The organism is Variovorax sp. OAS795 (genome assembly GCF_040546685.1).
GTDB lineage: Bacteria > Pseudomonadota > Gammaproteobacteria > Burkholderiales > Burkholderiaceae_C > Variovorax.
In genome coordinates this window covers 113052-221632 of record NZ_JBEPOH010000001.1, presented here as the reverse complement: position 1 = coordinate 221632, position 108581 = coordinate 113052, and the positions used below count along the sequence as shown (strand labels likewise).

General features: G+C 67.8%; 116 protein-coding genes and 1 pseudogene (2 of these 117 cut by a window edge). 72 read left to right on the top strand and 45 right to left on the bottom strand.

Features of this window, described 5'->3' with window-relative positions:
• The 5 genes from ABID97_RS01095 to ABID97_RS01075 all read right to left on the bottom strand — a co-directional run.
• On the bottom strand, positions 1 to 599 hold the start of the coding sequence (locus ABID97_RS01095; RefSeq protein WP_354396747.1) for an ABC transporter substrate-binding protein. 733 nt of this gene lie to the left of the window's left edge; only the first 599 of its 1332 coding nucleotides appear in the window; its start codon is at positions 597 to 599; its stop codon lies beyond the left edge, outside the window.
• Positions 600 to 649: 50 nt separating this feature from the next.
• Positions 650 to 1714: a branched-chain amino acid ABC transporter permease gene (locus ABID97_RS01090; protein ID WP_354396746.1), complete on the bottom strand. Its 1065-nt coding sequence runs from the start codon at positions 1712 to 1714 to the stop codon at positions 650 to 652.
• Between the two features lie 3 nt (positions 1715 to 1717).
• Positions 1718 to 2647, bottom strand: coding sequence for a branched-chain amino acid ABC transporter permease (locus tag ABID97_RS01085; RefSeq protein WP_354396745.1), 930 nt, complete (start codon positions 2645 to 2647; stop codon positions 1718 to 1720).
• A gap of 164 nt (positions 2648 to 2811) precedes the next feature.
• A complete protein-coding gene (locus tag ABID97_RS01080; protein ID WP_354396744.1) occupies positions 2812 to 3597 on the bottom strand; it encodes an ABC transporter ATP-binding protein in 786 nt (261 codons plus the stop codon).
• Entirely contained in the window at positions 3594 to 5549 is a 1956-nt protein-coding gene (locus tag ABID97_RS01075) for an AMP-dependent synthetase/ligase (RefSeq protein ID WP_354396743.1), read from the bottom strand. Before ABID97_RS01075 ends, ABID97_RS01080 begins: the two co-directional genes overlap by 4 nt.
• A gap of 84 nt (positions 5550 to 5633) precedes the next feature.
• On the opposite strand from ABID97_RS01075, the gene ABID97_RS01070 reads away from it, so the two are divergent.
• From ABID97_RS01070 to ABID97_RS01055, 4 genes are all read left to right on the top strand, one after another.
• Positions 5634 to 6404 carry a Crp/Fnr family transcriptional regulator gene (locus ABID97_RS01070; protein ID WP_354396742.1) on the top strand — a complete coding sequence of 257 codons (771 nt, stop codon included), beginning with the start codon at positions 5634 to 5636 and terminating at the stop codon, positions 6402 to 6404.
• Positions 6401 to 6871: a hypothetical protein gene (locus tag ABID97_RS01065; protein WP_354396741.1), complete on the top strand. Its 471-nt coding sequence runs from the start codon at positions 6401 to 6403 to the stop codon at positions 6869 to 6871. The genes ABID97_RS01070 and ABID97_RS01065 overlap by 4 nt, the downstream gene beginning before the upstream one ends.
• A gap of 64 nt (positions 6872 to 6935) precedes the next feature.
• Entirely contained in the window at positions 6936 to 7700 is a 765-nt protein-coding gene (locus ABID97_RS01060) for an SDR family NAD(P)-dependent oxidoreductase (RefSeq protein WP_354396740.1), read from the top strand.
• 31 nt (positions 7701 to 7731) lie between these two features.
• Positions 7732 to 7989, top strand: a complete 258-nt coding sequence (locus tag ABID97_RS01055; protein ID WP_028260197.1) for a hypothetical protein — start codon at positions 7732 to 7734, stop codon at positions 7987 to 7989.
• A gap of 39 nt (positions 7990 to 8028) precedes the next feature.
• Here the strand turns inward: ABID97_RS01055 and ABID97_RS01050 are convergent, their stop codons facing one another.
• Positions 8029 to 9018: a Bug family tripartite tricarboxylate transporter substrate binding protein gene (locus tag ABID97_RS01050; RefSeq protein WP_354396739.1), complete on the bottom strand. Its 990-nt coding sequence runs from the start codon at positions 9016 to 9018 to the stop codon at positions 8029 to 8031.
• Between the two features lie 197 nt (positions 9019 to 9215).
• On the opposite strand from ABID97_RS01050, the gene ABID97_RS01045 reads away from it, so the two are divergent.
• A complete protein-coding gene (locus tag ABID97_RS01045; RefSeq protein WP_354396738.1) occupies positions 9216 to 9593 on the top strand; it encodes a VOC family protein in 378 nt (125 codons plus the stop codon).
• A 22-nt stretch (positions 9594 to 9615) separates the two neighbouring features.
• On the opposite strand, the pseudogene ABID97_RS01040 reads toward ABID97_RS01045, so the two are convergent.
• Positions 9616 to 10198, bottom strand: a pseudogene (locus tag ABID97_RS01040) (superoxide dismutase).
• A gap of 34 nt (positions 10199 to 10232) precedes the next feature.
• Positions 10233 to 10904, bottom strand: a complete 672-nt coding sequence (locus ABID97_RS01035; RefSeq protein ID WP_354396737.1) for a helix-turn-helix transcriptional regulator — start codon at positions 10902 to 10904, stop codon at positions 10233 to 10235.
• A 286-nt stretch (positions 10905 to 11190) separates the two neighbouring features.
• Here ABID97_RS01035 and kdpF point away from each other — a divergent pair, with 286 nt between their 5' ends.
• From kdpF to kdpE, 6 genes are read left to right on the top strand one after another with little or no spacing between them, the layout of a single operon-like run.
• A complete protein-coding gene (gene kdpF / locus ABID97_RS01030; protein WP_354396736.1) occupies positions 11191 to 11289 on the top strand; it encodes a K(+)-transporting ATPase subunit F in 99 nt (32 codons plus the stop codon).
• A gap of 1 nt (position 11290) precedes the next feature.
• The gene (gene kdpA / locus ABID97_RS01025) at positions 11291 to 13015 is read left to right on the top strand and encodes a potassium-transporting ATPase subunit KdpA (RefSeq protein ID WP_354396735.1); all 1725 of its coding nucleotides are present in this window, start codon (positions 11291 to 11293) and stop codon (positions 13013 to 13015) included.
• Positions 13016 to 13026: 11 nt separating this feature from the next.
• Positions 13027 to 15117 (top strand): potassium-transporting ATPase subunit KdpB, encoded by a 2091-nt coding sequence (kdpB, locus tag ABID97_RS01020; RefSeq protein ID WP_354396734.1) that lies wholly within the window; start codon positions 13027 to 13029, stop codon positions 15115 to 15117.
• Between the two features lie 13 nt (positions 15118 to 15130).
• On the top strand, positions 15131 to 15712 hold the full coding sequence (kdpC, locus tag ABID97_RS01015; protein ID WP_354396733.1) for a potassium-transporting ATPase subunit KdpC: 582 nt from the start codon (positions 15131 to 15133) through the stop codon (positions 15710 to 15712).
• 13 nt (positions 15713 to 15725) lie between these two features.
• Entirely contained in the window at positions 15726 to 18470 is a 2745-nt protein-coding gene (locus ABID97_RS01010) for a DUF4118 domain-containing protein (protein WP_354396732.1), read from the top strand.
• 4 nt (positions 18471 to 18474) lie between these two features.
• Positions 18475 to 19167 (top strand): two-component system response regulator KdpE, encoded by a 693-nt coding sequence (gene kdpE, locus ABID97_RS01005; RefSeq protein ID WP_354396731.1) that lies wholly within the window; start codon positions 18475 to 18477, stop codon positions 19165 to 19167.
• Positions 19168 to 19338: 171 nt separating this feature from the next.
• Here kdpE and ABID97_RS01000 read toward each other — a convergent pair whose 3' ends face one another.
• The 4 genes from ABID97_RS01000 to ABID97_RS00985 all read right to left on the bottom strand — a co-directional run bounded on the left by ABID97_RS01000 (position 19339) and on the right by ABID97_RS00985 (position 22725).
• Entirely contained in the window at positions 19339 to 20469 is a 1131-nt protein-coding gene (locus tag ABID97_RS01000; RefSeq protein WP_354396730.1) for a zinc-binding dehydrogenase, read from the bottom strand.
• Between the two features lie 98 nt (positions 20470 to 20567).
• Positions 20568 to 21098, bottom strand: a complete 531-nt coding sequence (locus ABID97_RS00995; protein ID WP_354396729.1) for a tyrosine-protein phosphatase — start codon at positions 21096 to 21098, stop codon at positions 20568 to 20570.
• Positions 21095 to 21589 carry a hypothetical protein gene (locus tag ABID97_RS00990; RefSeq protein WP_354396728.1) on the bottom strand — a complete coding sequence of 165 codons (495 nt, stop codon included), beginning with the start codon at positions 21587 to 21589 and terminating at the stop codon, positions 21095 to 21097. The genes ABID97_RS00995 and ABID97_RS00990 overlap by 4 nt, the downstream gene beginning before the upstream one ends.
• Positions 21586 to 22725, bottom strand: a complete 1140-nt coding sequence (locus tag ABID97_RS00985; protein WP_354396727.1) for an MGDG synthase family glycosyltransferase — start codon at positions 22723 to 22725, stop codon at positions 21586 to 21588. The genes ABID97_RS00990 and ABID97_RS00985 overlap by 4 nt, the downstream gene beginning before the upstream one ends.
• A 146-nt stretch (positions 22726 to 22871) precedes the next feature.
• Between ABID97_RS00985 and ABID97_RS00980 the strand changes: the two genes are divergently transcribed.
• From ABID97_RS00980 to ABID97_RS00960, 5 genes are all read left to right on the top strand, one after another.
• Entirely contained in the window at positions 22872 to 23696 is an 825-nt protein-coding gene (locus ABID97_RS00980) for a pseudouridine synthase (RefSeq protein ID WP_354396726.1), read from the top strand.
• A 10-nt stretch (positions 23697 to 23706) separates the two neighbouring features.
• Entirely contained in the window at positions 23707 to 24810 is a 1104-nt protein-coding gene (locus ABID97_RS00975; protein ID WP_354396725.1) for a winged helix DNA-binding domain-containing protein, read from the top strand.
• A gap of 121 nt (positions 24811 to 24931) precedes the next feature.
• Positions 24932 to 25588 (top strand): response regulator, encoded by a 657-nt coding sequence (locus ABID97_RS00970; protein WP_354396724.1) that lies wholly within the window; start codon positions 24932 to 24934, stop codon positions 25586 to 25588.
• Positions 25585 to 26973 (top strand): sensor histidine kinase, encoded by a 1389-nt coding sequence (locus tag ABID97_RS00965; RefSeq protein ID WP_354396723.1) that lies wholly within the window; start codon positions 25585 to 25587, stop codon positions 26971 to 26973. The genes ABID97_RS00970 and ABID97_RS00965 overlap by 4 nt, the downstream gene beginning before the upstream one ends.
• A gap of 134 nt (positions 26974 to 27107) precedes the next feature.
• Positions 27108 to 27446 carry a hypothetical protein gene (locus tag ABID97_RS00960; RefSeq protein WP_354396722.1) on the top strand — a complete coding sequence of 113 codons (339 nt, stop codon included), beginning with the start codon at positions 27108 to 27110 and terminating at the stop codon, positions 27444 to 27446.
• Between the two features lie 19 nt (positions 27447 to 27465).
• Here ABID97_RS00960 and aqpZ read toward each other — a convergent pair whose 3' ends face one another.
• Positions 27466 to 28176, bottom strand: a complete 711-nt coding sequence (aqpZ, locus tag ABID97_RS00955) for an aquaporin Z (protein WP_354396721.1) — start codon at positions 28174 to 28176, stop codon at positions 27466 to 27468.
• A 268-nt stretch (positions 28177 to 28444) separates the two neighbouring features.
• Here aqpZ and ABID97_RS00950 point away from each other — a divergent pair, with 268 nt between their 5' ends.
• Together ABID97_RS00950 and htpG are read left to right on the top strand one after the other, a co-directional pair.
• Positions 28445 to 29491: an ABC transporter substrate-binding protein gene (locus ABID97_RS00950; protein WP_354396720.1), complete on the top strand. Its 1047-nt coding sequence runs from the start codon at positions 28445 to 28447 to the stop codon at positions 29489 to 29491.
• A 124-nt stretch (positions 29492 to 29615) separates the two neighbouring features.
• The gene (htpG, locus tag ABID97_RS00945; RefSeq protein ID WP_354396719.1) at positions 29616 to 31652 is read left to right on the top strand and encodes a molecular chaperone HtpG; all 2037 of its coding nucleotides are present in this window, start codon (positions 29616 to 29618) and stop codon (positions 31650 to 31652) included.
• A gap of 50 nt (positions 31653 to 31702) precedes the next feature.
• Here the strand turns inward: htpG and ABID97_RS00940 are convergent, their stop codons facing one another.
• The 7 genes from ABID97_RS00940 to ABID97_RS00910 all read right to left on the bottom strand — a co-directional run bounded on the left by ABID97_RS00940 (position 31703) and on the right by ABID97_RS00910 (position 38048).
• The gene (locus tag ABID97_RS00940) at positions 31703 to 32740 is read right to left on the bottom strand and encodes a serine/threonine protein kinase (protein ID WP_354396718.1); all 1038 of its coding nucleotides are present in this window, start codon (positions 32738 to 32740) and stop codon (positions 31703 to 31705) included.
• A 33-nt stretch (positions 32741 to 32773) separates the two neighbouring features.
• Positions 32774 to 33889, bottom strand: a complete 1116-nt coding sequence (locus ABID97_RS00935; RefSeq protein WP_354396717.1) for a DUF2855 family protein — start codon at positions 33887 to 33889, stop codon at positions 32774 to 32776.
• 196 nt (positions 33890 to 34085) lie between these two features.
• Positions 34086 to 34511: an organic hydroperoxide resistance protein gene (locus ABID97_RS00930; RefSeq protein WP_307577402.1), complete on the bottom strand. Its 426-nt coding sequence runs from the start codon at positions 34509 to 34511 to the stop codon at positions 34086 to 34088.
• A 91-nt stretch (positions 34512 to 34602) separates the two neighbouring features.
• Positions 34603 to 35055: a MarR family winged helix-turn-helix transcriptional regulator gene (locus tag ABID97_RS00925; RefSeq protein WP_354396716.1), complete on the bottom strand. Its 453-nt coding sequence runs from the start codon at positions 35053 to 35055 to the stop codon at positions 34603 to 34605.
• A 228-nt stretch (positions 35056 to 35283) separates the two neighbouring features.
• The gene (locus ABID97_RS00920) at positions 35284 to 36120 is read right to left on the bottom strand and encodes an ABC transporter permease (RefSeq protein WP_354396715.1); all 837 of its coding nucleotides are present in this window, start codon (positions 36118 to 36120) and stop codon (positions 35284 to 35286) included.
• Positions 36121 to 36123: 3 nt separating this feature from the next.
• Positions 36124 to 37065 (bottom strand): ATP-binding cassette domain-containing protein, encoded by a 942-nt coding sequence (locus ABID97_RS00915; protein WP_354396714.1) that lies wholly within the window; start codon positions 37063 to 37065, stop codon positions 36124 to 36126.
• A gap of 92 nt (positions 37066 to 37157) precedes the next feature.
• Positions 37158 to 38048: a LysR family transcriptional regulator gene (locus ABID97_RS00910; RefSeq protein ID WP_354396713.1), complete on the bottom strand. Its 891-nt coding sequence runs from the start codon at positions 38046 to 38048 to the stop codon at positions 37158 to 37160.
• 118 nt (positions 38049 to 38166) lie between these two features.
• Between ABID97_RS00910 and ABID97_RS00905 the strand changes: the two genes are divergently transcribed.
• Together ABID97_RS00905 and ABID97_RS00900 are read left to right on the top strand one after the other, a co-directional pair.
• A complete protein-coding gene (locus ABID97_RS00905) occupies positions 38167 to 38823 on the top strand; it encodes a glutathione S-transferase family protein (protein WP_354396712.1) in 657 nt (218 codons plus the stop codon).
• Complete coding sequence (locus ABID97_RS00900) at positions 38820 to 39788, top strand: pyridoxamine 5'-phosphate oxidase family protein (RefSeq protein WP_354396711.1); 969 nt, start codon at positions 38820 to 38822, stop codon at positions 39786 to 39788. Before ABID97_RS00905 ends, ABID97_RS00900 begins: the two co-directional genes overlap by 4 nt.
• Here ABID97_RS00900 and ABID97_RS00895 read toward each other — a convergent pair.
• Entirely contained in the window at positions 39782 to 40954 is a 1173-nt protein-coding gene (locus ABID97_RS00895; protein ID WP_354396710.1) for a cytochrome P450, read from the bottom strand. The two genes, ABID97_RS00900 and ABID97_RS00895, sit on opposite strands and share 7 nt — an antisense overlap.
• Before the next feature lie 83 nt (positions 40955 to 41037).
• On the opposite strand from ABID97_RS00895, the gene ABID97_RS00890 reads away from it, so the two are divergent.
• Positions 41038 to 41751 (top strand): ArsR/SmtB family transcription factor, encoded by a 714-nt coding sequence (locus ABID97_RS00890; protein ID WP_354396709.1) that lies wholly within the window; start codon positions 41038 to 41040, stop codon positions 41749 to 41751.
• A 9-nt stretch (positions 41752 to 41760) separates the two neighbouring features.
• Here ABID97_RS00890 and ABID97_RS00885 read toward each other — a convergent pair whose 3' ends face one another.
• The 3 genes from ABID97_RS00885 to ABID97_RS00875 all read right to left on the bottom strand — a co-directional run bounded on the left by ABID97_RS00885 (position 41761) and on the right by ABID97_RS00875 (position 45173).
• Positions 41761 to 42771 (bottom strand): Bug family tripartite tricarboxylate transporter substrate binding protein, encoded by a 1011-nt coding sequence (locus ABID97_RS00885; protein ID WP_503012734.1) that lies wholly within the window; start codon positions 42769 to 42771, stop codon positions 41761 to 41763.
• A 100-nt stretch (positions 42772 to 42871) separates the two neighbouring features.
• Complete coding sequence (locus ABID97_RS00880) at positions 42872 to 44389, bottom strand: AMP nucleosidase (protein ID WP_354396708.1); 1518 nt, start codon at positions 44387 to 44389, stop codon at positions 42872 to 42874.
• A 31-nt stretch (positions 44390 to 44420) separates the two neighbouring features.
• The gene (locus ABID97_RS00875; RefSeq protein WP_354396707.1) at positions 44421 to 45173 is read right to left on the bottom strand and encodes a phytanoyl-CoA dioxygenase family protein; all 753 of its coding nucleotides are present in this window, start codon (positions 45171 to 45173) and stop codon (positions 44421 to 44423) included.
• A 167-nt stretch (positions 45174 to 45340) separates the two neighbouring features.
• On the opposite strand from ABID97_RS00875, the gene ABID97_RS00870 reads away from it, so the two are divergent.
• Complete coding sequence (locus tag ABID97_RS00870) at positions 45341 to 46249, top strand: ketopantoate reductase family protein (RefSeq protein ID WP_354396706.1); 909 nt, start codon at positions 45341 to 45343, stop codon at positions 46247 to 46249.
• Here ABID97_RS00870 and gorA read toward each other — a convergent pair.
• The gene (gene gorA, locus ABID97_RS00865; protein WP_354396705.1) at positions 46246 to 47604 is read right to left on the bottom strand and encodes a glutathione-disulfide reductase; all 1359 of its coding nucleotides are present in this window, start codon (positions 47602 to 47604) and stop codon (positions 46246 to 46248) included. The two genes, ABID97_RS00870 and gorA, sit on opposite strands and share 4 nt — an antisense overlap.
• A gap of 99 nt (positions 47605 to 47703) precedes the next feature.
• Positions 47704 to 49695, bottom strand: a complete 1992-nt coding sequence (locus ABID97_RS00860) for a DUF6600 domain-containing protein (RefSeq protein ID WP_354396704.1) — start codon at positions 49693 to 49695, stop codon at positions 47704 to 47706.
• Positions 49696 to 49832: 137 nt separating this feature from the next.
• Here ABID97_RS00860 and ABID97_RS00855 point away from each other — a divergent pair, with 137 nt between their 5' ends.
• Entirely contained in the window at positions 49833 to 51905 is a 2073-nt protein-coding gene (locus ABID97_RS00855) for a PEP/pyruvate-binding domain-containing protein (RefSeq protein WP_354396703.1), read from the top strand.
• Positions 51906 to 51918: 13 nt separating this feature from the next.
• Here the strand turns inward: ABID97_RS00855 and ABID97_RS00850 are convergent, their stop codons facing one another.
• From ABID97_RS00850 to ABID97_RS00840, 3 genes are all read right to left on the bottom strand, one after another.
• On the bottom strand, positions 51919 to 53886 hold the full coding sequence (locus tag ABID97_RS00850) for a TRAP transporter large permease subunit (protein WP_354396702.1): 1968 nt from the start codon (positions 53884 to 53886) through the stop codon (positions 51919 to 51921).
• Positions 53883 to 54503: a TRAP transporter small permease subunit gene (locus ABID97_RS00845; protein WP_354396701.1), complete on the bottom strand. Its 621-nt coding sequence runs from the start codon at positions 54501 to 54503 to the stop codon at positions 53883 to 53885. The genes ABID97_RS00850 and ABID97_RS00845 overlap by 4 nt, the downstream gene beginning before the upstream one ends.
• Positions 54504 to 54594: 91 nt before the next feature.
• Complete coding sequence (locus tag ABID97_RS00840) at positions 54595 to 55710, bottom strand: TRAP transporter substrate-binding protein (RefSeq protein WP_354396700.1); 1116 nt, start codon at positions 55708 to 55710, stop codon at positions 54595 to 54597.
• Positions 55711 to 55930: 220 nt separating this feature from the next.
• On the opposite strand from ABID97_RS00840, the gene ABID97_RS00835 reads away from it, so the two are divergent.
• Positions 55931 to 56344 carry a rhodanese-like domain-containing protein gene (locus tag ABID97_RS00835; protein ID WP_354396699.1) on the top strand — a complete coding sequence of 138 codons (414 nt, stop codon included), beginning with the start codon at positions 55931 to 55933 and terminating at the stop codon, positions 56342 to 56344.
• 63 nt (positions 56345 to 56407) lie between these two features.
• Here ABID97_RS00835 and lysM read toward each other — a convergent pair whose 3' ends face one another.
• Positions 56408 to 56869, bottom strand: a complete 462-nt coding sequence (lysM, locus tag ABID97_RS00830) for a peptidoglycan-binding protein LysM (protein WP_354396698.1) — start codon at positions 56867 to 56869, stop codon at positions 56408 to 56410.
• 134 nt (positions 56870 to 57003) lie between these two features.
• Here lysM and ABID97_RS00825 point away from each other — a divergent pair, with 134 nt between their 5' ends.
• A complete protein-coding gene (locus ABID97_RS00825; protein WP_354396697.1) occupies positions 57004 to 57774 on the top strand; it encodes a type III pantothenate kinase in 771 nt (256 codons plus the stop codon).
• Between the two features lie 12 nt (positions 57775 to 57786).
• On the opposite strand, the gene ABID97_RS00820 is transcribed toward ABID97_RS00825, so the two are convergent.
• The 3 genes from ABID97_RS00820 to ABID97_RS00810 are packed head-to-tail and all read right to left on the bottom strand — an operon-like array spanning position 57787 to position 60864.
• Complete coding sequence (locus ABID97_RS00820) at positions 57787 to 59121, bottom strand: serine hydrolase domain-containing protein (RefSeq protein WP_354396696.1); 1335 nt, start codon at positions 59119 to 59121, stop codon at positions 57787 to 57789.
• A gap of 44 nt (positions 59122 to 59165) precedes the next feature.
• Positions 59166 to 59981, bottom strand: coding sequence for a crotonase/enoyl-CoA hydratase family protein (locus ABID97_RS00815; protein WP_354396695.1), 816 nt, complete (start codon positions 59979 to 59981; stop codon positions 59166 to 59168).
• A 34-nt stretch (positions 59982 to 60015) separates the two neighbouring features.
• On the bottom strand, positions 60016 to 60864 hold the full coding sequence (locus ABID97_RS00810; RefSeq protein ID WP_354396694.1) for a 3-hydroxybutyryl-CoA dehydrogenase: 849 nt from the start codon (positions 60862 to 60864) through the stop codon (positions 60016 to 60018).
• Positions 60865 to 61049: 185 nt separating this feature from the next.
• Between ABID97_RS00810 and purT the strand changes: the two genes are divergently transcribed.
• The 10 genes from purT to ABID97_RS00760 all read left to right on the top strand — a co-directional run bounded on the left by purT (position 61050) and on the right by ABID97_RS00760 (position 71466).
• Positions 61050 to 62252, top strand: a complete 1203-nt coding sequence (gene purT / locus ABID97_RS00805) for a formate-dependent phosphoribosylglycinamide formyltransferase (RefSeq protein WP_354396693.1) — start codon at positions 61050 to 61052, stop codon at positions 62250 to 62252.
• 118 nt (positions 62253 to 62370) lie between these two features.
• Positions 62371 to 63315, top strand: coding sequence for a LipP1 family hormone-sensitive lipase (gene lipP1, locus ABID97_RS00800; RefSeq protein WP_354396692.1), 945 nt, complete (start codon positions 62371 to 62373; stop codon positions 63313 to 63315).
• A 110-nt stretch (positions 63316 to 63425) separates the two neighbouring features.
• The gene (locus ABID97_RS00795; protein ID WP_354396691.1) at positions 63426 to 64253 is read left to right on the top strand and encodes a helix-turn-helix transcriptional regulator; all 828 of its coding nucleotides are present in this window, start codon (positions 63426 to 63428) and stop codon (positions 64251 to 64253) included.
• Between the two features lie 21 nt (positions 64254 to 64274).
• A complete protein-coding gene (locus ABID97_RS00790) occupies positions 64275 to 65150 on the top strand; it encodes a branched-chain amino acid ABC transporter permease (protein ID WP_354396690.1) in 876 nt (291 codons plus the stop codon).
• A gap of 35 nt (positions 65151 to 65185) precedes the next feature.
• Entirely contained in the window at positions 65186 to 66262 is a 1077-nt protein-coding gene (locus ABID97_RS00785) for a branched-chain amino acid ABC transporter permease (protein ID WP_354396689.1), read from the top strand.
• Positions 66259 to 67077: an ABC transporter ATP-binding protein gene (locus ABID97_RS00780; RefSeq protein ID WP_354396688.1), complete on the top strand. Its 819-nt coding sequence runs from the start codon at positions 66259 to 66261 to the stop codon at positions 67075 to 67077. Before ABID97_RS00785 ends, ABID97_RS00780 begins: the two co-directional genes overlap by 4 nt.
• A 46-nt stretch (positions 67078 to 67123) precedes the next feature.
• Positions 67124 to 67897: an ABC transporter ATP-binding protein gene (locus ABID97_RS00775; RefSeq protein WP_354396687.1), complete on the top strand. Its 774-nt coding sequence runs from the start codon at positions 67124 to 67126 to the stop codon at positions 67895 to 67897.
• Positions 67898 to 67901: 4 nt separating this feature from the next.
• Complete coding sequence (locus ABID97_RS00770; protein WP_354396686.1) at positions 67902 to 69785, top strand: AMP-dependent synthetase/ligase; 1884 nt, start codon at positions 67902 to 67904, stop codon at positions 69783 to 69785.
• A gap of 47 nt (positions 69786 to 69832) precedes the next feature.
• The gene (locus ABID97_RS00765) at positions 69833 to 70996 is read left to right on the top strand and encodes an ABC transporter substrate-binding protein (protein ID WP_354401634.1); all 1164 of its coding nucleotides are present in this window, start codon (positions 69833 to 69835) and stop codon (positions 70994 to 70996) included.
• Positions 70997 to 71004: 8 nt separating this feature from the next.
• Entirely contained in the window at positions 71005 to 71466 is a 462-nt protein-coding gene (locus tag ABID97_RS00760; RefSeq protein ID WP_354396685.1) for an EVE domain-containing protein, read from the top strand.
• A gap of 7 nt (positions 71467 to 71473) precedes the next feature.
• On the opposite strand, the gene ABID97_RS00755 is transcribed toward ABID97_RS00760, so the two are convergent.
• On the bottom strand, positions 71474 to 72127 hold the full coding sequence (locus ABID97_RS00755) for a MarC family protein (RefSeq protein ID WP_503012733.1): 654 nt from the start codon (positions 72125 to 72127) through the stop codon (positions 71474 to 71476).
• Position 72128: 1 nt separating this feature from the next.
• Entirely contained in the window at positions 72129 to 72875 is a 747-nt protein-coding gene (locus ABID97_RS00750; RefSeq protein WP_354396683.1) for an SDR family oxidoreductase, read from the bottom strand.
• A gap of 73 nt (positions 72876 to 72948) precedes the next feature.
• On the opposite strand from ABID97_RS00750, the gene ABID97_RS00745 reads away from it, so the two are divergent.
• Positions 72949 to 73554: a 2-hydroxychromene-2-carboxylate isomerase gene (locus tag ABID97_RS00745; protein WP_354396682.1), complete on the top strand. Its 606-nt coding sequence runs from the start codon at positions 72949 to 72951 to the stop codon at positions 73552 to 73554.
• A gap of 51 nt (positions 73555 to 73605) precedes the next feature.
• Entirely contained in the window at positions 73606 to 74289 is a 684-nt protein-coding gene (locus ABID97_RS00740) for a dienelactone hydrolase family protein (RefSeq protein ID WP_354396681.1), read from the top strand.
• A gap of 40 nt (positions 74290 to 74329) precedes the next feature.
• Here the strand turns inward: ABID97_RS00740 and ABID97_RS00735 are convergent, their stop codons facing one another.
• Complete coding sequence (locus ABID97_RS00735; RefSeq protein WP_354396680.1) at positions 74330 to 75235, bottom strand: LysR family transcriptional regulator; 906 nt, start codon at positions 75233 to 75235, stop codon at positions 74330 to 74332.
• 247 nt (positions 75236 to 75482) lie between these two features.
• Between ABID97_RS00735 and ABID97_RS00730 the strand changes: the two genes are divergently transcribed.
• Positions 75483 to 75851, top strand: a complete 369-nt coding sequence (locus ABID97_RS00730; protein ID WP_354396679.1) for a LamG domain-containing protein — start codon at positions 75483 to 75485, stop codon at positions 75849 to 75851.
• A 90-nt stretch (positions 75852 to 75941) separates the two neighbouring features.
• On the opposite strand, the gene ABID97_RS00725 is transcribed toward ABID97_RS00730, so the two are convergent.
• Both ABID97_RS00725 and hemB read right to left on the bottom strand, forming a co-directional pair.
• Positions 75942 to 77102 carry a magnesium transporter CorA family protein gene (locus tag ABID97_RS00725; RefSeq protein ID WP_354396678.1) on the bottom strand — a complete coding sequence of 387 codons (1161 nt, stop codon included), beginning with the start codon at positions 77100 to 77102 and terminating at the stop codon, positions 75942 to 75944.
• A 66-nt stretch (positions 77103 to 77168) separates the two neighbouring features.
• Positions 77169 to 78158: a porphobilinogen synthase gene (gene hemB, locus ABID97_RS00720; RefSeq protein WP_354401633.1), complete on the bottom strand. Its 990-nt coding sequence runs from the start codon at positions 78156 to 78158 to the stop codon at positions 77169 to 77171.
• A gap of 399 nt (positions 78159 to 78557) precedes the next feature.
• On the opposite strand from hemB, the gene ABID97_RS00715 reads away from it, so the two are divergent.
• The 23 genes from ABID97_RS00715 (at position 78558) to ABID97_RS00605 (ending at position 95736) form a co-directional block, all read left to right on the top strand.
• Positions 78558 to 78986: a CopD family protein gene (locus ABID97_RS00715; RefSeq protein WP_354396677.1), complete on the top strand. Its 429-nt coding sequence runs from the start codon at positions 78558 to 78560 to the stop codon at positions 78984 to 78986.
• Positions 78987 to 79000: 14 nt separating this feature from the next.
• Positions 79001 to 80116, top strand: a complete 1116-nt coding sequence (locus ABID97_RS00710; protein ID WP_354396676.1) for a VanZ family protein — start codon at positions 79001 to 79003, stop codon at positions 80114 to 80116.
• A gap of 44 nt (positions 80117 to 80160) precedes the next feature.
• On the top strand, positions 80161 to 80514 hold the full coding sequence (locus ABID97_RS00705; RefSeq protein ID WP_354396675.1) for a (2Fe-2S) ferredoxin domain-containing protein: 354 nt from the start codon (positions 80161 to 80163) through the stop codon (positions 80512 to 80514).
• Positions 80515 to 80586: 72 nt separating this feature from the next.
• A complete protein-coding gene (locus ABID97_RS00700) occupies positions 80587 to 81225 on the top strand; it encodes an alpha/beta hydrolase (RefSeq protein WP_354396674.1) in 639 nt (212 codons plus the stop codon).
• A 42-nt stretch (positions 81226 to 81267) separates the two neighbouring features.
• Positions 81268 to 82437, top strand: coding sequence for a D-alanyl-D-alanine carboxypeptidase family protein (locus tag ABID97_RS00695; protein WP_354396673.1), 1170 nt, complete (start codon positions 81268 to 81270; stop codon positions 82435 to 82437).
• Positions 82438 to 82611: 174 nt separating this feature from the next.
• Positions 82612 to 82989 carry a 30S ribosomal protein S12 gene (rpsL, locus tag ABID97_RS00690; RefSeq protein WP_013543948.1) on the top strand — a complete coding sequence of 126 codons (378 nt, stop codon included), beginning with the start codon at positions 82612 to 82614 and terminating at the stop codon, positions 82987 to 82989.
• 153 nt (positions 82990 to 83142) lie between these two features.
• Positions 83143 to 83616, top strand: a complete 474-nt coding sequence (rpsG, locus tag ABID97_RS00685; protein WP_013543947.1) for a 30S ribosomal protein S7 — start codon at positions 83143 to 83145, stop codon at positions 83614 to 83616.
• A 96-nt stretch (positions 83617 to 83712) separates the two neighbouring features.
• Positions 83713 to 85812: an elongation factor G gene (gene fusA / locus ABID97_RS00680; RefSeq protein ID WP_055798278.1), complete on the top strand. Its 2100-nt coding sequence runs from the start codon at positions 83713 to 83715 to the stop codon at positions 85810 to 85812.
• A 155-nt stretch (positions 85813 to 85967) separates the two neighbouring features.
• A complete protein-coding gene (tuf, locus tag ABID97_RS00675; protein WP_012745744.1) occupies positions 85968 to 87161 on the top strand; it encodes an elongation factor Tu in 1194 nt (397 codons plus the stop codon).
• Positions 87162 to 87183: 22 nt separating this feature from the next.
• Positions 87184 to 87498, top strand: coding sequence for a 30S ribosomal protein S10 (rpsJ, locus tag ABID97_RS00670; protein ID WP_007838118.1), 315 nt, complete (start codon positions 87184 to 87186; stop codon positions 87496 to 87498).
• Positions 87499 to 87654: 156 nt separating this feature from the next.
• A complete protein-coding gene (locus tag ABID97_RS00665) occupies positions 87655 to 89259 on the top strand; it encodes a hypothetical protein (protein ID WP_354396672.1) in 1605 nt (534 codons plus the stop codon).
• A gap of 14 nt (positions 89260 to 89273) precedes the next feature.
• On the top strand, positions 89274 to 89816 hold the full coding sequence (locus ABID97_RS00660) for a hypothetical protein (protein ID WP_354396671.1): 543 nt from the start codon (positions 89274 to 89276) through the stop codon (positions 89814 to 89816).
• Positions 89817 to 90111: 295 nt separating this feature from the next.
• Complete coding sequence (gene rplC / locus ABID97_RS00655; protein WP_354396670.1) at positions 90112 to 90792, top strand: 50S ribosomal protein L3; 681 nt, start codon at positions 90112 to 90114, stop codon at positions 90790 to 90792.
• Positions 90792 to 91412 (top strand): 50S ribosomal protein L4, encoded by a 621-nt coding sequence (gene rplD / locus ABID97_RS00650; RefSeq protein ID WP_013543942.1) that lies wholly within the window; start codon positions 90792 to 90794, stop codon positions 91410 to 91412. The genes rplC and rplD overlap by 1 nt, the downstream gene beginning before the upstream one ends.
• Positions 91409 to 91744, top strand: coding sequence for a 50S ribosomal protein L23 (gene rplW, locus ABID97_RS00645; RefSeq protein WP_007838129.1), 336 nt, complete (start codon positions 91409 to 91411; stop codon positions 91742 to 91744). The genes rplD and rplW overlap by 4 nt, the downstream gene beginning before the upstream one ends.
• Before the next feature lie 2 nt (positions 91745 to 91746).
• Complete coding sequence (gene rplB / locus ABID97_RS00640; RefSeq protein ID WP_055807934.1) at positions 91747 to 92571, top strand: 50S ribosomal protein L2; 825 nt, start codon at positions 91747 to 91749, stop codon at positions 92569 to 92571.
• A gap of 10 nt (positions 92572 to 92581) precedes the next feature.
• Positions 92582 to 92860, top strand: coding sequence for a 30S ribosomal protein S19 (rpsS, locus tag ABID97_RS00635; protein ID WP_007838132.1), 279 nt, complete (start codon positions 92582 to 92584; stop codon positions 92858 to 92860).
• A 9-nt stretch (positions 92861 to 92869) separates the two neighbouring features.
• A complete protein-coding gene (gene rplV, locus ABID97_RS00630) occupies positions 92870 to 93202 on the top strand; it encodes a 50S ribosomal protein L22 (protein WP_007838134.1) in 333 nt (110 codons plus the stop codon).
• A gap of 17 nt (positions 93203 to 93219) precedes the next feature.
• Complete coding sequence (gene rpsC / locus ABID97_RS00625) at positions 93220 to 94146, top strand: 30S ribosomal protein S3 (RefSeq protein ID WP_354396669.1); 927 nt, start codon at positions 93220 to 93222, stop codon at positions 94144 to 94146.
• A gap of 28 nt (positions 94147 to 94174) precedes the next feature.
• A complete protein-coding gene (rplP, locus tag ABID97_RS00620; RefSeq protein ID WP_015867664.1) occupies positions 94175 to 94591 on the top strand; it encodes a 50S ribosomal protein L16 in 417 nt (138 codons plus the stop codon).
• A 55-nt stretch (positions 94592 to 94646) separates the two neighbouring features.
• A complete protein-coding gene (gene rpmC, locus ABID97_RS00615) occupies positions 94647 to 94856 on the top strand; it encodes a 50S ribosomal protein L29 (protein ID WP_041946241.1) in 210 nt (69 codons plus the stop codon).
• Positions 94857 to 94865: 9 nt separating this feature from the next.
• Positions 94866 to 95135: a 30S ribosomal protein S17 gene (gene rpsQ, locus ABID97_RS00610; protein WP_015867662.1), complete on the top strand. Its 270-nt coding sequence runs from the start codon at positions 94866 to 94868 to the stop codon at positions 95133 to 95135.
• Positions 95136 to 95229: 94 nt separating this feature from the next.
• On the top strand, positions 95230 to 95736 hold the full coding sequence (locus ABID97_RS00605) for a peroxiredoxin (protein ID WP_354396668.1): 507 nt from the start codon (positions 95230 to 95232) through the stop codon (positions 95734 to 95736).
• Positions 95737 to 95743: 7 nt separating this feature from the next.
• Here the strand turns inward: ABID97_RS00605 and ABID97_RS00600 are convergent, their stop codons facing one another.
• On the bottom strand, positions 95744 to 96331 hold the full coding sequence (locus tag ABID97_RS00600) for a GNAT family N-acetyltransferase (protein WP_354396667.1): 588 nt from the start codon (positions 96329 to 96331) through the stop codon (positions 95744 to 95746).
• Positions 96328 to 97041 (bottom strand): cytochrome b/b6 domain-containing protein, encoded by a 714-nt coding sequence (locus tag ABID97_RS00595; RefSeq protein WP_354396666.1) that lies wholly within the window; start codon positions 97039 to 97041, stop codon positions 96328 to 96330. The genes ABID97_RS00600 and ABID97_RS00595 overlap by 4 nt, the downstream gene beginning before the upstream one ends.
• A gap of 158 nt (positions 97042 to 97199) precedes the next feature.
• On the opposite strand from ABID97_RS00595, the gene ABID97_RS00590 reads away from it, so the two are divergent.
• Positions 97200 to 97646: a c-type cytochrome gene (locus tag ABID97_RS00590; protein ID WP_354396665.1), complete on the top strand. Its 447-nt coding sequence runs from the start codon at positions 97200 to 97202 to the stop codon at positions 97644 to 97646.
• A gap of 97 nt (positions 97647 to 97743) precedes the next feature.
• Here the strand turns inward: ABID97_RS00590 and ABID97_RS00585 are convergent, their stop codons facing one another.
• Positions 97744 to 98241 (bottom strand): TlpA disulfide reductase family protein, encoded by a 498-nt coding sequence (locus ABID97_RS00585; RefSeq protein WP_354396664.1) that lies wholly within the window; start codon positions 98239 to 98241, stop codon positions 97744 to 97746.
• A gap of 109 nt (positions 98242 to 98350) precedes the next feature.
• Here ABID97_RS00585 and ABID97_RS00580 point away from each other — a divergent pair, with 109 nt between their 5' ends.
• The 10 genes from ABID97_RS00580 to ABID97_RS00535 all read left to right on the top strand — a co-directional run bounded on the left by ABID97_RS00580 (position 98351) and on the right by ABID97_RS00535 (position 106337).
• The gene (locus ABID97_RS00580; RefSeq protein ID WP_354396663.1) at positions 98351 to 98863 is read left to right on the top strand and encodes a hypothetical protein; all 513 of its coding nucleotides are present in this window, start codon (positions 98351 to 98353) and stop codon (positions 98861 to 98863) included.
• Between the two features lie 122 nt (positions 98864 to 98985).
• Complete coding sequence (locus ABID97_RS00575; protein WP_354396662.1) at positions 98986 to 99441, top strand: PTS sugar transporter subunit IIA; 456 nt, start codon at positions 98986 to 98988, stop codon at positions 99439 to 99441.
• Complete coding sequence (locus ABID97_RS00570; RefSeq protein ID WP_354396661.1) at positions 99410 to 99679, top strand: HPr family phosphocarrier protein; 270 nt, start codon at positions 99410 to 99412, stop codon at positions 99677 to 99679. The genes ABID97_RS00575 and ABID97_RS00570 overlap by 32 nt, the downstream gene beginning before the upstream one ends.
• Positions 99676 to 101469, top strand: coding sequence for a phosphoenolpyruvate--protein phosphotransferase (ptsP, locus tag ABID97_RS00565; RefSeq protein WP_354396660.1), 1794 nt, complete (start codon positions 99676 to 99678; stop codon positions 101467 to 101469). Before ABID97_RS00570 ends, ptsP begins: the two co-directional genes overlap by 4 nt.
• A 140-nt stretch (positions 101470 to 101609) precedes the next feature.
• Positions 101610 to 101981 (top strand): DUF4148 domain-containing protein, encoded by a 372-nt coding sequence (locus tag ABID97_RS00560; RefSeq protein WP_354396659.1) that lies wholly within the window; start codon positions 101610 to 101612, stop codon positions 101979 to 101981.
• Positions 101982 to 102024: 43 nt separating this feature from the next.
• On the top strand, positions 102025 to 102492 hold the full coding sequence (locus ABID97_RS00555) for a Spy/CpxP family protein refolding chaperone (RefSeq protein ID WP_354396658.1): 468 nt from the start codon (positions 102025 to 102027) through the stop codon (positions 102490 to 102492).
• A gap of 112 nt (positions 102493 to 102604) precedes the next feature.
• Positions 102605 to 102985, top strand: a complete 381-nt coding sequence (locus ABID97_RS00550) for a DUF4260 domain-containing protein (protein WP_354396657.1) — start codon at positions 102605 to 102607, stop codon at positions 102983 to 102985.
• Between the two features lie 109 nt (positions 102986 to 103094).
• Positions 103095 to 103796, top strand: a complete 702-nt coding sequence (locus ABID97_RS00545; protein ID WP_354396656.1) for a response regulator transcription factor — start codon at positions 103095 to 103097, stop codon at positions 103794 to 103796.
• The gene (locus ABID97_RS00540; RefSeq protein WP_354396655.1) at positions 103793 to 105187 is read left to right on the top strand and encodes a HAMP domain-containing sensor histidine kinase; all 1395 of its coding nucleotides are present in this window, start codon (positions 103793 to 103795) and stop codon (positions 105185 to 105187) included. Before ABID97_RS00545 ends, ABID97_RS00540 begins: the two co-directional genes overlap by 4 nt.
• Positions 105188 to 105293: 106 nt before the next feature.
• Entirely contained in the window at positions 105294 to 106337 is a 1044-nt protein-coding gene (locus tag ABID97_RS00535; RefSeq protein ID WP_354396654.1) for an NADP-dependent oxidoreductase, read from the top strand.
• Positions 106338 to 106344: 7 nt separating this feature from the next.
• Here the strand turns inward: ABID97_RS00535 and ABID97_RS00530 are convergent, their stop codons facing one another.
• The 4 genes from ABID97_RS00530 to ABID97_RS00515 form a co-directional block, all read right to left on the bottom strand.
• A complete protein-coding gene (locus tag ABID97_RS00530; RefSeq protein ID WP_354396653.1) occupies positions 106345 to 106668 on the bottom strand; it encodes a hypothetical protein in 324 nt (107 codons plus the stop codon).
• A gap of 77 nt (positions 106669 to 106745) precedes the next feature.
• Positions 106746 to 107591, bottom strand: coding sequence for a DMT family transporter (locus ABID97_RS00525; RefSeq protein WP_354396652.1), 846 nt, complete (start codon positions 107589 to 107591; stop codon positions 106746 to 106748).
• Positions 107592 to 107601: 10 nt separating this feature from the next.
• Positions 107602 to 108354, bottom strand: coding sequence for an AraC family transcriptional regulator (locus ABID97_RS00520; RefSeq protein ID WP_354396651.1), 753 nt, complete (start codon positions 108352 to 108354; stop codon positions 107602 to 107604).
• Positions 108351 to 108581, bottom strand: the 3' portion of a protein-coding gene (locus ABID97_RS00515; protein ID WP_354396650.1) for an SLC13 family permease. Its footprint extends 900 nt past the window's final position; the window shows 231 of its 1131 coding nt (coding positions 901-1131); its start codon lies beyond the right edge, outside the window — the gene reads right to left on this strand; it ends in the stop codon at positions 108351 to 108353. Before ABID97_RS00515 ends, ABID97_RS00520 begins: the two co-directional genes overlap by 4 nt.

Below are 108581 nucleotides of genomic sequence, written 5' to 3'. Positions count from 1 at the left end.
TTCGCGCGCTCCTGCAGCAGCGGGATCGGCTCCTTGCCGAACGGCGAGTCGTGGTACACGAGGGCGATCTTCTTGCCCTTGAGCTTGTCCATCCCGCCTTCCTTCTTGCCGATGTGCTGGATCAGGATGTCGGCCGCGGTCCAGTAGCTGCCCATCAGCGGGAAGTTCCACTTGAACACGCTGCCGTCCTGCGACGCGGAGAGGCCGTAGCCCAGCGTGATGAGCGGGATCTTGTCGTTGGGCACCTTGTCGGTCAGCGCGAAGGTGATGCCGGTCGCCTGCGGATCGAACAGCGTCACGCCGGGGCGGCCCTTGAGGCGCTCGTAGCACTCCACGCCCTTGTCGGTGGCATAGCCGGTTTCGCATTCCTCGTACGTGATCTTCACGCCGTTGATGCCGCCGGTGGCGTTGACGTACTTGATGTAGTCCTGCTTGCCGTTGGCCCACGGCGTGCCGTTGGGCGCATAGGGGCCGGTGCGGTACACCAGCAGCGGGAAGAACTGCTCCTTGGCCTGCGCTTGCGCGGCCGATGGCGCCAGAAGGGCGCCGAGGGAGCTGGCCACCAGGGCGGCGGTCAGTGCGAGCGATTTCAGTTTCATGCCTGTCTCCTTATGTGGGCACCTCAGTGCCGGTTTTGACGAACGGAAAATCAGTGGGGGAAGGGCCAGAGCCGCAACTTCTCCTTGCCCGTCGACCACAGCCGTGCGAGGCCGTGGGGTTCGACAATCAGGAAGAACACGATCAGTGCGCCGAAGATCATGGTCTCCAGGTGCGAGGCCAGCGCGGTCGAGATCGAGAAGCCCAGCCATCCCGGCAGCTGGTTCAGGAAGAGCGGCAGCAGCACGATGAACGCGGCGCCGAAGAAGCTCCCCATGATCGAGCCGAGCCCGCCGATGATCACCATGAACAGCAGCTGGAACGAGCGGTCGATGCTGAACGCCGCCGGCTCCCAGGCGCCCAGGTGGATGAAGCCCCACAGCGCGCCCGCCACGCCGACGATGAAGCTGCTGACCGCAAAGGCCGTGAGCTTGGCGTACACCGGCCGGATGCCGATCACCGCGGCGGCCACGTCCATGTCGCGCATCGCCATCCACTCGCGGCCGATGGCGCTGCGCACCAGGTTCTTGGCGAGCAGCGCGAACACCACCACGAAGACCAGGCAGAACAGATACTTCTGCACCGGCGATTCGATCGGCACGCCGAACACGTTGAGCCCCGCGACGCTCACCGATCCCGAGGACGAATTGTTGGTGAACCACTGGATGCGCAGGAACGCCCAGTCGGTGAAGAACTGCGCCGCCAGCGTGGCCACCGCAAGGTAGAGGCCCTTGATGCGCAGGCTCGGAATGCCGAACAGCACGCCGATCACCGTGGCGCAGAAGCCGCCCAGCAGCAGCGAGGCGATCAGCGGCATGCCGTCGATGCGCACCTGGAAGTTGTAGGCCGCGTAGGCGCCCACGGCCATGAACGCGCCGGTGCCCAGCGAGATCTGCCCGCAGTAGCCGACCAGGATGTTGAGCCCCAACGCCGCGAGCGACAGGATCAGGAAGGGCGTGAGGATGGCGCGCATCCAGTAGTCGGACACGCCCAGCGGCACCACGATGAACGCCACGAGCAGCAACACCAGGATGGCGATGCGGTCCTGCGCGATCGGAAAGATCTGCTGGTCGGCGCGGTAGCTCGACTTGAATTGGCCGTTTTCTCTGTAGAACATCTTTCAGACCCGATCGATGATCTTTTCACCGAACAGCCCCTGGGGCCGCACGAGCAGGAAGACCAATGCAAGAACGTAGGCGAACCAGATCTCGATGCCGCCACCGAGCATGGGGCCGAGATAGATTTCAGAAAGCTTCTCGCCCACGCCGATCAGGAGGCCGCCGATGATGGCGCCCGGGATCGACGTGAGGCCGCCGAGGATCACCACCGGCAGCGCCTTCAGCGCGACCAGCGAGAGCGAGAACTGCACGCCCAGCTTCGATCCCCAGATGACGCCGGCCACCAGCGCCGAGAAGCCGGCCACCGACCACACGATCACCCAGATGCGCTTGAGCGGAATGCCGATCGACTGCGCGGCCTGGTGGTCGTCGGCCACGGCGCGCAGGGCCCGGCCGGTCGCGGTCTTCTGGAAGAAGATGGCCAGCACCACCACCAGCCCGGCCGACACCAATGCGGCCACCAGGTCTTCCTGGCTCAGCAGCAGGCCGCCCGGAAAGGTGCCTTGCAGCACCATCAGCGGTTCCTTGGGCATGCCGACATCGATCTTGTAGATGTCGTTGCCGAAGATCGTCTGGCCCACGCCGTCCAGGAAGTAGGCGATGCCCAGCGTGGCCATCAGCAGCGTGATGCCTTCCTGGTTCACCAGCTTGCTGAGCGCGAGCCGCTCGATCAGCCAGGCCACGATCACCATCACGCCCATCGCGGCGACGAAGGCCAGGATGTTCGCGAGCACCTGGCTCTGGAAGCCGAACCACAGCGGGAACCATTCGGCGAAGCGCGCCATGGCCAGCGCCGCGAACAGCACCATGGCGCCCTGCGCAAAGTTGAAAACGCCCGAGGCCTTGTAGATCAGCACGAAGCCAATGGCGATCAGCGAATAGAGCATGCCGACCATGAGGCCGCCGAAGAGGGTTTCGAGGAAAAAGCCCATGTCAGTGTCTTTGTCTTTCTCCCTCCCCTTCCGGGGGAGGGTTGGGGTGGGGGCATGCGGCGCCTGTTGAGGCGCAGCGGTCCGGCGAGGGCTGTCGTGCCCCCATCCCAGCCTTCCCCCGAGAGGGGAAGGAGCAATGCGTCAGGGTCGTGTCGGGCATGGCGTCAGTGCTCCACACCCAGGTAGGCCCGGATCACGTCTTCGTTGTTGCGCACTTCGTCCGGTGTGCCGTCGCCGATCTTCTTGCCGTAGTCCAGCACCACCACGCGGTCGGAGATGTCCATCACCACGCCCATGTCGTGCTCGATGAGGACGATGGTGGCGCCGAACTCGTCGTTCACGTCCAGGATGAAGCGGCTCATGTCCTGCTTCTCTTCCACGTTCATGCCGGCCATGGGTTCGTCCAGCAGCAGCACCTGCGGCTCCATTGCCAGCGCGCGGCCCAGGTCGACGCGCTTCTGCAGGCCGTAGGGCAGGCGGCCCACGGGCGTCTTGCGGTGCGCCTGGATCTCGAGGAAGTCGATGATGTGCTCGACGAACTCGCGGTGCTGCAGCTCCTCGCGTTCGGCCGGACCCCAGCGCAAGGCCTGTGCGAACAGGCCGCTCTTCATCTTGAGGTTGCGCCCCGTCATGATGTTGTCGAGCACGCTCATGCCCTTGAACAGGGCCAGGTTCTGGAACGTGCGCGCCACACCCATCTCGGCCACCTGGCGCGAGTTCATGTGCTTGAAGGTCTGGCCGCGGAAGCTGATGGAGCCCTGCTGCGGCCAGTACACGCCGTTGATGCAGTTGAGCATCGAGCTCTTGCCCGCGCCGTTGGGGCCGATGATCGCCCGCACCTCGTGCTCGCGCACGTTGAAGCTGATGTCCGTCAGCGCCTTCACGCCGCCGAAGCTCAAGGAGATGTTCTGCACGTCGAGGATGACGTCGCCGACTTTTCTGCTGCTCATGCGGCGGCCTTCACGATGGGGAAGGTCCTGGCTTCGACGATCTTCAGCGTGGCGCTGACCATACCGGTGCGCCCGTCCTCGAACTTGACCTGGGTCTCGATGTACTGCTCGGTCTTGCCACCGTAGAGCGCGCTGACCAGCACCGCGTATTTCTCGGCGATGAAGCCGCGCCGCACCTTGCGCGTGCGGGTGAGCTCGTCGTCGTCGGGGTCGAGCTCCTTGTGCAGCACGAGGAAGCGCGCGACCTGCGTCTCGCCCATGCCGTCTTCGGTGGCGAGGTCGGCATTCACCTTGGCGATGCATTCGCCGATCAGTGCCAGCACCTCGGGCTTGCCGGCCAGGTCGACGTAGCCGCCGTAGGCCAGCCCGCGGCGCTCGGCCCAGTTGCCCACCGCCTCGAAGTCGATGTTGATGGCCGCGCAGACCTCGTCGCGTGCGTTGCCGAAGCACACGGCTTCCTTGATCTGCGGAAAGAACTTGAGCTTGTTCTCGATGTAGTTGGGCGCAAAGATCGCGCCGCTCGCGAGCCGTCCCACGTCCTTGGCGCGGTCGATGATGCGCAGGTGGCCCTCGCTGTCGAGCACGCCCGCATCGCCGGTATGGAAGTAGCCGTCGGCGTCGAGCACCTCGGCCGTGGCGTCGGGGCGCTTGTAGTATTCCTTGAGCACCGACACGCCGCGCACCAGCACCTCGCCGTCGTCCGCGATCTTGAGTTCGATGCCCGGCGCCGCGGTGCCGACCGTCTGCAGCTTGACCTTGCCGTCCTGCTGCAGGCACACATAGGCGCAGGTCTCGGTCTGGCCGTAGAACTGCTTCAGGTTCACGCCGATGGAGCGGTAGAAGCGGAACAGGTCGGGCCCGATGGCGGCGCCGGCCGTGTAGGCCACGCGGATGCGGCTCATGCCCAGCACGTTGCGCAGCGGCCCGTAGACGAACAGGTTGCCAAGGCCGTACATCAGCCGGTCGCCCGTGCCCACGGGCGCGCCATTGAGGATGTCGGCGCCCACGCGCTGCGCGAGCGCCATGAACTTCGCATACAGCCAGCGCTTGGGCGCGGCCGCGTCTTCCATGCGGATCGACACGGCCGTGAGCAGGCCTTCGAAGGTGCGCGGCGGTCCGAAGTAATAGCTCGGGCCGATCTCGCGCATGTCGTTCATCACCGTTTCGGACGACTCGGGGCAGTTGAGCGTGAAGCCGCCCACCAGCCACTGCGCCACCGAGAACAGGTGGTCGCCGACCCAGGCCATCGGCAGGTAGCTCATGATGTTGTCGCCGGGGCCGAGCTTGTCGGTCTCCACGCCGCCGCGGCCCGCGGCGATGAAGCTCGCATGCGTCTGGCACACGCCCTTGGGGCGGCCCGTGGTGCCCGAGGTGTAGAGGATGACGCCGACGTCGGCGGCCTCCCCGCTCGCCACCGCGCGGTCGTAGGCACCGACGTGGGCCTTGTCGAATTCGCGGCCCAGTTCGCGCAGCCGCTCGTAGCTCATGAGGCCGGGCTGGTCGTAGTGGCGCAGGCCCTTGGGGTCGTCGTAGATGATGTGGCGGATGCTCGCCTGCTGGCCCTTCTGGAGTTCGCGGCACTCGAGCAGCTTGTCGACCTGCTCCTGGTCCTCGACGATCACGAACTCGATGCTCGCGTCCTGCAGCATGAAGACCATCTCGCCGGCCACCGCGTCCTGGTAGAGCGGCACCGGCACGCCGCGCAGGCTCTGCGCGGCGATCACGGCCATGTACAGGTGCGGGCGGTTGGCGCCCACGATGGCCAGGTTGTCGAAGGCCTTGAAGCCCATGCTCGCCAGGCCGCACGCAACCTCGCGCACCTCCTGCGCCACGGCGCTCCAGTTCCAGGTTTGCCAGATGCCGAGGTCCTTCTCGCGGATGGCGGGCGCCTCGGGACGGGCCTGCGCATGGGCGAGCAGCAGACGGGGAAAGGTGGGGGCGGTGGTTTGCACAGTGGGCGGATCGTAGGCCCCACTTTGACGTTGGGTTGTCGTTCCAACGACAATCCTAGGGACACTACTCCCCGGAGTTTCCCGATGCCTCACGGCAATTCACAGCACGGCGTGCTCGGCGGTTCGATCAAGGACCGCGTGCGCGTCCCCAATGCCGCCGAGCTCGACGGCATTCCCTGGCTGCTCACGCTCACGCCGGCGGAGCGCCGCCGTGCCGAGGCCGCGATCGTGGTGGGCGAGGCCGAGGTCGGCGACCTCGTCTGCCGCGTCGGCCGTTCGCCGACCTATTGGTTCGGCGTGGTCGAGGGGCTGCTCAAGATGAGCAACGACAACGCGGACGGCGGCTCCGTCACCTACGCCGGCATACCGCCCGGCGGCTGGTTCGGCGAAGGCACGGTGATGAAGCGCGAGCCCTACCGCTACAACATCCAGGCGCTGCGGCGCAGCGTGGTGGCGGGCCTGCCGATCGAGAGCTTCCACTGGCTGCTCGATCATTCGATCGGCTTCAACCGCTTCGTGATGAACCAGCTCAACGAGCGGCTCGGCCAGTTCATCGCGGCGCTGGAGATCGACCGGCTCAACAACCCCGACGCGCGCGTGGCGCGCAACCTGGTGTCGCTGTTCAACCCGGTGCTGTACCCGGGCGTGGGCGAGGTGCTGCGCATCACGCAGCAGGAGCTGGCCTACCTGGTCGGCCTCTCGCGCCAGCGCGTCAACGAGGCGCTCAACGGCCTGTCGGCGCAAGGGTTGATCCGCGTGGAGTACGGTGGGCTGCGCGTGCTCGACCTGCCGGGCCTGCGCGCGACCGCGATGTCGAACAAGAAGAACACTGCACCGGAAACGGAAACCTCATGAGCCTTCAAGACCAGATCCAGATCGTTCCCGCGAATGCCGAGGCGGCCTATGTTCCGCCGCCCGAGCCGCCGAAGGCCAGGGCTGCCGAGGCCGGGCCCACGCTCGAGGAGGCCATGGCGCGCAACGAGATGCTCGCCGAGAAGATCGACACGCTCGACGCCGTGCTCGCCAAGCCGCTCGCCGAGATCCTGGCCGAACGCCAGAAGGCCGACGAGGCCGCCCTCGCCTGGGACCGCTTCGGCGCGATGTGGATGCTCTCGCAGCGCGCGATGCGCCGCGTGGCGCTCGATCTTGCAGCGCAACTCGGCGTGGCCGAGGAAGAGGTGGTGGCGCGTGCCATGGCCCATGCCAATGCGGTGCTCAACGGCGCCGACGAGGTCGACCTGGGCGGCACCATCGCGCCCGCGCAGCTGCAGCACATCGCGCGCCACCGGGCTTTCCTGCGCAAGCAATTCCGCGGCGGCTGAGCACGCCCCGCGTGCCGCCGAACCGACTTACCCTCCCTGCCTTCGTTCCAGAAAGACGCTCCCGATGACCGCTTCCCATCTCACCCTCATCACCGGCGCCTCGCGCGGCCTCGGCCATGCCATGGCCGCACAGCTGCTGCAAGCGGGCCACATGGTGCTCGGCATGTCGCGCCGGCAGGATCCGCAGCTCGCGGCATTGGCGAAAAAAGCCGGCGCCGAGCTCATCCAGTGGGAACAGGACCTGTCGGACCCCGTGGCCGCATCGGCGCGCTTGTCGGCGTGGCTCGGAACGCTCGATGGCCAGCGCTTCGACAGCGTGACCCTGATCAACAACGCCGGCACCGTGGGCAATCCCGCGCCGCTCGCGCGTGCCGCCGCGGGCGAGCTGTCGCTCGCGTTGCGCATCGGCCTGGAAGCGCCGATGCTGCTCGCGTCCGCGTTCCTCGGCGCCACGCGCGAATGGCGCTGCGTGCGCAAGGTGCTGAACATTTCGTCGGGCCTCGGCCGCAACGCCATGGCGAGCCAGGCGCCCTACTGCGCGGCCAAGGCTGGCATGGACCACTTCTCGCGCGCCGTGGCGCTCGAGGAGGCCGGCGCACCGAACGGCGCGCGCATCGTCTCGCTCGCGCCCGGCGTGATCGACACCGACATGCAGGTGCAGCTGCGCGGCGCATCGGCCGACAAGTTTCCGGACCGCGCACGCTTCGAGCGGCTGAAGAACGACGGCCTGCTCGACAGCCCCGACACCGCGGCGGCCAAGGTGCTCGGCTACCTGGCGCGCGCGGACTTTGGCAGCAACCCCGTGGCCGACGTGCGCGACCCCGCCTGAACCGCACCCCAAAGAAACGAGCGCAAAGCACATGGCCACCGCAAAGTCGATCGACACCAGCGACTACAAGCTCTTTCCTTCACCGAGGAACGTGCACCGCGTCATCTTCGAACACCAGGTCTTCGTGCCGTACCCCTACGCGCTGATCGTGATGGACGAGTTCTACTTCAAGGGCCGCTACAGCCTGTTCTCCGCCTGCCGCCTCAGCGACGGCAAGATGGGGCAGGTGGCGACCTTCGAGCTGGCATCGGACGTGGACATCTTCAACAAGAAGTTCACGCCGGACTGACCGCTTGAGTTTCCCAACCGATATCGCGATACCCGACGCCTATTCGATGGTCGCGCCCGAGGCTTGCACGATGCCCTTCCACTTCTCGTAGTCGGTCTTCAGGAGCGTCTCGAACTGCTCCGGCGTCATGCCTTGCGGTTCGGCGCCCTGGGCGACGATGGCGGCCTTCATTTCCGGCGTGGCCAGCAGCTTGTTGACTTCGGCATTCAGCGTGGCGACCACGTCCTTCGGCGTCTTCGCGGGCACGAAGAGGCCGTACCAGGTCGACACGTCGAAGCCCTTGTAGCCGAGCTCGGCCACCGTGGGCGTGTCGGGCAGCGAGGTGCTGCGCTTGGCCGAGGTCACGGCCAGCGGGCGCAGCTTGCCCGCCTTGATCTGCGCGAGCGCCGACGGCACCGACGACACCATCAGGTCGACGTTGCCCGCGAGCACGTCCATCATCGCGGCGTTGGAGCCCTTGTAGGGCACGTGGCGCATCTTGATCTGCGCCGCGCCGTTGAAGATCTCGCCGGCCAGGTGGATGGTGGTGCCGTTGCCGGGCGAGCCGTAGGTGATGGTGTCGGGTGCGGCGCGCGCGGCGGTCACCACGTCGTTCAGCGTCTTGAACTTCGAGTTGGCCTGCGTGACGATCACCACCGGCGTGTAGGCCACATGGGCCACGGCCGTGAGGTCCTTCACCGGGTTGTAGCTCAGGTTCTTGTAGAGCCAGGGCGCGACGACCATGTTGTCCTTCTGGCCCATCACGATGTCGTAGCCCGTGGGCGCGGCACGCGCGGCCTCGGCAATGCCGATGGTGCCGCCGGCGCCGCCGCGGTTGTCGGGCACCACGGTCCAGTGGTTGGCCTCGGTGAGCTTCTGCGCCACCAGGCGCGCCAGGATGTCCGTGCCGCCGCCGGGCGGGAACGGCACGATCATGCGCACGGGCTTGGCGGGATAGGCCTGCGCATGGGCTGCCGTGGTGAACGTGGCGGAAAGCGCGAGGGGAAGCGCGAGCCCGAGGGCCAGCGAGCGGGTGAATTTGCGGATCATGGATTTGTCTCTGTATCGGAGGGCGGATCGGCGGGGCGGGCCTCGGACTTCGCCGGGCACTGCACCAAGGGTGCAGTGTGCCGCAGGCGCGCGCGAGGGGTTTTCTTCGTTCGCGATGGGGGCCCTATCGGGTAGCGGCGGCTTGACATGCCCGGTGCGGCGCAGAAGATGAGAGTCCATCCACACAGGAGACCGCCATGCTCGGAAACATCAACGCCGTGGCCAACCTCGCGGTGAAAGACCTTGGCGCGGCCCGCCGCTTCTACGAAGGCACGCTGGGCCTCTCGCCGGCCGACACCGATTGCGAGGACCTGATCGCCTATCGCAGCGGTAACAGCCGTATCAATGTCTACCAGTCTTCGTATGCCGGCACCAACCAGGCCACGGCCGTGACGTGGGCGGTGGGCGGGGACATCGAGCGCATCGTGGCGGCGCTCAGGGACAAGGGCGTGCGCTTCGAGCACTACGACATGCCCGGTGCCCAGCTCGAAGGCGACGTGCACGTCATGGACAAGATGAAGGTCGCCTGGTTCAAGGACCCGGACGGCAACATCCTCAACCTCACGAACGATTGAGGCGCTGCCGCCCGCGCGGCGGTCAGCCGAAGTTCCTGGCGGCGAAGTCCCAGTTGACCAGCCTGGCCAGGAAGGTCTCGACAAACTTGGGGCGCAGGTTGCGGTAGTCGATGTAGTAGGCGTGCTCCCAGACGTCCACCGTCAGCACCGGCGTGTCGCCGGTGGTCAGCGGCGTGCCGGCCGCGCCCATGTTCACGATGTCCACCGAACCGTCGGCCTTCTTCACCAGCCAGGTCCAGCCCGAGCCGAAGTTGCCCACGGCCGACTTCACGAACGCTTCCTTGAAGGCGTCGTAGCTGCCCCACTTGGCTTCGATGGCCTTGGCCAGCGCGCCCGTGGGAGCGCCGCCGCCCTGGGGCTTCATGCAGTTCCAGAAGAAGGTGTGGTTCCAGATCTGGGCGGCGTTGTTGTAGATGCCGCCGCTGGACTTCCTGACGATGTCTTCCAGGGGCATCGACTCGAACTCGGTGCCCTTTTGCAGGTTGTTGAGGTTCACCACGTAGGCGTTGTGGTGCTTGCCGTAGTGGTACTCGAGGGTTTCCCTTCGAGTACTCGGGTGCCAGCGCGTCGAGCGCGTACGGCAGGGGCGGGAGGGTGTGTTCCATGGTGGGGTCTTTCCTTCTGGGTTGAGAAATCGGGTCAGGGCGCGCGCTGGGGGCTCACCTGGTAGGCGCAGCGCCGCGCACCTGCGAGCACATGCTCGACGCGGCTCACGCGCACGCCCGGCCCCAGCACTTCGCCGAAGAGCTGGAGCTCGCTGCGGCAAAAGCCCGTGCAGGCCCGCGCCGCGGTGCAGATGGGGCAGTGGTTCTCGATGAAGAGAAAGCCGTCGCCCTCGGGCCTGGACTCGGCCATGTAGCCCTCGCGGCTGCGGATGTCCGCCAGCCGCGCGAGTTTGGCGCCGAGGCTGCGCGCGCCGCGCAGGGCCTTGCTGTAGTTGTCCCGCATGGCCTGCTCGCGCACGCCGATGAGCTGGTCCATGCCCGCCTCGCCGAACACGCGGACCACGGCGCTGATCATCTGCACGGTCATCTCGGCGTGCGTGTCGGGAAAGCGGGCGTGGCCCACAGCGGTGAGGCGCCAGATCTTCACCGGCCGCCCACGGCCCGCCGGACGGCTCCCGGCATCGACCAGCCCGTCGGCCTGCAGCCTGGCCATCTGCTGGCGCACGGCTTCCACCGTGACGTCGAGCACCCTGGCCAGGTCGGGAATGCCCAGCGCGCCGCGTGTCTTGAGCGTGGACAGGATGCGGTCCGCCGGCGGGTGGTGCGGCATCGCGGCGGGTTCGGCATCGAGGGGGCGGGAGGTCATCCTCATATTTATCAAAGATGTTTCTTTGATTATCGAGGCGCGCCGGAACCCTTGTCGAGCACTTCGAAAAACAGCGCCGCCTTTACGGTTTCTTTATGCGTTGCAGGCGACTCTGTTCCCCGTTTTTACGGGTGGCTGCCGAGACTCGAGGCCTTGTCTTGATCGAGGAGCGATGAATGGATTTCGTCTGGATGGGCGCCCTGTTGGCGTTGTGGGCGTTGGTGGCGGCCATGGCCGCCGGGCTCGACCGGCTCGGCGCCTCGAAAGCCGGCGCGGGAGAACGGCCGTGATCAGCCTCGACGCTCTCTATGGCTTCGGCGCCTTGATCGCCGTGGTGCTGTTCGCGTACCTGGTGTTCGCATTGATCTGCGCCGAGGAGTTCTGACATGACCGCCTCCGCCGGATCGTTGCTGGCCGTTTTCCTCGTTGCACTCGTGTTGCTGGCCTGGCCCGCCGGCAAGCTCCTGGCCGCCTTGTGCGACGAGCGCCTGCCGCGCTGGATGCAGCGCATCGAGGCGCCGCTCTACAGGCTTGCCGGCACCGAGCCCGGAACATCGATGCACTGGCGGGCCTATGCGCTCGCGCTGCTGGCCTTCAACACGCTGGGTGCCGTCTTTCTCTACGCGCTGCAGCGCCTGCAGGGCGCGTTGCCGCTGAACCCCGCGGCCATGGGGGCGGTGTCGCCCGACTCGGCCTTCAACAGCGCGGTGAGCTTTGTCTCCAACACCGACTGGCAGGGCTACGGCGGCGAATCGACCATGAGCTATCTCACCCAGATGCTCGGGTTCACGGTGCAGAACTTCTTCTCGGCCGCGACGGGCATCGCGGTGGCCTTCGTGCTGATCCGCGGTTTCGCGCGCCGCGGCGACGGCAAAGGCCGTGGCCTGGTCGGCAACTTCTGGGCCGACCTCACGCGCATCACGCTGTGGCTGCTGGTGCCGCTCTCGTTCGTGCTCGCGCTGCTCTTCGTGGGCCAGGGCGTGATCCAGAACTTCGACCCCTACGAGGCCGTGCACACGGTCGAGGCCTCGGCGAGCGGGCAGACCATCGCCATGGGCCCGGTCGCCTCGCAGGAGGCCATCAAGATGATCGGCACCAACGGCGGCGGCTTCTTCAATGCCAACTCGGCGCATCCTTTCGAGAACCCGACCGCGTTCAGCAACCTGCTGCAGATGATCGCGATCTTCCTGATCCCGGCGGCCCTGTGCCTGGCGTTCGGCCGCGTGGTGGGCGACCGGCGCCAGGGCTGGGCGGTGCTCGCGGCCATGGCGGCGATGTTCGTCGCCGCGGTCATGGTGCTCATGCCTGCCGAGCAGGCCGGCAATCCGCTGCTGGCCTCGCTGGGGGTCGACCAGGTTGCCAGCGCGCTGCAAGGCGGCGGCAACATGGAAGGCAAGGAAGTGCGCTTCGGCATCGACGCCTCGGCGCTCTTTGCCGCCATCACCACCGCGGCCTCGTGCGGCGCGGTGAACGCCATGCACGACTCCTTCACCCCGCTCGGCGGCATGGTGCCGATGGTGCTGATGCAGCTCGGCGAGGTGGTGTTCGGCGGCGTGGGCAGCGGCCTCTACGGCATGCTGATCTTCGCGATGCTCGCGGTGTTCATCGCGGGGCTGATGATCGGCCGCACGCCCGAGTACCTCGGCAAGAAGATCGAGGTGCGCGAGATGAAGCTGATCTCCATCGCGATCCTGGTCACGCCGGTGCTGGTGCTGGCCGGCACCGCGGTGGCGCTGATGGCCGGCGCCGGCAAGGCGGGCATCGCCAACCCCGGCGCGCATGGCTTCTCGGAAGTCCTCTATGCGCTGAGCTCGGCCGCCAACAACAATGGCAGCGCCTTCGCGGGCCTCTCGGCCAACACGCCGTTCTACAACGGCCTGCTCGGCCTGGCGATGTGGCTCGGGCGCTTCGCGGTCATCGTGCCGGTGCTGGCGATTGCCGGCTCGCTCGCGGCCAAGCAGCGCCTGCCGGTCACCGGCGGCACGCTGCCCACGCACGGGCCGCTGTTCGTCTCGCTGCTGATCGGCACCGTGCTGCTGGTCGGCCTGCTCAACTATGTGCCGGCGTTGGCCCTGGGCCCGGTCGTCGAGCACCTCGTGCTCTGGAAGTGAAGGCGCGCACCATGGCAAACACCAAGACCTCGCTCTCGCTGCTCGATGCGGCACTGCTCAGGCCCGCACTGTGGAGCGCCTTCGCCAAGCTGGGCCCTCGCACCCAATGGCGCAACCCGGTGATGTTCATCGTCTACATCGGCAGCATCCTGACCACGCTGCTCTGGGTGCATTCGCTGAACTTTCCCGGCGACACGGGCATGAAGCCCGCGTTCGTGCTGGCCATCACCATCTGGCTGTGGTTCACCGTGCTGTTCGCCAACTTCGCGGAAGCCTTGGCAGAGGGCCGCAGCAAGGCGCAGGCCGCGTCGTTGCGCGGGCTGCGCAAGGACACCTGGGCCAAGAAGCTGCAGGAACCGCATCACGGCGGCCAGTGGCTCCCGGAGCAGGCGCCCAACCTGCGCAAGGGCGATGTCGTACTGGTCGAAACGGGCGACGTGATCCCGCTCGACGGCGAAGTGATCGAAGGCGTGGCCGCGGTCGACGAGAGCGCGATCACCGGCGAATCGGCGCCCGTGGTGCGCGAATCGGGCGGCGACTTCTCGGCCGTGACCGGCGGCACGCGGGTGCTGTCCGACTGGCTGGTGGTGCGCATCTCGGTCAATCCCGGCGAGTCTTTCCTGGACCGCATGATCGGCATGGTCGAAGCCGCCAAGCGCCACAAGACGCCCAACGAGATCGCGCTCACCATCCTCCTGGTGGCGCTCACGCTCGTGTTCCTGATGGTCACCGTCACGCTGCTTCCGTTCTCGCTCTTCAGCGTGAAGGCCGCGGGGGCGGGCACCGTGGTGTCGCTCACCGCGCTGGTGGCGCTCCTGGTGTGCCTGATCCCCACCACCATCGGCGGCCTGCTCTCGGCCGTGGGCGTGGCCGGCATGAGCCGCATGATGCAGGCCAACGTGATCGCCACCTCGGGCCGCGCCGTGGAAGCGGCCGGCGACGTCGACGTGCTGCTGCTGGACAAGACCGGCACCATCACGCACGGCAACCGCCAGGCCAGCGCTTTCCTGCCCGCGCCCGGCGTTGCGAAGAGCCGGCTGGCGCGCGCGGCCATGCTCGCGTCGCTGGCCGACGAGACGCCCGAGGGCCGCAGCATCGTCGATCTCGCGCGACGCGACGGCACCGACGCGAAGCCGGTGGATGGCGCTCGCTTCGTGCCCTTCACCGCGCAGACCCGCATGAGCGGCGTCGACCTGCCGGCCGCACCGGGCAGCGACGGCGCCGTCCTGATGCGCAAGGGCGCGGTCGATGCAGTGCGCCGCCACGTGGAGTCGCTCGGCGGCGCGATGCCGGCCGAGGTGCTGCGCGCAGCCGACGACACCGCGCGCCGCGGCAGCACGCCGCTGGCCGTGTCGGAAGGCGCCCGCGTGCTCGGCGTGGTCGAGCTCAAGGACATCGTCAAGACCGGCATCAGGGAGCGCTTTGCCGAACTGCGCCGCATGGGCATCAAGACCGTGATGATCACCGGCGACAACAGGCTCACGGCCGCGGCCATCGCGGCCGAGGCGGGCGTGGACGACTTCCTGGCCGAGGCCACGCCCGAAGACAAGCTGGCGCTGATCCGCAAGTACCAGTCCGAAGGCCGGCTGGTCGCGATGACTGGCGACGGCACCAACGATGCGCCCGCCCTCGCGCAGGCCGACGTGGCGGTGGCCATGGGCAGCGGCACGCAGGCGGCCAAGGAGGCCGGCAACATGGTCGACCTGGACTCGAACCCGACCAAGCTGCTGGAGGTGGTGGAAACCGGCAAGGCGCTCTTGATGACGCGCGGTTCGCTCACCACTTTCTCGATTGCGAACGACGTGGCGAAGTACTTCGCGATCATTCCCGCGATCTTCGTCTCGACCTATCCGCAGCTCGGCGCACTCAACGTGATGCGGCTCGCCAGCCCCTCGTCGGCGATCCTCGCGGCCGTGATCTTCAATGCGCTGGTCATCGTCTTTCTGATTCCGCTCGCGCTCAAGGGCGTGCGCTACCGGCCGGTCGGCGCCGCCGCGCTGCTGCGCCGCAATCTCGCCATCTATGGCCTGGGCGGCCTGCTGGTTCCGTTCATCGGCATCAAGCTGATCGACGGGCTGCTCGTTGCCATGCATCTTGTCTGAGGAGTTGTCGACCATGAACCGAATCGTCCGTCCCGCGCTCGTGCTCTTTGCGCTGCTGGGTGCGCTCACCGGCCTCGTCTATCCGGTCGCCGTCACCGGCGCCGCCAAGGCGCTCTTCCCATCGCAGGCGGCCGGAAGCCTGGTCGAGCAGGGCGGCAACACCGTCGGCTCCAGGCTCATCGGCCAGAACTTCAGCGATCCGAAGCATTTCTGGGGCCGCCCCTCGGCCACCGCGCCGCAGCCCTACAACGCGAGCGCCTCGGGCGGCTCGAACCTGGGGCCGCTCAATCCGGCGCTCGTGGATGCCGTCAAGACGCGCATCGAGGCCCTGCGCACCGCCGACCCCGGCAACACCGCAGCGGTGCCGGTCGATCTCGTCACGGCGTCGGCCAGCGGGCTCGATCCCGACATCAGCCCCGCCGCCGCGCGCTACCAGGCGGCGCGGGTGGCGCGCGCGCGGGGCGTGCCGCTCGAACAGGTGAACGCGCTGGTCGCGGCCCATACAGAGGCGCCGCTGTGGGGCGTGCTGGGCGAGCCGCGGGTCAACGTGCTGGCATTGAACCTCGCGCTCGATGGGAACGGGCCGATGCGATAACCTGCGCCACCCCATGCAAGACGTCCGCCCCGACCCCGATGCCCTGCTGGCGCAGCTGCGCAGCGATGCGGCGCGCGCCCGGCGCGGCAAGCTGCGCATCTATTTCGGCGCGAGTGCCGGTGTGGGCAAGACCTGGGCCATGCTCAGCGCCGCGCAGCGCGAACGTGCGGCGGGACGCGACCTGCTGGTCGGCGTGGCCGAAACGCACGGCCGGCGCGAAACCGCGGCGCTGCTCGCCGGCCTCGACGTGCTGCCGCTGCGCGAGGTGGACCATCGGGGCCGCACACTGGCCGAGTTCGACCTCGACGCGGCCCTGGCGCGCAAGCCCGCCGTGCTGCTGGTGGACGAGCTGGCCCACACCAACGCGCCCGGATCCCGCCATGCCAAGCGCTGGCAGGACGTGCAGGAGCTGCTGGCCGCGGGCATCGAGGTCTGGTCCGCGCTCAACGTGCAGCACCTCGAAAGCCTCAACGGCACGGTGGGCGCCATCACCGGCGTGCGGGTGCACGAGACGGTGCCCGACACCGTGCTCGACGAAGCCGACGAGGTGGTGCTGGTCGACGTCACGCCCGACGAGCTCACCGCGCGACTCGCGGCCGGCAAGGTGTACCTGCCGCAGCAAGCCGAGCGCGCCGCGCAGAACTTCTTCCGCAAGGGCAACCTGATCGCGCTGCGCGAGATTGCGTTGCGCCGCACGGCCGAACACGTGGAAGACGACGTGCGCGGCTGGCGCATCGAGCAGTCGGGCGCGGCCGGCCATGGCGAAGGCCCCGGGCTGCAGGCCTGGAACACCTCGGGCGCCATCCTCGCGTGCGTCGGGCCGCACGAGGGTGCCGCACAAACGGTGCGCACCGCCGCGCGCCTTGCCGGCCAGCTCAATGTGCGCTGGCATGCGGCGTATGTCGAGACGCCGCGCCTGCAACGGCTGGCCGCCGCAGAGCGCGACCGCATCCTCGCGGTGCTCAAGCTCGCCGAGGAACTGGGCGCGGCCACTGCGGTGCTCACGGGTTCCGACGTGGCCGGGCAGCTGGCCGGGCAGGCGCAGCGACTCAACTGCGCGACGCTGGTGCTGGGGCGCTCCGTGCCCCTGGAGGGCTGGCGCCGCTGGTGGCCCGGCACGCGCGTGCCGCTTGCGCACGCGCTGGCGCAGCGCGCGCCCGCGCTCGACATCCTGGAGGTGGGCCGTGCCGACAGTTCGCGGCGCCTTTCGCGCGCCGCCATCCAGGGGCTGCGTGCCGACGAGGGCGGCCACGAGAAAGCGCCCATGCATTGGCCGGGCTACGCCTGGGCCGCGGCCGCCAGCGTGGCGCTCACGCTGGTGTGCACGCCGCTGGCCAGCGTGCTGGAGCTGTCCAACATCGTGATGCTGCTGCTGCTGGGCGTGATCGGCGTGGCCATGCGCTTCGGCCGCGGGCCCTCGGCGCTTGCGGCCCTGCTCAACGTGGCGGCCTTCGACTATTTCTTCGTGCCGCCGCGCCTGTCGTTCGCGGTGAGCGACGTGCAGTACGTGCTGACCTTCGCGATCATGCTCGGCGTGGGCCTGCTGGTGGGCCAGCTCATGGCGGGGCTGCGCTTTGCGGCTGGCGTGTCGACCAGCCGCGAGCGGCGCGCCCGCTCGCTGTTCGAGCTCGCGCGCGAACTCTCGGCGGCGCTGGAGAGCACGCAGGTCGTGGCGCTGGGCGCTGCCGCGGTGCAGGGCCATTTCGGCGGCCATGCCCTGGTGCTGGTCACCGATGCGGCCGACCAGCTCGTGATGCCTGAAAACCCACCCGAGGGTTTCGATGCGCAGGTGGCCGACTGGGCCTTCCGCCATGGCCAGCCGGCGGGCCTGGCCACCGCCACGCTCGCCGCCCAGCCCTGGCACTACGTGCCGCTCAAGGCACCCATGCGCGTGCGCGGCGTGCTCGCGCTCTCACCGGCCCATCCGCGCTGGCTGCTGATTCCCGAGCAGGCGCAGCAGCTCGACACGCTGGCGCGGCAGATCGCGATCGCGCTGGAGCGCGTGCACTACGTCGAGGTGGCGCAGCAGGCCGTGGTCGAGATGGAATCGGAGCGCCTGCGCAACGCGCTGCTCGGCGCCATCTCGCACGACGTGCGCACGCCGCTCACCGCGCTGATCGCGCTCGCCGAATCGTTGCAGTCATCGCCGCCCGCGGCGCATGCCGAAGCCGCACGCGCCATCGTCGCCCAGGCGCATGAGCTGCATGCGCTGGTCAACAACCTGCTGGACATGGCGCGGCTCGAAAGCGGCATGGCGGGCGGCGCGGTGAACCTGCGCCGCGATTGGCAGTCGATCGAGGAAGTGGTGGGTTCGGCCATTCGCGCGGCGCGCACCGCGCTCGGCGGCCGCGTGGTGCAGACCGCGCTCGATGCCGACCTTCCGCTGGTCGAGTTCGATGCCGTGCTGATCGAACGCGTGCTGGTCAACCTGATCGAGAACGCCGCCAAGTACGGCGCCCCGCCCATCGTGGTCGGCGCGCGGGCCGAGGCTGCCGCGCTGGTGCTCACGGTGCGCGACCACGGCCCGGGCCTGCCCGCGGCGCTGCTCGGCCGCGCGCAGAAGCTGTTCGACAAGTTCACGCGCGGCGAACCCGAGTCGGCCAAGCCGGGCGTGGGCCTGGGCCTGGCCATCTGCCGGGCCGTGGTGAGCGCGCACGGCGGCCAGGTTGCGGCCGCCAATGCGCAAGGCGGCGGTGCAGAATTCACCGTCACGTTGCCGCGCCGCGCGCCACCGGAACCGGCCGAAGCACAACTCTGAACCCATGCCATCCCCCACCGCCATCGTCATCGAGGACGAACCGCAGATCCGCCGCTTCGTGCGCGGTGCGCTCGAGGCCGAGGGCTGGCTGGTGCACGAGGCCGGCACGCTGCGCGATGGCCTGGCCGCGGCCGGCACGCGGCAGCCCGACCTGCTGGTGCTCGACCTCGGCCTGCCCGATGGCGACGGCGTGTCGCTGATCCGCGATGTGCGCGGTTGGTCGGCCGTGCCGATCATCGTGCTCTCGGCCCGCAGCGACGAGGTCGACAAGATCGCCGCGCTCGATGCCGGCGCCGACGATTACCTGACCAAGCCATTCGGCACCGGCGAGCTGCTGGCACGCGTGCGCGCCAACCTGCGCCGCCCGCGCACGGCCGGCGGGGACGAACCGGCGGAAGCGCTGTTCCGCTTCGGCGAGGTCGAGCTGGACCGCGCCGCCCGCATCGTGCGACGCACGGGCGCCGAGGTGCACCTGACGCCGACCGAGTACCGGCTGCTTTCCGTGCTCGTCGCCAACGCCGGCCGCGTGCTCACGCAGCGCCAGCTGCTGCGCGAGGTGTGGGGCCCGTCGCACACGGACCAGAGCCACTATTTGCGCATCTACATGGGGCATCTGCGGCAGAAGCTGGAGGCCGATCCGGCGCAGCCGCGGCATCTGCTGACGGAGACCGCGGTGGGGTATCGGTTGGTGGTTTAGTTTCCAGATTCCGCGCTTTATCGAAGGCACACGGCCCTCACCCTAACCCTCTCCCGGAGGGAGAGGGGACAAGAGGGGGGAGGTGACGGATTGCGAATTGCTCCCTCTCCCTGCGGGAGAGGGCTGGGGTGAGGGCAGCGGCATTCACGTCGCCACCCAATCGAAAAGCGATCAGCCCCTCAAACCCTTGTTCGGATTCAACAAGAACTTCTCCCCCGTCGCCTGCTTGCCATACACCCCGATCGCATCGAGCTGCAGCGCCTCCAACAAGGAAACTTCCCGCGTGTAGTGGCTCGCGAACGTGGTCTTCAGCTCCGCCACGACCCGCGCGCGCAGGCGTTGAGCGCCTTCGTCGCCGAGCTTCTGCAGGAACGGGAACAGCAGCCACCCGCCCATGCCCCAGGCCATGCCGAAGTTGCGCACGAACTCCGTCGGCGAGCGGTCGAGGCCGCCGTAGATGTAGACCTGCTTGTGCGTGGTCGAGCCGTAGCGGCTGTATTCCTTGGCGGTGCGGTTCAGCGCGGCTTCCATGCAGCCGAGGATCTGGCCCGCGAGCTTGCCGCCGCCGGTGGCGTCGAAGGCGAGCGTGGCGCCCGTCTCCACCAGCGCCTGCGTCAGGTCTTCGAGGAAGGTGGGCGAACTGGTGCTGCACACGTACTTCGCGCCGATGCCGCGCAGCAGCGCTTCCTGCTCGGGCTTGCGCACGATGTTGACCAGGTCGATGCCGTCCTTCTGGCAGATCTTGTTGAGCATCTGGCCCAGGTTGGATGCGGCGGCCGTGTGCACCAGCGCCTTGTGGCCTTCGCGCCGCATGGTCTCGACCATGCCGAGCGAGGTGAGCGGGTTCACGAAGCAGGAGGCGCCCTCGGCCGGCGCTGTGCCCGCGGGCAGCTCCAGGCACTGCGCCGCAGAGACCGCGCGGTACTGCGCATACATCGCGCCGCCGATGGCCGCCACCGTCTTGCCGAGCAGAGCCTGCGCGGCCGGCGACGAACCGGCCTTCACCACCGTGCCGGCGCCTTCGTTGCCCACCGGCAAAGACTGGTCCAGCCGGCCGGCCATCGCAGGCATGGCGCGCTCGGGCACCGTGGCCGTCACGACGGGCCGATCCGGCGTGCCGGAGACCTTGGCGGTGGCCATGTCGGCCGCGCCGAACAGCAGCCCCAGGTCCGAGGGATTCATCGGCGAAGCCTCGACGCGGATCACGACTTCATGTGCCTGCGGTTCAGGCATCGGCTCGTCGTGCAGCGAGAGTTCGAGTTCGCCGTTCGCGCGGACGATGGAGCGGAGTTGGAGTGCCATGGCGAGCCCTTTGCGGCCTTGAAAAAAGCCTGTACGAAGGTGGCCCAGGGCCACGGGGCGGCCAGTATAGGAGCGGCGCGCGAAAGCTGCAGGCGCCTTCAGGACACCACGGGAATCGCCGGTGCGTGGGCCAGCGCGTGGCGCATCTTCTGCGCATCGAGCCGGTCGATGTAGCGCGGGATGTTGCGCCACAGCGTGTGGTAGCCGTAGCCGCCGCGGAACATCTCGGCGCGTGCGCTGTCCTTGTCCCAGCCCTGCACCGCCATGCGGTAGACCGCGGCGACCACGCCGGTGCGGTCGGCGCCGTGCATGCAGTGAATCAGCACCGGCCCCTGCTTCTCGGCTTCGCGAATGGCCACCAGCGCGCGCAGCACCTTGGCGTCGTCGATCGACCAGGTGTTGATCGGCACGCGTACCAGGCGAATGTCGTGGCCCGCGAACACCTTCCGGTCGTCGTTGAAGGAGCGCAGGCTCACGATGGTGCGGATGCCGAGCGACTTGAGCGCCGCCACGTTGGCGATGCGCGGCTGCGCGCTGCGGTACAGCGTGGGCGTGATGCGGTGCAGGTTCTCGACCTGCAGCGCGTCCAGCGGGTCGGCCCAGTGGGCGGGGCGCGTCTCGGTGGTCATGAGAATGAGCGGCGCCAGTGGCGGCGTACCAGGATCAGCAGGGCGACCGCGAGGCCGCCCCAGTAGTCGGCCGGCGCGCCCCAGATCCAGTGCTTGTGCCAGAACGCCTCTACCGGATTGAACCGCGCCCAGCCGAAGGCCGGGTTGATGATGAACCACAGGAAGTCTTCACAGACCCAGAACACGATCAGGCCGGCCGCGGCCAGCCCCAGGTCGCGCCAGCTCCAGCGGCCGTTGAAGGCCATGGGCGCCAGGAACACCAGCACCATGAAGGAGAAGACCCAGGCGTGGTAGCCGGTCATGGCGCGCCCGCCCCAGAAGAGGTCGAGCCAGATGCTGTTCTCGATGCGCCAGGTGGGCAGCGAGGTGGCCCAGCCCGCGCCGCCTTCGATCTGGATCTCGGCATTGGCGAAGAAGAAGGCCATCACCACCACCCAGGCCAGGTAGCCGAGCGTGCGGGCCACGCCGGTTTTTTCCGCGCGGCCGTTCATTCGCCTTCGCCCAGCACGTGGCGCAGCACCGCGGCCGCGGCGCGCGGCTTGCCGAGCGCGCGGCTGCGCCGGGCCATGTCGGCCAGCTTCGCGGGATCGGCCATCAGCCGTGCCACCTTGTAGTCCAGGCCGATGGTGTCGTAGGCGAGCCAGGCCGCACCTTCTTCCATCAGGAAACCGGCGTTGTGTTCCTCCTGGCCCGGGATCGGCGAGATCAGCAGCATCGGCTTGCCGAGCGCCAGGCATTCGGAGACCGTGAGGCCGCCGGGCTTGGTCACCACCAGGTCGGCCGCGGCCATGAGCTTGTGCATCTCGCTGGTGAAGCCGATGGCGACCACGCGGCCCGGGTGGCGCGCGGCCAGCGCCTGGAGCTTCAGGTGCGTCTCGGCGTTGCGGCCGGCCACGGCGATCACCTGCAGGCCGCTGTCGCCGCCGAGCAGCAGCACGCGCTCGACCATGCTCGCGAGGTCGCCAACCCCGGCACCGCCCGAGGCCATCAGCAGCACGGGCCGTGAAGGGTCGAGGCCGAGCGCCCTGGCGCAGGCATCGTGCGCGAGCGCCGGCGCATCGGGTTCGGAGAATGCCGGCATCACCGGAATGCCGGTCACATGGATGCGCTCCGGGGGAATGCCGCGCGCGCGCAGCCTGAAGGCCACTTCCTCCGTCGCGGCCAGGTACCCGGCCATGCCCGGCACCAGCCACATGTTGTGCAGGTCGTAGTCGGTGATCTGCAGCCACACCGGGTAGTCGATGCGCCCGCCGTTGCGCTCGCGCATCAGCAGCTCGGCTGGAAGAAAGTGGGTGCAGACCACGGCATCGGGCTTTTCGCGCCGGATCTCGCGCACCAGGGCGCCGGTGCTCAGCCGCTCGATGCCGCGGCGCAGGCGCTGCGAGGGCGCATGGTGCGGCGTGGTGTCGGCGCGCTGGTGCAGGTACGACCACAGCTCGGGCGCGCGGTTCACGAGCTGGATGTACCAGTCGGTGTAGACCTTGCGGAACCCGCCGGCCACGTGGGCCATGGCGTCGATGTGGACGGCCGTGTGCGGCGGCGCGGATTGCGCAGCGGCTTCGAGGGCTTGCGCTGCGCGCACATGGCCGTTGCCGGCGCTCACACTGAGGATCAGGATTTTTTTCATGCGGGTCCGGGCCGCCGGCGGGGCCATTGGCGCGCATTATCCCCATGCAATGCGACACATTCCGGAGACGCCCGGCCATCGGCGAAAATGCCGCTGCGCACCGCTCCCCCGGGCGTGACCTGCCCCCAACCGACCGCGCCCCCCGCATGACCGACGCCGCCCCCGCACCGATCCGCCTCAACAAACGCATGGCCGAGCTCGGCCTCTGCTCGCGCCGCGAGGCCGACGAGTGGATCGCCCACGGCTGGGTCAAGGTGAACGGCAAGCCGGCCGAGATGGGCGTGAAGGTCACGCCGTCCGACCGCATCGAGGTCGACAAGGCCGCCAAGGGCCAGCAGGCGAACCAGGTCACCATCCTGATCAACAAGCCGATCGGCTACGTGAGCGCGCAGGCCGAGGATGGGCACGAACCGGCCGTCACACTGTTCACGCCGCAGAACCGCTGGGCCGAAGACAACACGCGCTTCTTCTTCAGCCCCCAGCAGCTGCGCGGCCTGGCGCCCTGCGGCCGCCTGGACATCGACTCCATCGGCCTGCTCGTGATGACGCAGGACGGCCGCATCGCGCGCCAGCTGATCGGCGAAGACTCGGTGATGGAGAAGGAGTACCTGGTCCGGGTGGCCTACCACGGCCTCGGCCAGCCGGCGCCCCCCGGCCAGCTGGTGCGCATGGACGACGACGATCCGGTCACCACCAATGTGCAGGCGGTCTTTCCGCCCGCCATGCTCGCCAGGCTGCGCCACGGACTGAGCCTCGACGGCCAGCCGCTCAAGCCGGCGCGGGTCGAATGGCAGAACCCCGAGCAGCTGCGCTTCGTGCTCACCGAAGGCAAGAAGCGCCAGATCCGCCGCATGTGCGAGCTGGTCGGGCTGAAAGTGGTGGGCCTGAAGCGCGTGCGCATCGGCAAGGTCATGCTCGGCAACCTGCCCGTCGGGCAGTGGCGCTACCTGGCACCGCACGAGAAGTTCTGACTTCCTGCCCATGGCCGGGGTGATGAGCCAGCGCGCACTGAACCGGGCCACGCTGGCGCGGCAGATGCTGCTGGCGCGGCGCAAGGCGACGGTCACGCAGGCCGTCGAAAAGCTCGCGGGGCTGCAGGCGCAGGCGCCGAACCCACCCTACATCGGCCTCTGGAGCCGGCTCGAAGGCTTTCGCCGCGAGCAGCTGACCGACGCACTGGAGACGCGCCGCATCGTGCGCATGTCGACGCTGCGTGCGACCCTGCACCTGCTGGCCGCACCGGACGCGGTGGCCTGGCGGCCGCTGCTCGAACCCGTGCACCAGCGCGGCCTCGCGGGCGAACACGCGCGGGCGCTCGAGGGCATCGACCGCGCCGCGGTGGTGAAGGCCGGCTGGGCCTTGCTGCGCGAAGGCCCGCTCACCGCCTCCGAACTCGGGCAGGCGCTCGCGGCGCGCTGGAAAGACCGCGCGCCCGCATCGCTCGCCGCACTGGTTCGCAACAACGTGCCGCTCGCGCACCTGCCGCCCGCGGGCACCTGGAACTCGCACCGGAGCGCAAGGCTGCAGCCCCTCGGCGAGTGGCTCGGCGCACCCGCCGCCGACATGGCGCCCGCCACGCAGGACGGCCTGCTGCTGCGCTACCTCGCGGCCTTCGGCCCCGCCACGCTCGCCGACGCCGGCGCCTGGTCGGGCCTCACGGGCTGGAAGGCGGTGGCCGAGCGCCTGCGGCCCCAACTGCGCATGTTCACCGGCGAAGCGGGCCAGGAACTGTTCGACCTGCCGCGCGCGCCGCGCCCTGGCCCCGACGTGCCGGCACCGCCGCGCCTCGTCGCCGAATGGGACAACCTGCTGCTCGCGCATGCCGACCGCAGCCGCCTGATGAGCGAGGCGCACCGCGCCAGGGTGTTCACCGCCAACGGCATCGTGCGCGGCACCGTGCTGCTCGACGGTTTCGTCGCGGGCACCTGGAAGATCGAGCGCGCGAAGAACGCGGCCACGGTGGTGCTGGAGCCCTTCGCGCGCTGGTCGAAGGCCGACCGGCTCGGCGTGCAGGAAGAAGCCATGCGCCTGCTGGCCTTTGCGGCGGATGGCGCGGGCGAGCGGCACGGCGTGCGGGTGCTGTAACCCTGCCGCGCGCACGGCGCCTAAGCCTCGCCTAATACTTCGGCTCTACGCTGCGCCGCGGCGCAGGGCACGGCCGATCATCCCGATCGCGTGCTACCTTGCGGCGCAAGGAGTCGACGCGATGCGTGTGCTGCTGGTGGAAGACGACGAAATGATCGGGCGCAGCCTGAAGCAGGCGCTCGAGGGCGCGGGCTGGTCGGCCGACTGGGTGCGCGACGGCGAGCTGGCGCAAAGCGCGCTCGGCGATGGCGACTACACCTGCGTGCTGCTCGACCTGGGCCTGCCCCGGCAGGACGGCACCGAGGTGCTGCGCCGCGCGCGCGAACGCGGCGACGCCACGCCGGTGCTGGTGCTCACCGCGCGAGACGGGCTGGACGACCGCATCCACAGCCTCGACCTGGGCGCCGACGACTACCTGCTCAAGCCCTTCGAATTCCGCGAGCTGCTGGCGCGCATGCGGGCCGTGGTGCGCCGCCGCGACGGCGCCGCGCATTCGCTGATCGGCGGCAGCACCTTGCAGCTCGACCTGACCACGCGCGAGGTGGTGACCGGCGGCGGACGTGAGGCGCTCACCGCGCGCGAGTTCGCGCTGCTGCACGCGCTGCTCGAGCGGCCCGGCGCCATCCTCTCGCGCGAGCAGCTCGAGAACCGCATCTACGGCTGGGGCGAGGAAGTGACCAGCAACGCCATCGACGTGCTCATCCACGGCATGCGCCGCAAGCTCGGCGCGGAGTCGATCCGCAACGTGCGCGGACTGGGCTGGCGCGTGGCGGCATGACGGCTTCGAGAGGCAGCCGCATTTGGCGCCCGCGCTCGCTGCGCACCCAGCTGCTGTTCTGGCTCGTCACGCTGCACCTGGCCGCGGCGGCGCTCACCGCGTGGTTCACCTTCGTGGCCTACGGCGACCTGGTCCACAACGCGCTCGACGAGCAGATGCGGCTGGTGGCAGACTCCTACGCCGGCAGCGACCCGCCGCGCACGCCGCGTCCGCTCGACAGCGAAGCCGTGGCGCGCGGCGCCTTCGTGGTCCAGCTGTGGAGCGCCGATGGCGCCACGCTGCGCGCCAATTCGTGGCCGCCGCTGGCTGCCGTGCCGCTGCACCCAGCGCTGGGTTTCAGCGACGCGGCCACGGGCGCGCCCATGCCGTCGCGCTGGCGCGTGTTCACGGCCGAGCCCGGCCCCCGCGCCGACCAGCCGCGCGTGCAGGTGCTGCAGAACGAGGACTACCGCCGCCGCCGCGCGCTGCGCCGTGCGCTGCTCGAAGGCCTGCCGATCGCGCTGCTGCTGCCGCTGGCCCTGCTGATCCTGTGGCTCATCGTGTCGGCCGCCTCGCGCTCGCTGCGCGCGGTGGCGCGCGACGTGGCCTCGCAGGACGAGCGCAGCCCCACCGACCTGTCGCTGGCGCGCGTGCCCGAAGAGATCGCGCCGCTGGTCCACGCGTTCAACCACCTGCTGTCGCGCGTGCGCAATGCCTTCGCCACGCAGCGTCGCTTCGTGCAGGACGCGGCGCACGAGCTGCGCACGCCCATGGCGGCCATCGGCCTGCAGATCGAGAACCTGCGCGCGCACGTGCCTGCAGGCGAAGCCACCGAGCGCTTCAACCAGCTCGAAGCCGGCGTCACGCGCGCGCAGCACCTGATCGAGCAATTGCTCAGCCTCTCCCGGCAGGATGCGCCCGGCCGCGCCATGTCGCGCGAACCGGTGGACATCGAGACCCTGTTGCGCGAGAGTGTGAGCCAGCTCATGGTGCTGGCCGATGCGCGCCGCGTCGACATCGGTTTCGAGGGGCGCATTGCACCCGTGCTGCTCGCGCCGCCGGCCGAACTGCGCAGCGTGTTCGACAACCTGATCGACAACGCGCTGCGCTATGCGCCCGAAGGCGGCGTGGTCGACGTGCGGCTGCACGAGGCCGAGGGCCATGCGGTGGTCGACGTGCTCGACAACGGGCCGGGCATTCCCGCGTCGTCGATCGGCCGCGTGTTCGACCGCTTCTTTCGCGTGCCGGGTGCCCCGGCCGGCGGCAGCGGCCTGGGGCTTGCGATTGCGCGCACGGCGGCCGAACGGCATGGCATGCGCATCGAGTTGCGCAACCGGGACGATGGCCCGGGACTCATGGCGCGGGTGCACCTGATCGCGCCTGCCGTGCCGCTCACGTCGTCGTAATTCTTTGCTCATGGCCCGCTCAGTCGGGCTCTCTAGAGTGCATCCAGGCCCTGCCACGCGCAGTTCGCGCGAAGGCACAAGGCCCGGGACAACCACTGCCACCACTGCAACACCGCCACTCAGGAGCACACACCATGCGCACTTCCGTCAAGCTTCTTGCCCTTGGTTCCTTCGCCGCATTCGCGGCGCTCGGTGCCGTCCATGCGTCGGCCGAAACGATGGACGGTTCGGACTACCACCCGTTGCAGATGAACTCGCCCGAGAACGCCGATGTGCAGGCCGGCGCGATGGCTGCCGCACGCCCCAGCGGCACCGAGGCCGTCGGCCAGTCGACCGGCGCCCCGGCCATGAACTCGACCCTCTCGGTCTCCGATGTGCAGGCCGGTGCCTATGCAGCCTCGCACGCCACCGGCACCGAGGCGATCGGCCAATCGACCTCGCTGCCGCTCGTGCAGTCGGCCAGCGGCAGCTGATCGGCCCCCGGCGACGACGTCAGTCGTCGCTCGCGTTGCCGAGCAGCACGCGGTAGATCATTGCGCCGACGATGGCGCCCGCGATCGGCGCGGCCCAGAACAGCCACAGTTCGGACAGGGCGTGCGCCGGCCCGAACAGCGCGGGCCCCGTGCTGCGCGCGGGGTTGACCGAGGTGTTGGTGACCGGGATGGAAACCAGGTGGATCAGCGTGAGGCACAGGCCGATGGCAAGGCCCGCAAACCCGCCCGCGGCCCGCCTGGCGGTCGCACCGAGGATCACGATGAGGAACACCGCGGTCATCACCGCCTCGCACACCAGCGCGGCGGTCATGCCGTATTTGCCCGGCGAGTGCTCGCCATAGCCGTTGGTGGCAAAGCCGCCGATGTCGGCGCCGGGCTTGCCGGTGGCAATGAGATAGAGCACACCGGCCGCCGCAATGGCGCCCAGCACCTGCGCAACGATGTAGCCCGCGAGCTGCGAGGCCTTGAAGCGCCCGGCGGCCGCGAGGCCGATCGACACGGCGGGGTTGAAGTGCCCGCCGGAGACGGGCCCGAAGGCATAGGCCCCGGTGACCACCGTGAGGCCGAACGCGAGCGAAACGCCGAGAAACCCGATGCCGAGGTTGTTGGGAAAGGCCGCCGCGAGAACGGCGCTTCCGCAGCCGCCCAGCGTGAGCCAGAAAGTGCCGATGAACTCGGCCGCCCACTTCTTGTAAGTGCTGTGTTCCATGCTGATCCGTCCCTGAAGTTGAGAAAATGCAGGCCCCCCGGGCCGTGGCGGGCGGATTCTAGGAACGGAAAACGCATGCGCCGCGCAGGCAGTCGGGGCGAACGGAACCTGTTCACAAATCGGCGGGCTTTCCTTCCAGCGGCGCTGGATGCGAGCGCCTCGCGGCCGGAGCGCGGGCCGCCGGTACGCTGGCGGCCCGCTGAACGGCTTTGCCCGGTATCCTGCGGGCTCGGCCTTTCCAGAAAAACCATCTGCAGGAGAAGAACGCATGCATCCCCTTGTTGCCACCAGGAATGCCGCGGTGCTTGCCGCATGCGTGGGTGCCGCCGCCTTTTTCCTGCCCGCGGGCGCGGCGGCCCAGGGCACGGTGAACGCGCTCTGCAGCACCGACGCCGGATGGTGCGAAGCGGCCGCCGCGGCCTTCACGCGCGAGACCGGTATCAAGGTGCAGCAGGCGCACAAGGGCACCGGTGAAATCGGCGCCCAGCTGCGCGCCGAGGCGGCCAATCCCAAGACCGACATCTGGTGGGGCGGCACCGGGGATCCGTTCCTGCAGGCTGCGGAGCAGGGCCTGCTGGAGCCCTACCGGCCGGCCTACATCAACGACCTGCACGACTGGGCCGTGCGGCAGTACGCCATGTCGCAGAACATGGTGGGCGGCTTCTACACCAGCGCCATCGGCTTCGGCTTCAACACCGAGCTGCTCAAGAAAAAGAAGCTGCCCGAGCCCCGGTGCTGGGCCGACCTGGTCAAGCCCGCGTACAGGGGCGAGATCGAGATATCGCATCCGGCCACCAGCGGCACGGCCTACACCATCATTGCCGGGCTGGTGCAGCAGATGGGTGAGGAGGCCGCTTTCGACTACCTCAAGCAGCTGCACCGCAACGTGACCAGCTACACCCGCAGCGGCCAGGCCCAGGCGCCCAACGTGGCCAAGGGCGAGGTCGCCATCGGCGTGAGCTTCATCTTCGGCTTCGAGCGCTGGCGCTACGACAAGTTTCCGGTGAAGACCGCCGCGCCCTGCGAAGGCACCGGCTACGAAGTGGGAGGCATCGCGCTCGTCAAGGGCGCGCGCAACAAGGAAAACGCCAGGCGCTACTACGACTGGCTCATGAGCCCGGCGGGCCAGGCGATCGGCGGGCAGGCGGGCAGCCTGCAGTCGCCGGCCAACAAGACCTTCAAGCCCGACCCGCGCATTCCCTCGATGAACGACGTGAAGCTCATCAAGTACGACTTCGAGAAATACGGCAAGTCGGCCGAGCGCAAGCGGCTGATCGACCGCTGGACCCGCGAGGTCGAGTCGCAGCCGAAATAGCGGCCCTGAAAATCCCGCGTTCCCGGCACCTCTTGTTTTTGGGGCGCGAGGCCCCAACTCGCAGAGTTGATGAGGCGGGCGCCGCCCGGCTTAGAATTTTTCCGTTCGACATATCTTCTTTCCCATGGCTGATTCTTCCAACACGAAACTCCCGTTCCAGGCTGAAGTCGCGCAACTGCTGCACCTCGTCACGCATGCGTTGTATTCCAACAAGGAAATCTTCCTGCGCGAGCTGATCTCGAACGCTTCGGACGCCTGCGACAAGCTGCGCTTCGAGGCCATCGACCGCCCCGAGCTGTACGAGGACCAGCCCGAGCTGGACGTGCGCCTGTCTTTCGACAAGGCCGCGCGCACCCTCACCATCACCGACAAGGGCATCGGCCTGTCGCGCCAGGAAGCCATCGACAACCTCGGCACCATCGCCAAGAGTGGTACCAAGGACTTCATGAGCAAGCTCAGCGGCGACCAGAAGGCCGACGCTCAACTCATCGGCCAGTTCGGCGTGGGCTTCTACTCGGGCTTCATCGTGGCCGACAGGATCACCGTCGAATCGCGCCGCGCGGGCCTGCCGCCCGAGCAGGGCGTGCGCTGGGCGAGCGGCGGCGCGGGCGACTTCGAGGTGGCCGACATCACGCGCGCCGAGCGCGGCACCAGCATCACGCTGCACCTGCGCGAGGATGCCGACGAATACCTCAACGCCTGGAAGCTCAAGCAGATTGTCGGCAAGTATTCCGACCACATCTCGCTGCCCATCCTGATGGAAAAAGAGGAGTGGAAGGAAGGCGAGAACGACCAGCCCGGCGACATGGCCAAGACCGGCGAATGGGAAACGGTCAACAAGGCCAACGCCCTGTGGAGCCGCAACAAGAAGGACATCGCGCCCGAACAGTACGAAGAGTTCTACAAGTCCATCAGCCACGACTACGAGTCGCCGCTGGCCTGGAGCCACAACCGGGTGGAAGGCAGCACCGAGTACACGCAGCTGCTGTACATCCCGTCGAAGGCGCCGTTCGACCTGTGGAACCGCGAGAAGAGCGCGGGCGTCAAGCTCTACGTGAAGCGCGTCTTCATCATGGACGACGCCGAGGCGCTGCTGCCCAGCTACCTGCGCTTCGTGAAGGGCGTGATCGACTCGTCCGACCTGCCGCTCAACGTGAGCCGCGAGCTGCTGCAGGAAAGCCGCGACGTGAAGGCCATCCGCGAGGGCAGCACCAAGCGCGTGCTCTCCATGCTCGAAGACCTGGCAAAGAAGCAGAAGACCGGCCCCGAGAGCGGCGAGGGCAAGATCGACGTGGGTTCGGGCGAATCGGTGCCGGCCCCCGAGCCGACCGAGGCCGTGACCGACGTGGTCGACAAGAACGCGCCCACCGCCGCGGAAACCGCCGCGGCCGCAGCCGACGAATCGGGCAAGTACGCCAAGTTCTATGCCGAGTTCGGCGCCGTGCTGAAAGAGGGCCTGGGCGAAGACTTCAACAACCGGGACCGCATCGCCAAGCTGCTGCGCTTTGCGTCCACCACGAGCGACACGGCGAGCGTGAGCTTTGCCGACTACAAGGCGCGCATGAAGGAAGGCCAGGACGCGATCTACTACATCACGGCCGACACGCTCGCCGCCGCCAGGAACAGCCCGCAGCTCGAGGTCTTCAAGAAGAAGGGCATCGAGGTGCTGCTCATGACCGACCGCGTCGACGAGTGGGCGCTCAACTACCTGACCGAGTTCGACGGCACGCCGCTGCAGAGCGTGGCCAAGGGCGCGGTCGATCTCGGCAAGCTGCAGGACGAGGCCGAGAAGAAGGCCGCCGAAGAGGCCGCCGAGTCCTTCAAGCCGCTGCTCGAGAAGCTCAAGGAAGCCCTCAAGGACAAGGCCGAGGACGTGCGCGTGACCACGCGCCTGGTCGATTCGCCGGCCTGCCTGGTGGTGCAGGACGGCGGCATGAGCACGCAGCTCGCGCGCATGCTCAAGCAGGCCGGCCAGCCCGCGCCCGACCTCAAGCCGGTGCTCGAAGTGAACGCCGAGCATGCGCTGGTCAAGAAGCTCGAGACCTCCGAGCACTTCGACGACCTGGCGAACATCCTGTTCGACCAGGCGCTCCTGGCCGAAGGCGGCCTGCCGGCCGACCCCGCGGCCTATGTGAGGCGCGTGAACGCGCTGCTGGTGTGAGCCCCCGGCCGCGCACGCCGGTCAATCCCGTCGCGCCCTGAGTCGTCGGCTCAGGCGTACAGCGGCTCTTCCGCCATCTGCTCGCACTGCTCCTGCAGCACGAGGATCTGGCCCTTCCAGTAGTCGCTGGAGCCGAACCACGGAAAGTTGATCGGAAAGATCGGGTCTTCCCAGCGCCGCGCCAGCCAGGCGCTGTAGTGGATGAGCCGCAGCGTGCGCAGCGGTTCGATCAGTGCGAGTTCGCGGCGGTCGAACTCGCGGAACTGCTCGTAGCCGTCGAGCAGCCCCGAGAGTTGCGCGGTGCGCTGCGCGCGCTCGCCCGAGAGCAGCATCCACAGGTCTTGCACCGCGAAGCCGGTGCGCGCATCGTCCAGGTCGACGAAATGGGGGCCGCCGCCCGGCCGGTCCGTCGGCGTCCACAGGATGTTGCCGGGGTGCACGTCGCCGTGCAGCCGCAGCTTGCGCGGCTGGAAGCCCGACGACGCCGGGGCGCCCACCGCCAGCGCCGTGGCGGCAATCATGTCGAGCGCTTCATTGCACGCCTTTTCCCAGTCGCGCTGTACGTCGAGCGGCACCTTGTTGTGGCCGAGCAGCCAGTCGCGGGAGGCGACGCCGAAGGTCTGCAGGTCGAGCGCCGGCCGGGCCTGGAAAGGCGTGGCGCTGCCCACGGCATGGATGCGCGCGAGGAACCGCCCGACCCATTCGAGTACTTCGAAATCGTCGAGCTCCGGCGCGCGCCCTCCGCGGTACGGGCTCACGCTGAAGGCGAAGCCGCCGTGGTGGTGCAGGGTGGTGCCGTCGAAGGCGAGCGGCGCGACGGCCGGCACTTCCGCGGCCGCGAGTTCGAGCGAGAAGGCGTGCTCCTCGAGGATCTCGGCCTCGCTCCAGCGCCCCGGCCGGTAGAACTTGACCACGACGGCACTGCGGTCCTCCAGGAACACCTGGTAGACCCGGTTTTCATAGGAGTTGAGCCCGGTGAGGCGGCCGTCGCCGTGCACGCCGAGCGTCGCGAGCGCGTCGAGCACCACGTCGGGCGTGAGGCTCTCGTAGGGATGTGTGTTGGCGGGCGTCGCGGGGGAAAGGGTCATGCAGCGATTGTCGCTACACGGGCCCTCGCGGGATCACAGGGCGCCGGGATGTTTGTAAAGCGACAGGACATGCCCGCTGCGCGGGTCGCCCTTGCCGGCCAGCACCTGCGCGTAGGCGGCCTGCACCGCCTCGGCGCCATGGTGGTGTTCGGCCCGCAGCCAGGCATCCTTCGGGCCCGTCACGGCCGCAAGGAAGTCGTGCCACGCGGCCACCATGCGGCGGCCGAATTCTTCGCCGCCCCATTCGGCGGTTCGCTTCTTGATCTGCGCCGGCGCAAAGAACAGCGTGGGGCGCGGGCCCGGCAGCGCCTTGCCCGCGCCCTTGGACGCGAGCTGCTCGACGTGCGTGCCGCCGATCGAGCAGCTGTACTTGAGGTTCGGAAAGCGCGCATGAATGGCATGGCGGAGCTCGCCGTTGCCGGCGAAATCGACGTACACGCAGGAGGTGTCGGCCGCGAGGGCGTCGAGCGCGTCGTAGGTCAGCACGCGGTCGTAGCAGCCGAGGCTTTCGCAGAAGGCCACGTTGCCGGGCGAAGTCAGGCCGATCACCTGGATGCCCTGCCGCCGATGCAGCTGGAAAGCCGTGCCATAGGCCGTCTTGCTCGAGGCGCTCGACAGCAGCAGGGTGCCCGCGCCGAAGAAATCGTTGTCGGCCATGAAATCGTCGATCAGCCACGAGGTGATGAACAGCGGCCGCAGCAGCGCCTGCAGGTCCTCGGTGTCCGGGGTGTACAGCGGGTCGGCGCTGCAGCGGACGTACTGGTTGTAGACCGCGGGCAGCGCCGCGCGGTGCGCAGCGGCGTCGGTGAAGCGCGCGGGCGACAGGCGGTCGGGGCTCAGCACCGCGCTCGATGCCATCGGCCAGTAGCCATAGAGCCGCTCGCCCACTGCCACGCCAGGGTGCAGCGACTGCACCACGCTCGCGAAGCCCCACACCGGGATGCTGCCCCAGCCCTCTTCACCGGTCGGGAAGAACTGCCAGTAGCTCATGGCATCGCCGAAGGCCGCGTAGGTGATGTTGTTGGAGGTGAGCGCAAAGCTTTCGATGCGCACGCGCACCTGGCCGTCGGCCAGAGGCTCGTCGGCGGCGGTGTCCAGGCGCGTGGTTGAAAGCGCGTCCTTGCGGACCAGGAAGCTGGTGGTGCTCATGGGGTTGTCTCGGTTTCGACGGTGGGGCGGGTTGCGATGATGCGTCCTGCGGCCACGTTAGCCAAGCTTGATGAAAGGCGCCATCGCGCGCGGCGTTTCGGCGTCACCCGTGAGACACGGGGCGCAGACGAAAAAAAGCGCCCCGGCTCGTGGCCGGGGCGCTTTCTTGTCGATCTTGCGCCGGGCGCGGGATCGATCAGGCGATCGTCAGTTCGACGTCGATGTTGCCGCGCGTCGCGTTCGAGTATGGGCACACCTGGTGGGCGGTGTCGACCAGCTTCTGCTTCTGGTCGGCATCCAGGCCGGGCAGCGTGATCGCGAGCTGGACGGAAATGCCATAGGCAGCGCCGCCGTTCGTCGGGCCGAGGGACACCTTCGAGTCGATCGCCACGTCTTCGGGCACCTTGACGCCGATCTTCGGGCCGACGGCCTTCATGGCGCCGATGAAGCAGGCGGCATAGCCCACCGCGAACAGCTGCTCGGGGTTGGTGCCGGGCTTGCCCGAACCGGGCGAGCTCAGCTTCACGTCGATGGCGCCGTCACTGGACTTGCCAGCGCCGTCGCGGCCGCCGACGGTGTGGGCTTCAGCGGTGTAGAGAACCTTGTCGAGCTTGGTGGTCATGGTGATTCCTTTGGTGGTGATGGAGGAGGGAGGGTGAAAAACTGCTTCGCTCTTTGCTCGATCGAAGCGGAGGGAAAACTGGGCGAGCGGGTCAGGCCGCCTTCTTGATGCGGTCGCGAAGGGCCTGGATCTGATGGGTGAGCGAAACCAGCTCGGGCACCGAGCACTGGGCCGCGGCCATCAGGCATTCGGGCACGTTGGCGGCGCGGGTCTTGAGCTTGCGGCCGGCAGCTGTGAGGGTGATGTGCACGCGCCGCTCGTCGGCCGTGTCGCGCACCCGGGCCACGTAGCCGCTGGCCTCGAGCCGCTTGAGCAGCGGCGTGAGCGTGCCGGAGTCGAGCGACAGGCGTTCGCCGAGTGCGGAGACGGTGGGGCCGTCTTGCTCCCAGAGGGCGAGCATGACGAGGTATTGGGGGTAGGTGAGCTGCAGCTTTTCCAGGACGGGCTTGTAGAGGCGGGTCATGGCCAACGAGGCGGAATAGACGGCGAAGCAGAGCTGGTTGTCCAGCTTGAGCATTTCGTCCGAGGCGTGTTGGGTTGGCATGGGGTGAATTGTAGTGTGCAATTCAATTGCGCGCAACCTTATTTTTTGAGGTTCTTACCGGGGTTCTTATCGGGGTTCTTGTGGGGGTTGCTTTCCGAGGCCGGGATATCCGCCCGGCGGCGGACTCACTTTCTTTTGCTTCGCCAAAAGAAAGTGAGTCGCCCGCCGGGGCGAGTCCCGGCCTCGGGAAAGAAAAGAACCCCCGAAAGACCGCTACCCCCAAAACCGCTACCCCCGAAACCTCTTCCGAGTCAGGGCCAGCGCAATCCAGAACGACACGATCGCATAGACCGCCAACACACCCGCGTGCAGCCACCAGTCCTTCGGCCACTGGTCCATGAACAGCGGCCTCACCAGCGCCACCGCGGTGGTCAACGGCAGCCAGGCCGCCACGGCCCGGACGGCCGAGGGCAACTGCTCCAGCGGAAAGAACACGCCGCTCAGGAACATCATCGGCGTCATGAACAGCGTGAAGTAGTAGGTGAAGAAGTCATACCCCTTCGCCAGCGCATTGAAGATCAGCGCGATGGACGAGAAGGTGATGCCGGCGCCGATCAGCACCATCCACGCGACCACGAGCTTCGGGCTGTGGCTGATGCCCAGCCCGAGCATCACGAACAGGATCGCGGTCACGGTGAAGATCGACTTGAACGCCGCCCACAGCATCTCCGCCAGCACGATGTCGTCCAGGCCCACGGGCGCATTCATGATGCCGTCCCAGGTCTTCTGCACGTGCATGCGCGAGAAGGCCGAGTACAGCGCCTCGAAGCTCGCGGCGTTCATCGCGCTCATGCAGATCGAACCGCTCGCCAGGAACAGGATGTAGGGCACCCGCGTGCCGTTGACCGAGACTTCGCCGACGAGCGCGCCCATGCCGTAGCCGAAGGCCACGAGCCAGATCAGCGGCTCGGCGATGTTGCCGATGAGGCTTGGGATCGCGAGCTTTTTCCACACCAGCAGGTTGCGCAGGAAAACCGGCCACCAGCGCAGCGACAGTTCGGGTGCGCGCCATACCGATGGCGATGGCGGCGTGGTGCCGGGTGAAGTCGATGTGGTCGTGTCCATGGTTCAGCCCTCCTCGCGGATCTGGCGGCCCGTGAGCTTGAGAAAAAGGTCTTCCAGGTTGGCCGGCCTGTGGAAGGTACGCAGCCGGCCGTGCTGCGCCAGCGCATCGAGCAGGCGGCGCGCATCCTGCGTGTAGAAGAACACCGTCTCGCCGCTCACTTCCACGCGCGCCGCCAGCGCCTTGAGCTCGGGCGACTCGGCCAGCGAGAGCGCGCCGTTGCCATACACCTCGACCACGTCGGGTTCCAGGTGCTCGGCGATCAAGTCGCGCGGCCGTCCCTCGGCGATCTTGCGGCCGTGGTCGAGCACCAGCAGGCGCGAGCACAGGCGCTCGGCCTCGTCCATGAAGTGCGTGGTCAGGAGGATCGACTTGCCCTGCTGCAGCAGCACCTGCAGGCGCTCCCACATCAGGTGCCGCGCCTGCGGGTCGAGCCCGGTGGTGGGCTCGTCGAGCAGCAGCAGCCGGGGGTCGTTCACCAGCGCGCGCGCCAGCGACAGGCGCCGCCGCATGCCGCCCGACAGCTCGCCGGGCTTCGCATCGGCCTTGTGCGACAGCGCGGCGAACTCCAGCAGTTGCGGCACGCGCAATCGCACCTGCGCCTTGCTGAAGCCGAAGTAGCGGCCGTACACCACCAGGTTCTCGGCGCAGCTGAAATCGGGGTCCAGCGTGTCGAACTGCGAGACCACGCCGAGCTGCGCCTTGATGGCCAGCGCATCGCGCGGCATCTGCAGGCCCAGGGCCGAGATCTCGCCGCCATCGGGCGTGGTCAGGCCCAGGCACATGCGGATCGTGGTGGTCTTGCCCGCGCCATTCGGGCCGATCACCCCCAGGCATTCGCCGGGCGCGATCTCGAACGACAGGTCGTCGACCACCGTGCTGGCGCCGTAGCGCTTTTGGAGATGGCGGGCTTGGAAGAGCGGAGTGGAAGAGGGGGAGGATGGCACGCGGCCATTCTGGCGCAGGCCTGCATAGCCTGCCGCCCGCGCTTCAACCGATGGACAACGCCCCGGAGTTCGGCGCAACCGCGGCCGGCGCGCTACATCCGCAGGCCGCTGAACTCGGTCTTCATCCAGTCGATGAACGCCCGCGTGCGTGCCGGCAGCAGGCGCGCATTGGGGTAGATCACGCTCACCGGCCGCGGCGGTGGCTCGAACGCTTCGAGCACCAGTTCCAGCCGCCCCTGCGCCACGTAGGGCAGCACCTGGTAGGAGAAGAAGGTGCCGAAGCCCATGCCCGCGGCGCAGGCCTCGACGGCGGGCGCCAGGTGGTTGAACTCGAGCCGGTTGCTCGGCGTCACGCTCACGGTCTTGCCGCCTTCGTGGAACTGCCATTGCGGCGGCGCGTCGATGCGGCCGCGCACGCACGGCGCGCCGGCCAGGTCGCGCGGATGCCGCGGCGTGCCATGGCGCGCGAGAAAGTCGGGGCTCGCCGCCACCACGCGCCGGATGGTGCCCAGCGTCTGGGCCACCAGCGACGAATCCTGCAGCGGGCTGATGCGGATGCCGATGTCGATGTTCTCCTCCAGCAGGTTCACCGTGCGGTCGTACAGCAGCACGCTGCAGCGCACCTTGTCGTAGCGCTTCATGAAGCGCGTGATGGCGGGCGCCACGTACATGTGGCCGAACAGCACCGGGGCGGTGATGGTGAGCTGGCCCGCCGGCTCCTGGGCTTCGGCCTTGAGCGCGCGGTCCGCGGCGTCGGCCGCCAGCAGCACCTCGCGCGCGCTGGGCAGGTAGTGGCGGCCTTCCTCGGTGAGGGAAAGGCGGCGCGTGGTGCGGTGGAAGAGGCGCACGCCCAGGTGCGCCTCGAGCGCGGCCAGCGAACGCACCACCGCGGGCAGCGAACTGCCCATCGATTCGGCGGCACGGGTCAGGCTGCCCTGCTCGGCAATCTGCACGAAGGTCTGCATGGCTTTGAAGCGGTCCATGGCGCAATTAAACCGGAAAACGCAGCAGTCAAATACAGGAATGGCTATTCCTTCGATTACCACAAGAGAGAAGAATCGCAACCACGCCATCCCTCCATTGCAAAGAAAAGGATTCCCCATGAACGCCGTCGCCAGCCTTCCCACCCAACCGATCAAGCTCTACGGCAGCGCCATCTCGGGCCACGTGCACCGGGTGCGGCTGTTCCTCTCGATGCTCGGCCTGCCGTTCGAGAGCATCGAGCTCGACCTGAAGCAGCGGGCGAACCGCACGCCCGAATTCCTCGCCCGAAACCCGTTCGGGCAGGTGCCGGTGATCGAGGACGGCGAGGTCACGCTGGCCGATTCCAACGCGATCCTGGTCTACCTCAACGCACGCTACGCGGCCGATCCGGCACGCTGGATGCCGCGCGACCCGGTGGGCGCGGCGCGCGTGCAGCGCTGGTTCTCGGTGGCCGCGGGTCCACTGGCCTATGGGCCGGCGGCCGCCCGCGTCATGAAGCTGTTCGGTTCGGCGGCCGATCCGGCCGAGACCGTCACACGATCGCATGCGCTGCTCGCGGTGATGGAGATCCACCTGGCGAAGCAGCCTTTCCTTGCCGGGCCGTCGGCCACGCTGGCCGACATCGCGAACTACGCCTACGTTTCCCATGCGCCCGAAGGCAGCGTCTCGCTCGAGCCCTATCCGCAGTTGCGTGCCTGGCTCGCGCGCGTGGAAGCGCTGCCTGGTTTCGTGCCGATGGTGCGTGCCCCGGCCAGCACGGCGACGGCATCATGATCGCCTCGCCCTTCCACGCCGGCGAGCGCGCGCTGCAGGCCCAGACCGGTTGGCGCGAGCGCATGGAGGCCATGGGACCGCGCGTCATCCGCGACCACATGCCGGACCAGCACCGCGAGTTTTTCACCCAGCTGCCGTTCCTCGTGGTCGGCAGCCTCGATGCCGAGCTGCAGCCCTGGGCCAGCGTGCTCGCGGCGCCCCCCGGGTTCGTGCATTCGCCCGACGCCACGCACCTGCGCATCGACGCGCTGCCGGCGGCCGGCGATCCGCTGGCCGCTCAACTCGCGCAAGGCGCTTCGCTGGGCCTGCTCGGGATCGAGCCGCACACGCGGCGGCGCAACCGGATGAACGGCACCGTCGAGTCGCTCGGCGCCGACGGCTTCACCGTGGCGGTTCAGCAGAGCTTCGGCAACTGCCCGCGCTACATCCAGGCGCGCGAGCCCGTGTTCGCGGCGCCGCGCAACGACGGCGGTGCGCCGGTGCAGCGGCTCGAAGCGCTCGACCTGGCCGCCGAGCGGCTCATCGGCAGCGCGGACACGCTGTTCATCGCCACGGCGTATCCCGACGAAGCCGCGGCCGGCGATGCGGCCGACGCCCGGTCGCACGGCGTCGATGTGTCGCACCGCGGGGGCCTGCCGGGCTTCGTTCGCGTCGACGAAGGCGGCGTGCTCACGGTGCCGGACTTCAACGGCAACCGCTTCTTCAACACGCTGGGCAACCTGGTCGCGCATCCGCGCGCGGGCCTGCTGTTCATCGACTTCGACAGCGGCGAACTGCTGCACGTGGCGGCCACGGCCGAGCTCGTGCTCGACGGTCCGGAGCTGGCCCTGTTCGAAGGCGCCGAGCGGCTGCTGCGGCTGCATGTCGACCATGCCGTGCGCCGGCCCGCCGCGCTGCCCCTGCGCTGGGGCGATGCCGAACTCTCGCCGCACCTGGCGGGTACGGGGCGCTGGTCCCGTCAGTGAAAGACGGGGATGCGCGCGTTGGCCGAGGGGCGGTAGTGCCAGCCGCGTGCGCGCATCGCATCGAGATCGGGTGCGCGGTCCAGCAGGGCTTGCAGCCCGGCCGCGGCAAGGGTGCAGGCCAGCGCCTGCCCCGGGCAGGCGTGCACGCCGTGGCCGAAGCCCAGCATGCGCCGGTGCGCACGCGCGCGCATGAAGCGGTCGGGCTCGGGGTTGAAGGCCGGATCGCGGTTCGCAGCCGCCAGCACGAGCAGCACCGCATCGCCCGCGCCCAGCCGAGTGCCTGCGATGGCGACGGGTTCGACCGCGAAGCGGCGCGTGTTCTGTATCGAGGGGTCGTGGCGCGCGGTTTCTTCGACCACCGACAGCAACCCCTCCCGCGTCGGCGCCGCACCTTGCAGTGAAGGCTCGCGCATCAGCGCGATGAGGCTGTTGCCCAGCAGGCCCGCGGTCGCGTCGCAGGTCTGCGAGAGCAGGCCGACGAGGTTGGCGAGCAGCGAGCGCGAGACGGCGTTGCGGGCGCCGCTTTCGGCCAGCACCGCCGCGAGCAGGCTGCCATGCCGCGGTGGCGAACCCCCGGCCAGGGCCTCGAAGCGCGCCATCAGTTCGCCCGCTGCAACGCTGGCGGCTTGCAGCTGTCCGGCCGTGGAAAGCGGCGACAGGCAGGCGACGAAATCGCGCATCCAGCGGTCCACCTGCGCCAGCGATTCCGGGGCAAATCCGAGCAGATGGGCGACCGCGCGCACCGGCATCGAGAACAGCGCATCGGACAGGGGATCCGGCGCCACGCTGCGCGCGACCTGCAAGGCTGCCGAGTGAACCGCCTCGAGGTCCAGCCCGGCCAACGCGCGCTGCAGCGCGGGCCGGTGCGCCTGGTGCGCGGCGGAGTCGTTCATGCGCACCAGATGGCCGAACACCTCGCCGGCCGTGCTGCCCACGATGGCGCGCGGCACCGGCTCGGCGGCCGGCCTCACGCGCAGCGCGCCGTGGGCGAGCAGCAGCGACCCGATGGCATCGGCGCGGCTTGCGACCCATGCGCGCAGCGTTTCGTTCCACACCAGCGGCGGACCCGCACGGAGTTCGGCATAGAAGGGATAGGGGTCGGCGTGCGTGACGGCTGCGACCGGTTCGAGAGGGCTGTTGGCGGAGGAAGCAGGGCTCGGATTCATGGCCTGCAGTGTGCAATCGAAGCTGCCGCGACACTTCGTCCGCGGCCGAAGTGTGGCGTGCGCCGGCGTCTTACCATCGGCGCATGGACATGTCCTCTCCATCCTCTCCATCCTCTTCATCGAACGCCGATTTCCATCTGGCCCGCCTCGCCGGTGCGATCGCCGAGCCAGCGCGCGCCCGCATGCTGAGTTGTTTGATGGACGGCCACGCGCGCACCGCCACCGAGCTGGCCGCCGTGGCCGAGGTGGCCGCTTCCACCGCCAGCGCGCACCTTGCGCGCCTGAAGGAAGAGCGGCTGGTCGAGCTGCTGGTGCAGGGCAAGCACCGCTATTTCCGCCTGGCCAATGATCACGTCGCGGCCGCGCTCGAGAGCCTCATGGTGGTGGCCGGCACGCCGCGCACCGCAGCGTTCAGCCCCAGCACGCCGAGCCGGCTGCGCACCGCGCGCACCTGTTACGACCACATGGCCGGCACGGCCGGCGTCGCGCTGCACGACCGGCTGCATGCAGAGGGCTGGCTCAGCGGCCTCGCGAGCGGTTCGTACGAACTCACGCCCGGCGGCGCGATCGCACTGGAGAGCCTGGGCGTGGACGTGGATGCAGTGCGGCGCTCGCGCAGGCGCTTTGCCTGCGCGTGCCTCGACTGGAGCGAGCGCCGCCCGCACCTGGGCGGCGCGCTCGGCGCGGCCTGGCTCCAGCTCTCGCTGCGCCGCGGCTGGGTGCGCCAGGCGCTCGACGGCCGTGAACTGACGCTCACGCCCAAGGCGCAGCGCGAGATGCCGGAGCTGTTCGGCTGAAGAGCTCCGTCAGGCCTTCAGCTTGAGCAGGTAGATCATCGGGCCGGCCATCGCCAGGTCCAGTTCGAGGAAGCTCTCGAAGTCCTTGCCCGCCATCCAGTACGCGTCCCAGTTGTTGCGCTTGATGGTCTTCTGCCAGACATCGGCGGCGGTGGCGCGGTGCACGGCTTCGAGCAGCACGGCCTTGCGTTCGGCCGGCACCTTCTTGCCGGTGAGCACGCCGCGCCAGTTGGCCAGGTCGGCGTCCACGCCCTGCTCGCGCACCGAGGGGATGCCCAGGAACGGCCGCTTCGACGACACGCCGATGGCGCGCAGCTTGCCGCTGGCCAGGCTCTCGCTGAATTCGCTGAAGCCCGAGATGCCCGCCACCGCCTTGCCGGTGGTGAGCGCCTCCACCACCTGCGCGCCGCCGGGGTAGGGCTGGTAGGCCAGGTTGGCGGCGTTGCCGGCCACGCGTGCCAGCATGCCGGCGTACATGTGGTCCACGCCCCCGGCCGAGCCGCCGGCGATGACCGTCTTGGCCGCATCGGCGCGCAACTGGGCGATCAGGTCCTTCGGTGTCTTGATGGGCGAATCGGCCTTGACCGCCACCACTTCGTAGTCGCTGGTGAGGCGCGCGACCGGTGCGACCTGGGCCATGGTGACGGCGGGCTTCTGCAGCGCCACCGCACCGACCATGACCATGCCGCTCATCAGCAGGGTGTCGGGGTCGGCGTCGTATTTTTCGACGTACTTGGCCAGCCCGATGGTGCCGCCCTTGCCGCCGATGTTTTCGTAAGCCACCTCACCGGCTGCGCCCGAAGCCACGAGCGCCGCGCCGAGCGCACGGCCGGTCTGGTCCCAGCCGCCGCCTTCGTTGGCGGGAATGACGATGCGCAGCCTGGAGACCAGTTGCGGCTCGGCGGCGCCGGCCGAGCGGGGCCACAGGGCGGCATGCCCGGCACCCGCAGCGGCAGCGGCGCCCGCCATCCAGGCGTTGAAATTTCGGCGGGAAAGGCTCGTGGCCGACGAACGAGGCATTTTGTTTCCACTTGTTTATAACAGTAACCGAATGATGTCCGCGAAATGCGTCACCCATGCACGTCGATTACTAGGGGTAAACCCTAGGAAATGCCAACTTTTACTGAAAAGCGACCTCCGCGAAGCTGCGCAGCTTGCGGCTGTGGAGACGCGTCGAGCCCTGCTCGCGAAGGATGTCGATGGCCCGCATGCCGATGCGCAGGTGCTGCTCCACACGCTCGCGGTAGAAGTGGTTGGCCATGCCGGGCAGCTTGATCTCGCCGTGCAGCGGCTTGTCGCTGACGCACAGGAGCGTGCCGTAAGGCACCCGGAAACGGAAGCCGTTGGCCGCGATGGTGGCGCTTTCCATGTCCAGCGCCACGGCGCGGCTCTGGCTGAAGCGGCGCTGCGGCTGGTTGCCCGGCAGGAGCTCCCAGTTGCGGTTGTCGGTGCTCGCCACCGTGCCCGTGCGCATGATCTTCTTCAGGTCGGGGCCGGTGAAGCGGGTGACGTCGCCCACCGCTTTCTCGAGCGCGAGCTGGATCTCCGACAGCGCCGGGATCGGCACCCACAGCGGCAGCTCCTCGTCCAGCACGTGGTCTTCGCGCACATAGGCATGGGCCAGCACGTAGTCGCCGAGCTGCTGCGCATTGCGCAGGCCCGCGCAGTGGCCCAGCATCATCCAGGCATGGGGGCGCAGCACGGCGATATGGTCGGTGATGGTCTTGGCATTGGCCGGGCCGACGCCGATATTCACCATGCTGGTGCCGCTGCAGTCCTCGCGCACCAGGTGGTAGGCCGGCATCTGCGGCAGGCGCGGCGGCGCCGTGCCCTGGCTGCCGTCCAGCAACGCGCCATAGTTGATGCTTGCGCCCGCGGGCAGGCCGCGCCGGCGCGTGATCACGTTGCCGGGCTCGATGAAGGCGACGTACTCGCTGTTCTCGTCGGCCATGGCCTCGTGCCCCAGTCGCACGAATTCGTCGATGTAGAACTGGTAGTTGGTGAACAGCACGAAGTTCTGGAACCACTCGGGCGCCGTGCCCGTGTAGTGGCGCAGGCGGTGCAGCGAGTAGTCCACCCGCGCCGCCGTGAACAGCGACAGCGGCTGCGCCTCGCCGGCCTGCGCCTCGTAGGTGCCGTTGGCAATGCCGTCGTCCATCACGCCCAGGTCGGGCAGGTCGAACACGTCGCGCATCAGCGCGCGGCGCTCGTCGCTCATGGTGCCTTCGATGTGGTCGTTCTCGGCAAACGAGAAGTGGATGGGAATGGGCTGCGTGCTGGTGCCGACCTCGATGTCGACCTGGTGGTTTTCCAGGAGCAGGCGGAACTGGTCGAGGTAGTAGCGCGAGAAGAGATCCGGCCGCGTGAGCGTGGTCTCGTAGCGCCCCGGTCCGGCCACGAAACCGTAGCTCAGGCCCGCGTTGGCGGGCGGCGTGTGGCGCGAGACGGTGTGCGTGTGCACCCGCACGAAGGGGTAGCAGGCACGCACCCGCCCCGGCAGCGCCTCGCCGGCCACGAAGCGCAGCATCGATTCGCGCAGGTGCGACAGGCCGGCCTGGTAGATGGACCGGACTTGTTCGAGCGCGGCGGCGGCGTCGGTGAAGCGGGCGGGAGCGACGAAGGTGGGCATGTAGGGCATGGCGGCATTGTGCAATGCGGCCGCCGTGCCGTTAGCGCAGCGGTCTTCCAGTCACTCCCTCGCGCTCGGTCGTGACGAGTGGGTCCGACGCCAAGCCAACCTGGAGCACCACGTTGCGGCGCATGCGGTCGCTGCGATTTCCGCCGCCGCCGTGCAAGACCTTGGGATGAATGGCGACCAGGGCGCCCGCGGCGCAATGCAGCAGCACGCCGGCATCTTCCGAAGGCCGAGGGCGGCTGCCCTCACGCTTCTCACGCAGCGCCTCCTCGTCGGGCATCACGTGGCTGCCCGGCAGGAAGCGGGTGGCGCCCATTGCATCCTCCATGCCGTCGAGGCAAAGCATCAGGCGAACGAAGCGCGAGCTTGCCGGGCACATGTAGTCGTTTGGAAAATCGCGATGCCAGCCGATCGACCGGCCGAAACGCGGATGCTTGATGGTCACGTTCATGAAGTGAACCACCAGCGCATCGCTCGCCAGGAGGGTGCGAGCTGCGTCGCGAATTGCCGGGCATCGAAGCAGCGCATCGAACGCCGGATCGAACGTGCAGGGTTCGCCAATGATGAAAATCGCATCGGCCACCGCCTGAGATTGGAGCTCGCTGCAGCGACGGTCCGGCAAGTCCCGTTCGAAAACCAGTCTGGCCCGCTCCGCTTCAGACATTCGGGAGGCCCGCGCCTGGATCGCGTCGACTGCGGCGCGCAGACGGTCGGCCAATGCGGTGTCGATGGATTCGGAGAGTTGGACATAGCCCTGAGCATGAAAGAAGTCTGGATCGATCGGCATGAAAAAGATGCGTGGTGAGGGCCTGTGAGCCGCGGCCCCTGCGCGGTCCCGGGAGTCTGCATTCACGTGCAGGCGTAGGGGGATGGCGGTCCGTGCACAAAAGCACGACGCCCATGTTTTCGTTAACCTCTTCCCGTGAAAACGGACAACGAGCAAGGAAACGACCGATGAAAGTCGCAGTCATGGGCGCCGGCGCAGTCGGCTGCTACTACGGCGCCATGCTGGCGCGCGCGGGTCACGAGGTGGTGCTGGTCGGGCGGCCGGCGCATGTCGAAGCCGTGCGGGCGAACGGGCTGCGGCTCGAGACCAAAGCCTTCGACGAGCGCGTGAGGCTCGATGCGAGCACGCGCGCCGACGCGGTGCAGGGCGCCGGCCTGGTGCTGTTCTGCGTCAAGTCCACCGACACCGAGTCGGCCGCGGCCGAGATCGGGCCGCACCTTGCGCCCGATGCGCTGGTGCTCACGCTGCAGAACGGCGTGGACAACGACGCGCGCGTGCGGTCGGTGCTGCCGTCCAGCGACGTGGCCGCCGCCGTGGTCTACGTGGCCACCGAGATGGCGGGGCCGGGCCACGTGAAGCACCACGGCCGCGGCGAACTGGTGATCGCACCTTCGCGCAGCAGCGAGCAGGTGGCGCAACTGCTGGCCGCCGCCGGCGTGCCGACCGAGATCTCCGGCAACGTGCGCGGCTCGCTCTGGGCCAAGCTGGTGTTGAACTGCGCCTACAACGCGCTCTCGGCCATCGCCCGGCGGCCGTATGGCGAACTGGTGAAGGGCCAGGGCGTGGCCGAGGCCATCCGCGACGTGGTGGCCGAATGCCTCGCGGTCGCCACGGCCGATGGCGTGGCGATACCCGGCGACACCGGCGCCGCCGTGCGCGCCATTGCCGAATCGATGCCCTCGCAGTACTCATCGACCGCGCAGGACCTCGCGCGCGGCAGGGCCAGCGAAATCGACCACCTCAACGGCTTCGTGGTGCGCCGCGGCGAAGCCCTCGGCGTGCCCACGCCGGCCAACCGCATGCTGTGGGTGCTGGTGAAGCTGCTCGAAAGCAAGCCGCGCGAAGCTGGTGCTTAGCCTGGCATCGGTTCCCGCATCGTGACGAACTCTTCGGCGGCGGTCGGATGGATGCCGACCGTGCTGTCGAACAACGCCTTGGTCGCGCCCGCGCGCATCGCCACGGCAAAGCCCTGCACGATCTCGCCGGCGTCGGCGCCCACCATGTGCAGCCCGACCACGCGATCGGTGGACTTCTGCACCACCAGCTTCATGAAGGTGCGTTCGCTGCGCCCCGAAAGCGTGTGGCGCAGCGACTTGAATTCGCTCGAGAACACCGTGACCTCGCCGAACCTGGCGCGCGCATCGATCTCGGTGTAGCCGCAGGTGCCGATGTTCGGGTGCGTGAACACCGCCGTCGGGATGAATTCGTAGTCCAGCGAGCGCTTGCCTTTGCCGAACAGCGCATCGACCACCACCATCGCTTCGGCCAGCGCCACTGGCGTGAGCTGCACGCGGGTGGAAACGTCGCCCACGGCGTAGATCGACGGCACCGAGCTGCGGTAGTGCGCATCGACCGCGATTGCGCCACGCTCGTCGAGCGCCACGCCCGCGGCCTCCAGGCCGAGCCCCTGCGTGTTGGGCACGCGGCCGGTGGCAAACAGCACGGTGTCCGCCTCGACCTGCTGCCCGCGAGCCAGCGTGACGATGAGCCCGTGCGGCCCGCGCGCGATGGAGGCCGCTTCGACGTTGAGCCGCACGTCGATTCCCGCCTTGCCCATCTCGCTGGCCACGAACTGCCGCACGTCGTCGTCGAAACCCGTGAGCAGGTGCGCGCGGCGATGCAGCTGCGTCACCTTGGCGCCCAGCCCGTTAAAGATCGACGCGAACTCGCAGGCGATGTAGCCGCCGCCCACCACCAGCAGGCGCTTCGGAAAGGGGCCGAGATCGAACATCGCGTCGGAGGTCGCGATGTGCTCGCGGCCCGGAATCTCCGGCACGAAGGGCGTGCCGCCGGTGGCCACCAGCAGGTGGCGCGCCGTGTGGCGCTTGCCGTCCACCTCGACCGTGTGCGCATCGACCAGCTGCGCCCAGCCGGCGACCAGCCGGACACCGGAATTCTTCAGCAGCGAGGCATAGACACCGTTGAGCCGGCCGATTTCCTTGGCGCGCTGCGTCTTGAGGTAGGCCCAGTCGAACTGCGGCGCTTCGGGCAGCTTCCAGCCGTAGCCCGCGGATTCCTCGAAGGATTCGGCGTAGCCGGCTGCGTAGCTGTAGAGCTTCTTGGGAATGCAGCCGACGTTGACGCAGGTGCCGCCGAGTTCGGCCGCCTCGGCCAGCCCCACGCGGGCGCCGTGCTGCGCCGCCATGCGCGCGGCGCGAACACCGCCACTGCCGCCGCCGATGACGAAAAGGTCGAAGTCGAATGTGGGCATGGAAAAGACGCTCCTTGCCGGCGACTGTAGCCGCCGGACGAAGGCGCCGGTTCCCGCGGGCCTTGCGCGAAAGGCGCGGCGCAGCCCCGTGCCCGGCGTTCAGCGCTGGTCGGGCGAGGTCAGGAGGCGGCGGCGCTCTTCCGGGCTGACCTGCCCCGGCATGGCAGGAGGACGCGGCTGGGCCTGAGGCTGGGCCGGGGGCTGTGCCTGGGGCTGCGCCGGCGGTGCCGTGAAGCCGCGTTGCTGCTGGATGGCGCGCACCTGCGCTTCCTGGGCCTGGCGCATGGCGTTCTGCTGGGCCTGCTGTTGCGCCTGGAGCTGCTGCTGCGCCTGCACGGCGCGCTGCTGCATCTCCTGCTGCTGGCGCAGCATCTGTTGCTGGGCCAGCGCCTGCTGCTGTGCCGCGCGTTGTTGCTGCTGCATCTGCTGCTGGGCTTGTGCCTGCGCCTGCGCCTGGGCGGCCGCGCGCTGCTGAACCTCCTGCTGTTGGCGCTGCGCCTGCTGTTGCTGCTGCTGGAGTTGCATCTGCTGCTGTTGCTGCTGCCGTTGCTGCCAGGATTCCTGGCCGCCGCGCTGCTGCCAGTCCTGAGGCGGCTGGCGCGCGCCCTGCTGGCGCTGCCATTCCATCTGCTGCTGTTGCTGCAGTTGCTGCGCGGGTTGGCCCTGCAATGCGCGCTGCTGCGCCTGCTGCAGCTGGCGGGCCTGCCGCGCCTGCTCGTACTGCGTCTCCTGCTGTTGCCGCAGCATCGGCGGGGTGGGCGGCACCGCCGCGGCGCGGCCGAAGCCCCCGCCGAAGTTGTGCATCGGAAGGCCCGGCGACGGTGCCACCGGCACCCGCGCGAAGCGGTCGTCCGGCACCCGCACCAGGTCGCGCCGGCTGAAGGGCCCGCGGCCGAAGCGGTCGGCCGGCAGCACGGTCACTGCGCCGGGCATCTGCTGGTTGGCATAGAAGTCGTTGCGCCGCTCGGCCTGCCGGTACGCCGGCATGCGGTTCACCTGGTCGATGTAGCGCTGGCTCGCGCGATAGCCGGGCCGCCATGGTTCACCGGGCGCCAGCGGGAACCAGCCCACGCCGTTGCGGCCGCTGCCGATCTGCAGGGTGGCGTTCGCGCCGCCGCCGACGAAGCCGACCAGCGCGGGCGAATACACCGGCCGCGTGGTCGCCCGCCCCGGTACCCAGGCCCAACGCGGACCCACGCGGGCCCAGCGGCCATAGTGGAAGGGCGCAAAGCCCCACGGCGCCGCATCGACCCAGGTCAGGCCCCAGGGCGCGACGTTCACCCATTGGCCGTCGCGGTAGGGCGCCCACTCGGCATCCACGTTGCGCGGAAACCAGACGTCGCCATAGGTGGGGTCGCTCTGCCAGTCGCCGTACATGTCGAGTTGCTGGTAGCCGACGACTTCGCGCGATACGTAGCGCGCGGAGACCGACTGGTCCTCGATGCGGTTGCGCTCCGCCACCCAGGCGTCGAAGCTTCCGCTCGCAGCCGGCGGGCCGCCCACCGCGGCCAGGTTGCGGCCACCCACGGTGAGCTGCTGCCGCGCACCCAGCGATTGCGATTCGCCGTTCTCGCCATGGAGCGTGACGCGGCCCGAGGCCACCGCGATCCAGGTGGTGTCGGAGGCCGGATCGGCTGATATGCGGTATTCGCCGGGCGCGTCGATCACCACGGCCAGGTTGCCGGTGTCGACCTCGACCCGCTGGCCTGACAGATCGTCGCGCACGCGCAGCGCCAGGTTGCCCTGGTTCGCAGTGAGGCGCACCGTGTCGTCGTCCAGCTCCGAGAACTCGACCTGCGTCTGGCCGTCCATGCGCAGTGCCGTCGAGCCGACGTGCACTTCGGCGCGTGCGTTGCGCTCGGTCCAGAGCCGGTCGCCGGTGGTGATGGGGCGGTTGGGCTGCGCGTCGTACCAGCTGTCTTCGCCGGCCGGCGCGAAGCTCACCGCGCCCTCGTGCAGGTTCAGGCGCGCCACGCGGCCCGGCGGATCCTGTTGCGCGCTGGCCGCAGCGCCGACGCAAAGCAGCGCGAAGCCGAGCAGCCACCGGTGCAGCGTACGGGCGGGAAGGATGGAGAGGACAGGGCGTTTCATGGTTTGTCTCTGGTTCGCGGGACCGGCTGAATCAATGCCTATGCAACGCGCGAGAATCCGCTGCCGCTGTCAGCGCAAGCCCCGTGCTGGGTGAAGCGCAGGCACATTCGGCAACCGCTTGTAATCAGGGACCCTGCATGAAAAACAATGAATGGCCAGGCGAATCGGAACGAAGCCGCTACCGAAACAGGAGCGCTCATCGGGGGTGGGCGGTGCTTGCGCTGGTCGCGATCGCGGCCGTGGCTCCGGCCGACGCCCAGCTGGCGCGCAAGCCTTCGTACTACCAGCAGCAAGCCCAGCAGCAGAACAACGCGGCGCCCGAGGGCGCAGCCGCGCAACCCGCCCCGCCCCCAGCGAAGCGCGGGTCGCTGCCCGCGCTGCGCAGCCGGGGCGACTTCGACAGCCTCGCGCGCGTCTACGACCCCGGCACGCCGATGCAGCTGGCCCATGCGCTGTTCGCCGTCGACCGCCAGGCCAGGCCGGTGCGCACCTATTACATCGACACGCCGCGCTACCAGCTGCACGTGCGCTTCGTGCGCGACACGGGCCTGGCGCCGCACGCCGGCAAGCGCGAAATCGACCGCAACTACCTTGCGGCGGACCGCCGCTTTCTTTTCGGCACGCTGAGCTGGCAGCAGAACATCGGCAGCTTCACCTATGAATTCTGGGAAGGCGACCGGCTCACGCCCGCGCTGCTGCGCCAGGCCGATGCCGAGGTGAAGGCCAGCTTCTTCGCGCCGGTGAAGTTCAAGACCAACTCGACGCTGCACGACCGCGTCGCGAAGGAAGCGGGCATCGACCATGTGAGCCAGGAAGCACTCATCCGCGAACAGCCCTACATGCCGATGAACCTCGGCACCGCCACCGGAAGGCTCCGCATCGTGGACGAGGCCTCGGGCCCGAACGCGCTGAACGCGCTGCTCCCGGACGACATCGCCGTGCTGCGCCAGGTGCCGATCGGTCTGCCGCCCGTGGCCGGCGTGCTGACGGAGCGGCCCTCGACCGCGCTGTCGCACGTCAACCTGCTGGCCAAGGGCTGGGGCATTCCCAACGCCTACGTGCGCGATGCCGCCACGGTGCTGCGCGAGCATGCCGGCCAGTGGGTGGCGCTCAAGGTCGCGGCCTCGGGCTACCAGCTGCGCCGCCTCACGGCCGACGAGGTGGCCGCGCTGCCGCCGCGCAATGTGCGCAGCGCGGCCATCGGTGCGGTGCCCGGCGGTGCGAATGCCGCCAGGCCCGACCTGCGCGAAACCCGGCTGCTGCCGCTCGCGTCGCTGCGCGCGCGCCACAGCGCGCAATGCGGGACCAAGGCCGCCAACCTCGGCGCGGTGCTGGCCGCCCGCATTCCTTCGACCGCCGTGCCGGACGGCTTCTGCATTCCGTTCGCGCACTACGACCGCTTCATGCGCGCGAACGGCCTGGCCGAGCGCCTCGCGCGCATGCAGCAGCAGCCCGGCTTCGCGGCCGATCCGCAAGCCAGGCAGAAGGCGCTGGCGCAATTGCGCGAAGACATCGTGCGGTGGCCGGTCGAGCCCGCCACCGAGGCGGCGTGGCGCGCTGCGTGGCAGTCGCAGCTGGGTGGCGGCGGGGTGTTCGTGCGCAGCTCGTCCAATTCGGAAGACCTGCCCGGCTTCAGCGGCGCCGGGCTCTACACCACGGTGCCCAACGTCAAGACCGGCGACGCGCTGGAACTCGCCGTGAAGAAGGTCTGGGCCTCGGTCTTCAACCCCGAGGCCTGGGAGGCGCGCAGCGCCGCGGGCTTCGGTGCCGAGTCGGTGCTGATGGGCGTGTTCGTGCAGACCGCCATCGATTCGGCCAACGCCGGCGTGATGATCACCCGCGACCCGTTCGATGCGGGCCACCCGTACGTGACCTACATCTCGGCCAAGCGCGGCATCGGCATCCGCGTGGTCGAGGGCCAGCGCGTGGCCGAGCAGGTGATGTACTCGAGCTGGTCGAAGGCGATCCAGGTGCTGAGCCGCTCGGCCGAGGAGACGGCCTTGCAGCTGGACAAGGACGGCGGCGTGAAGGAGGTGCCGGTGGAGGCCGGCCGCACCGTGCTGACAGACGAGCTGGTGCTGCGCCTCGCCAGCGCCGGCGCGGCCGTCAAGCGCGCGTTCGGCGGCGTCGACCAGGACATCGAATGGGCCACCGTGGGCGACCGCATCGTGCTGCTGCAGGCGCGGCCCTATGTGGAGCGGCGCCGCTGAACCTGGCGCCGGCCTACTTGTAGAGCAGCTGCGGCAGCCAGAGCCCGATCTGCGGCCAGATGTAGAGCAGCACGATGGCCAGCACCTGGATGCCCATGAACGGCAGCATGCCCAGGAAGATCTGGTTCAGCGTCACGTGCGGCGGGCTCACGCCCTTGAGGTAGAAGGCCGCCATGGCCACCGGCGGGCTCAGGAACGCGGTTTGCAGGTTCAACGCCACCAGCAGGCCGAAGAACAGCGGATCGACGCCGAAGTTGTCGAGCAGCGGAATGAAGATCGGCATGAAGATCACGATGATCTCGGTCCACTCGAGTGGCCAGCCCAGGAGGAAGATGATGACCTGGCTCAGAATCAGGAACTGCACCTTCGTGAGGTTCATGCCCAGCACCCACTCTTCCACCAGCGCCTGTCCGCCAAGCAGCGCGAAGGCCGCCGAGAAGATGGCCGAGCCCACGAAGAGCCAGCACACCATGGCCGAGGTCTTGGCCGTGAGGAAGACCGATTCCTTCAGCACCGACAGGTTGAGCCGCCGGTAGGCCGCGGCCAGCAGCATGCCGCCGAGCGCACCCATCGCCGCCGCCTCGGTGGGGGTCGCAAGTCCCAGCACGATGGAGCCGAGCACCGACAGGATCAGCAGCACCAGCGGGAAGAACGAGGCCAGCAGCATCTTGAAGATCTCGAGCCGCGCGAAGCTCAGGAACAGGTAGAACAGCGTGACCATCGCGCCGAAGATGGCGAAGGTGACCCACCACCAGGTGGGTGCCGGCCGCACCGAGGCGCCTTCCGTCGCCTGCGCGGCGGCGGCCGGCCCGGCAGCCGCCGGTTGCGTGGGCGCCGCATCGGCCGGCGTGGTGGACGCGCCCGGCGGTTCCGCCAGGGGACCGGTCGAGGGCGCGCCTTCGGAAGGCGGCTCCTGCAATCCGCCTTCCGGCGGCGGTTCCTGCAGCCCCCCAGTGGAAGGGGGCTCCTGCAGGCCGCCCCCGCTCGCGCCTTCTGGGGCGCCGCTGCGCGTGGCGCCGATCTCCTGGATCTCGTAGCGCGCCTCCGCCTCGACCGTGGTGACGGCCTTGTAGCTGAAGCCGGCCAGCAGCAGGAAAATCACGGCCGGCATTGCCACGATACCGAGCTGCTTCAGCACGTGCGCCAAGGGCACGTCCGCATTGCGCCGGCCTTTCAGGAGCCCGACGACCGCGTGCGCGGCGGGGCTTTCGGCCAGCCGCTGCGAGAGCGGTGGCAGGGGCACCTGGCGTTCCGCCTGCGACAGGGGCGGCGCCCACTGCGGCTTCAGTTTGGCCACGATGATCACGTACACCACGTACAACGATGCGAGCATCAGGCCCGGGAAGAACGCGCCCGCATACAGCTGCACCACCGAGACCCCGGCCGTCGCGCCATAGACGATGAGCAGCACCGACGGCGGGATCAGGATGCCCAGGCAACCGCCAGCCGTGATCGCGCCCGCGGCCAGCGGCACGCTGTAGCCCGCGCGCAGCATCGCCGGCAGCGCCAGCAGGCCCATCAGCGTGACCACCGCCCCCACGATGCCGGTGGCGGTCGCGAAGATGGTGCAGGTGACCAGCGTGGCGACGGCCAGCGCGCCGGGCAGCCGCGCGAGCGCCAGGTGCAGGCTCTTGAACAGCGACTCGATGAGGTTCGCGCGCTCCACCAGGTAGCCCATGAAGACGAACAGCGGCACCGCGATGAGAACGTCGTTGGCCATGGTCTTGTAGGCCGCCTGCACCATCAGGTCGAGCGTGCGGTGCCAGTCGCGGTCGTAGGCCAGCCAGGTGAAGAGCATGCCCATGCCCATCAGCGTGAACGCCGTGGGAAAGCCCAGCATGATCGCCACCACCACGAGCGACAGCATCAGGAGGCCCAGGTGCCCGTTGGTGATCGTGTCGGCGCTCAAGAGAACGGACGCCGCGCCGATCACGATCAGCGCCATGAACGAGAGGCCGAACCAGAGTTCGCGGCGGATCATCGTGCAGTCTCCTTGGCAGCCACCACGCGGTCGAGCGCGGCAATGTCCTCGTCCTTGACGTTGACCATTTCCTTGAGCTTCTCGACGTCGACCTCTTCGACGTCCTGCTCGCGCGAGGGCCACGCGCCCGACTGGATGCATTGCACGCAGCGGATGATCTCGACCACGCCCTGCAGGAGCAGCGTGAAACCCGCCAGCGGAATGATGAACTTGAACGGATACAGCGGCAGCGGTTCGGCCGAGAAGGTCTGCTCCCGGATGGCGAGCGATTCACCCGCATAGATCCAGCCGGCCCAGGTCAACGCGACGATGCCCGGCAGGAAGAAGACGATGTAGAGCACCAGGTCCACCAGCGCCTGCGTGCGTGGGCGAAAGAAGCCATAGAGCACGTCGCCGCGCACATGGCCGTTCTTGGAGAGCGTGTAGGCGCCGGCCGTCATGAACATCGCTCCGTACAGCATGATCTGCGCATCGAGCACCCATGCGTGGGGGTGGTTCAGCACATAGCGCGAGAACACTTCCCAGCTGATGAGCAGCGTGAGCAGCAGCGCGCACCAGGCGAAGGTCTTGCCGATCCAGGTCGAGAAACGATCGACGGCCAACAGGAAAGATTGCATCGGAAAGAACTCCTCGCTGCGGCCGGCGCAGCACGCACGGACATGAAAAGAGGGCACCCGCCCGGGTGCCCCCTCGCGTCACGGGCCGGGGTCAGCTTTTCTTGGCCTGCGCGCCGAAGTAGTGGTTGTAGGCCATCTTGAAATCGACCGTGTAGTCGTTGTGCCACTGGCCGGCACGTTCCGCGAAGGCCTTCTGCGAGTCGAGCACCTTCTTGAACATCGGGTTCTCGGCGGACTTCTTGGCGATCGTCTTGTCCCACGATGCCAGCTGCGCGCGCAGGATCGCGTCGGGCGTCTTGTAGAACTTGATGCCGGCCTTCTTGAGCTCGATGTAGTCCTGCGAATTGCGCTGGATGGCCTTCCAGCTCATGTCGGCGCTGGAGGCCTGCACCGCGTAGTCGATGATCGACTTGAGCTCCGGCGCCAGTGCCGCGAGCTTGCCCTTGTTGAAGAGAATCTCGAACTGTTCGCCCGACTGGTGGAAGCTCTGCAGCATGCAGTTCTTGGCCACGTCGGGGAAACCCAGCACGCGGTCGCTGGAGGCATTGTTGAACTCGGCCGCATCGATGAGGCCCCGGTCCAGCGCCGGCACGATCTCCCCGCCCGGCAGCGGGTTCACGGCCGTGCCCATGTCGGTGAACACGTCGACCGCCAGGCCCACGGTGCGGAACTTGAGGCCCTTCATGTCTTCGACGCGCGCCACGGGCTTCTTGAACCAGCCCAGCGGCTGCGTGGGCATGGGGCCGTAGAGGTAGGACACCACGTCCAGGTTCAGGCTCTTGTAGATCTCCTCGATCAGCGCCTTGCCGCCGCCGTAGTTGTGCCAGGCCAGCACCATGTTGGCGTCCATGCCGTAGCCGGGGCCCGAGCCCCAGAGCGCGAGCGCCGAATTCTTGCCGTACCAATAGGCGACCACGCCGTGGCCGCCGTCGAGCGTGCCCTTGGCGACGGCGTCGAGCAGTTGGAAGGCAGGCACCACCGAACCTGCCGGCAGCACTTCGATCTTCAGGCGGTTGCCCGCCATGTCGTTGACCTTCTTCGCGAAGTCCTGCGCGTACTCGTGGAAGATGTCCTTGGCGGGCCAGGTGCTCTGGAACCGCAGCGAAGTGGTCTGGGCCATGCTCACCATCGGCGCCGACATGGCGCCGGCGGCCACGGCGGCGCCCTTCAGCAGGTTGCGGCGGCGGGGCGATTTGCTGTCTGTCATGTTGTCTCTCTCCATACAAGTTCCGACCGAGAAAACCCTGCCCGCCACCTTGGCGTTATGTTCGGCAGGCCCGTTGCGCATCTTTGGCGCGGCGGAATACGCGACAAACAGGGTTTTCACGAACTGGTGAAGAATTCGACGATCCGGAGGGTTTCCCCGGGGCATGCCGAAGCGGGCGTGCATAGGGGAGACCCTCATCCACTGCAAGGACGAGAGCGCTATGAGTGAACCGGTTGGGGAAAAGGGCTATGCGGGCGACGTGACGCCGGAGCAGGCCGCAGCGTGGATGGCGAGCGGCGAGGCCGTGCTGGTCGACGTGCGCAGCGATGCCGAACGTGAATGGGTCGGCTACGTGCCCGGCGCGGTGCCGCTGGCCTGGAAGCAGTGGCCGGGCATGGTGCCCAACCCGGGCTTCGACGACGGCATCCGTGCCGCCGGCGAGGGGGGCCGGAAGAAGCTGGTGCTGCTGTGCCGCAGCGGCGTGCGCTCCATTGCCGCCGCGAAGCGCGCCACCGACCTGGGCCTTGTGGCCTACAACATCCTGGAGGGCTTCGAAGGCAATCCGGACGACAGCGGACACCGCGGCATGCTGGGCGGCTGGCGCAAGCGCGGCCTGCCCTGGAAGCAGAACTGAAACAGGACCGGAATGAAAAAGGCCCGCCGGGGAGGGCGGGCCCTGTTCAGCGGAGCGCGGCGCTCAGAGCTTGGGGATGCGCAGCTTCTGGCCCGGATAGATCTTGTCCGGATGGCTCAGCATCGGCTTGTTCGCCTCGAAGATCGCGTTGTACTTGTTGGCGTCGCCGTAGTACTTCTTCGAGATGGCCGAGAGCGTGTCGCCCTTCACCACGTCGTGGTACTGCGCGGCCGGGGCGGCCGGGGCCGTCAGGTTGTTGTCCACGCTGGTCACGTTGGCCACGTTGCCCGCGGCCAGCGCGGCTTTCTCGCTGGCTTCCTGCGACGGCGCCTGGCCGGCCAGCGTGACGACGCCCGTCGCGGCCGTGTAGGTCACTTCGAGTCCCGTGAGCCCGAGGTTCTGGGTCTCGATGTAGGTCTTGATGGCCGCCGCGGCCTTGGTGTTGGCGTCCGGCTCGGCGGCGTGGGCCGACGAACCGCCGAACAGTTTTTCACCGGCTTCCTTGATGAAACTGAGCAATCCCATGGTGATCTCCTAATGCCGTGGTGGATGGAACTGGCCAATGTAGCGGTGGAACGGGCCCCAGCGGCGTAGGCCCGCGCCGCGTGTGCCGCCAATGCGCCAACAGGAACAACAACAAAGTGGCAATAATCCCGCCCATGGCATCCCCCTTCCTCGCGATCGACATCGGCAATACCCGCCTCAAATGGGCTCTCTACGATGCGGCGCGTCCGGGGGCCGTGCTGCAGGCGCATGGCGCCGAGTTCCTGGACCACATCGAGCGGCTGGCCGAAGGCCCCTGGGCCGACCTGCCCGCGCCCGCCGCCATGCTCGGCTGCGTGGTGGCGGGCGATGCGGTGCGCCGGCGTGCCGAGGAGCAGATCGAGGAGCGCTTCGATTGCGCGCCGCGCTGGGTGGTGTCGAGCGCGGAGGAGGCCGGCATCGTCAACGGCTACGACCATCCCACGCGCCTGGGCGCCGACCGCTGGGTGGCGATGATCGGTGCGCGCCACCGCATGCTGGATGCGGGCCCCGCACGGCCGATGGTGGTGGTCATGATCGGCACGGCCGTGACGGTCGAGGCCATCGATGCCAGCGGCAAGTTCCTCGGCGGCCTGATCCTGCCCGGCCACGGCATCATGCTGCGCGCGCTGGAGTCGGGCACGGCCGGGCTGCACGTGCCCACCGGCGAGGTGCGGGAGTTTCCGACCAACACCAGCGATGCGCTCACCAGCGGCGGCACCTACGCCATTGCCGGCGCGGTGGAGCGCATGGTGCAGCACGTGCGCGCGCACTGCGGCGCCGAGCCGGCCTGCTACATGACCGGCGGCGCGGGCTGGAAGATGGCGCCCGCCATGAACGGCGACTTCGAACTGGTCGAGAGCCTGATCATGGACGGCCTGCTGGTCATCGCCCAGGCACGGGGCTGAGCCCCCGCAAATTCAGGGCCGCATCAGCGCTTCGGCCACGGCCTGGAAAGCCGGCAGCGTGAGCGGATCGTTGCCCGCACTGGCGGCCACCGGGTGCGCGGCGTAGCGCACGATCACCATCTCGGCCTTCGGATCGATGTAGATGCTCTGCCCGTGGATGCCGCGCGCCATGTAGGCGCCGTGCGGATTGTGCGTGACCCACCACATGTTGCGGTACGACCAGCCCGGCAGCAGTGCATAGCCGGCCTTCGCGAACCTGGCGGTGTCGGCGCCGCGCGCGATGTCTTCGACCACCGCCTTGGGAATGGCCTGCTGCCCGTTGGGCGCACGGCCGCCGTTTCGCATGGTCTCGCCGAAGCGTGCAAGGTCGCGCAGCACGGTGTTGAGTCCGCCGCCACCCGATTCGGTACCGATGCGGTCGACCATGAAGTAGGCGTCCTGCTCCGCACCGATGCGGCGCCAGATCTTCTCGCTCAGCAGGTCGGCCAGGGGCTGGTTGCTGACGCGTCGCAGGATCCACGCGAGCACCTCGGCGTTCACCGTCTTGTAGGCAAAGGCGGCGTCGTGCGCGCCTTCCTTCTTGAGCGTGGCGAGAAACTCGTAGAAGGACTTGGGGCCCGTGTAGTTCGGCCCCTGCGCCAGCATGCCGCCGGCGCGTGCGTAGTCCCAGATCTCGGCTTTCGGATCGGCGTAGTTCTCGGAGTAGTGCACGCCGATGGTCATGTCCATGACCTGGCGCACCGTGGCGTCGCCATAGGCCGTGTCCTTGAGCTCGGGCAGGTACCTTGTGACGGGCGCGGCCGGATCGAGCTTGCCTTCGTCCGCGAGGATGGCCGCCAGCGTGCCCACGAAGGACTTGGTGACCGACATCGCGATGTGCGGCCGCTCGGGCGTGAGCGCGCCGAAGTATTTTTCGTACACCACGCGGCCGCGATGCAGCACCAGGATGCCGTCGGTGTAGGTGCGCGGGATCATCTGCGCGAAGGTCACCGTCTCGTCGCTGCCCATCGGTTTGAAGCTCACGGCTTCGATGTCGCTGCGCGGCGCTGCCGGCAGGGGGCTCGGTGCGCCGCTGCCGCGCCACACATTGGCGGTGGGCACGGTTTCGCGCACGTGCGAGAAGCTCCAGCGCGTGCGCGGAAACACGCCGCCGGCCGCGTTGTCGAAGGTGATCAGCTTGTCCGGCGGCGGCGGGAAGCCCTTCATCCAGCCCAGCGCCTCGACCGAGGTGGCCGTGGGGTCGGGCAGCGCGGCGGGCGCGGGCGTCTGGGCATGGGTGTTGGTGTTCACGGCAAGCAGTGCGAAGGCGGCGGCAAGCGCGGCACGCCTGGGTTTGAAAGAGGACATGGGCAGCGGGGCTCCGGTGAAGTGCATGGCGGTCGCGGTGCGTTTCAACGCCCGCTGAAGCGCGCGGGCCGGCGCTCGACGAAGGAACGCACGCCCTCGGCCGCGTCCTCGCTGTTGGAAAGCCGCTTCTGCGTCTCGATGAACTCCGACACCGCCGCGAGCGGCCCCTGTTCGACCGCCTTGATCACGTTGAGCCGGGTCGCCACCACCGCCAGCGGCGCCTGCGCCGCGATGCGCTGCGCAATGGCCAGCGCCGCGTCGAGCTCCTGCCCGGCCGGCACCACCTTCTGCACGAAGTTCAGGCGATACGCCTCGGCGCTGTCGAACTCGTCGGCCGTGAGCAGGTGCAGCATCGCGTTGCCCACGCCCGCGCGCTCGGCCATGCGCAGCGTGGCGCCTCCCGTGGCCATGATGCCGCGCTGCACTTCCATCTGCGAGAAGCGGCAGTCGTCGGCCGCCACCACGATGTCGGCGCCCAGCATCAGCTCGATGCCGACGGTGAAGCAGATGCCCTTCACCGCCGCGACCATCGGCTTGGTTCGACGGCGATAGCCGGGCAGGCCGAAGTCGTGCGGCTCCACCAGGCCCGCCGGTATCGCCTTCTCGCCGCGCTTCATGTATTCGGTGACCGCCGGCAGGTCGAGCCCGGCCGTGAAGTGGTCTCCGAACGCATGCAGCACGCCCACGCGCAGGCCGGGGTCGTCGTCCAGCCGGGTGTAGGCCTCGGCCAGCTGCCTGAACATGGGCGGCGTCCAGCCATTGCGCTTGGCCGGGCGGTTGATGCCGATCAAGAGCACATGGTCGATCACCTGGGTGTCGATGCAGCCTTCGGGCGGCGGGGTGGTGGGCACGGCGGTCATGGTTCTTGTCTCCTTTGTTTTTGTTGGCCGACGCTCAATAGGCGTAGACGCCGCGTCCGGTCTTGCGCCCCAGCTGGCCCGCCGCGACCATTTCCTTCAGCAGCGGGCAGGGGCGGTACTTGGAATCGCCGAACTGCGCCAGGTAGACCTCCATCACGGCCAGGCACACGTCCAGGCCGATCATGTCGGCCAGCGCCAGCGGGCCGATGGGCTGGTTGCAGCCCAGCTTCATGCCGGCGTCGATGTCCTCGGCCGTGGCGATGCCTTCGGCCAGCACGAAGAAGGCCTCGTTGATCATCGGCACCAGGATGCGGTTGACCACGAAGCCCGGCGCGTTCTTCACCGTGATCGGCGACTTGCCCAGCGTCTCGGCCAGCGCCTTGACCGCATCGTGCGTGGCGTCGCTCGTGAGGTAGCCGCGGATCAGCTCCACCAGCGCCATCATCGGCACCGGGTTGAAGAAGTGCATGCCGATGAAGCGGTCGGGCCGCGAGGTGGCTGCGGCCAGCTGCGTGATGGAGATCGACGAGGTGTTCGAGGCAATGATCACCTCGGGCGCCAGCAGCTCGTCGACCTGCTTGAGGATCTTGAGCTTGAGCGCATGGTTCTCGGTGGCGGCCTCGATCACGAGCTGCGCGCCCTTGAGTTCGTCGTAGTTCGTCGACCCCTTGATCAGCGCCAGCGCCGCGCTCTTCTGTTCGGCCGTGAGCTTCTCTTTCTTGATCAGCCGGTCGAGGCTGCCCGACACGGTGGCCAGGCCCTTGTCGACTGCCGCCTGGGCGATGTCGACCATCACCACGTTGACGCCGGCGACCGCGCAGGCCTGCGCGATGCCATTGCCCATTGTTCCGGCGCCGATGATGCCGACGGTCTGGATCGTCATGAGAAAACTCCTTGATGAAGAAAAAACAGGGGAAAAGGGAGCGGGTGGGGCGCAGGCCACCACCGCGGCAGGAGATCGATTGTGAAGCAGCCCCGCAACGGCGCCGTTGCCGCGCGTGACACGGTTCGCCCGCGCGTGGCTTACAGTGCGGCGGTTGCTTTTTCTTCCCTCTTCCGATCCCGACCATGACCACCCTCGGCACCCCTCTTTCCCCCTCCGCCACCCGCGTGATGCTGCTCGGCTCGGGCGAGCTCGGCAAGGAGGTGCTGATCGCCCTGCAGCGCCTCGGCGTGGAGACCATCGCCGTCGACCGCTACGAGAATGCCCCCGGCCAGCAGGTGGCGCACCACGCACGCACCATCACCATGAGCGACCCCGAGCAGCTCAAGGCGCTGATCGAGGCCGAGAAACCGCTGCTGGTGGTGCCCGAGATCGAGGCCATCGCCACGCCCATGCTGCAGCAGCTCGAGGACGCCGGCGTGGTGCGCGTGATTCCCACTGCCCGCGCCGCCCGCCTCACCATGGACCGCGAAGGCATCCGCCGCCTGGCGGCCGAGACGCTGGGCGTGCCCACCAGCCCCTACAAGTTCTGCGACTCGCTGGACGAGCTGCAGGCGGCCATCGACGCAGGCATCGGCTACCCCTGCATCGTCAAGCCCGTGATGAGCAGCTCCGGCAAGGGCCAGAGCAAGATCGACGGCCCGGCCCACGTGCAGAAGGCCTGGGACTACGCCATGGCCGGCGGCCGCGTGAGCCATGGCCGCGTGATCGTCGAAGGCTTCATCGACTTCGACTACGAGATCACGCTCCTGACCGTGCGCGCCAAAGACGCGGAAGGCGCGGTGCGCACGCAGTTCTGCGAGCCCATCGGCCACGTGCAGGTGAGCGGCGACTATGTCGAGAGCTGGCAGCCGCACACCATGGCTGCGGCCGCGCTGCAGAAGGCGCAGCAGATCGCCGAAGCCGTCACGGCCGACCTCGGCGGCCAGGGCCTGTTCGGCGTCGAGCTGTTCGTGAAGGGCGACGAGGTCTGGTTCAGCGAAGTCAGCCCGCGTCCGCACGACACCGGCATGGTCACCATGGCCACGCAATGGCAGAACGAGTTCGAGCTGCATGCGCGCGCCATCCTCGGCCTGCCGGTGGACACCTCGCTCAAGAGCCCGGGCGCGAGCGCCGTGATTTACGGCGGCGTCGATGCCACCGGCATTGCCTTCGACGGCGTGGCCGAGGCGCTGCAGGTGCCCGGCAGCGACATCCGCCTGTTTGGCAAGCCCGAGAGCTTTGCCAGGCGCCGCATGGGAGTGGCGCTGGTGCATGCGGCCGACACCGGCACCGCCCGCCGGCTCGCCAAGGAAGCCGCCTCGCGCGTGAAGCCGCGCAAGGCCTGAGGCGCGCGCCTGGCACGGCCGGGCGTTTGACAGCCAGTTTCCGCAAGCGGCAACCGGCGGCTGCGGGCATCGTGCGGATGAGATCGGGAGCACCCCAGCCCGACCCACCGGAGACACCATGCTGCATCCCCAGGCGCGCGCCTTGCTCGACTTCATCGAGGCGCGCGGCATTCCGCCGACACACACGCTTTCGCCGGCGGAGGCGCGCGCGTTCTACCGCGAGCGGCGCACCGCCACCCAACCCGAAGCCCCGCAGGTTGCCGAAGTCCGCGAACTGACGGCCGAAGGGCCGCACGGCACCATCCCGGTGCGCCTCTACCGGCCCCTGGGATCGCCGTCGGACGCGGCGCTGCCGGTGCTCGTGTACTTCCATGGCGGCGGCTGGGTCATCGGCGATCTCGACACCCATGACGTGCTGTGCCGCTCGCTCGCCAACGGCGCGGGCTGCGCGGTCGCATCGGTCGACTACCGCATGGGACCGGAGCACCGCTTTCCGGCCGCCGTGGACGACGTGCTGGCGGCGACGCGCTGGGTACGCCGCCAGGCCGCTTCGCTCGGCCTCGATGCGAGCCGGCTCGCGGTGGGCGGCGACAGCGCGGGCGGCAACCTCGCCGCGGTGGCGGCCATCGCGGCGCGCGATGCGGGCGACCTGCCCATCGCCTTCCAGCTGCTGATCTATCCCGCCACCGACCAGCGCCGCGGCCATCCTTCGCACGAGGCCAACGGCCAGGGCTTGCTTCTGACCCGGGACACGATGGCGTACTTCCACGACCACTACATCGACGACCAGCGGCACGACCTGGACTGGCGCGCGTCGCCGCTGCTGCACGCCGACCTCTCGGGCCTGCCGCCCGCGCTGGTGCTCACGGCCGGCTACGACCCGCTGCGCGACGAAGGCATGGCCTACGCCGAGGCCCTGACCGCCGCCGGCAATCGCGCCGCGTACGTCTGCTTCGAGCGCCAGATCCATGGCTTCATCACCATGGGCAAGGTGCTCGACGAGGCCGGCACCGCCGTCGCGCTGTGCAGCGCCGAACTCCGCCGCGCGCTCGCGCCGGCCTAGGGAAAGTCCCCGCGCAAATGGACGCCGTGCCATCGGCCCCCGCCGCTACGATCCAGCCAACGCAGTGCCGGCCCCCGGCCGACGGCGGCCCGATGCAGGAGACAGACGCCATGCAGCGAACGAAGACGGCGCCGCCGGAAAGCGGGAGCCCGGGATGCGGGGAGCGCCTGATGTGGCTCACGCACCAGCGGGTGTTCTACGCCGGGCTGCTCGGCGCCGCGGCCGAACGCACGATCGGCGGCTACGGCGTGTACGTGTCGCCGGCCGGCGCGCCGCCCAACCGCCTGCGCATCGGTGCAGGCGCCTGGCAGACGGGCCAGCTGCTGGTGGTGCCGCCGCAGGTGCCGCACCAGGTGGAAAGCGGCCATCCGCTCATCCTCAACCTGCTGGTCGAATCCGAGTCGGTCGATCCCGCGCGGCTGCCGGGCTTTCTGCAGCATTGCGGCCCGGTCGATGCGCCGGCGTTCGTGCAGCACATGCACGATGCGCATGCGCAGCTGCTCGCGCTGTCGGGCCGCCAGAGCTTCGAGGGCTTGGCGTTCGACCCCCTCTTCTTCGGCGAGGCGCTGGTGCCGCGCGCGCTCGATGCACGCATCCGCAAGGTGATCGACGCCATCAACGCCGACCCCGCCGCACCAGCCTCGGCCGAGGCATGCGCGGCCTCGGTGCACCTGTCCTTCTCGCGCTTCCTGCATCTGTTCAAGCAGGAAACCGGCATGGCGTTCCGCGCCTTCCGGGCCTGGAAGCGCGCCCGCAGCCTGCTGCGCTACGTGCGCCAGACCAGCACGCTGACCGACATCGCGCTGGACACCGGCTACCCCGACTCGACGCACTTCAGCCATTCGATCCGCCAGGTCTACGGGCTCAAGCCGAGCGACATCCTGGCCGGCTCGCGCCGTCTCGCGCTGCACGACGCGGCCGGCGGCCTCAGGCACTAGGCCCGCAGGACGGGGCGCCGCATGCAGATCCTCCAGCTCCTTCTCTCAGGCATTGCGCAGGGCTGCATCTATGGCCTGATCGCGCTGGGCTTCGTGCTGATCTACAAGGCCACCGAAACCGTGAGCTTCGCGCAGGGCGACCTGATGATGCTCGGCGCCTTCGGTGCATTTGCCGGCATGTCGCTGTTCGGCCTGCCGTTCTGGCTGGCGGCGCTGCTCGCCGTGGTGGCCATGGCGGCCTTCGGCGTGCTGCTGGAGCTGGTCGTGATCCGGCCCATCCTCGGCCAGCCGCAGTTCTCCATCGTGATGCTGACCATCGGCATCGCCTACGTGGCGCGCGGGCTCATCACCATGGTGCCGGGCATCGGCACCGACACCCACACGCTGGCCGTGCCCTACAAGGACCAGATCTGGAAACTGGGCGGGCTGGTGGTCAACCTCGAGCAGCTCGCCATCATCGTCGCCACGGCGATCCTCTGCGGCTTGCTGTTCGCGATGTTCCGCTACAGCAAGCTCGGCATCGCCATGCAGGCCTCGTCGCAGAACCAGCTCGCGGCCTACTACATGGGCATTCCGGTGAAGCGCCTGAACGGCCTGGTGTGGGGGCTCGCGGCGGCGGTCGCGGCCATCGCGGGCATGCTGCTCGCGCCCATCACCTTCGTGCACGCGAACATGGGCTTCATCGGGCTCAAGGCCTTTCCGGCCGCGGTGGTCGGCGGCTTCGGCAGCCTGCCGGGCGCGATCGTCGGGGGGCTGGTGATCGGCATCGTCGAATCGTTCGCGGGCTTCTACCTGCCCGACGGCTTCAAGGACACGGCGCCCTACATCGTGGTGCTGCTGATGCTGATGATCAAACCCAATGGCCTGTTCGGCGAAAAGCTGCGCAAGAAAGTCTGACCATGCGCCTCCACGCTCTACGGCGGACCTGACCCATGCGCTTCATCTTCAAGACCAGCTACGACCAGGACATCCGCCTTGCGCGGCACGGCGGCCATGTGTTCTGGTATGGCCTGCTGGTCGCGTTCCTCCTCGTCGCGCCGTGGGTCATCGACGAATACTGGCTTGCGCAACTGACCTTCGTGCTGATCTACGGCATCGTGGGGCTCGGGCTGATGCTGCTGGCGGGCTTCACCGGGCAGTTCTCGATCGGCCATGCGGCCTTCCTCGGCACGGGTGCCTATACCCAGGGCGTGCTCACGAACCTGGGCGTCCCGTTCCCTATCGCCCTGCTCGCGGCTGCGGCGCTGTCGGCGGCCGTGGGGGTGGTGGTCGCATTGCCGGCCTTGCGCGTGAAGGGCATCTACCTTGGCATTGCCACGCTGTCGTTCGGCTTCATCGTCGAGGAAGTGTTCGCGCGCTGGGAGAGCGTGACGGGCGGCAACGCGGGGCTGCACGTGAAGTCGCCGCAACTCTTCGGCTGGTCGCTCGGGTCGGGCAACGGCTTCTACTTTCTCTGCCTGGTGGTGGCGGTGCTCAGCACGCTGGGCATCCTGAACCTGCTGCGCTCGCCGACCGGGCGCGCCTTCGTCGCGATCCGCGACTCCGAGATCTCGGCGCAGAGCATGGGCATCCACCTCGCGCGCTACAAGACGATGTCGTTTGCGATCTCGGCCGCGCTCGCGGGGCTGGGCGGCGCGCTTTATGCGCACAAGCTCAGCTTCATCTCGCCGGACCAGTTCAACATCCTGCAGTCGATCGACCTGCTGCTGATGGTGGTGATCGGCGGGCTCGGCTCGGTGCACGGCGCGTTCCTGGGCGCGATCTTCCTCATCGCGATGCCGCAGCTCATCTCCATGGGCAAGGACTGGCTGCCGGCCGTGGTCGGCCAGGCGCCCGGGCTGCAGGGGCTGGTGTACGGGCTGGTGCTGATCGCGTTCGTGCTGTTCGAGCCGCTGGGCCTGTACGGCCGCTGGCTCAAGATCCGCACCTGGCTGCAGCTCTTTCCGTTCTACCGCAAGGGCCTGTTCAAGCGGCAGAAGTCGTTCACCAAGTCGGACCGCCTGAGATGAGCAGCAGCGACGTTCTTCTTTCCGCGAAGGACCTGAGCGTGCGCTTCGGCGGCGTGCTCGCGGTCAACAAGGTGAGCTTCGACGTGCGCCGCGGCGAGGTGTTCACGCTCATCGGCCCGAATGGCGCGGGCAAGACGACGGTGTTCAACCTCATCAGCCGCATCTACACGCCGACCATGGGCGAGATCACGTGGCACGGCGAGGCCGCCGGTCCGTTGGCGTTGACGCGCCAGGCCCCGCATGCGATTGCCGCACTCGGCATTGCGCGCACCTTCCAGAACATCGAACTGTTCGAGCACGCCACGGTGCTTCACAACCTGCTCATCGGCCGCCACACGCACCGGCAGACGGGTTTCTGGAGCGAGGTGTTCTTCACGCCCGCCACACGGCGCGCCGAGATCGCGGCGCGCGAGAAGGCGGAGCAGGTGATCGAGCTGCTCGACCTGCAGCATCACCGCGATTCGATGGTGGCCGGATTGCCCTACGGCGTGCGCAAGGTGGTGGAGCTGGCGCGCGCGCTGTGCACCGAACCCAAGCTGCTGCTGCTGGACGAACCTTCTTCGGGGCTCAACGTGGAAGAGACGGCCGACATGGCGTTCTGGATCCAGGACATCCAGCATGAACTGGGCGTGTCGGTGCTGATGGTCGAGCACGACATGTCGCTGGTGTCGAAGGTGTCGGACCGCGTGCTGGCGATGAACATGGGCGAGGTGCTGGCCACCGGAACGCCGCGCGAGGTGCAGGCGGATGCGAGGGTGATCGAGGCCTACCTGGGGACCGTGGACGATGTGAGCAGTTTGAGGAGGGTGGCATGAAGTCCGCTGCTTCGTCACAGGCGCCCGGAGCGCGAGGACTCACGCCATGACCGACGTAGTCCTCCAGCTGCTCAACGTCGAAAGCGCCTACGGCCCCATCAAGGCCATCCGGGGCGTGAGCCTGAAGGTCAGGCAGGGCGAGATCGTGACGGTCCTGGGCTCCAACGGCGCGGGGAAGACCACCATCCTCAAGACCATCTCGGGGATCATCGACCCGAGAAAGGGCAGCATCGAATTCAAGGGCCGGGACATCACGGCCAAGGACCCGGCCTACATCGTGCAGCAGGGCTTGAGCCACGTGCCCGAAGGGCGCGAAGTGTTTCCCTTGCTCTCGGTGCGCGAGAACCTGCTCATGGGCGCCTACACCCGCAAGGACCGCGACGGCGTGGCGCGCGACATGGAGAGCGTCTACAGCTACTTTCCCATCCTGCGCGAGCGCGCCACGCAGGACGCCGGGCTGCTCTCGGGCGGCCAGCAGCAGATGCTTGCGATCTCGCGCGCCATCATGGCCGCGCCGCACCTCATCATGCTCGACGAGCCCAGCCTCGGGCTCAGCCCCAAGCTGACGAAGGAGATCTTCGAGATCGTCGTGCGCATCAACCGCGAGCGCGGCACCACCATTCTGTTGGTCGAACAGAACGCCAACATGGCGCTCAATGCGTCCGACCACGGCTACGTGCTGGAGAACGGCCGCATCGTGATGGAAGACACCTGCGAACGCCTGCGCGAGAAAGAGGACATCAAGGAGTTCTACCTCGGCGTCAAGGACGACGGCGTGCGCGGCGAGCGGCGCTGGAAAAAGAAGAAGACATGGAGATGAGCGCATGACCACCCCCATCGCCCTGCGCCCTCCCGCCGGCCTGTGGGACCTGGCGCACCTGGAGGCCAAGCCCGGCATCGTCGTGCCGGGCGACACCATTCCCGCCGTGTTCTGGAAGGCCGTGGAACTGCGCGCCGACAAGGTCTGGATGCGGCAGAAGGAGTTCGGCATCTGGCGCAGCTGGACCTGGCGGCAGACCGCCGAAGCCGTGCGCGAGATCGCGGGCGGCCTGCTGGCGCTCGGCTTCGGGCCGGGCGAATGCGCCTCCATTCTTTCCAACACCGTCATCGAGTGGGTGCTGTGCGACGTCGCCGTGCTCAGCTGCGGCGGCGTCTCCAACGGCATCTACCCGACCGATGCGGCCTCGCAGGTGCACTACCTCTGCGAAGACTCGCGCACCACGGTGCTCTTCGTCGAGGACGACGAGCAGCTCGACAAGGCGCTCGAAGTGCGCGCGGGGCTGCCGCTCTTGCGCAAGGTCGTCGTGTTCGACATGGAAGGCCTGCGCGAGCTCGACGACCCCGGCGTCATGAGCCTGGACGCATTGCGTGCGCTGGGCCGGGCGCATCTGCAGGACCATCCGCAGGCGTTGGACCAGCGCATTGCCGGCTGCCGGCCCGAAGACCTCGCCATCCTGGTCTACACCTCGGGCACCACGGGCAAGCCCAAGGGCGCGATGCACAGCCACCGCGGGCTGGTGTACACCATGCGCGGCTACAACTCGCTGCTGGCGCAGGGCGAAGGCGACGAGCGCATGTGCTTCTTGCCGCTGTGCCACATCGCCGAACGCATGGGCGGCGAATACTTCGCGATGTACACCGGCTCGATCCTCAACTTCGTCGAGAACCCCGAGACGGTGCCCGAGAACGTGCGCGAGATATCGCCCACGGTGTTCACCGCCGTGCCGCGCGTGTGGGAGAAGTTCTATTCGGGCGTGATGATCACGCTGAAGGAAGCGAGCCGGCTGCAGCAGGCCGCCTACGGCTGGAGCATCGGCGTGGGCCGTCAGATCGCCGAGCGCGTGCTGCAGGGCCAGCCCGTGGGCGCGGGCCTGCGCTTCAAGTTCCGCCTGGCGCGCTGGCTGGCGCTGGACAACGTGCGCAAGCTCATCGGCATCCACCGCGCGCGCTTTCTCGTGACCGGGGCGGCGCCGATCTCGCCCGAGCTGGTGCGCTGGTACCTGGCGCTGGGCGTGCCCATGCTCGAGGTCTGGGGCATGACCGAGTCGTGCGGCGCCTCCACCGGCGTGCCGCCCTCGCGCATCATGCCGGGCTCGATCGGTCCGGCCACCAGCTACAACGAGGTGCGCCTCGATCCGCAGACCGGCGAGATCCTGGTGCGCGGGCCCAATGTCTTCATGGGGTACCTCAACCTGCCCGAGAAGACCGCCGAGACCCTCGACGCCGAGGGCTGGCTGCACACCGGCGACGTGGGAACGGTGGACGCGGGAGGGTATTTCCGCATCACCGACCGCATGAAGGACATCATCATCACGGCAGGTGGAAAGAACATCACGCCGAGCGAGCTGGAGAACGAGCTCAAGTTCAGCCCCTACATCACCGATGCCGTGGTGATCGGCGACAAGCGGCCCTACCTGACGGTGATCGTCATGATCGACCAGGAGAACGTCGAGAAGTTTGCGCAGGACCACGATGTGCCTTTCAGCAACTACGAGAGCCTGACGCGCGCGAAAGAGGTGCTGGACCTGATCCAGGGCGAGATCGACCGCGTCAATGCCAAGTTTGCGCGGGTCGAGCAGATCAAGAAGTTCTTCCTGCTCGAAACGCAGTTGAGTGCCGAGGACGAAGAGCTCACGCCCACGATGAAGCTCAAGCGCAAATTGGTGCAGGCCAAGTACGCCGGGCGCATCGAGGCGATGTACCGCTGAAGGGCACCGCCGAACCGTTTTTGTCAACCCGAGGAGACAACGCAATGATGAAGCTCAAGACAGTCGCGAGCCTGGCCGTGCTGGGCCTCGCTGCAACCTTCGCGTCCGCGCAGCAACAGGGCGTCAGCAAGGACGAGATCCGCATCGGCACCATCCAGGACCTGTCGGGGCCGCTCGCGGGCTTCGGCAAGCAGGCGCGCAACGGCATGCAGCTGCGCGTGGACGAACTCAACGAGCAGGGCAACATCAACGGGCGCAAGCTCAAGCTCTTCGTCGAGGACTCGGGCTACGACCCGAAGAAAGCCGTGCTCGCGGCGCAGAAGCTGGTGAACCAGGAGAAGATCTTCATCATGGCCGGCCACATCGGCACGGCGCAGAACATGGCGGCCATGCCGGTGCAGTTCGAGAAGAACATCGTCAACTTCATGCCGATCACCGCGGCGCGCGAAATGTACGAGCCGCTGAACCGGCTCAAGTACTCTTTCGCGGCCACCTACTACGACCAGATCCGCCTGGCCCTTCCCAAGATGATCAAGGAGAAGGGCGCGAAGAAGGTCTGCACCATCTACCAGGACGACGAGTTCGGGCTCGAGGTGCAGCGCGGTGCCGAGGCGGGCCTGAAGGCGGCGGACATGGAACTGGCCGAGAAGACCTCCTTCAAGCGCGGCGCCACCGACTTCAGCTCGCAGGTGGCGAAGATGAAGGCCGCCAACTGCGACCTCGTGGTGCTCGGCACCATCATCCGCGAAACCATCGGCACCGTGGGCGAGGCGCGCAAGACGGGCTTCAACCCGACCTTCCTGGGCTCCAGCGCCTCCTATACCGACCTGATCCACAAGCTCGGCGGCAAGGCGATGGACGGTGTCTACGCCACCATGACGGTGCAGAACCCGTACACCGACGAGCAGTCGCAGCCGCTGCGCTTCTGGGCCAACAAGTACAAGACCAAGTTCAACGAAGACCCGACCGTGTTCTCGGTGTATGGCTACGTGATCATCGATTCGTTCATCAAGGCGGCGCAGAAGGCGGGCCCGAACCTCACGACCGACAGCTTCATCAAGGCGATGGACAGCATGACCTTCGAGCCCGACATGTTCGGCAGCCCCAAGAGCAGCTACACCGCCACCAAGCGCCTGGGCAACGACCAGTCGCGCCTGTCGCAAATCAAGGACGGAAAGTGGGTGGTGGTGTCTGACTATGTGACACCATAACGGGCACCATGCCCAATTACTGGTTGATGAAATCCGAGCCCGGCGAGGTCTCGATCGACGACGCGCTTGCCGCGCCCAACGCCACGGTGGCCTGGACCGGCGTGCGCAACTACCAGGCACGCAACTTCATGCGCGACGGCATGAAGGTCGGCGACGGCGTGCTGTTCTATCACTCGAGCTGCCCCGAGCCCGGCATCGCGGGCCTTGCGCGCGTGGCCTCGGGCATCAAGCCCGACCCGACGCAATTCGACCCGAAGTCGCCGTACTACGACCCGGCCTCGAAGAAGGACGATCCGCGCTGGCTGCTGGTCGACGTGCAGGCCGTCCGCAAGACGCGGCTCCTGGCGCTGCCCGAACTGCGCGCCAGGCCCGAGCTGGCCGACCTGGTGGTGCTGCGCAAGGGGAACCGGCTGTCGATCACGCCGGTCGAGCCCGCGCACTGGAAAATCCTCGAGAAGATGCTGGCCTGAACGGGCACTAGCCCACGCGCTGCAGTATCGGAAACAGCTTGCCGAGCCCGTCGGCCATGACCTCGACCGCCAGCGCCGCGAGGATCAGCCCCATGAGCCGCGTCATGATGTTGATGCCGGTCTTGCCGAGCACGCGCGCGATCGGCTGCGCGAGCGAGAACGCCAGCGCGGTGGCCAGCGCCACCACCACGCCGTAGCCCACCAGCAACCCCAGCTCCCACAGGTGCTGCGTCTTGTCGGCATAGATCACCACGGTCGATATGGTGGCCGGGCCGGTGAGCAGCGGAATGGTGAGCGGCACCACCGCGATGGATGCGCCCATCGAGGCCTTGACCTCGGTGGCGCGCAGCTCCTCGACGTTGGTCTTGCTCTCGGCCGGCTGTGCATTGAGCATCGAGAGCGAGCTCATGAGCAGCAGCAGTCCGCCGCCCACCTGGAAGCTCGCAATCGAGATGCCGAAGAATGCCAGCAGTTGCAGCCCGATCAGTGCGCTGACCGCGATCACGACGAAGGCGCTGAACGCCGACATGCGCACCGTGTGCCGGCGCTGCGCATCGGAATAGCCCTGCGTGTAGTGGATGAAGAAGGGCACGATGGCCAGCGGGTTGACGATGGCCACCAGCGTGACCAGCGGCTTGATCAGGTCCATCGAGGTACTCAACTTACCTCCCTCCGGTCACGTCGAGCAGGGCCATGGTGGTGTAGCTGGCCTCTTCGGACAGCAGCCACAGGATGGCGCCGGCAATCTCGTCGGCGCTGCCGGTGCGCTGCATCGGCACGGTGGGCGCCAGCTCGAAGGCGCGGTCGGGCATGCCGCCGGAGGCGTGGATCTCGGTGTCGATCAGGCCGGGCCGCACCGCATTGACGCGGATGCCCTCGGCGGCGACTTCCTTGGCCAGGCCGATGGTGAAGGTGTCGATGGCGCCCTTGCTGGCCGCGTAGTCGACGTACTGGCCCGGCGAGCCAAGCCTCGCCGCGGCGCTGGAAATATTGACGATGGCGCCGCCCGCACCGCCGTAGCGAGTGCTCATGCGCCGAACGGCTTCGCGGGCGCAGATGAAGCTGCCGATCACGTTGGTGCGGAACATGCGTTCCAGCCGCGCCACGCTCATTTCGTCGACACGCGCCTGCACGTCGACGACCCCGGCGTTGTTGACCAGCGCCGTGAGGCGGCCGAGCCGCGCGTCGACCTTCTGGAACATGGCGGCCACCTGTGCCTCGTCGCCCACGTCGGCCTGCACGGCCACCGCAGTGCCGCCGCCCGCGCGGATGGTGCGCACCACCTCGTCGGCGGCCAGCGAGTTGCTCGCGTAATTGACGGCCACCGCGTAGCCGCGCTGGGCCGCCAGCAAGGCGGTGGCGGCGCCGATGCCGCGGCCGCCCCCGGTGATCAAGAGTACCTGGTCCAATTCCGACCTCCTGCACAAAAACTGCGTGTCAGTTAAAACCGTTGGCTTGGATTACATCATCGAGGGCACGCGGATGAGCCACACGATCGACTATTACTTTGCGCCGCAAAGCCCCTGGACCTACCTGGGGCATGCCCGCTTCGCCGACATCGCGGCAGCGGCGGGCGCCACGGTGCGCATCCGGCCGGTGGACCTGGGCAGCGTCTATCCGATCTCGGGCGGACTGCCGCTCGGCAAGCGGGCACCGCAGCGCCAGGCCTACCGGCTGGTCGAACTGGCGCGCTTTTCGCGCCACCTCGGCCTGCCGCTCAACCTCAAGCCGAAATTCTTTCCCGTCTCGGGCGACGATGCGGCGCGGCTGATCATCGCCGTGGACCTGCACGACGGCACCGACGTGGCCATGCGGGTGTGCGGCGCGGTATTGGCCGCGGTCTGGGTGCAGGAGCGCAACATCGGCGATCCGAAGGTGCTCGAGGCCCTGGTCGCCGAATGCGGCCTGCCGCCCAAGCGCACGGAGCAGTCGCTGAGCCAGGCCGTGCAGGAGCGCTATGAGGCCTACACCCAGGAAGCGATCGACATCCAGGTGTTCGGCGCGCCGAGCTATGTCATCGACGGCGAGATATTCTGGGGCCAGGACCGGCTCGATTTCGTCGCGCGCAAGCTCCAGGACGAGCGCTAGCGCGACACACCTCTTCGATCGGTCATTCGCAAATTCAAGGAGCAGACAACCATGGGCCAATTCATCGATCTCACCGCAAAGGACGGCTTCGTCTTTCCAGCCTACGTGGCCGAGCCTGCCGGCAAGCCGCGCGGCGCCGTGGTCGTGGTGCCGGAAATCTTCGGCGTCAACTCGCACATCCGCTCGGTGGCCGACGGCTATGCGGCGGACGGCTACCTTGCCGTTTCTCCGTCCACCTTCCATCGCGTGAAGCCCGGCGTCGAGCTCGGCTACAGCGACGACGACATGAAGGCCGGCTTCGCGCTGAAGACCGCGGTCGAGGCGCTGCCCGCGCCCGGCGTGCTGCAGGACGTCGAAGCCGCCGTGGCCTATGCGGCCAAGGCCGGCAAGGTGGGCATCGTGGGCTACTGCTGGGGCGGCCTCCTGGTCTGGCGCGCCGCGAGCCTGGTTCCGGGCATCGCGGCCGCGGCACCTTACTACGGCGGGGGCATGACCACGCCGGAAGAAACCGCGCGCCAGCCCAAGGTGCCGGTGCTGGCGCACTTCGGCAACCAGGACCACTGGATTCCGCTGGACACCATCGAGGCCTTCAAGAAGGCGCATCCGGAGGTGCAGGTGCATGTCTACGAATCTGGCCACGGCTTCAACTGCGACCAGCGCGGCTCCTACAACGCCGAGGCCGCCACGCTCGCGCGCACCCGCACGCTGGAATTCTTTGCCAAGCACGTCGGCTGAACGACGCCTGCAATAAAAAGCCCGGCCCTGCCGGGTTTTTCTATTTGCGTTTCGCGCCCGGCCCCTTGCCGACGCGGGTCTGTAGAAAGTCGAGCAGCGCGCGCAGGGCCGCGCTGTTGTGGCGCCGCTGCAGGTACGCGGCCGAGAGCCACATGTCCTTGCGCGCGTAGTCCTGCAGCACCGGCACCAGCTCGCCCTCGTCGATGTGCGACTGCACGAGGATGGAAGGCAGGTAGATCACGCCGAAGCCGCGCATCGCGACGCGGATCAGCGGCGCGCCCTCGGTGCAGTCCATGCGGCTCTTGACGGCCACGTCCAGCGGCTCGCCGGCTTCGTCGAAGCGCCAGACCGGCTGGGCACCGAGCAGCGAATGGGTGAGCGCCTCGTGCGCGGCAAGATCGCGCGGATGCGCGGGCTTGCCGTGCTTCTTCCAGTAGACCGGCGATGCGCAGACCACCATCTCCATGAGCATCAGCTTGCGCACGATGAGGTTGGCATCGGCGACCGGGCCGCTGCGGATGTCCACGTCGATGCCTTCTTCCGCGAGGTCCACCGCGCGATTGGTCAGCTGCAGGCTGATGCTCACATCCGGGTAGTAGCGCATGAAGTCGGCCAGGAGGCCCGGGAACTCGCCGTTGCCCATGCCGTGGGGAGCCGAGATGCGCAGGCGCCCACCGGGCTGGCTCGCGCGCTCCTGCAGTTCGGCCTGCGTGAGCTCCACCATCTCGAGCACCGGCGTGCTGCGTTCCAGCAGCAGCTGCCCGGCGTCGGTCAGGCTCACCGATCGCGTGGAGCGGTTGAGAAGGCGCACGCCAAAGCGCGTTTCGAGTTCCGCCACGTATTTGCTGACCGTGGCTTTGGACATGTCCAGCTTCTTGGCCGCATGCGAGAAGCTGCCTTGCGAGGCCACCTCCCGGAAGGTTCTGATCAGATCGAGACTGTCCATGTCAAAGTGCCCATTGTTTCCGTTCCTGCGCCGGCGTGCCCGAATTCTCCAGGAAGCCGGACATCCGGACGGCGCCGGGCGCCCACCATCGCGTGCACGCCTTTGAACTGTCATTGTTTCAATAGAGGAAACACGGTGTCTCTGTTCCGCGCGTTCCGCACTGTTGTTTCAGTCGGAAACTCGCCGCACAGGTGAGCGAACGAGCAAGCCTGGTGGACGAACCATCCAACGAACACAAGGAACTGAAATGAAGACCTCGCACATCCTCGCCGCCGCCGCCCTGACCCTCCTCGCCGCCACCGGCGCCCAGGCAGAAACCTACGACGGCGTGAACACCGCCATCTCGACCAAGAGCCGCGACGAAGTGAACGCCGAAGCCGTGCGCACCGCATCGGCTCCGAACCAGAACGTGACCCGCGGTTCGCGCGGCCCGGAAACGGTGGCCGTGTCGAAGGACCGTTCGCTCGTCGAAGCCGAAGCGGTCCGTACCGCCTACGCGCCCGACCAGAACGTGAGCTCGGGTTCGCGCGTCAACAGCAAGGTCCTCTCGACCATGCCCCACCCGATGGACGCACGCGTGCAGGCCCAACAAGGCTCGGGCGCCGTCGCCAAGTAAGCCGTCGAAGAAGGCTGGCCCCGAGGGGCCGCTGGAACGGAAAAGCCACGCTCCTGCGTGGCTTTTCTATTGGGACCGGCGTTCGCGCGTTCAGCGCGTTCGCGCGAGGTAGCGCTTGCGCCAGAAGACCACCACCAGCACCAGCGCAATGACCAGCATCGCGCTCATCGCGATCCAGAATCCGTCCGCCTTGTGCACCAGCGGAATGAACTCGAAGTTCATGCCGAAGATGCCGGCAATGAGGTTGAGCGGCAGGAAGATGGCGGTCAGCGCGGTGAGCACCCGCATGATGTCGTTCGCGCGGTGGCCCTGGACGCTGAAGTGCATCTGCACCGCCGTTTCGGCGTTCTGCTCGAGCCGGCGCACGTGGTGCACCACGCGCTCGATGTGCTCCAGCACGTCGCGGCTTCGCACCATGACCAGGTCGCGCTCGCGCTGCTCGGTCTCGCCCTTGGGCGGCGGCAGGGTTTCGAGTGAATCGATCCAGTCCTGGATGGCGGCGCGCTGGTCCTGGCATATCTCGTCCAGGTGGTGCAGCGACTGGCGCGCTTCCATCAGCGCGCCCCAGTTGGTGAAGCGGCTGCGCGGATCGATCAGTTCGGTCTGCCAGTGGTCGAGCTGGCGCGTGAGTTCGCGGCGCATGTCCAGGTAGCCGTCGACGATCTGGTTGATGACGCGAAGCATCAGGTCGGCGGTGCCTGTGGGCACGCGCGCCGAGGTGGCGCGCACGTCGAGCGCCGGCGCGCCATGGCCGTCCGGCGAGCCGGCCGCGAGCAGCCGGGCCGCGAAGGCGTCGCGCACCGCGCCGTCTTCAGGGTGGACCGACAGCAGCACGCGGTCGAAGACGGCGAAGCCGACCGGACGGGTGTCGACCCGGCGCAGCACCGGCGGTCCGCGCCGGCCCGCCAGCGGTGGCTCGCCGGCGCTGGCGCCCTTGCCGTTGCCGTTGCCCGGCGCTGGTTGGCCCGGGCCGCTGGCAAGGCGCCGGAACACCAGCACGTCGTATTTGGAGGTGTAGTCGAAATGCGAAGGCAACTGGTCATTGAGCAGGTCCGCCACGTGCAGGTCGACCAGCTGGGTGAGGCAGAGCGTCTGCAGGATCTGCTGGACTTCCGGCAGCGCGGTGCGGAACTCGTCCCGCGTCAGCGAGATCCAGAGATAGCTCGGCGCGCCGCAGGCGCCCGGCACCGTGAGCGGCGCCAGCGCCGGGTGCTCGCTCACCTGCGAGCGGTTGATTTCGATGATGCGCATGGGCCTGCCTTGTTGCTCTCTGTGATTGCCGCCCGGGCTCGCGCCGCGGGTGCCCCGGGCAGCAAGCTATTGCTTCTGCAGCAGCCGTGCGGCGTCGAGTGCGAAGTAGGTGAGCACGCCATCGGCGCCGGCGCGCTTGAACGCGAGCAGGCTTTCGAGCACCACCGCGTCGTGGTCGAGCCAGCCGTTCTGTGCGGCGGCCTTGAGCATCGCGTATTCGCCGCTCACCTGGTAGGCGAAGGTGGGCACGTGGAATTCGTCCTTTACGCGGCGCACGATGTCCAGGTACGGCATGCCGGGCTTCACCATCACCATGTCGGCGCCCTCGGCAATGTCCAGGCCCACCTCGCGCAGCGCCTCGTCGCTGTTGCCGGGGTCCATCTGGTAGACCTTCTTGTTGCTCTTGCCGAGCGTCGCGGCCGAGCCCACGGCATCGCGGAATGGCCCGTAGAAGGCGCTGGCGTACTTGGCGCTGTACGCCATGATGCGGGTATGGACGTCGCCGCGCGTCTCCAGCGCGGTGCGGATGGCACCGATGCGGCCGTCCATCATGTCGCTGGGCGCCACGATGTCCACGCCGGCCTGCGACTGCGCGAGCGCCTGCTTGACCAGCACCTCCACCGTCGGGTCGTTGAGGATGTAGCCGCTGTCGTCGAGCAGGCCGTCCTGCCCGTGGCTGGTGTAGGGATCGAGCGCCACGTCGGTCATCACGCCGAGCTCCGGAAAGCGCGACTTGAGCGCGGCGACCACGCGCGGAATCAGCCCGTCGGGGTTGAAGGCCTCGTCGCCGGCCGGTGTCTTCAGCCCGGCGTCGATGACCGGGAACAGCGCCATCACGGGAATGCCGGCCGCCACGCACTGCTCCGCGACGGGCAGCAGCAGGTCGAGGCTCAGCCTGTCCACGCCCGGCATCGACGACACGGCGTCGCGCTTTTTCTCGCCTTCCTGGACGAACACGGGGTAGATCAGGTCGTGCGCCGTGAGCGCATGCTCCCTGACGAGGTTGCGGGTGAAGGCATCGCGGCGCAGGCGGCGCGGCCGGCCGGCGGGGTACATGGCGAAGGCGGAGGAGGGAGATGGCGTCATAGGCGGAAAATTGTGCCTGAAGCGCCGGCCCCGCAGCCTGCGCCAGGCACAAGAAGGTCGTCCGGAGGGCGATCCGGCATATACCTCGAAGGTTCTCTTTTTTTGCGCGAAATTGTCAAAGAAAGTGGTCGATTCGCTTGAAACCTTGTTTCGTCTTTGTTAAATTCTGCAGCGGGCGGCTTGCCGCTCCCCGCTTTTCCTCCCTGAGCGGGTGCCTTGATGTGTGACAGCAAAAGGGCTTCCCAGCCCGGCGTGCAGACGTCGGGCTTTTTTTTGCCTGCAGCGTGCAGGCGCCGGGATTTGTGCCCGCAGCGTGCGCGGCCGCAGACAAAGGCAGGAAGGGCGCGGCCGGCCACTAAACTGCCGGCCATGCTCTGGGTCAAATCTTTTCACATCGTCTTCATTGCGAGCTGGTTCGCGGGCTTGTTCTACCTGCCGCGGATCTTCGTCAACCTGGCGATGGTGCCGCCGGAGTCCGTCGCCGAACGTGAGCGCTTGCTGCTGATGGCGCGCAAGCTGCTGCGGTTCACGACCTTCCTGGCGATCCCGGCCTTGGCTTTCGGCCTCTGGCTCTGGCTGGGCTATGGCATCGGGCGCGGCCCGGGCAACGGCTGGATGCATGCCAAGCTGGCGCTGGTGCTGGCCGCCATCGGCTATCACCATGGCTGCGGCGTGCTTCTGCGGCGCTTCGTGGCTGGCGGCCAGGGGCGCAGCCACCGGTGGTACCGCTGGTTCAACGAACTGCCGGTCTTGCTGCTGCTGGGCATCGTGGTGCTGGTGGTCGTCAAGCCGTTCTGAGCCGGAAAGAAAACTTGGAGCCGCAGCACAAGACCGCCGCGCTGCCCCTGGCGCTCGCCTATGCGGCGCTGATCGTCTATGCGAGCCTCTATCCGTTTGCGGACTGGCGCGACCAGGGCATCGCCCCCTGGGCCTACCTGTCGGCACCGTGGCCCAAATACTGGACGGGCTTCGATTTCGCGATCAACGTGGGCGGCTACGTGCCCTTCGGGTTTCTCTGTGCGCTGGCCGTGCTGCGCACGCGAAGGGATGCCAGTGTCTGGCGCGCCATGCTGCGCGCAACGCTGGCCGGCGCCGCGGTGGCTTTTGCGATGGAGACGCTGCAGAGCTACCTTCCCGCACGCATTCCCTCGAACGTCGACCTGGGCCTCAATACCTCGGGCGCGCTCCTGGGCGCCATGCTGGCGGCCGGCCTGGAGCGCCTCGGCGCGGTGGCGCACTGGAGCCGCGCGCGCTCGCAGTGGTTTGTCGAAGAATCGCGCGGCGCGCTGGTGCTGCTGGCGCTGTGGCCCATCGCGCTGTTGTTTCCCGCGGCCGTGACCTTCGGGCTCGGCCAGGTGTTCGAGCGGCTCGAAGTCGCCATCTCGGAATGGTTGCTCGACACGCCCTTCATCGACTGGATGCCGCTTCGCCAGTTCGAGCTCGAACCGCTGGTGCCCGCCGTGGAGCTGCTGTGCGTGATGCTCGGGGCGCTGGTGCCGTGCCTGCTGGCCTTCCTGGTGACACGCACGGTGGCGCGGCGTGCGGTGCTGCTGCCGCTCACGCTGTTGGCCGGCATCGGGGCCTCGGCGCTGTCGGCTGCGCTGAGCTACGGCCCGGAGCATGCGTGGGCCTGGCTGGGCCTGCCGGTGCAGGTCGGCATTGCCAGCGCCCTGTTCGCGGGCGTGCTGCTGCTGGGCGCGCCGCGGCGGCTGTGCGCGGCCTTGCTGCTGGTGGGCCTGGTGATCCAGTTGAGCCTGTTGAACCAGGCGCCCGAGAGCGCGTACTTCGCGCAGACGCTGGCCACCTGGGAGCAGGGGCGCTTCATCCGCTTCCATGGGCTCGCGCAATGGCTGGGCTGGGTGTGGCCGTTCGCGGTGCTGGCCTACGTGGTGGCCGCACTGTCGCGCCGCGGACGCCCGGCCAGCTGACCCCGTCGCCCGATGGCGCAGTCGCGCCTCACTAAAATCGCCCGATGCCCAGTTCCACTCCCGCCGCGCCGCGCGGCTACTACGGCCGCCATATCTTCTTCTGCCTCAACGAGCGCAAGAACGGGGAAGACTGCTGCGCCCTGCACAACGCCCAGCAAGGCTTCGACCGCTGCAAGTCCAAGGTCAAGGAAGCGGGGCTGGCCGGCCCCGGCAAGGTGCGGGTCAACAAGGCGGGCTGCCTGGACCGGTGCGCAGGCGGGCCCGTGGCGGTCGTCTATCCCGAAGCGGTCTGGTACACCTTCGTCGATGCCGAAGACATCGACGAGATCGTCGAGTCGCACCTGAAGAACGGCAAGGTGGTCGAGCGCCTCGTGCTGCCTCCGGATGTCGGCCGCTGAACTTTTGCGGACATCCCGCGCTCGTACCGTGCACCCCGCCCGCGGCCGCCGGGCCGCTCCATTCCCAGCACCATGAACTCCCAGACCGAAAAGATCCGCCTCCAGGGCGCGGCCGGCCTCATCGAGGTCCAGCGAGACCGGCCGGCCGAGGCCGACGTCACGCGCGGCACCGCGGTCATCGCCCATCCGCATCCGCTGTTCGGCGGCACCATGGACAACAAGGTGGTGCAGACCCTGGCGCGCGCGTTCGTCGCCTGCGGCTGGACCGCGGTGCGCTTCAATTTCCGCGGTGTGGGTGCGAGCGAGGGCGTGCACGACGAGGGGCGCGGCGAACGCGAGGACATGCTGAAGGTCGTCGAACAGCTCGCCCCGGAAGGCCCGCTGGCCATTGCGGGGTTTTCGTTCGGCGCCTTCGTGGCGAGCTGCGCGGCCGAAACGCTCTGGGCTTCGCGCGACATTCGGCAGCTGGTGCTCGTCGGCACGGCCGCCTCGCGTTTTGCCGTGGCCACGCTGCCGGCCGACGCGCACGAGCGCACGCTGGTGGTCCATGGCGAGGCCGATGACACGGTGCCGCTGTCGGCCGTCATGGATTGGGCGCGGCCGCAGTCACTTCCTGTCACGGTTGTCCCCGGGGGCGGGCATTTCTTTCACGGACAATTGCCGCTGCTCAAGAGCCTGGTCGTGCGCCATCTGCGCGCGGGCATCGCATGAAAGCCCCTCGGGCTTGTTTTCGTTTTCTCCCCATCTCTCCCCATGAATCGTTTTCTTGACGCGTTTCGCGCCCTGGTGCTGACCGCCGCCGCATCGGTCTGCATGATTGCCGCCGCCCAGGTGCCGGCGCCACCGGAAGTTGCCGCGCGCAGCTACCTGCTGCTTGACGTCACGGCCAACCAGATCCTGGCCCAGAAGGACATCGACAGCCCGGTCGAGCCGGCCTCCCTCACCAAGCTGATGTCGGCCTACATCGTGTTCGACGCGCTGCGCGCCAAGAAGATCACGCTGACCCAGACCATGCCCGTCAGCCAGCGCGCCTGGAAGATGCCCGGCTCGCGCATGTTCATCGACCCGAAGATGCAGGTGCCGGTCGAAGACCTGATCAAGGGCCTCATCGTCCAGTCGGGCAATGACGCCACCGTGGCCCTGGCCGAAGGCGTGGGCGGTACGGTGGAGCATTTCGTCGAGCTCATGAACGCCCAGGCCAAGGCGCTGGGCATGAAGAACACCAGCTACAAGAACCCCGAGGGGCTCACGGCCTCCGGCCACACCACCACGGCGCGCGACCTGAGCATCCTGGCGACCCGCCTGGTGCGCGACTTCCCCGAGGAAGCCAAGTACTACGCGATCAAGAAGTACCGCTATCCCGGCACGCCGTCGACCAACGACACCAACCGCAACCTGCTGCTGTTCCGCGACCCCACGGTCGACGGCCTCAAGACCGGCCATACCGATGCGGCCGGCTACTGCATGATTGCCACCGCCAAGCGCGATTTTCCCAACCTGACCGGCGGCCGCCGCCTGCTGTCGATCGTGCTGGGCGCCTCCGGCGAGACCGTGCGCGCGAACGAATCGCAGAAGCTGCTGAACTGGGGCTACACCGCCTACGACGCCGTGCGGTTGTTCGACGCTGGCCAGCCGGCCGCCACCCCCGCGGTCTGGAAGGGCAAGGTCAACACGCTCAAGCTGGGCCGGCCCGACGCGATCGTGGTGGCGGTACCCGCCGGTACCGCCAACAAGATCAAGACCCAGGTGGCGCGGCCCGATCCGCTGGTGGCGCCGTTCACGAAGTACCAGTCCGTGGGCTCGCTCAAGGTGACCCTGGACGACCAGCCCCTGGCCGACGTTCCGCTGGTCGCGCTCGAAGGCGTCGAGCAGGCGGGCATTTTCGGCCGCGCCTGGGACGCCGTGAGGCTCTGGATCAAGTAACGCCTGCTCGCGGCAATTGCTGGCCGCGGGGCCGCCTGCTATACTCGTGGGCTTTTCGGAATTTTCCGAAGGGTTTCACGTTTTCGTTATTCCCGGCTTCCTTGTCCTTGCGTCACGTCAAGGACGAGGGCGGTTCAGAGCCAAAGGCCGGGTTGTTTTGGGACTAATTCATTCATGCCAACCATCAATCAACTGGTGCGTCAGGGTCGAACGGTCGAAAAGATCAATTCGAAGAGCCCTGCCATGCAGAACTCGCCGCAACGCCGCGGTGTCTGCACCCGCGTCTACACCACGACGCCAAAGAAGCCCAACTCGGCGCTTCGTAAAGTTGCCAAGGTCCGCCTGACCAACGGCTTCGAAGTCATTTCCTACATCGGCGGCGAAGGCCACAACCTCCAGGAACACAGCGTCGTGCTGGTTCGCGGCGGTCGTGTCAAGGACTTGCCCGGTGTTCGCTACCACATCGTGCGCGGCTCGCTCGACCTGCAAGGCGTGAAAGACCGCAAGCAGTCGCGTTCCAAGTACGGCGCGAAGCGTCCCAAGAAGGCTTAAGCCTTCCTGTTGCCAGAAACAAACAAACGGTGTTCGGTTGCCTTGGCGGGCACATCGAACGAAGTGACCCAATGTCGGGTCGAGTAAGTGAGAGTCCGGAATGGCTCTCGCGGTGCCGGAAACGGTGCCAACTGAAGCAAAGAGGTTAGTAACATGCCACGTCGTCGCGAAGTCCCCAAACGTGAAATCCTGCCGGATCCCAAGTACGGCAATGTCGAGCTGTCGAAGTTCATGAACGTGATCATGGAAGGCGGCAAGAAGGCGATCGCCGAGCGCATCATTTATGGCGCGCTCGACTTCATCGAGAAGAAGAACCCCGACAAGGACCCGCTCGAGGCCTTCACCGTTGCCATCAACAACGTGAAGCCGATGGTCGAAGTCAAGTCGCGCCGCGTCGGCGGTGCCAACTACCAGGTGCCGGTCGAAGTCCGTCCCGTCCGCCGCCTCGCCCTGTCGATGCGCTGGATCAAGGAAGCCGCCCGCAAGCGCGGCGAAAAGTCGATGGCCCTGCGCCTGGCCAACGAACTCATGGAAGCCACGGAAGGCCGTGGCGGTGCCATGAAGAAGCGCGACGAAGTGCACCGCATGGCAGAAGCCAACCGCGCTTTCAGCCACTTCCGCTTCTAAGAATCAAACTTCGCTTGGGCGTTGGGCGTTGAGCGCCGGGCGATGTCGCCCGGGCTCGAGGCCCAGCGCTCAACGCATTTAACCCGAAAGTAAATCATGTCCCGCAAGACCCCCATCGAGCGCTACCGCAACATCGGCATCTCCGCGCACATCGACGCCGGCAAGACCACGACGACCGAGCGCATCCTGTTCTACACCGGTGTGAACCACAAGATCGGTGAAGTGCACGATGGCGCCGCCACGATGGACTGGATGGAGCAAGAGCAGGAGCGTGGCATCACGATCACCTCGGCTGCGACCACCTGCTTCTGGAAGGGCATGGCCGGCAAGTTCGAAGAACACCGCATCAACATCATCGACACCCCGGGCCACGTGGACTTCACGATTGAAGTCGAGCGCTCGATGCGCGTGCTCGACGGCGCCGTCATGGTGTACGACGCGGTCGGCGGCGTGCAGCCCCAGTCGGAAACCGTCTGGCGCCAGGCCAACAAGTACAAGGTTCCGCGTCTCGCGTTCGTCAACAAGATGGACCGCACCGGCGCCGACTTCCTGCGCGTGCGCCAGATGATGGTGGACCGCCTGAAGGCCAACCCCGTCGTGATCCAGATCCCGATCGGTGCCGAAGAGCACTTCCAGGGCATCGTCGACCTCGTGAAGATGAAGGCGATCATCTGGGACGAGGACAAGGGCGTGACCTTCACCTACGGTGAAATCCCCGCGAACCTGACCGACGTCTGCAACGAATACCGCGAAAAGCTCGTCGAAGCCGCTGCCGAAGCGAGCGAAGAGCTGATGAACAAGTACCTCGAAGGCAACGAGCTGACCGAGGAAGAAATCAAGAAGGCCATCCGCCAGCGCACCATCGCGGGCGAAATCCAGCCGATGCTGTGCGGCTCGGCCTTCAAGAACAAGGGCGTGCAGGCCATGCTCGACGCCGTCATCGAATACATGCCGGCGCCGACGGACATTCCGCCGGTCAACGGCCTGGACGAAGACGAAGCGCCTGTCACCCGCAAGGCTGACGACAGCGAGAAGTTCTCGGCTCTCGCATTCAAGCTGATGACCGACCCGTTCGTGGGCCAGCTGACCTTCGTGCGCGTCTATTCGGGCGTGCTGACCAAGGGCGATAGCGTCTACAACCCGGTGCGCGGCAAGAAGGAGCGCATCGGCCGTATCGTGCAGATGCACGCCAACAACCGCGAAGAAGTGAACGAAATCCGCGCCGGCGACATCGCCGCCTGCGTGGGCCTGAAGGAAGTGACCACCGGCGAAACCCTGTGTGATCCCGCGGCCATCGTGACGCTCGAGCGCATGGTGTTCCCGGAGTCGGTGATCTCGCAGGCTGTCGAGCCCAAGACCAAGGCCGACCAGGAAAAGATGGGCATCGCCCTGCAGCGCCTCGCCCAGGAAGATCCTTCGTTCCGCGTCAAGACCGACGAGGAATCGGGCCAGACCATCATCGCCGGCATGGGCGAGCTCCACCTTGAAATCATCGTGGACCGCATGAAGCGCGAGTTCGGCGTGGAAGCCAACGTGGGCAAGCCCCAGGTTGCCTACCGCGAAACGATCCGCAAGACCGTCGAAGATGCCGAAGGCAAGTTCGTTCGCCAGTCGGGCGGCAAGGGCCAGTACGGCCACGTCATCCTGAAGCTCGAGCCGCAGGAAGCCGGCAAGGGCTTCGAGTTCGTGGACGCCATCAAGGGTGGTGTGGTTCCGCGCGAATACATCCCCGCGGTGGAAAAGGGCGTTGTCGAAGCGCTGACGCAAGGCGTGCTCGCGGGCTACCCCGTCGTCGACGTCAAGGTCACGCTGCACTTCGGTTCGTACCACGACGTGGACTCGAACGAAATGGCCTTCAAGATGGCCGCGATCTTCGGCTTCAAGGAAGGCGCCCGCAAGGCCAGCCCCGTGATCCTCGAGCCGATGATGGCCGTGGAAGTCGAAACGCCCGAAGACTACGCCGGCAACGTGATGGGCGACCTGTCCTCACGCCGCGGCATGGTGCAGGGCATGGACGACATGATCGGTGGCGGCAAGTCCATCAAGGCCGAAGTGCCGCTGTCGGAAATGTTCGGCTACTCGACCACGCTGCGCTCGATGTCGCAAGGCCGCGCCACGTACACGATGGAGTTCAAGCACTACGCCGAAGCTCCGCGCAACGTTGCCGAAGCCATCGTGGCTGCTCGCGCAAAGTAATGTCTTTGCGGGACAGACCAAGATTTGCGCAGCAAATTTGCTCTGTCCCCAACTTGTCTGCGATCCGGTGCCGCCCTGTTCCCGTGCGGGGCGAACCAGCAATCGGATGCAGACATAAAACCAATACACGGGAATGCTCTTTCAAGGATTGAAAAATGGCAAAAGGTAAATTCACCCGCACCAAGCCGCACGTGAACGTGGGCACGATCGGTCACGTCGACCACGGCAAGACCACGCTGACGGCTGCAATCGCCACGGTGCTGTCGGCCAAGTTCGGCGGCGAAGCCAAGGCCTACGACCAGATCGACGCGGCGCCCGAAGAAAAGGCCCGCGGCATCACCATCAACACCGCCCACGTCGAGTACGAGACGGCCAACCGCCACTACGCCCACGTCGACTGCCCCGGCCACGCCGACTACGTCAAGAACATGATCACCGGCGCGGCCCAGATGGACGGCGCCATTCTCGTGTGCTCGGCCGCTGACGGCCCCATGCCCCAGACCCGCGAGCACATCCTGCTGGCGCGCCAGGTGGGTGTGGGCTACATCATCGTGTTCCTGAACAAGTGCGACATGGTCGACGACGCCGAGCTGCTCGAGCTGGTCGAAATGGAAGTGCGCGAGCTGCTGGACAAGTACGAATTCCCCGGCGACGACACCCCCATCATCCACGGCTCGGCCAAGCTCGCCCTGGAAGGCGACAAGGGCAAGCTCGGTGAAGAAGCCATCATGAAGCTGGCCGAAGCGCTGGACACCTACATCCCCACGCCCGAGCGCGCCGTGGACGGCACCTTCCTGATGCCTGTGGAAGACGTGTTCTCCATCTCCGGCCGCGGCACCGTCGTGACCGGCGCCGTCGAGCGCGGCGTGATCAAGGTCGGCGAGGAAATCGAGATCGTGGGCATCCGCCCGACCGTCAAGACCACCTGCACCGGCGTGGAAATGTTCCGCAAGCTGCTCGATCAGGGCCAGGCTGGCGACAACGTCGGCGTGCTGCTGCGCGGCACCAAGCGCGAAGAAGTCGAGCGCGGCCAAGTGCTGTGCAAGCCCGGCTCGATCAAGCCGCACACGCACTTCACCGCTGAAGTCTATGTGCTGTCCAAGGACGAAGGTGGCCGTCACACGCCGTTCTTCAACAACTACCGTCCGCAGTTCTACTTCCGCACGACGGACGTGACCGGCGCGATCGAGCTGCCCAAGGACAAGGAAATGGTCATGCCTGGCGACAACGTCAGCATCACCGTGAAGCTGATCAACCCGATCGCGATGGAAGAAGGCCTGCGCTTCGCCATCCGCGAAGGCGGCCGTACCGTGGGTTCGGGCGTCGTGGCCAAGATCCTCGACATCTAAAGCCGGACGCAAAGGAATCATCATGGCTACCAAGCAAAAAATCCGCATCCGCCTGAAGGCGTTCGACTACAAGCTGATCGACCAGTCGGCAGCCGAAATCGTCGATACCGCCAAGCGCACCGGCGCGATCGTCAAGGGCCCCGTGCCCCTGCCGACCCGCATGAAGCGTTTCGACATCCTGCGTTCGCCGCACGTCAACAAGACCTCGCGCGACCAGCTCGAGATCCGCACGCACCAGCGCCTGATGGACATCGTCGACCCCACCGACAAGACCGTGGACGCGCTGATGAAGCTCGACCTGCCGGCCGGCGTGGACGTCGAAATCAAGCTGCAATAAGACGCTGCGGCCCCGCGCCGCGCTGTCGACGAAGCCCGCCTGCAGAAATGCAGGCGGGCTTTGTTTTTTGCCGCACGGATGTGGCATCCTCGCCGTGGCGCCGGCTTCACCATCCATGAAGAGGCATTCGCCGGAGTAAAACGAGGGCAGCACAGCATGAGACAAGGCATCTCTTTCGCGTCGGGTGTGATGGCATGCATCGCGGCAACGGCGCTGCTCGTCGGCTGCGGCGGCGGGGGTGGGGGCGGCGGGGGCGGTGGTGGCGGCATTCCCTTTTTGCCGGTCGCGCCGGTGACGGGGAGCCAGGTTACGCTGAGCGGCACGGCCACCTACGAGTCCGTTCCCAATCCCAACGGAACGCTGGTGTATGCCAGTGCCACACCCAGGCCGGTGCGCGGCGCGCTGCTGGAAGTGCTCGATGCAGCGAGCTCCGCGCAGCTGGCAGCGACCACCACCGACGGCAACGGCGCCTACTCGGTGTCGGTGCCCGCCAATACCGCAATCGCGGTGCGCGTCAAGGCGCAACTGGCCCGCAGCGGTCCGGGCGCAAGCTGGGATGTCACGGTGCGCGACAACACCCGATCGGGTGCGCTCTACAGCATGCAGACGCCAGCCTTTTCGTCCGGTTCGGTTGCCGCCACGGTGCGCGACGTCCATGCGCCGTCGGGCTGGGGCGGCTCCAGCTACACGGGCGACCGGGTGGCGGCACCTTTTTCCGTGCTCGACACGGTCTACAGCGCCATGCAGAAGGTGGTGTCGGTCGCCCCCGCCACGGCGTTCCCGGCGCTGCGGGTCTTCTGGAGCGTGAACAATGCGCCTTCTTCCGGCACCGTGGCGGCCGGGCAGATCGGCACGACCTTCTTCGTCAGCAGGAGCAGCGGCCGCGAAATCTACGTGCTCGGCAAGGAAGACGTGGACACCGACGAATACGACAACTCGGTCGTCGCCCACGAATGGGGGCACTACTACCAGTCGGCCTTCAGCCGCGACGACTCGGCGGGCGGCTCCCATTCGCAGAGCCAGCGCCTGGACCGCCGGCTGGCCTTCTCCGAAGGCTGGGGCAACGCCTGGTCGGGCATCGCTCTCGAGCGGCGCAACTATGTCGATTCGGGCGGTGCCCAGCAGTCGGCGGCGCAGTTCAGCATCAACATCGACCTTGCCGCCGGCGCCGCGACGACGCCCGGCTGGTTCCGCGAACCTTCGATCCAGTCGATCTTCTGGAACCTCAACCAGCAGGTCGGCTTCAAGCCGATCCACGACACGCTGACCGGCATTCTCTTCAGGAGCGGCGCGGCCGTGACGTCGATCCATCCGTTCTCGGCGGCCTTCAATGCCACCGCGCCGGCGAGCGCCTCGGCGCTGGCCAACCTGCTGGCCGCCCAGAACATCCACGCGACCGACAACGATCCCTACGGCGGCGCCGAGACCAACGACGGCGGCATCCCGGTCACGCTGCCGATGTACCGGACGGCAACCGTCGGCGGCGCCCCGGTCCAGGCCTGCGTGTCCAACTCGGCCGGCACGGACAACAAGCATGGCAGCTTCTCCTACCTTCGCTTCAACGCCCCTGCCAGCCGGAGTTACCAGATCGTCGTCAACGGAGGGCCGGCCGGCTCCAATCCCGATTTCGACATCTTCAGGGGCGGCCTGATTGCACGGGAAAGCAACACGGTCAGCCTGTCGGCCGGGGCGTACGTCCTTGCCGTATCGGACCTCAACAATTCCGGAGCGCTGACATGCTTCAACGTCTCCGTCCAGTAGCAGGAAAGGCCGCCATGAATTTTCGACCGAACGCGATGATGGCCATCGCATGCCTCGCGCTGGTGGCGTTGCCGGGGCCGGCCGCGGCCGACGGCGATCCCGCGGCGCGCAGCGCGAAGCCCCGGCACCCGGGCGCGCAGCACCGCGCCGCGCCGATGACCACGGCACCGCAAAAGCCCGGAAGCTCCGGCGTGAAGCTCCAATACCGCGTCGACGCCGTACCGCGGGTGGGCCAGGCCACTCCCATCGTCTTGCAGTTCGACGACGTGACCGACCCCGAGGGCGCCACCGTGCGCCTGAGCGCCGACCGCGGATTGGCGATCCAGGGCGACAGCACGCTGGCGCTGCCGCCTGGCAAGCGAACCACCGCCACCGTCACCGTGGTGAGCGAGAGCGAAGGCCTGGCCTATCTCAACGTCTTCATCACCCAGGGCGGCGCCTCGAGCGCGGTGTCCGTCCCGGTCCAGACCGGCACGGGCGCGCCGGCCCTGAAGTCCTCCGGCGAGATGAAGCCGCAGCCCGATGGGGACAGCCTCATCACGATGCCCGTCAAATAGGCGAAATAGGCGAAATAGGCAAAAGGCAGTACAGGGCGGCCCCATTTCGGGCCTGGATGCGCCCCGCGGGCCGCTCCACAACGCTGCTTGCACAGCGCCCGCATCGCGGGCTATAATCGCTGGCTCTGCCCTTGGTGCGTCAATATGCGTGCGTATGCCTGCACATGAACGCCGTGGGAGCGGAGATTTATCAACCTTCTTTCGCAGGACGGGTCCCCCACCGGGGAATCGTCCAAACGCTGTCGCCAATTGAAGTGGCAGCGGCGAAGGAAGCTTCCATTTTTGGAGAAAACAAATGAGTCTGAGCAACTCCCTCGGGTTGCTGGGCCGCAAGGTGGGGATGATGCGTCTCTTCACCGATGACGGGGACGCAGTTCCTGTCACGGTGGTGGATGTGTCCAACAACCGTGTGACCCAGATCAAGTCGCAAGAGACCGACGGCTACGTCGCGCTGCAAGTGACGTTCGGTTCGCGCAAAGCATCGCGCGTGACCAAGCCGCAAGCCGGCCACCTCGCCAAGGCGGGTGTCGAAGCTGGCGAAATCATCCGCGAATTCCGCGTGACCGCCGATACCGCCGGCCAGCACAAGGCTGGCGGCGTCATTGCCGCGAGCAGCGTGTTCTCGGTGGGCCAGAAGGTCGACGTGCAAGGCACCTCGATCGGCAAGGGCTTCGCCGGCACCATCAAGCGCCACAACATGAGCTCGCAACGCGCGTCGCACGGCAACAGCCGTTCGCACAACGTTCCCGGCTCGATCGGCATGGCACAAGACCCCGGTCGCGTGTTCCCCGGCAAGCGCATGACGGGCCACCTCGGCGACGTCACCAAGACGACGCAGAACCTCGATGTGTTCCGCATCGACGAAGCGCGTCAACTGTTGCTCATCAAGGGCGCGATCCCGGGCGCAAAGGGTGGCTTCGTCACCGTGCGTCCCGCCATCAAGGCCAAGCCGCAAGCGGCTGAAGGAGCGAAGTAATGCAACTCGAACTCCTGAACGAACAAGGCCAGGCCGCGTCGAAGTACGACGCCCCCGAGACCGTGTTCGGCCGTGACTACAACGAAGACCTGGTCCACCAGATCGTCGTTGCATTCCAGGCCAACGCCCGCCAAGGCACGCGCGCCCAGAAGGACCGCGAGCAGGTCAAGCACTCGACCAAGAAGCCTTTCAAGCAAAAGGGAACGGGCCGCGCCCGTGCCGGTATGACGTCCTCGCCGCTGTGGCGCGGGGGTGGCCGGATCTTCCCGAACATGCCTGACGAAAACTTCTCGCAGAAGATCAACAAGAAGATGTACCGCGCCGGCATGGCCGCCATCTTCTCGCAGCTCGCTCGCGAAGGCCGTCTGGCCGTGGTGGATTCGCTGACCGTGGATTCGCCCAAGACGAAGCCGCTGGCAGCCCGTTTCAAGGCGATGAATCTCGAGTCCGTGCTCGTGATCGCCGAAGAAGTCGACGAAAACCTGTACCTTGCCTCGCGCAATCTGGTCAACATCCTCGTGGTCGAACCCCGCTACGCCGATCCGGTGTCGCTGGTCCACTACAAGAAGGTGCTGGTCACCAAGGGTGCCGTCGACAAGCTCAAGGAGATGTTCGCATGAGCCGCGTGAACCCTACCGCCGCTGAACGTACGTTCGAAGAAGGCCGCCTGATGGCGGTGCTGGTCGCCCCGATCGTGTCCGAAAAGGCCACGATGGTCGGCGAGAAGTCGAACGCTGTCACTTTCAAGGTGCTGCAAGACGCCACCAAGCCCGAGATCAAGGCCGCTGTCGAACTGATGTTCAAGGTCGAAGTCCAGGGCGTGTCGGTGCTCAACACCAAGGGCAAGACCAAGCGCTTTGGCAAGTCCATCGGCCGCCGCGACAACGTTCGCAAGGCCTATGTGACCCTGAAGCCCGGTCAAGAGCTCAACCTCGTCGGGGAAGGCGCTTAATCATGGCCGTCATCAAGATGAAACCCACTTCGCCGGGCCAACGCGGCGCGGTGAAGATCTCGCGGGACCACCTGTACAAGGGTGCCCCTCACGCGCCGTTGCTCGAGCCGCAGTTCCAGGCTGCCGGTCGCAACAACAACGGCCACATCACGATTCGCCATCGCGGCGGTGGTCACAAGCACCACTATCGCGTTGTCGACTTCGTGCGCAACAAGGACGGCATCCCGGCCAAGGTCGAACGCATCGAGTACGACCCGAACCGCACCGCCCACATTGCCCTGGTCTGCTACGCCGACGGCGAGCGCCGCTACATCATCGCCCCGCGCGGTCTTGAAGCCGGTGCAACGCTGCTGAGCGGTTCGGAAGCCCCGATCCGCGCCGGCAACACGCTGCCGATCCGCAACATTCCGGTCGGCTCGACGATCCACTGCATCGAACTGCAACCCGGCAAGGGCGCGCAGATCGCGCGTTCGGCCGGCACGTCGGCCACGCTGCTGGCTCGCGAAGGCGTCTACGCCCAGGTCCGCATGCGTTCGGGTGAGGTGCGCCGCATCCACATCGAATGCCGCGCCACCATCGGTGAAGTCGCGAACGAAGAGCACAGCCTGCGCCAACTCGGCAAGGCCGGTGTGAAGCGTCACATGGGTATTCGCCCGACCGTTCGCGGTGTGGTGATGAACCCGGTCGACCACCCGCACGGTGGTGGCGAAGGCAAGACCGGCGAAGGCCGCCATCCTGTCGACCCATGGGGCAACCTGACCAAGGGCTACCGTACCCGTAACAACAAGCGCACGCAGGTCTTCATCGTGTCGCGCCGCAAGAAGTAAGGGATAGCAAATGACTCGCTCTCTCAAAAAGGGTCCGTTTGTTGACCATCACCTCGTGGCCAAGGCCGACAAGGCTGTGACGACGAAGGACAAGAAGCCGATCAAGACCTGGTCGCGCCGCTCGATGGTTCTGCCCGAGTTCATCGGCCTGACCATTGCCGTGCACAACGGCAAGCAGCACGTGCCTGTCTACATCACCGACCAGATGGTCGGCCACAAGCTCGGCGAATTTGCGCTCACGCGCACGTTCAAGGGGCACCCCGCGGACAAGAAAGTCCAGAAGAAGTAAGGAACGACCATGTCTGAAACACGTGCAGTCCTCCGCGGTGTCCGCCTCTCGGTCGACAAGGGCCGTCTGGTCGCTGACCTGATCCGCGGCAAGAAGGTTGATCAAGCGCTCAACGTTCTGCAATTCACGCAGAAAAAAGCCGCTGTGATCATCAAGAAGGTGCTCGAGTCGGCAATTGCCAACGCCGAGCACAACGATGGCGCCGATATCGACGAGCTGAAGGTCAAGACCATCTACGTCGAACAGGGCGCAACGCTCAAGCGCTTCACCGCGCGAGCCAAGGGTCGCGGTAACCGCATCAGCAAGCCCACGTGCCATGTGTACGTGACGGTTGGCAACTAAGAACGCCTGGAAGAAATATGGGACAGAAAATCCATCCGACCGGCTTCCGCCTTGCGGTTACCCGTAATTGGTCCAGCCGCTGGTACGCAAGCGACCGCGATTTCGCGGGCATGCTGGCCGAAGACATCAAGGTTCGCGAATACCTGAAGAAGAAGCTGAAGAACGCTTCGGTGTCGCGCGTCATGATCGAGCGTCCCGCCAAGAACGCACGCATCACGATCTACTCGGCTCGTCCGGGCGTCGTGATCGGCAAGAAGGGCGAAGACATCGAGAACCTCAAGCGCGAACTGGGCAAGCAGCTCGGCGTGCCGGTGGCAGTGAACATCGAAGAAGTGCGCAAGCCCGAAATCGATGCCCAGCTGATCGCCGACAGCATCACGCAGCAGCTCGAAAAGCGGATCATGTTCCGCCGCGCCATGAAGCGCGCCATGCAGAACGCCATGCGTCTGGGTGCCCAAGGCATCAAGATCATGTCGGCTGGCCGCCTGAACGGCATCGAAATCGCTCGTACCGAGTGGTATCGCGAAGGTCGCGTGCCGCTCCACACGCTGCGCGCCGACATCGACTACGGCACCTCGGAAGCCAAGACCACCTACGGCGTCATCGGCGTCAAGGTCTGGGTCTACAAGGGCGACACGCTGGGTCGCAACGACCTGCCGGCCGTCGAAACGCCGCGTCCCGACGAAGAGCGTCGTCCGCGTGGTCCCCGCCGTGATGGCCGTCCTGGTGGCGACCGTCCGGGTGGCGACCGTCGTGGTCCCGGCCCCCGCGCCGGTGCCCGTGGTCCGATCGGTGGCAACACCGCCCCGGCCGACGGCAGCGACAAGCCCGCAGAAGCCACCGGTGGTGCTCCCGCAGCACCGGGTGCAGACTCGAAACCCGCCGTTAAGCGCGTCCGCAAAGCCGCGCCAGCTGCAGCAGCTGACGGTGCCAAGACCGAGTGATCGGTCTTAGAACTACGGAGTATTAAAAATGCTGCAACCTGCACGCAGAAAGTTCCGCAAGGAACAAAAGGGCCGCAACACCGGCGTCGCAACCCGGGGCAACTCGGTTGCCTTCGGTGACTTCGGTCTCAAATGCACCGACCGCGGCCGCCTCACGGCGCGCCAGATCGAAGCCGCTCGCCGCGCGATTTCGCGTCACGTGAAGCGTGGTGGCCGGATCTGGATCCGCGTGTTCCCGGACAAGCCGATCTCTACCAAGCCCGCCGAAGTGCGGATGGGTAACGGTAAGGGCAACCCCGAGTACTACGTCGCTGAAATCCAGCCTGGCAAGATCGTGTTCGAGATCGTCGGCGTGCCCGAAGAACTCGCCCGCGAAGCGTTCCGCCTGGCCGCCGCCAAGCTTCCGCTGCGTACGACGTTCGTCGCTCGCCAGCTCGGCGCCTGAGAGGAGAACATCCATGGCAACACGTAAGAAAAAAGAAACCGCGGCTCCGGCCAAGGTGACCAAGGCTGCAACGCTGCGCACGAAGGACGTCGCAGCACTGCAAACCGAAGTCAAGGAGCTGCAGAAGGCTCATTTCGGCCTGCGCATGCAGAAAGCCACGCAACAGCTGTCGAACACCTCGACGCTGCGCGTGACGCGCCGCGACATCGCACGCGCCAAGACCATTCTTGCTCAGAAGCAGCAAGAAACCCAAGCCGCCAAGTAAGGAGTGAACATGACGGAAGCTAAAAAATCCCTCAAGCGCACCTTGATCGGCAAGGTGGTCAGCGACAAGCGTGCCAAGACCGTGACCGTGCTGGTCGAGCGCCGTGTGAAGCACGAGCTCTACGGCAAGATCGTGGCCAAGACGAGCAAGTACCACGCCCATGACGAAAAGGGCGAGTACAAGCTTGGCGACACCATCGAGATCACGGAAAGCCGTCCGATCTCCAAGACCAAGAACTGGGTCGTGACCCGCCTGGTCGAGAAGGCCGTGCTGGTCTGATCACCGGTTGATCGACCTCGGGAAGCCTCTCGAAGGCAACCCATCCCGAAACGGCCCACAATGTGGGCCGTTTTTCTTTTTCAGGAGCATTCAGATGATCAAAGTCGGCGACACCCTTCCTTCGGCAACCCTGCAGGAATATTCCGAGGTCGAGGGCGAAGGCTGCAGCATCGGTCCGAACCCGGTGGACGTGAGCAAGGCCACGGCCGGCAAGACCATCGCGCTGTTCGCGCTGCCCGGTGCCTTCACGCCGACCTGCTCGGCCAAGCATGTGCCCGGCTATGTGCAGCACTTCGACGACTTCAAGGCCGCGGGCGTGGACGAGATCTGGTGCGTGAGCGTGAACGACGCCTTCGTGATGGGCGCCTGGGCGCGCGACCAGAAGACTGGCACCAAGGTGCGCATGCTGGCCGACGGCAGCGCCGATTTCGCCAAGGCGACCGGCCTCACGCTCGACCTGACCGGACGCGGCATGGGCCTGCGCAGCAACCGCTACTCCATGCTCGTGAAGGACGGCAAGGTCGCCGCGCTCAACGTCGAGGCGCCGGGCAAGTTCGAAGTCAGCAACGCCGAGACGCTGCTGGCCCAGGCCCGCGGCTGAGCGCCGGCTAAAGATCAGCCTTGAGGTAGTGCGCGCCCGCAATCGGGTTGTGATAGTAGGGCGGCACTTCCTCGAAGCCCAGGTCTTCGTAGAGCGCGCGGGCCGATTCCATGTCGTCCAGCGTGTCGAGCAGCACGCATGCGTAGCCGGCGCCGCGCGCCGCGTCCAGGATGGCTTCGGCAAGCTGCCGGCCGACGCCCAGCCCGCGAAAGCCGGGCCGCACGAACAGGCGCTTCATCTCGGCGGCATTGGCGTAGTCGGTGTTGTCCAGCGGACGCAGCGCGCAGCAGCCGGCGACGTGCGCCAGCGTTCCATTGGCGCGCACGAGCGTCGGGGCTTGTTGCCCCGCCGCTTCCTTGACATGGGCCGGGTCGACCAACGCGAGCAGCAACGCGCCGCGAGGCTCGGCATAGTCGCCCGGGAGCGTCGCGACTTCTTCCTCGAAGTTCTGGAAGCACAGGTCGATGTGCAGCGACGCGGCGTAGTCGCGAAAGATCGCGCGCGCGGCATCGAGCTCTGGCGCATCGTCCGGCGCAAGGAGCACGACCGCGGGCGTGTCGGCGAGCGGCAGGGGGCGCGAAACGGAAAAGCTCATACGCGCAGCGACGCTATCCAGTACGCGGCGCCCGCGCATACCGCAAACAGGACCAGCGCGAGGCCGCGCGAGATGGCGTCGTCGCGGCTCGGTGCCACCCGGCTGCCGGCGGGCCTGATCAGCTTGTCGCCGGAAACCATCGGCCGCACCAGGCGGTGCCGCTTGACCAGCACGTAGAAGAGCACGGCGAGCACGTGCAGGCTCACCAAGGCGATCACGATCGTCTTCCCTGCCCCTTTGTGCCAGCCCGTGGCCGCGCTCACCACCGCGCCGGAGACAAAGCGCGACAGCGGCCCTGCGGCGGAAATCTCGTCGTCCGCCACCAGCCCGGTTCCGACCTGCACGGCAAGTACCGCGAGCACGGCGAAGACCGACAGGGCGCCCAGCGGCGTGTGGCCGATCACATGGTCGGGATAGGCCCTTCCGCGCAGGTACGCCACGACGGAACCCGGGCCGTAGAAGAACGAGGCGAAGCGCGACCAGCGCCCGCCCACGAAACCCCACAGCAGGCGGAACAGCAGCAGGGCGAGCACCGCATAGCCCAGGCGGAAGTGCCATTCCATGATGCCGCCAAGGCCGGTCGCGATGAGGCCGAACACGGCGATGCTCAAGGCCCAGTGGAAAACCCGCGTCGGCAGATCCCAGATGCGCGCTCGGACGGGGGCGTCGGACGCTGCGGCCTGCATGGCGGCCACGGTGGAGTCGGTCATCGAAAGGGCATGGTGCGCAAAAACTGCGGAAGGCGCAGATTAGCAAACTCCGCGCCGCTGCATGCTTCGGGTTGTTGCTATGCGCGTTGCGACCGAAGCCCCTAAACTCGGCGCGGCACTGCCTTCGGCGGCGCCGCAATACCTACAAGAGGACCCCGATGATTCGACTTGCTTCGTTCGCGCTGGCTGCCGCCTGCGCCATGATCTCCGTGCCGGCTGCGGCCCAGTTCGCCAAGCCCGAAGACGCCGTCAAGTACCGCCAGAGCGCGCTGTTCGTGATGGGCCAGCATTTCGGCCGCATCGGTGCCATGGCCAATGGCCGCGTTCCGTACGACGCGGCGGCCGCCGTCGCCAACGCCGACATCGTGGCCGAAATGGCCAAGTTGCCGTGGACCGGATTCGGTGCCGGTGCCGAGGGTGGCAAGGCCAAGCCCGAGGTCTGGAAGGAAGGCGCGAAGTTCAAGGAGCACCAGGACAAGATGATCGCCGAGACCGGCAAGCTCGTCGTCGCGGCCAAGGCCGGCAACATCGATGCGCTCAAGGCGCAGTTCGGCGCCACGGCGGGCAGCTGCAAGGCCTGCCACGACAGCTTCCGCAACCAGTAAGCGGGGCTGCAACAAGGCAAAAGGCGCTCCATGGAGCGCCTTTTTTCATTCAGCGATTCCGCGTGGAACCGCAGCAGGCCTGGGGGCGAGCCAATGCTCAGGTTTCGGCGAGCAGCTTCTCGATCAGCTTGTGGAGTTCCGCGAAGTCGGGCTCGCCCACATAGCGCTTCACGATCTCGCCCTTCTTGTTGACCAGGTAGGTGGTCGGCGTGAGCTTCACGTCGCCCCAGGCCTGCGCCACGCTGCCGGTGTTGTCGATCGCGACCTTGAACGGCAGCTTGCGGGTCTCTGCAAAGTTGACGACGTAGCTCGGCGGGTCGTAGCTCATGGCCACCGCCAGCGTGTCGTAGCCCTTCGATTTGTACTTGTCGTAGGTGGCAATGACCTTCGGCATCTCGGCCACGCAGGTCACGCAGCTCGTGGCCCAGAAGTTGACCAGCGTCACCTTGCCCTTGAGGTCGTCCGTGCTCTTCTTGCTGCCGTCGAGCAGCACGAAGGTCGATGCGGGCGCCGTGGTGGCGCCGGACCCCAGGTAAACGCCCACGCCGGCGGCCAATGCAAGCGCGACGGCGGCGACGGCGATGTATTTTTTCATGGCAAGGGAAAGAGAGGGGCCACGTGATTTTAGTTCCGCCGGCCGGAACGTGCCGGGGCTCGATAATCGCCCTTCGATGCTGTCGCCCGCTCCCCGCTCCTGGCCCCTTTTGCCCGCCGCCGCTGCCGTTTTCGCGCTGGCCGCCTGCAGCCCCACCTTCAACTGGCGCGAGGTGCCGATCGCCGATGCCGGCCTGGTCGCGCTGCTGCCCTGCAAGCCCGACCGTGCCGAGCGCGCGCTGCCGCTCGGTGCCGAGTCGGTGCGGGTCGACATGGCCGGATGCGAGGCCGGCGGTGCCACGTTCGCCGTGGCGCACGCATCGGCCGCCGGCCCCGCGCAGGCCGAAGGCTGGCTCGAGGCATGGCGCGCCGCCATGCGCAACCAGCTCGGCGCGGCGCAGGTGACCGAGGCGCCGGCCGCCCTGCAGCGCGCCACCGCAATCCCGGCGCCGGTGCGGCTCGAATCGCAACCCGGCCAGCCGGGCGCCGCGCCCGTGCAGGTGCTCTGGTTCGCCCAATCGCAAAAGGACGGCAGCGTTGCGCTCTACCAGGCGACCGTGCTGGGGCGGCCCTCCAACCCGGAGGCCGCAAAGACTTTCTTCGAGGGATTGCGGCTGCCCTGAAACCGGTGCCATCGTGGCCGGCGGCCGGCTGGTGTGGCCGCTTTGCCGTCCTGCTGCGTTATGTCGTTTATCTACATCCCCTGGGCGCCCCCGCATAATCGGTGTGTCCTCCCCCGACCCGCATGAACAGCATCCTCATCATCGCCCACTCACCGCTCGCGCAGGCGCTGCGGCAGTGTGCGCTGCATGTGTTCCCCGACTGCGAGCAGGCCGTCGTCGCGCTCGACGTGCTGCCCAACGTCTCCCCGGAGGAAACGCTGGCCGCGGCCCGCATCACGCTCGAGCAGCAGCTCATCGCGCCCCGTTCGCAAGTGCTGGTGCTGGCCGACGTGTTCGGCGCAACCCCTTGCAACGTGGCGCAGAAGCTGGTGGACGGCGTCCGCTCGCGGCTGGTGGCGGGTGTCAACCTGCCGATGCTGCTGCGCGCAGTGACCTACCGCAACGAGCCGCTCGAGACGCTGGTGCAGCGCGCCATCGCGGGCGGCACGGCCGGTGTCATGCAGGTGGCCGTGGCCGCACCCCAGAATCAGGCGAAGAGAAAGCACAGTGATCAAGAAATCCGTGACCATCAGCAATAAGCTGGGCCTGCATGCACGCGCATCGGCCAAGCTCACCAAGATCGCAGGCAGCTATCCCTGCGAGGTGTGGCTCTCGCGCGGCGACCGCCGCATCAATGCCAAGAGCATCATGGGCGTCATGATGCTGGCGGCGGGCCTCGGCTCGACGGTCGAGCTCGAAACCAACGGCGAGCAGGAGCAAGAGGCCATGGACGCCATCGTCCAGCTCATGAACGACAAGTTCGGCGAAGGCGAATGACCTTCGCAGTCCACGGCCTCCCTGTTGCCCGTGGCATAGCCATCGGCCGCGCGGTGCTGGTGGTGTCCAGCCGCATCGACGTGGCCCACTACTTCATCAAGCCCGAGGAGATCGAGACCGAGATCGACCGGGTGCGCACCGCGCGCAACGCGGTGGCCGACGAGCTCGCCAAGCTGCAGGCCAACGTGGCGCTGATGGGTCCGAACGATGCGCCGCACGAGCTCGCCGCGCTGCTCGAAGTGCACCAGATGCTGCTGCAGGACGAGGCGCTCACCGGCGGCGTGAAGCACTGGATCACCGAGCGGCTGTACAACGCCGAATGGGCGCTGACCACGCAGCTCGAGATCATCGCGCGCCAGTTCGACGAGATGGAGGACGAGTACCTGCGCGAGCGCAAGGCCGACCTCGAGCAGGTGGTCGAGCGGCTGCTGCACCGCATGAAGGGCACGGCCGCGGTGCTCGCGCCGAGCCCTCCGCGCCGCAAGCGACCCGCGTCCGAGGACGACGACGATCCCACCGCCGGCGACGCCATCGACGCGCCGCTGGTGCTGATCGCGCACGACCTGTCGCCGGCCGACATGCTCCAGTTCAAGAAGAGCGTGTTCGCCGGCTTCGTGACCGACGTGGGCGGGCGCACCTCGCACACGGCCATCGTCGCGCGCAGCATGGACATTCCGGCCGTGGTGGGCGCGCGCACTGCGAGCCAGCTGGTGCGCCAGGACGACTGGGTGATCATCGACGGCGATGCCGGCGTGGTGATCGTCGACCCTTCGCCGATCATCCTGGCCGAGTACGGCTTCAAGCAGCGCCAGGGCGACCTCGAGCGCGGCCGGCTTGCGCGCCTGCGCCACAAGCCCGCGGTCACGCTCGACGGGCAGCGCGTTGAGCTGCTCGCCAACATCGAGATGCCCGAGGACACCGTCGGGGCCATGAAGGCCGGGGCGGTGGGCGTCGGGCTGTTCCGCAGCGAGTTTCTCTTCATGGGCCGCGAGTCGCAGCGCCAGACCCGCCTGCCTGACGAGGAAGAACAGTACCAGGCCTACAAGCGCGCGGTCGAGGGCATGCAGGGCATGCCGGTCACCATCCGCACCATAGACGTGGGCGCCGACAAGCCGATCGACGGCAAGGCGGCCAGCAAGCAGGAGCACCTGAACCCCGCGCTGGGCCTGCGCGCCATCCGCTGGAGCCTGGCGGACCCGGCCATGTTCCTCACCCAGTTGCGCGCCATCCTGCGCGCGGCGGCGCACGGCGAGATCCACCTGCTGATCCCGATGCTCGCGCACGCCAGCGAGATCCGCCAGACGCTCTCGCTGATCGACTTCGCGCGCACCGAGCTCGACAGCCGCGGCGCCGTGTACGGCCACGTGAAGCTCGGCGCGATGATCGAGATTCCGGCCGCGGCGCTCACGCTCAAGACCTTCCTCAAGTACTTCGACTTCCTGTCGATCGGCACCAACGACCTGATCCAGTACACGCTGGCCATCGACCGCGCCGACGAGGCCGTGGCCCACCTCTACGACCCCGCCCACCCTGCGGTGCTGAAGCTCGTGGCCGACACCATTGCCGAATGCCGCCGCCAGGGCAAGGGCGTGGCCGTGTGCGGCGAAATGGCCGGCGACGTCGCCTTCACGCGCCTCCTGCTCGGGCTCGGACTGCGCAGCTTCTCGATGCATCCGTCGCGCATCCTCGCCGTCAAGCAGGAAGTGCTGCGCGCCGACACCGGCAAGCTCGAAGCCTGGGCCAAGAGCGTGCTCGAGTCGGACGATCCCGCCGCCGCCCTGGCCGGGTAGGTAGTGCTTCCTCATTCGATTCGCCCGGCGGCAGGGCGAGTCGACATAAAACGAAACACGCCGAAACGGCGGTGAAAGGACTTGCGCAGGCGCCGCAAGCACCATCAGGTCTCCTCTTCCACGACAGAAAGGCCTGAAACATGAACGCTCTCTCCCTGACCCAACTCGTCGCCGTCGGCTCCTTCGCCATGCTGGCCGCGGCCGGCGCCAACGCCGAAACCTACGAAGGCGTCCAGCCGCTCGCATCGGCCATGAGCCGCGCTGAAGTCAACGCCGAAGCCGTGCGCACTGCCTCCGCACCGAACCAGAACGTGGTGCGCGGCTCGCGCGGCGCCGAGACCATGGCCATCTCGAGAGACCGGGCCGGCGTCGTCTACGAGGCCATGCGCACCGCCGCCGCCCCCGACCAGAACGTGAGCTCGGGCTCGCGCGTGAACAGCAAGGTCATCTCGACGCTGCAGAACCCGCTGGATGCGCGTGCCGCAGCCGCCGGCAACAGCAACAAGCTTTAAGTCTCACGCCCAGGGGCGATGCCCCCGGGCCGCAAGGAACATCATGAAACACTGGATCAAACGCACTCTCTTCGGTTTCGCAGGCTTGGCCGTGGTGGCGGGCAGCATCGCGGGCTGCGCCGGCCACCGGCATGGCTGGGGCAGCGGCGATCCCGCCGAGTTCCGCACCCGGATGGTCGAGCGCGTCGGCAGCAAGCTGGAGCTCGATGCGCTGCAAAAGCAGAAGCTCACGGCGTTGGCCGAGAAACTGCAGGCCCAGCGCGAAGCCATGCGCGGTGCGGGAGGTGCGGGCGATCCGCGCTCGCAGTTCAAGGCGCTGTTCGCGGGCAACAAGCTGGACCAGGCCGGCGCCGCGCGGCTGGTCGACGAGAAGACCGCGGCCGTGCGCAGCGGCAGCCCTGAAATCATCGCCGCCGCCGCCGATTTCTTCGACAGCCTGAACGCCGCGCAGCAGCAGAAGGTGCGCGACTTCATGGACCGTGGCGGACGCCGCTGGGGCCATCGTGGCTAGGCTTGGCTCACCCCCAGGCTTCGCGCACTTCGTGTCGCTTCGCCAACCCCCCGCAAGGGGGCGATACCTGCGGCCCGGCCAAACCGGTCCCACGGTATCCCACGACCAGGCAGTGGCAGCGACGGGTGGCGTGCGCCTGCTGCTGCGAGCAGAAGGCGTGGTGGTTCTCGCCGCATCGCTCGCCGCCTACGCGCAGTTCGGTGGCGGCTGGGGCGTATTCGCACTCTGGCTGCTGGCGCCCGATCTCGCGATGCTGGGCTATCTGGCCGGGCCGCGCATCGGCGCCGCTTTCTACAACGCCACGCACTCGTACTTCGGCGCCGTGGGGCTGTTGGCTCTCGGCGCGCTCGCGGCCATCCCCTGGGCCGTGGCCGGCGGCCTGATCTGGTGCGCCCACATCGGCCTCGATCGCGCGCTGGGCTACGGCCTCAAGTACGGCGCAGGCTTCGGCGCGACGCATCTGGGCCGCATCGGACGGGCCGATCCGTGGTGAGCGCCGTGAAAGCCGCGCGGTGCCACGCCTTGCAGCGGACGGAAACTGCGCAGCAATGCCCGCGGGCCTGATCGTCAGCCAGCTGTTCGCCAGGAGGCACAATCCCGCCATGCCGCGCATCCTGCTGATCGACGACGACGAACACCTCGCCGCGCCGCTGACCACCTACTTCGCACGCTTCGGCTGCACGCTCGAGAGCGCCGTGCGCCCGAGCGAGGGGCTCGCGAAGCTGCGTGCCGGCCAGTACGACGCCGCGATCCTCGACGTGATGCTGCCCGAGATGGACGGCTTCGCTTTGTGCCGCGAGATCCGCAAGGAGAGCGACATCCCGATCGTGATGCTCACCGCGCGCGGCGAGGTGATGGACCGCGTGGTCGGCCTGGAGCTCGGCGCCGACGACTACGTGCCCAAGCCCTTCGAGCCGCGTGAACTGGTGGCGCGCGTGCAGACCATCCTGCGGCGCCAGCGCAGCGTGCCCGCCGCGCCGGCCAACGGCGCCGGCGCGCAGCACCGCGTGTTCGACGGCCTGTCGATCGACCTGGACCGGCGGCAGGTGCTGCGCCATGGCGAGCGCGTGGAACTCACCGGCACCGAGTTCGAGCTGCTCGCGCTGCTGGCGGCCGAACCCGGCAAGGTGTTCAGCCGCGACGACATCCTGAACCGCCTGCGCGGCCATGAAGCCGAGCTCTACACCCGCGCGGTCGACATCGTGGTGAGCCGCCTGCGCAAGAAGCTCGAGCCCCTGGACTGCATCAAGACGTTGCGCAACGCCGGCTATGCGCTGGCCGTCGCGCGCAGCGAACCCGCATGAGATCCCGCCGGGGAGACTGGCGCAAGGCCTGGCGCGAGATGGGCTGCCGCCGCGCCGAACTGCACAGGCAATGGCACGAGCAATTTCACGAGAAGGTGCAGGGCAAGCGCCGCTGGCGGCGCTCGCTGCGCATCCGGCTTGTCATGATGTTCCTGCTCCTGGCCGTGGTGATGGCCGTGGTGTTCATGGGCGGCATGAAGAAGTCCTTCTCCACCGGGTGGGCCGAGGCCGCCAAGCCGATGCTGGTGGACTACGCCGACCGGCTCGTCGCCGAGATCGGTACGCCCCCCGACATCGCGCGTGCGCAGGCACTGGTGAACCGTCTGCCGATCACGATCCGCATCGTGGGCCCCAAGGTCAACTGGGATTCCAACCCCGCAGGCGCCAACGGCCGTGGCGGATGGATGCAGCACCTCGACGAGGATCCGCTGAACGACAAGTGGTTCATCCGTCCGACGGCCGACGGCCACCGCGTGGTCTTCGGCTGGGCGCCCAAGCTCTGGCAGCTGGCCCCGCGTGCCGCGGGCTGGGCCACGCTGTGCACGCTGCTGCTGCTCATGGTGCTGGGCTACGTCTACGTGAGCCGCCTGCTGCGTCCGCTGATCGACATCCGCGAAGGCGCGCAGCGGTTCGGCCGCGGCGAGTTCACGCAGCCGATCCCGATCCGCCAGAACGACGATCTCGGCGACCTGGCGGCGCACATCAACACCATGGCCGACGACATCCAGGCCATGCTCGATGCCAAGCGCGGCCTGCTGCTGGCGCTGAGCCACGAGCTGCGTTCGCCGCTCACGCGGGCCCGGCTCAATGCCGAACTGCTGCCCGCCACGCCCGAAGGCGCGGCCGAGCGCGAGGCGCTGCTGCGCGACCTGAACGAGATGCGCGACCTGATCAGCGACCTGCTCGAGAGCGAGCGCCTCGCGAGCCCGCATGCGGCGCTGCAGCGCGAGCCCGTCGACCTGGCCGTGCTGGTGCGTGAAATCGTCGCCGAGATGCCGGGCGCGCAGCAGGTGCACCTCGACCTCGCGGAACGCCTGCCGGCGCATGCGGTCGACCGTATGCGCTTTCGCCTGCTGCTGCGCAACCTGCTGGACAACGCCTTGCGCTACAGCGCCGACGCGCCGCGGCCGCCTTGCGTGTCGCTGCGTGCCGTGGTCGATGGCAAGGACCAGGGCGCCGAGCTGGAGATACGCGACCACGGACCGGGTGTCGACGAAGCCCAGCTCGAGCGGCTGACCGAGCCCTTCTATCGCACCGATGGCGCGCGGGCGCGTGCGACCGGCGGCGTGGGCCTGGGCATGTACCTGTGCCGGCTGATTGCCGAAGCGCATGGCGGCAGCCTCGTGGTGCGCAACGCGCATCCCGGGCTGCAGATCGTCGTGCGCATCTAGCGTTCGGCCGCGTGCTTTGCGCTGTCGCCTGCGCTACCAGCCGGGGCCTTGGGCGGGGCTACGATGCGCCTCCGTGCCAGCGCCCGTCAATCAAGGAGACACCCCCATGAGCAGCTCACTCGTCAACCACCAGGTCCGCCTCGCCAAGCGCCCCGAGGCCACCGCCACCCGAGAGAACTGGAAGTTCACCACCGAGCCCGTCGGCGAACCGGCCGAGGGCGGGGTGCTGGTCAAGACGCTGTCGCTGTCGCTGGACCCCGCCATGCGCGGCTGGCTCAACGATGCCAAGAGCTACATCGCGCCCGTGGCCATCGACGAAGTGATGCGAGCCGGCGGCGTCGGCCGCGTCATCGCTTCGAAGAGCCCCGACTTAGCCGTGGGCGACACCGTCTACGGCACCCTGGGCGTGCAGGAATACATCCTCATTCCGCAGGACCAGGTCAAGCGCAACGGCCTCGTGAAGATCGAGCTCGGGGTTGGCACCATCAACCAGTGGCTCAACGTGCTCGGCATGCCCGGCATGACCGGCTACTTCGGCCTGATGGACGTGGGCCAGCCCAAAGCGGGCGAAACCGTCGTCATCTCCGGCGCGGCCGGTGCGGTGGGGCAGACCGTGGGCCAGCTCGCCAAGATCAAGGGCTGCCGCGTGGTCGGCATCGCGGGCGGCGCCGCCAAGTGCGACTGGGTGGTGAAGGAGCTGGGTTTCGATGCTTGCATCGACTACAAGGCCGGTGCCGGCGCAGTGCGCGACGGGCTCAAGGCGCATTGCCCGAAGGGCGTCGACATCTACTTCGACAACGTGGGCGGCGAAATCCTCGACGCGGTGCTGGCGCGGCTCGCGCGCAAGGCCCGCGTGATCATCTGCGGCGCCATCAGCCAGTACAACAACGCCAACAGCATGCCGGGCGCCGGTCCCAAGAACTACCTGAGCCTGCTGGTGAACCGCGCGCGCATGGAAGGCATCGTGGTGTTCGACTACGCCGACCGGTACCCGATCGCCATCGCCGAGATGGCCGGCTACCTGAAGGACGGGCGCATGAAGAGCAAGGAGGACGTCGTGAAAGGTATCGACACGTTCCCCGAGTCGCTCAACAAGCTGTTTGCGGGGGAGAACTTCGGCAAGCTGATCCTGCAGGTGGCCGAGGACTGACGCCGGCTCAGGGCTCGCCGGGGCGCATCGGGATGTCGCCCATGGCGTCGTCCTCGCGCAGGCCGCGGGCGGCCTTCAGCGTTTCGATCGAGAGGCCGTCGCCGTGGCCCGCGAAGCCCTGGGCCACGCCTTCGAGCACCGTCGACAGGCCCACCTCGCCGTCGGCGCGCGCATCCATGCTGATGTTCAGCACCCGGGCCGCCATCTGGCGGTAGCTGATGGCGCCGGCGCCTTCGAGCGCGGCCACCAGGTCGAGATAGAGCGCCAGGTTCAGGTCGAACACCAGCTTGGGCGTGATCTCGAAATCGTCGTTCTTGTTCTTGTTGTCCATGGGCGGGCTCCTTGTTTCCGAAGGCTCCACTCTAGCCACAAACGAGGCGCCGGTCTCGTCGGACGCGGACCTATTCCTCAGCGCGCGCGTGTGCCCATCACCGCGGCCAAGACAATCAGCGCCGCCGCCAGCGCGATGCTCCAGGTGAGCGGGCGCCCGGTCACGGCCAGCAGCAGCGCGGTGGAGCCCAGCGGCGTGAGATAGCTCAGGATGCCGATCTGCCGCGCATCGCCGCGCTTGAGCGCCATGTCCCAGACGAAGAAAGCCGCGCCGAGCGGACCGAGGCCGCAGAGCGCGACCAGCAGCCAGTCTTTCGCGGACAGCACGGCCGAAGGCTCGAGCAGTGCATGGCAGGCGAGCGACAACACGCCCGAGACCAAGCCGAAGAGGCCGATCGCCGAGGTCGGGAACGACGCCACGCGTTTCGTCCAGAGCGAGTAGCTGGCCCAGATGAAGGCCGAGCCCAGCGCCGGCACGAAGCCCCAGGCCGGGCCGCCGGGGACCGAAACCGCGCCCTCGCGCGCCCCGAGGATCGCGATCGCCGCGCCCGCGAAACCCAGCAAGGCGGCCGCCAGGTGCAGCGGCCGCAGCGACAGGCCCGGCAGCAGGGCCGGCGCCAGCACCACCATCAACAGCGGCCACAGGTAGTTGACCAGGTTGGCTTCCACCGGCGGGGCGTGCCGCAGCGCGATGAACAGCAGGAAGTGGAAACCGAACAGGCCATAGATGCCCAGGGCCAGCGTGCGCCGCGGCACGCGCCAGGCGCTGCGGTCGCGCAGCACCAGCGGCCAGCTCGGGATGCTGCCGATGATCAGTGCGAGCCCGGTCAGCAGGAACGGCGGCAGGTGCGACAGCGCGGTGCCGAGCGAGGCGAGCGTGGCCCACAGCGCGATGGCGGCAAGGGCAAGGAGCGTGGGCGACATCGCACCGAGCTTAAGCGGCGCCGTCGTCGCAGGACGCCGGCGGATCGTCGCGCGGCGCCGGTGTCGCTGCCTGGCCGCCGATCCTGCGCAACGCCGCCGTGAGCGCGGAGGGCGAGCGGTAGCCGGTGCGGCGCGCCGTCTCCGCCACGCCCATGCCGGCGAGGCGCAACTCGCGCGCATGGGCGAGACGCAGCATGCGCAGCCAGTGCATCGCGCTCACGCCCTGCTCGTCGCGGCAGCGCTGCGCAAACTGGCCTGGGCTCAGGCAGGCGACGCGTGCAAGCTCGGCAACGCCCAGCGGCTCGTGCCAGCGGGCGCGGGCCCAGGCGGCGAGCGCGGTCCAGTCGATGCGGCGGCCCCGCGTAGGGACCGGCGTGCCCGCGCTCCAGGCTTCGAGCAACAGCGCGGGGCCGTGCTGCAGTGTCAACACGGAAGCGTCCGGCTGCTGCGCGCACTGCGCGAGGTATTGCGCGAGGGCCCGCAGCCGAGATGCATCGGCGGGCGCATGCACGGCACAGCGTGCCCACGCCGGATGGGTGGTATCGAGCACGAGGCAGCGGCTGCCGTCGCGCGCTTCGAAGTCGTGCCGGTCGCAGGGCATCACGACCTGCGCATCTCCCGCGCCGATGCGCGCGCCGCGGCCTTCCACTTCGAGGTCGAGCACCCCGGCCAGGCCGATCAGCACCTGGAAGTGATCGTGCGCATGGCTGCCGCGCGAGGCGCCGTAGTCGCGCAGCGACAGGCTGTGCGGATCGGCTGTCATCCCAGCCGCAGCGGCAACGCCGACGCCGCGCACACCAGCAGGAAGGGAATGCTGATGCGGTGGAACTCGCGCAGTCCGTGCGGCACCCTGGCAAGCCGCAACGCGATCAGATTGGCCAGCGAGCCCAGCACGCAGCCGAAGCCGCCCACGCTCACGCCGGCGGCCAGCGCCGGCAGGTCGCGCACATGGCCGTCGAGCAGGATCGCGGCCGGCACGTTGCTGATGAA

What these genes read in the sequence shown, in the direction of transcription:
- ABID97_RS00730 (WP_354396679.1), top strand. Translation starts at nt 75,483, where the DNA reads ATGAAGACCTCGCACATCCTCGCCGCCGCCGCCCTGACCCTCCTCGCC.
- ABID97_RS00600 (WP_354396667.1), bottom strand. Translation starts at nt 96,331, where the DNA reads ATGAGCTTTTCCGTTTCGCGCCCCCTGCCGCTCGCCGACACGCCCGCG.
- ABID97_RS00920 (WP_354396715.1), bottom strand. Translation starts at nt 36,120, where the DNA reads ATGGACACGACCACATCGACTTCACCCGGCACCACGCCGCCATCGCCA.
- ABID97_RS01080 (WP_354396744.1), bottom strand. Translation starts at nt 3,597, where the DNA reads ATGAGCAGCAGAAAAGTCGGCGACGTCATCCTCGACGTGCAGAACATC.
- rplV (WP_007838134.1), top strand. Translation starts at nt 92,870, where the DNA reads ATGTCTGAAACACGTGCAGTCCTCCGCGGTGTCCGCCTCTCGGTCGAC.
- ABID97_RS01085 (WP_354396745.1), bottom strand. Translation starts at nt 2,647, where the DNA reads ATGGGCTTTTTCCTCGAAACCCTCTTCGGCGGCCTCATGGTCGGCATG.
- ABID97_RS00900 (WP_354396711.1), top strand. Translation starts at nt 38,820, where the DNA reads ATGATCGCCTCGCCCTTCCACGCCGGCGAGCGCGCGCTGCAGGCCCAG.
- ABID97_RS00840 (WP_354396700.1), bottom strand. Translation starts at nt 55,710, where the DNA reads ATGACAGACAGCAAATCGCCCCGCCGCCGCAACCTGCTGAAGGGCGCC.
- kdpE (WP_354396731.1), top strand. Translation starts at nt 18,475, where the DNA reads ATGCCATCCCCCACCGCCATCGTCATCGAGGACGAACCGCAGATCCGC.
- ABID97_RS00765 (WP_354401634.1), top strand. Translation starts at nt 69,833, where the DNA reads ATGAAGCTCAAGACAGTCGCGAGCCTGGCCGTGCTGGGCCTCGCTGCA.
- rpsG (WP_013543947.1), top strand. Translation starts at nt 83,143, where the DNA reads ATGCCACGTCGTCGCGAAGTCCCCAAACGTGAAATCCTGCCGGATCCC.
- ABID97_RS00835 (WP_354396699.1), top strand. Translation starts at nt 55,931, where the DNA reads ATGAGTGAACCGGTTGGGGAAAAGGGCTATGCGGGCGACGTGACGCCG.
- ABID97_RS00870 (WP_354396706.1), top strand. Translation starts at nt 45,341, where the DNA reads ATGAAAGTCGCAGTCATGGGCGCCGGCGCAGTCGGCTGCTACTACGGC.
- ABID97_RS00825 (WP_354396697.1), top strand. Translation starts at nt 57,004, where the DNA reads ATGGCATCCCCCTTCCTCGCGATCGACATCGGCAATACCCGCCTCAAA.
- rpsS (WP_007838132.1), top strand. Translation starts at nt 92,582, where the DNA reads ATGACTCGCTCTCTCAAAAAGGGTCCGTTTGTTGACCATCACCTCGTG.
- ABID97_RS00525 (WP_354396652.1), bottom strand. Translation starts at nt 107,591, where the DNA reads ATGTCGCCCACGCTCCTTGCCCTTGCCGCCATCGCGCTGTGGGCCACG.
- ABID97_RS01010 (WP_354396732.1), top strand. Translation starts at nt 15,726, where the DNA reads ATGCAAGACGTCCGCCCCGACCCCGATGCCCTGCTGGCGCAGCTGCGC.
- ABID97_RS00545 (WP_354396656.1), top strand. Translation starts at nt 103,095, where the DNA reads ATGCCGCGCATCCTGCTGATCGACGACGACGAACACCTCGCCGCGCCG.
- ABID97_RS01000 (WP_354396730.1), bottom strand. Translation starts at nt 20,469, where the DNA reads ATGGCACTCCAACTCCGCTCCATCGTCCGCGCGAACGGCGAACTCGAA.
- ABID97_RS00785 (WP_354396689.1), top strand. Translation starts at nt 65,186, where the DNA reads ATGCGCTTCATCTTCAAGACCAGCTACGACCAGGACATCCGCCTTGCG.
- rpsJ (WP_007838118.1), top strand. Translation starts at nt 87,184, where the DNA reads ATGGCTACCAAGCAAAAAATCCGCATCCGCCTGAAGGCGTTCGACTAC.
- htpG (WP_354396719.1), top strand. Translation starts at nt 29,616, where the DNA reads ATGGCTGATTCTTCCAACACGAAACTCCCGTTCCAGGCTGAAGTCGCG.
- kdpC (WP_354396733.1), top strand. Translation starts at nt 15,131, where the DNA reads ATGAACCGAATCGTCCGTCCCGCGCTCGTGCTCTTTGCGCTGCTGGGT.
- ABID97_RS00975 (WP_354396725.1), top strand. Translation starts at nt 23,707, where the DNA reads ATGGCCGGGGTGATGAGCCAGCGCGCACTGAACCGGGCCACGCTGGCG.
- ABID97_RS00860 (WP_354396704.1), bottom strand. Translation starts at nt 49,695, where the DNA reads ATGAAACGCCCTGTCCTCTCCATCCTTCCCGCCCGTACGCTGCACCGG.
- ptsP (WP_354396660.1), top strand. Translation starts at nt 99,676, where the DNA reads ATGACCTTCGCAGTCCACGGCCTCCCTGTTGCCCGTGGCATAGCCATC.
- kdpA (WP_354396735.1), top strand. Translation starts at nt 11,291, where the DNA reads ATGACCGCCTCCGCCGGATCGTTGCTGGCCGTTTTCCTCGTTGCACTC.
- ABID97_RS00530 (WP_354396653.1), bottom strand. Translation starts at nt 106,668, where the DNA reads ATGGACAACAAGAACAAGAACGACGATTTCGAGATCACGCCCAAGCTG.
- tuf (WP_012745744.1), top strand. Translation starts at nt 85,968, where the DNA reads ATGGCAAAAGGTAAATTCACCCGCACCAAGCCGCACGTGAACGTGGGC.
- ABID97_RS00555 (WP_354396658.1), top strand. Translation starts at nt 102,025, where the DNA reads ATGAAACACTGGATCAAACGCACTCTCTTCGGTTTCGCAGGCTTGGCC.
- ABID97_RS00960 (WP_354396722.1), top strand. Translation starts at nt 27,108, where the DNA reads ATGCGCACTTCCGTCAAGCTTCTTGCCCTTGGTTCCTTCGCCGCATTC.
- ABID97_RS00590 (WP_354396665.1), top strand. Translation starts at nt 97,200, where the DNA reads ATGATTCGACTTGCTTCGTTCGCGCTGGCTGCCGCCTGCGCCATGATC.
- ABID97_RS00705 (WP_354396675.1), top strand. Translation starts at nt 80,161, where the DNA reads ATGCCCAGTTCCACTCCCGCCGCGCCGCGCGGCTACTACGGCCGCCAT.
- ABID97_RS00810 (WP_354396694.1), bottom strand. Translation starts at nt 60,864, where the DNA reads ATGACGATCCAGACCGTCGGCATCATCGGCGCCGGAACAATGGGCAAT.
- ABID97_RS00770 (WP_354396686.1), top strand. Translation starts at nt 67,902, where the DNA reads ATGACCACCCCCATCGCCCTGCGCCCTCCCGCCGGCCTGTGGGACCTG.
- ABID97_RS01065 (WP_354396741.1), top strand. Translation starts at nt 6,401, where the DNA reads ATGAGCCTTCAAGACCAGATCCAGATCGTTCCCGCGAATGCCGAGGCG.
- ABID97_RS00980 (WP_354396726.1), top strand. Translation starts at nt 22,872, where the DNA reads ATGACCGACGCCGCCCCCGCACCGATCCGCCTCAACAAACGCATGGCC.
- ABID97_RS00605 (WP_354396668.1), top strand. Translation starts at nt 95,230, where the DNA reads ATGATCAAAGTCGGCGACACCCTTCCTTCGGCAACCCTGCAGGAATAT.
- rplW (WP_007838129.1), top strand. Translation starts at nt 91,409, where the DNA reads ATGAGCCGCGTGAACCCTACCGCCGCTGAACGTACGTTCGAAGAAGGC.
- ABID97_RS00850 (WP_354396702.1), bottom strand. Translation starts at nt 53,886, where the DNA reads ATGATCCGCCGCGAACTCTGGTTCGGCCTCTCGTTCATGGCGCTGATC.
- ABID97_RS01055 (WP_028260197.1), top strand. Translation starts at nt 7,732, where the DNA reads ATGGCCACCGCAAAGTCGATCGACACCAGCGACTACAAGCTCTTTCCT.
- ABID97_RS00780 (WP_354396688.1), top strand. Translation starts at nt 66,259, where the DNA reads ATGAGCAGCAGCGACGTTCTTCTTTCCGCGAAGGACCTGAGCGTGCGC.
- ABID97_RS00585 (WP_354396664.1), bottom strand. Translation starts at nt 98,241, where the DNA reads ATGAAAAAATACATCGCCGTCGCCGCCGTCGCGCTTGCATTGGCCGCC.
- ABID97_RS00665 (WP_354396672.1), top strand. Translation starts at nt 87,655, where the DNA reads ATGAGACAAGGCATCTCTTTCGCGTCGGGTGTGATGGCATGCATCGCG.
- ABID97_RS00695 (WP_354396673.1), top strand. Translation starts at nt 81,268, where the DNA reads ATGAATCGTTTTCTTGACGCGTTTCGCGCCCTGGTGCTGACCGCCGCC.
- fusA (WP_055798278.1), top strand. Translation starts at nt 83,713, where the DNA reads ATGTCCCGCAAGACCCCCATCGAGCGCTACCGCAACATCGGCATCTCC.
- ABID97_RS00985 (WP_354396727.1), bottom strand. Translation starts at nt 22,725, where the DNA reads ATGAAAAAAATCCTGATCCTCAGTGTGAGCGCCGGCAACGGCCATGTG.
- gorA (WP_354396705.1), bottom strand. Translation starts at nt 47,604, where the DNA reads ATGCCCACATTCGACTTCGACCTTTTCGTCATCGGCGGCGGCAGTGGC.
- ABID97_RS00990 (WP_354396728.1), bottom strand. Translation starts at nt 21,589, where the DNA reads ATGAACGGCCGCGCGGAAAAAACCGGCGTGGCCCGCACGCTCGGCTAC.
- ABID97_RS00820 (WP_354396696.1), bottom strand. Translation starts at nt 59,121, where the DNA reads ATGTCCTCTTTCAAACCCAGGCGTGCCGCGCTTGCCGCCGCCTTCGCA.
- rpsC (WP_354396669.1), top strand. Translation starts at nt 93,220, where the DNA reads ATGGGACAGAAAATCCATCCGACCGGCTTCCGCCTTGCGGTTACCCGT.
- ABID97_RS00560 (WP_354396659.1), top strand. Translation starts at nt 101,610, where the DNA reads ATGAACGCTCTCTCCCTGACCCAACTCGTCGCCGTCGGCTCCTTCGCC.
- ABID97_RS00520 (WP_354396651.1), bottom strand. Translation starts at nt 108,354, where the DNA reads ATGACAGCCGATCCGCACAGCCTGTCGCTGCGCGACTACGGCGCCTCG.
- ABID97_RS00790 (WP_354396690.1), top strand. Translation starts at nt 64,275, where the DNA reads ATGCAGATCCTCCAGCTCCTTCTCTCAGGCATTGCGCAGGGCTGCATC.
- ABID97_RS00995 (WP_354396729.1), bottom strand. Translation starts at nt 21,098, where the DNA reads ATGACCACCGAGACGCGCCCCGCCCACTGGGCCGACCCGCTGGACGCG.
- ABID97_RS00740 (WP_354396681.1), top strand. Translation starts at nt 73,606, where the DNA reads ATGGGCCAATTCATCGATCTCACCGCAAAGGACGGCTTCGTCTTTCCA.
- ABID97_RS00540 (WP_354396655.1), top strand. Translation starts at nt 103,793, where the DNA reads ATGAGATCCCGCCGGGGAGACTGGCGCAAGGCCTGGCGCGAGATGGGC.
- ABID97_RS00965 (WP_354396723.1), top strand. Translation starts at nt 25,585, where the DNA reads ATGACGGCTTCGAGAGGCAGCCGCATTTGGCGCCCGCGCTCGCTGCGC.
- rpsQ (WP_015867662.1), top strand. Translation starts at nt 94,866, where the DNA reads ATGACGGAAGCTAAAAAATCCCTCAAGCGCACCTTGATCGGCAAGGTG.
- ABID97_RS00535 (WP_354396654.1), top strand. Translation starts at nt 105,294, where the DNA reads ATGAGCAGCTCACTCGTCAACCACCAGGTCCGCCTCGCCAAGCGCCCC.
- ABID97_RS00595 (WP_354396666.1), bottom strand. Translation starts at nt 97,041, where the DNA reads ATGACCGACTCCACCGTGGCCGCCATGCAGGCCGCAGCGTCCGACGCC.
- ABID97_RS00855 (WP_354396703.1), top strand. Translation starts at nt 49,833, where the DNA reads ATGAAAAACAATGAATGGCCAGGCGAATCGGAACGAAGCCGCTACCGA.
- ABID97_RS00925 (WP_354396716.1), bottom strand. Translation starts at nt 35,055, where the DNA reads ATGCCAACCCAACACGCCTCGGACGAAATGCTCAAGCTGGACAACCAG.
- ABID97_RS00575 (WP_354396662.1), top strand. Translation starts at nt 98,986, where the DNA reads ATGAACAGCATCCTCATCATCGCCCACTCACCGCTCGCGCAGGCGCTG.
- ABID97_RS00815 (WP_354396695.1), bottom strand. Translation starts at nt 59,981, where the DNA reads ATGACCGCCGTGCCCACCACCCCGCCGCCCGAAGGCTGCATCGACACC.
- rplP (WP_015867664.1), top strand. Translation starts at nt 94,175, where the DNA reads ATGCTGCAACCTGCACGCAGAAAGTTCCGCAAGGAACAAAAGGGCCGC.
- purT (WP_354396693.1), top strand. Translation starts at nt 61,050, where the DNA reads ATGACCACCCTCGGCACCCCTCTTTCCCCCTCCGCCACCCGCGTGATG.
- ABID97_RS00935 (WP_354396717.1), bottom strand. Translation starts at nt 33,889, where the DNA reads ATGAGCACCACCAGCTTCCTGGTCCGCAAGGACGCGCTTTCAACCACG.
- ABID97_RS00930 (WP_307577402.1), bottom strand. Translation starts at nt 34,511, where the DNA reads ATGACCACCAAGCTCGACAAGGTTCTCTACACCGCTGAAGCCCACACC.
- ABID97_RS01060 (WP_354396740.1), top strand. Translation starts at nt 6,936, where the DNA reads ATGACCGCTTCCCATCTCACCCTCATCACCGGCGCCTCGCGCGGCCTC.
- ABID97_RS00735 (WP_354396680.1), bottom strand. Translation starts at nt 75,235, where the DNA reads ATGGACAGTCTCGATCTGATCAGAACCTTCCGGGAGGTGGCCTCGCAA.
- rplD (WP_013543942.1), top strand. Translation starts at nt 90,792, where the DNA reads ATGCAACTCGAACTCCTGAACGAACAAGGCCAGGCCGCGTCGAAGTAC.
- ABID97_RS00970 (WP_354396724.1), top strand. Translation starts at nt 24,932, where the DNA reads ATGCGTGTGCTGCTGGTGGAAGACGACGAAATGATCGGGCGCAGCCTG.
- ABID97_RS00845 (WP_354396701.1), bottom strand. Translation starts at nt 54,503, where the DNA reads ATGCAATCTTTCCTGTTGGCCGTCGATCGTTTCTCGACCTGGATCGGC.
- lysM (WP_354396698.1), bottom strand. Translation starts at nt 56,869, where the DNA reads ATGGGATTGCTCAGTTTCATCAAGGAAGCCGGTGAAAAACTGTTCGGC.
- hemB (WP_354401633.1), bottom strand. Translation starts at nt 78,158, where the DNA reads ATGTACCCCGCCGGCCGGCCGCGCCGCCTGCGCCGCGATGCCTTCACC.
- ABID97_RS00895 (WP_354396710.1), bottom strand. Translation starts at nt 40,954, where the DNA reads ATGAATCCGAGCCCTGCTTCCTCCGCCAACAGCCCTCTCGAACCGGTC.
- rpsL (WP_013543948.1), top strand. Translation starts at nt 82,612, where the DNA reads ATGCCAACCATCAATCAACTGGTGCGTCAGGGTCGAACGGTCGAAAAG.
- ABID97_RS00890 (WP_354396709.1), top strand. Translation starts at nt 41,038, where the DNA reads ATGGACATGTCCTCTCCATCCTCTCCATCCTCTTCATCGAACGCCGAT.
- ABID97_RS00880 (WP_354396708.1), bottom strand. Translation starts at nt 44,389, where the DNA reads ATGCCCTACATGCCCACCTTCGTCGCTCCCGCCCGCTTCACCGACGCC.
- ABID97_RS00795 (WP_354396691.1), top strand. Translation starts at nt 63,426, where the DNA reads ATGCAGCGAACGAAGACGGCGCCGCCGGAAAGCGGGAGCCCGGGATGC.
- lipP1 (WP_354396692.1), top strand. Translation starts at nt 62,371, where the DNA reads ATGCTGCATCCCCAGGCGCGCGCCTTGCTCGACTTCATCGAGGCGCGC.
- ABID97_RS01050 (WP_354396739.1), bottom strand. Translation starts at nt 9,018, where the DNA reads ATGATCCGCAAATTCACCCGCTCGCTGGCCCTCGGGCTCGCGCTTCCC.
- ABID97_RS00725 (WP_354396678.1), bottom strand. Translation starts at nt 77,102, where the DNA reads ATGCGCATCATCGAAATCAACCGCTCGCAGGTGAGCGAGCACCCGGCG.
- ABID97_RS00875 (WP_354396707.1), bottom strand. Translation starts at nt 45,173, where the DNA reads ATGCCGATCGATCCAGACTTCTTTCATGCTCAGGGCTATGTCCAACTC.
- ABID97_RS00910 (WP_354396713.1), bottom strand. Translation starts at nt 38,048, where the DNA reads ATGGACCGCTTCAAAGCCATGCAGACCTTCGTGCAGATTGCCGAGCAG.
- ABID97_RS00745 (WP_354396682.1), top strand. Translation starts at nt 72,949, where the DNA reads ATGAGCCACACGATCGACTATTACTTTGCGCCGCAAAGCCCCTGGACC.
- kdpB (WP_354396734.1), top strand. Translation starts at nt 13,027, where the DNA reads ATGGCAAACACCAAGACCTCGCTCTCGCTGCTCGATGCGGCACTGCTC.
- ABID97_RS01035 (WP_354396737.1), bottom strand. Translation starts at nt 10,904, where the DNA reads ATGACCTCCCGCCCCCTCGATGCCGAACCCGCCGCGATGCCGCACCAC.
- ABID97_RS00660 (WP_354396671.1), top strand. Translation starts at nt 89,274, where the DNA reads ATGAATTTTCGACCGAACGCGATGATGGCCATCGCATGCCTCGCGCTG.
- ABID97_RS01090 (WP_354396746.1), bottom strand. Translation starts at nt 1,714, where the DNA reads ATGTTCTACAGAGAAAACGGCCAATTCAAGTCGAGCTACCGCGCCGAC.
- ABID97_RS00760 (WP_354396685.1), top strand. Translation starts at nt 71,005, where the DNA reads ATGCCCAATTACTGGTTGATGAAATCCGAGCCCGGCGAGGTCTCGATC.
- ABID97_RS00775 (WP_354396687.1), top strand. Translation starts at nt 67,124, where the DNA reads ATGACCGACGTAGTCCTCCAGCTGCTCAACGTCGAAAGCGCCTACGGC.
- ABID97_RS00940 (WP_354396718.1), bottom strand. Translation starts at nt 32,740, where the DNA reads ATGACCCTTTCCCCCGCGACGCCCGCCAACACACATCCCTACGAGAGC.
- ABID97_RS01070 (WP_354396742.1), top strand. Translation starts at nt 5,634, where the DNA reads ATGCCTCACGGCAATTCACAGCACGGCGTGCTCGGCGGTTCGATCAAG.
- aqpZ (WP_354396721.1), bottom strand. Translation starts at nt 28,176, where the DNA reads ATGGAACACAGCACTTACAAGAAGTGGGCGGCCGAGTTCATCGGCACT.
- ABID97_RS00715 (WP_354396677.1), top strand. Translation starts at nt 78,558, where the DNA reads ATGCTCTGGGTCAAATCTTTTCACATCGTCTTCATTGCGAGCTGGTTC.
- ABID97_RS00905 (WP_354396712.1), top strand. Translation starts at nt 38,167, where the DNA reads ATGAACGCCGTCGCCAGCCTTCCCACCCAACCGATCAAGCTCTACGGC.
- ABID97_RS00950 (WP_354396720.1), top strand. Translation starts at nt 28,445, where the DNA reads ATGCATCCCCTTGTTGCCACCAGGAATGCCGCGGTGCTTGCCGCATGC.
- rplC (WP_354396670.1), top strand. Translation starts at nt 90,112, where the DNA reads ATGAGTCTGAGCAACTCCCTCGGGTTGCTGGGCCGCAAGGTGGGGATG.
- ABID97_RS00885 (WP_503012734.1), bottom strand. Translation starts at nt 42,771, where the DNA reads ATGCCTCGTTCGTCGGCCACGAGCCTTTCCCGCCGAAATTTCAACGCC.
- ABID97_RS01045 (WP_354396738.1), top strand. Translation starts at nt 9,216, where the DNA reads ATGCTCGGAAACATCAACGCCGTGGCCAACCTCGCGGTGAAAGACCTT.
- rplB (WP_055807934.1), top strand. Translation starts at nt 91,747, where the DNA reads ATGGCCGTCATCAAGATGAAACCCACTTCGCCGGGCCAACGCGGCGCG.
- ABID97_RS00700 (WP_354396674.1), top strand. Translation starts at nt 80,587, where the DNA reads ATGAACTCCCAGACCGAAAAGATCCGCCTCCAGGGCGCGGCCGGCCTC.